This is a genomic window from Selenomonas dianae (genome assembly GCF_030644225.1).
Taxonomy (GTDB): domain Bacteria; phylum Bacillota; class Negativicutes; order Selenomonadales; family Selenomonadaceae; genus Centipeda; species Centipeda dianae.
This window is the reverse complement of the sequence record NZ_CP128650.1, coordinates 1,827,746-1,943,088: the sequence shown is the minus strand read 5'-3', so window position 1 is coordinate 1,943,088 and position 115,343 is coordinate 1,827,746. Positions and strand designations below refer to the sequence as shown.

Genomic DNA, 115,343 nt, shown 5'->3' with positions numbered 1-115,343 from the left:
AGGCTTTTGCCTCGTGCAGCAGCTCATTTTTTATTGCTGTCTTATCCTGCGGTTTCTTTTCATTGCGTGTAAAATTGTTCTTTGTTATAATGAGAACATTATGGAGAAGGAGAGGTGACGGGATGATACGGCTGATCTTTTCGGATATGGACGGAACGCTGCTCGACGAGCATGGGAATCTGCCCGCAGGGTTCGGCGCGGTCTACGCACGCCTAAAGGAGCGCGGCATCCGATTCGCGCCCGCGTCGGGGCGGCAGTATGCCTCGCTCCGTCAGACGTTTGCACCGTGGTGGGATGAGATGATCTTTCTCGCGGAGAACGGTACGCTTGTGATGGAGCACGACAGGGAGCTGTTTTCCAGTCCCGTGGACACATCGCTTGCGCTTGCTGTGATGCGGACGGGCGAAGGGCTGGCGGGCGTGCATTCCATATACTGCGGGAAAAAGTGCGGCTATCTCCACGCGGCGGACAATACGGAGTCCTTTCGCACGGAGCTCGCAAAATATGTGTCGGACTCGGCTGTGGTGGAGGATTTTGCCGCCGTGGACGATGTGCCGATCAAGATGGCGTTCTGTGACCCGTCGGGCAACGCCGCGCAGACGATCTACCCTGCCATGCAGCAGTATGCGGATCGGATGCAGGTAACCCTCTCCAGCGCCGAGTGGGTAGATGTCTACGGGCAGGGCGTGAGCAAGGGCGTCGCCGCCCGGCGGATTCAGGAGCGGCTTGGCATCGCCCCCGATGAATGCGCGGCGTTCGGCGACTATGGGAACGATCTGGAGCTCATGGATGCCGTGACACACAGCTTTGCGATGGAGAACGCCATTCCCGCCGTCAAGGAGCGTGCGCGATACCGTGCGCCGAGCAATCGGGCGCACGGGGTGCTGACGGTCTGCGAGCGCATCCTTGCAGGTGAATTTGATTGAGGTGATCCCATGCGCTTTGACTATCATATGCACCTTGAGTATGGCTCGTACGATGAGGACTACGCTGCGGGCTTCGTCCGCGCGGCGGCGGAGCGCGGCGTGCATGAGATCGGTTTTTCCGAGCATTCGCACACCTTTCCGGAGTTCGAGCAGCTCTACTATGACGATCTCATCTTGGACGATTCCTTTGTCGGCAGCTTTCAGCGCACATGGCTGAAGACGAACAAGTTCAAGTACACGCTCGACGAATACTTTGCCTTTATTGAAAAGCTGCAAAAAAAATACAAGGTTCTCGCGGGCATCGAGGTCTGCAACTTCCAAAATCAGGAGGCGGTCGCAAAAATCCTCCGTGCCTACCCCTTTGACTATGTGATCGGGTCTGTGCATTTCCTGCGCGGCTGGGCGTATGATACGGGGGCGATCGTGGCGGAATGGGAGAACCACTCTCTCACGGACATCTACGAATGGTATACCGAGGAGGTGGAAAAGCTCGCGGCAGCGGGGCTTTACGATGCGCTCGGCCATCCCTTTAACATCCGCCTGTACAAACATTTCCCCGACTTTGATGTCACGCCGTACCTCGAACGCGTGGCGCGTGCGATGAAGGCGGCGGATATGATCGTTGACCTCAACACGGGGACGTACTACCGCTACCCCGTGAAGGAGTTCTCTCCGTATCCGGACTTTATGCGTGTGGCGCGGGACTATGGATTGCCGCTCATCACCACCTCGGATGCGCACAAGCCGGAGGACTGCGCACGCTACAACGAGGAGGCGGTGCAGTACGCACACTCCTTCGGTTATCGGGAGCAGATTCGCTTCACGGGAGGGCGTACGCGTGCGTGCGTCGCTCTGGACTAGAGAAAGGAGTGCCAAAGAATGCGCTATGGTGTAAGTTTCATCACGACCCTGTTCTTTCTCCTCGTACTGTGTCCTGCAGCCCTCGCGGCAGAATACACATGGACATTTGTGAGTGCGTCGGACAAGTATTCGAAATTCTATGCGCCCGCCTCCGTGCGTGTGCTGCAGCAGATCATGCCCGCGTCCGGGGCATCCTCTGTGGCGACTGAGATCGCGGCGGAGATCAAGACGACCCTCAGCTATGCGGGCGCGGAGGAGACGATTCGCAACTATCAGATTGAACACGTCATCGAGGATCCGGGACAGCTTGCGTATACCGTTGCCGCCGTGCGGGTCGTTCCGCAGCAGCGCACCTTGCAGTACATCAGCGAGACATTCTACGATGCGGCGGGCAATGTCCTCTGGTCCAAGGCGGAGGGCAGGGAGAAGGAGATGAACTCCCAGCAGTTTGACGAGGAGTTCTATGCCGTGATCGTCGATGCCGTCTTTCATCAGGGGGAGTTCGAGCGGATGCACGCAGACGACCGCTGGATCCTCCTGTGGTCGGACGAGAGTTCCGGCGGGATGCGGACGCAGGTGACGGCGGATACCTCGACCATGCGCCGCATGGGGGACAACCTCATCTTCTGGGCGTGGACGGAGGTGCGTGATGCGGACGGCAAGGCGATTGAGATCAAATTTGACAAGCGTGCGGTGAACCTTCCGCAGGGGACGGAGCGCATGGTGACGGGGAAATACTGGACTCCCGCAGAGGGCTGGCATCCGTTGGAGGATGCCTATGAGGGTTCGTATCGGATGATCCGTTCCGAGTCCTCCGAGGGGCGCGGGCTCATCCGCCTGCGTGCCTTTGCGGACGGCTATGCGACGTGGGTCAACCGCTATCAGCTTTCGTGATGCGGCGGGGATGGCGCATCTCGTTGGGGAAGGAAAACGGACAATATGCCCATTAAAATACCGAATCATTTACCTGCGACCAACGTTCTTGAGAGGGAGAACGTCTTTGTCATGAATGCGGCGCGTGCGTACGGGCAGGACATCCGTCCGCTGCGCATCCTCATTCTGAACCTCATGCCGATCAAGGACGTGACCGAGACGCAGCTCCTGCGTCTGCTCGGCAACACACCCTTGCAGGTGGAGGCGGACTTTATCTATACGGAGTCCTACATCCCGTCGCACACCTCGCGTGCCTATCTCTCGGAGTTCTACGGCACATTTGCCGAGGTGCGCCACAAGAAATACGACGGATTCATCATCACGGGTGCGCCGATCGAACAGCTTCCGTTCGAGCGCGTCGCCTACTGGGACGAAGTCTCCGAAATCATGCAGTGGAGCAAGAAACACGCCTACTCGACCTTTCATATCTGCTGGGGCGCACAGGCAGGACTTTACTATCACTACGGCATTCCGAAGCACTGGACGCAGAAGAAGATCTTCGGCGTCTTTGAGCACCGTCTCTGCGTGCAGCACGAGCCCCTCCTGCGCGGCTTTGACGACAGCTTCTATGTACCGCACTCACGCCATACGGAAACGCTGCGCACGGACATCGAGCGCGTGCCGGAGCTGACGATTCTTGCCGAGGGGGATGCCGGGGTCTACATCATCGCGAATCTGCACCGGCGTCAGTTCTTCATCACGGGACACGCCGAGTACGATCCGATGACGCTCAAGGCGGAGTACGACCGCGACCTTGCGGCGGGGCTTGCCCCCGATATACCGTGCAACTATTACCCCGAGGATGATCCGAACCGTATGCCCGTCGTGCGGTGGCGCAGCGTCGCACATCTGCTCTTTGCCAACTGGCTGAACTACTACGTCTATCAGGGAACGCCGTACGAGCTGGACAGCCTCGACAATACAGACGACTGAGCGTACCGCTCCGGCCTCTGACATGGGAAAGCACGGATCCCATGAAGTCCGGCGGTGCTGAATTTATCCGTGCTTCCCTAATATGTTCAGCAAAAATTCAGTTTCCGATACTAGCATAGAGAGCACACAATGCATTGATGGGAGCGATGATCTTGCAAAAAAAATGGGGAGCGGCACTTGTTCTCTGCGCCGTTCTGCTGACGGGTGTCCGTTCCGCCGGTGCCGCCGAGGAGATTCCGCCGCACGTCTATGAGTGGGTGCAGTCGACGGCACGGCAGGGCTATTATTTCAACAAGGAGCAGATTCAGTATGCCGTGGACACGCACGGTCACATCGACCTCACGAAGATCGTCGTGCCGACGCTCCGCATCTATGACGAGATCCAGATCCAGGATGTTGTGTCGAAGCGCCGTTGGCGTATGCTGCCGCTGGACGGCTACAGCGATCTCTCGGGCGCTGCCGAGTATCTTCTGATCGACCTCGCGGCCGGGGTCGTCCACGTCACCGTGCACGAGGATCTGGACAGTGAGTGGGGGACGCTCACACGCGAGGAGAACGCGAAGGAGATCCCGCTCTCCACCCTCTCGGAAAAGGATGTCGAAAAGAAATTTTTCGATGCGATCATCAACTATGCAATCGGTCATCGGGAGGAGATGATCCGCCGGTCGCGCGGTATACTTAGCGATGCGGATCGCGCGGCGCTTGAGGCGAAGAAGCATCCGGAGCTTGTGCAGCCCGGCAATAGCCACGACAAGCACGCGAAGAAGGACAAGAAAGAAAAGAAGAAGAAAAAAGAATAGCAAAGGTTCTGTCGTCCGCCGTGTGCGCGACGGCAGTTCTTTTTTGTAGCTTTTTCCGCAAAAACAAGGTATAATATAGACAGGAACTACCAGCAAAGGAAGGGACACCGCATGACAGACAAGGAATGGATGCAGCTTGAACTGAACCGCATGGTACAGGCTGAAGGAGGAAAGGTCAGCGTGGAGCGCATGACCGAGATCGTTTCGGAGCTGAATCAGCGACTGCGTGAGAATCCGAATCTGCCGCGTGAGGTGAATACGCTCACTGCGGATGAACTGATCGCACGCGCGCGCAAGAAGAAGGGCGAGGAACGCTATCGCATCATCAAGCGTGTGCTGCGCATGGAGCCGGACAACATCACCGCCGCCAGTATGCAGATCGAGTACCTCGCGAAGAACGCCGACGACCGTGTACACCACTATGAGGATCTGACGCGCAAGGCGACGGCACGGCTCCAATCAGAGGGCGTGTTCTCGGAGGAGAACATCGGAAAGTTCTGGGCGCTACCCGCGACGAAGCCCTATATGTTCCTGCGGCTGTCCTATCTTGAGGCGCTTGTCGCAGCGCGCAAGCTGCGTCTGGCGGCAAAGGAGTGCGAGGAGATGCTGCGCCTCTCGGAGCATGACGCACTCGGTCGCCGCTACCAGCTCATGTTCATCTACGCGGCAATCGAGGAGGGGGATGCGGCGATCGCACTCTATCAGCGCTACGAGGAAGGTGTGGCGATGATGTACCTGCCTCTGGCGATGCTGTTCTATCGTCTGGGCAAGATGAAGATGGCGCGCAACTTCCTGCATGAGCTTGCCGCTGTCAACGTGGACACCGAGGAGTTCTTTGCACGCGGGGTGGAGGGGGATCTGCCGCAGCGTGCGCCGGGACGCCATGCCGGCTCCTTCGCCATTGGCACAATGGAGGAGTTCGGGGAGGCGGTGACGGACAACGGCTTTGCCTTCGTCGGGATGGATGCGTTCTTCGCATGGGGGCTGAGCGAGCTGCGTGCCGGCAGGGAGAGCGACTGACCTCTCCTGTGCGCTGCGATTCGGAGGAGCTGGGGGGCTTCTCTGAAGCGCAGTCGGGCGGCAGACAGCATCATGGAAAACGGGATTCAGATATGCGGCACTGCGGTGATTATATGCCCGCGCGGGCGGCTTGATCGCCTCTGTGCCATAGGAATGGGGACATATGCCCTGCGGACAGAGCAGAGCAGATATGGAGGGGACAAATGGGACTCTTTGACGGATTCAAAGGCGGTGAGGAGACCACCGCCCTGGAGATCAGAAATGCGATCAAGGAAGAACTTGACCGCAACGAATGGAACTATGAGATCAGCGATGAGAGTGAGCAGGATCATCAGGAAACGCATTTCTACATGAGGAACGAACTTGAGAACGACGAGCTGGTTACAGCGGTGGTTGTCGTGCGCGAGTACGTTCACCATGCCGATGGATTCATCAAGATCAAACTCTATGATATTGCCTATCTGGAGGAGTCCGACCGACGTGCTGCGCTCCTGGCGAAGATCAATGAATGGAACGGTGCGTTTCGCTATGTCAAATTCTGCCTCGACCGCGATCAGGATGTCGTCATCGACATCGACCTGCCGCTCGACCTGCGCAGGGGGGCGTTTCAGCCCGACAGTGTCATGGGGATGATGGGGGTCGGTATGCGCGTTGTGGAGAATGTTTACGACGACCTGATGGAACTGTGTACGCGTGGACATATGCCGCGTTCGCAGGAATAATACGCACGTTTGAATGGAGGATTCTATGGGACTTTTTGATGGCTTCAGCGGAAGCGACGAAGGACTCAAGAACAGCGCATTTGAAGCGATCAAGGCGGAACTGGACAAGCAGGACATGAAATACGGCGAGGACGCGACGGAGGATGGCGAGGAACAGATCATCCGTATGCGTCAGCAGCTTGACAACGGCAGCGTCGTGAGCATCGCGATCGTCGTCACCGAGCACGGCGATACGAACGATTTTATCAAGATCAAATACTTCGGGCTTGTGCGGCTCGACGAGAACTCGGATGAGAAGCTGTTCCATGAGAAGCTCAACGAGTGGAACAGTCAGTACCGCTATGTGAAGTTTGTCGTTGACGACGAGCGCGATGTGGTCGTAGACATCGACCTGCCGCTCGATCTGCACATCGGAGCCTTTCAGGCGGACAGCTTCATGGCGATGGTCGGCGTTGGCTTGCAGGTGCTTGAGGAGGTCTATCCGGAGCTGATGAAACTGCGCTGGGCGTGAGCTTGACACAAAGAGGGGACTGCACATCGTGCAGTCCCCTCTTTCCATATTCAGCTTCTCTTGGTATGGTCGATCTGCGGGATCTTCAGCCCCTTGCGCAGATAGCTCTGCTGGAGCTGGTAGATGCTCTGCAGCAACCGCTCCCGCTCCCTCTTTCCGAGGCTGTTCCCGAAAGAAATACCGATGTGATAGATCATACCGAGTGTCGTTTCAATCGGTGTCGCACGCCGGATCGACCCCTCCGTTTCAAGCGTTCCGATGTGCGGCAGATCGGGTACGCGCACGGCAAGCTGCGCATCAATGATCAGCGGCGCATCATGCACAAAGCAAAGCCCGCCGCCGCTGATGTCGATCAGCTCGACCTCGCGATAGTTCTTGAGGCTTCCGTGATCGCCCGGCAGTTTCACCTCGATGGACATCGGGATAGGGATACGGACATAGTCGCGCAGCTGAATGCGTTCCGCACGCGTGGGCAGATCCAGATACCAGACCGTATCCGGCAGCGGTGCGGCGGAGCGGTAGGCGACAGCGAAGTGGTAGACGCAGCCGGGACCCGTCAGATGACATTGAAAGACATGACCCGTCTCGGGGGTGTTGATGTATTTCCCAACGGGAATATCGAGACGAACGGCAAGAACATCTGCAGGTCCGGCCGCCGCCTGTTCCTCCTCGCTGTGTTCAAGCGTTCCGTAGTAGTCGATTTCAAGCGCTGCATCTACGATGTGGATGGCAGCGCCGTGGCGCAGGAGAGCGGTCAGTTTGTCCCCTTCCAGGATCATGCTGTCAAATCCTTTCTTTCTAAATGATGGATACATTCATCCGCATTCTCTTTCCGAGGAATAAGGATAACAGAGATGTACTGTAAAGTCAATTTTCACCGGAAGCGATAACTGCTTTGACTTTGGCTTTTGTTCGGGCTATAATAACAATCGGTGAATTATGTCGATTCATTAAGGAAAAGGGGCGGTGGACGCGGTGGCGATGAAGATAGACAGCAGCATAACGCGAAACACATCACTCGCGATGCCGCGTGCAGAGACGGATGCGGGTGTGCGCGGTGCGGCGACGGATTTCGGCATGGAGCTGGCGGATCAGGAGTCCGCGATGTCGCGCGAGGCGATGGATCGCCTGTTGGAGCAGATCGACAAGCAGGGCGCGCGCCTCTCAAAGTCGCCGACGTTCGACGAACTGCGCTCGTACCGCTCGCTCATTCAGAGCTTCATCGGTGAGGCGGTCGGCTCGATGTACGAGCTGCGCACACAGGCGGGGTGGGATCGCCTCGGGCGGCAGAAGGTCTACACATCGGTACGCAAGATCGACCGCAAATTGGAGGAGATGGCGGAGAAAATCCGTCTCGGGCAGTCCGACCAGCTCGACATCATCGCGAGCCACGATGCCATCCGCGGTCTGCTCGTTGATCTCTATATGTAATGGCACGGACAAAGAAAAATGTCGTTGTGTCCGCACCTGCCGGCGATGAGACCGTGCGGGAGGCGTTTCCGCGCGACTGGGCGGACATCTGCGGACATACGCAGATCATCCGCCGTCTGCGCGTACTTGCCGCCGCACAGCGTTTGCCCCATGCCCTCATCTTTTGCGGCATGGAGGGCATCGGCAAGCGGCGCACGGCACGCGTGCTCGCGCGGACACTGCTCTGCGCCGAGGCGGGAGATCACCCCTGCGGACACTGTGCATCGTGCCGCACAATGGCGGCGGGTGTGCATCCCGACTACTTCGAGACCGCGCCCGAGGCACGGGGCAAGAGTGCGGCGATGATCCGCACGGAGGCGGTGCGTGACATCCTCGTTGCCGCATCGGGGACGCCCGTTCAGAGCAACCGGCGCATCATCCTCATCGACGGTGCGGACTGCATGAACGAAACAGCGGCAAACCGGCTTCTCAAGACCATCGAGGAGCCGACGGGCGAGGTGCTCTTTCTCCTCGTGACGAGTGCCTACGATGCCGTCCTCCCCACCATCCGCTCGCGTGCCGTACGCATCGCATTCGGTGCGCTGCCCCGTGCGGAGATTGCGGCGGTACTCACGGAGCGCGGCGCAGAGAATGCGGAGGCGATCGCCGCGCTCTCCGACGGCAGCCTCGGGCGGGCATATGCGCTCGCGGAGGAGGGGCTCGCCCTGCGGGACGAGGCACTCACACTCCTCCTCCGCCTCCGCACCCTCGGCATTGAGGATATTTGGGCGTGTGCCGAGGCGCTTGGAGCACGCACACACGCGGAGCGGACGGCGTGGATCGGCTTTTTGCAGATGGCGCTGCGTGACCTGCTCCTCCTCTCCGAGGACGGCGCGAGCGATGCGCTCTGTCACATCGACCGCCGCGCAGAACTCACCGCGCTGTGCGCGAAGATGACCCATGCGGACATCTTTGCGCTCATGGAGGAGACGCGCCGGCTCGCGCAGCGTTTTGCGGCAAATGTGAACCCCGCCCTACAGATCGAGGCGTTTTTGCTGCGGGCGAGGAAGCCGTTTGTATGAGTGCTCCAAGATAAAGGAAGCACTGATAAATTCAGCACCGCCATCTTGACGCATCTTTTTTGCCCGCACTGTGCCCGCGATCCTCCACATAGCCCTTGCTATGCGTCCGGTTTGCCTCCTTGTTCGGACGAAAAATCTACGCCAATCTGACGGACTTCATTTTATCAGCGATTCCTAAACTTACGTTGTGCGGAATGGTGTCCCAAAGCGAACCATAGTGGAGCAAGTGAGTAAAGGGGGCAGAAAAGCACACGATCACTTGCGCAACGAGGCGTTTGCGCGGGACATCAAACGTGCGACGATACATATACATACCTAGGAGGAAGTTTTGCAAACGATTGTAGGTGTCCGCTTCAAACCGGCGGGCAAGATATACTCCTTCGGACAGGGGCAGCTGACCATTGTCGAGGGCGATTATGTCGTCGTCGAGACCACGCGCGGCATGGAGTGTGGCAGGGTTGTCATTCCGCCGCGTGCGGTGTCCGATGGATCCGTGCCGCCGAATCTCCGCGTCGTCCACCGCGTTGCGGATCCCTCCGACCTCGCACGCATCGAGGAGAATCATGCACGGGAGCGGGAGGCACACACCGTCTGCGAGGAGAAGATTCGAGAACTCGGACTGAAAATGAAGCTCGTCGATGTCGAGCTGACCTTTGACCTGTCGAAAATGCTCTTTTATTTTACCGCAGACGGGCGCGTGGACTTCCGCCAGCTCGTACGTGAACTCGCGGGCGTGTTCCGCACGCGCATCGAGCTGCGTCAGATCGGCGTGCGCGACGAGGCGAAGATGATGGGCGGTATGGGCTGCTGCGGGCGGCCGCTGTGCTGCGCGACCTTCCTCGGCGACTTCGTGCCCGTCTCCATTCGCATGGCAAAGGAGCAGAACCTCTCGCTCAACCCCACGAAGATCTCGGGCATCTGCGGGCGGCTCATGTGCTGCCTGAAATACGAGAGCGAGGGCTACGGCTGCGGCGGCTGTATGCGTGTGAAAAAGACCGAGTACACACCTGCGGTCAGCGACCGCGTCCTTGCCGAGGATGGGGAGGGACGCGTCGTGGCGGTCAGCGAACAGCGTCGTACGGCGACCATCCTGATGGACGACGGGAAAACCGTCGTTGCTGCATGGGAGGATGTCGCACGCGCCGAGGACGCGGAGCAGGAGGGCTGTCCGCAACGTACGCAGGAACGGACGCATACGCCGCACAGGGAGCGCAGAGAGCGTGAGCGTACGCCCCGTGACAGCCGTGCCGGACAGGAGCGGCGGGAGCGTCCCGCGCGTCGGCAGCACGAGCGTACAGAGCGTACGCCGCGCGACGGGCGCGAGAACCGTGTAGGGCAGGAACGCCCCGCAAAGAATCGCCGCCCGCACAGCAGACGGCGGCACAACCGTCCGCGTCCGCAGCGGGACGATGTACCGCATGAGTGAGCGGATCGACCTGCGCCCGAACGAGCGCATCGACGACCTCTCGTTGGGCGGACGGCGCATCATCCAGCGCACGGATGAATTCTGCTTTTCGATGGATGCCGTTCTCCTCGCACATTTCCCGACGCTCAGAGGACGCGAGCGCGTGCTCGACCTCGGCACGGGGACGGGGGTCATTCCGCTCCTCGTCGCAGATTTCGCGGCGCATATCACGGCAGTGGAGCTCAGTCCCGTGCAGGCGGAGCTTGCCGCGCGGAACGTCCGGATGAACGGACTCACAGAGAAAATAACGGTGCGGGAGGGCGACTATCGCGACCCTCCCGCTCTTTTTGCGTGCGGAGCATATGATCTCGTATTCAGCAATCCGCCGTACCGCCCCGTGACAAGCGGAGCTCTCAGCGTGGGCGCACGCGCGGCGGCACGTCACGAAATCACCGCGACCCTTGCCGACACCGTACACGCCGCATCGTACGCCCTCCGTTACGGCGGACGGCTCGTTCTGGTACACCTGCCCGAACGGCTCGGCGAGATCGTTCTCGCCCTCCACGCGGAGCACCTTGCCGTCAAGCGTCTGCGCATGGTACAGCCGCGTGCGGATCGTGCGCCGAACCTCATGCTCATCGAGGCGCTCAAGGGCGCGGCACTCACAGGGATGCGCCACGAGCCCGCACTCATCGTGCGCGACGCGGAGGGGCGGTATACCGAGGAGATTCGCAGCATTTATGGGCAGGAGATGTGAGGAACGCTCCAAACTAGTGATTGACGTTTTCAAACATCTGCCATATAATAGATAAATGAGAAATCCCCGTAGAGTAATGATTGCCTGTATGTCTGCGGGGGGGGGACATTCATATGAAAATGATGCCCCACACAGCAGGTTCGCTTTCGTGGAGGAGAGGAAAAATGCTCAAAGGAATGAAAGCAAAGCGGCAGCTCGCCGCATTTGTCGCGCTCGCCGTTGGCGGTGCGTTTGCAGGTGCGCCTGCGGCGTATGCGGCAGAGAGTGCGACCGTCAAGACTGGGGACAACATTGGCGGAAATGATGGGACAGTGGCACATCCCTACGGCGATATTGTCGGCACGAATCTGATGAACGGATCCGTAGCGGGCAACCATCTCACCATCGGAGAGTTAATCCTGCCAAGTCCTAATCTGCCGCGCGTGAACGGAACGATTACGGCGGGCGGCAAGGCGGCGACGACCGCAGACGTGTCGGGCAATACGCTCACCATTAACAACATCAACCTCGTCGGGAACGCCTATGCCGGCGAGGGTAAGGGGAGCGTATTCAACAACATCGTCGAGATGAACGGCGGCACGGTGACGGGCGAACTCCACGGCAGTCATGCAGAGAGCATGGTTCAGCAGACAGGGACGGGCAAAACAATCGAAAATACCGTTCGCATGAGCGGCGGCACGGTGACAGGGGCACTTTATGGTTCGTATTCTATCAAAGGCGGCGCGACGCACGGCAAGGTGGAACTCACGAATGCGGGCGGCACCGTGTACGGAACGGTCAAGGCGGGGGCGGACGGCATTGCCATCGCGGGCGGCAGGGGCAAGACCTCGGCGAACAACAACGATGTCGTCATCGAGCGCGGCACGGTCGAGGGCAAGGTCTACGGCGGCTATGCCGAGAATATCTCCACCAACGGAGCAACGGCTGCCAACCGCGTCACCATCGGTGATGTGAAGGGCGACTATACGCCGGATCTCACGAAGGCGGAGCTTTACGGCGGCAATGATACGGTTCACTACGGGAAAAACGAACTGACCGTACGGACAAAGAACGTTACCACGGTCTCCGCGAAGAATTTTGACAAATATACATTTGCACTGAATGCGGGCATCCGTGCGGGCAATACCATGCTCACGCTGACCGAGGACGGGAATGCGCTCGGGCGTAACGTGAGCCTCGCAGACTTCAAGGTCGATGCGACAGGTTGGAGCGGCAAGGGGGTCAATGCACAGAATCAGGATGTGACGGGCTACTATGGTGATGTCGGTACCGTTACGCTGATGAAGGACGGCAAAACGCAAAACAATCCTACACTGAGCAACCGTGCCTCAAACCTCTACATTACGAACCCTTCTGCCAAGCCGACGGGGGTCAGCGAAGACTACGAGTATCAGATGTCGGTGAACACTTATGTGACACAAGATCATCTTCTTGCTCCCCAACGCTCGACAACGTGGCGTGAGGTCAAGGCTACCTTCCATCGCTTCCAGAACGCCGATGCGACCTATAACAGTTCCGCTGCTGTAAACGGTGCTATCTACGGCGGCTATTCCATCTGGGAGAAGCGGAACGTCCGTGACAACAAGCTGAAAATTACAAACGCAGGAGGTACACTTCTGCCGGACGGAACATATCAGGGGACGCTTTCGGCATACGGCGGCAAGACAACCACAGGGGCAGATGCCATTAAAAACCAGCTCAGTATGACGGGCGGCGTGATGGCGAACCTTTACGGTGGTCATGCGGAACACGAGGGCAGTGTCAAGGAGAATGGGGTTGTCCTCACGGGTGGCACGGTAACAGGCGAGATCATCGGCGGACGCTCTGAGGGAACGGGCGTCGTTCATAAAAACACCGTCACCGTGGACAACGCAGAGGTCAAGGGCGGTGTCACGGGCGGTTCCGGCAAAACGACCGTCTCGGAGAACGAGGTCACCATTCAGGGGAACAAGATCGGCGATACCGTTTATTCGGTCATTGGCGGCGAAGTACGTGGCGCATCCATCGACGGCGACGACAGCACCGTCCGCACGGCGACAGGGAACAAGGTCACGATCACCGAGGGCGATATTCAGAAAATTGTCTATGGTGTCTACGGTGATTTCTGGGCATCGGGCAGTGCACAGGATACCTATACGCCGACTGTCGAGAAAAACATAGTCACGATCAGCGGTGGCTCTGCAAAGGACATCTGCGGCGCATATCTGAAGAAGATCGGTACGGCATTGGAGAACGAGGTCACGGTGACGGGGACGGCGAAGCTCGGCGATAAGATCTATGGTGCCTACACAGACGGTACTGCCCGTCTGGTGGGGAACAAGGTCACAATTCGTGCCGGCTCGGATGCCGTCGTCAACAACGTCTACGGCGCACTCTCCAACGGTACATGGTCCGACGGCAAAGGCACGGACGGCGAGGTGACGGAAAACAAGGTCACGATTGAAAGCGGCGACGTTCGCACCGATGTCGTCGGTGGAGAGAGTACCTCGTCGGCGTACAATGCCGCTGTCGTTACGAAGAACGAGGTCACCATCACGGGCGGCGTCGTCCATGGAAATGTGTACGGTGGCATCACACGTGCCGATCTTCCCACGGGCGGGGATAAACTGGAAAAATCGTCCGGTGGGAACATCGTCACCATCACAGACGGGCGCGTCGGAGGTTTGCGTGAGGACAACTCCGTCGTGGATACTGCCATCTACGGCGGCTATGCCCATGGGACGAACAAGACCGTTGAGACGGGGAACACGATCAACCTCGGTTCGCCGGACGGACAGTACAGCGCAGATCTCACGCATACGACCCTCTACGGCGGCGCAACGACAGCAGACGGCAACACACTGAATGTCAAGGCGAAGAACATCACCGTCAAGGCGGTTTATAACTTCCAAAACTACAGGTTCTTCCTCACCGATCAGATCCAAGCGGGCGACACCATGCTCACGCTGACGGGGCAGGATCCCTCGGGCAAACTCTTTACGGGGACGCAGAGCGTGGACTTTGCGAACTTCGGGCTGGATCTGACACGGATGTCGAACCGGCAGATTGCGGGCAGGGTCACACTTCTCGACGCCTCCAAGTCCAACGGGCTGTCGTTTACGAACTACGATCCGCAGGGCGCATCGGCGGCGACGAAGACGAACGGAGACTATGAGTATTCCCTGCGTACGGATACGGATACGGCACAGGGCAAGCAAGTCCTGCTCGACTACAACCGTTTCCGAAACGGCGATGTAAAATACGAAGCGACGGATAAAACGAAGGATCAGGCAGAGTGGTTTGCCGGCCTCTCCTACGGCGGGCAGACGACCACGCACAACCGCCTGATCATCGACGGCACGCTGACCCGCAGCATCGCGGCATACGGCGCCAAGACCCTCGGCAAGACGGGCGGCTCGGGCGGCACAACCGCCAATGACGGGAACACCCTCGAAATTCGCTCCACGGGCAAAAATCCCTTCTCTGTGACAGAGGGCTACGGCGGCTACATCGGTCGCAGCAACAATGCCGGCACAGTGCAGAACAACCGCGTCCTCATGGCGGGCGGCACGGCAGGGACGCTCTATGGAGGCTACTCGAAAGGAACGGGTGCGGTTACGGAGAATACCGTTCAGATTACGGGCGGCAAGGTGACGGGCGATGTCTATGCGGGCTATGCTGCGACCGCAGGTCAGGCGACGAAGAATACCCTCATCCTCGGTGCGGACAACGGCAGCTACGATGCGACCATCGAGGGCAAGATCTACGGTGCGAACGATACCGGTGCCGGTGCGGACAATACACTCGTCGTGCAGGCGGGCAATGTCTCCGTGCAGCAGGTGAAGAACTTCGACACCTTCAAATTTGTTCTCCACAACAACAACCTCATCGGCAAGACCATGCTCCAAATCAAGGGAGCGGGCGGTCTTGGCAACACGATTGATTTCAAGAAAATCACGGTGGATGCCAAGAAGTTCAACATTGACCCGACGTGGATGGGGTCGCACTCTCTGCGGCTCATTCAGAGTGCGGACGGGATGAACTTCTCGAACTACTCCGCGACGGATCTCACAAAGACCTACTATCCGAACGATCCCTACGAAGCCTATCTGCACATCAACGGCAACGAGAGCACGACGACAGCTGCGGGAACGGTCACGGGGCAGGATGTTCTGATGACAGTCAACCGTCTGCGTGACGGCGACCGCCGCTATGACGGCACGGATGCCAAACTCGTGAGCGATGAGGTGTTCACGGGTATCTCTGCGATGGGCTATGATGTGGAGCGGAACAAGCTCCTCATCACGGGAACGCAGGCAGGCGGCATCAAGACCTTTGCTGCGGCAGGTGTCACGACGGGTGAAAAGAAGGCGAACCTCACGGGCAACGCGCTCACCATCGACCGCGATGCGGCTCTGAGCATCCGTGACGTATACGGCGCCTATGCGAAGAACCCCGCGAGCGACGGAGAGATGAAGGAGAACAGCGTCGTCCTCCTGCACGGCAATCTCACGGGCAACATCTACGGTGCAAAGTCCGAGAGCAAGCTGAAGCTCTCCTCCAACCGCGTTCAGGTGATGAATGGCTCGGTTGTGGGCAATATCTACGGCGGATACTCGGTCAGCGGCGATGTGGAAAAGAGCATTGTCGATCTCGGGCGCGTTACCATCGGGAGCATTGCAAACAACGGCAGTCTGATCGGCGGCAATGTCTACGGCGGCTGGGGCAAGACGGCAAAGGACAACACCGTTACGCTGCGCGGTACGACCGTGAAGGGGCACGTCTACGGCGGTTGGCTTTCGACCGGTGCAGCGGCTCCCGTTACGGACGGCAATACGCTGAATATCTATGATATGGGTACGACGGTGGGCTATTTCGAGGGGTTCCAGAACCTCAATTTCTACCTCAGCCCGCAGGCGGATACGCGCCTTTCGATGCTGACGCTGACCGATCCTTCGCATAAGGATATTCGCGGGATGAAGCTGAGTATCGACATCAATGGAACCAGTGCGCCGATTCACAGCGGCGACATCATCAGCCTCATCAAGCTGCCCACGGACAAGAATCTCACGACGGACGACTTTACCGGCAAGGAGTATAAGACCACGAAGGGGGTTACGCTGAACTATACCTTTGGTCTTGAGACGCGCGGTACGCTTGCGAATCAGTCGCTCATCAAGAACGAGCTTGTCGCACGGGTGAAGAACATATCCGTAAACCCGCAGACGAAATCCCTTGTCGAGACACAGGCGGCGGCGATTGCGTTCCTCGGGAGCGGCTCCGACCTCCTCACGGATGTCGGCATCCCCGCAGCGGAGGCGGCGGCGATCCAGATCGCGGACATCGTGGACACCCCGTATGCCGGCAGTGAGAAAAACTCTGCGGCTGCCTCCGTTCCCCTCTCCACACTCGGCAGCTATCAGCTGTTTGCGGCGCAGAGCTTCGGCAATATGCGTCTCAAGTCCGGCTCCTACGTCGATACGAAGGGATGGAACCTCAACGTTGGCTATGCACGCCGCAACGACCTCATCGACCGCTCCATCACGTTCGGACCGTTCGTCGAATACGGGCGCGGCTCGTACGACTCCTATCTCGACGACGGCACGCACGGCAACGGCAAGACCGACTACCTCGGTATCGGTGTCATGGCAAAGACGGAGAGCGAGAACGGTCTGTACATTGAGGGCAGTTTGCGCACCGGCCGTGCAAAGAGCGACTACAGCGGCAGAATCGGCACGTCAAGCACCGGCTATGATCTGTCGAGCAACTACGTTGCCGGACATCTCGGCATCGGACAGAAGACGGAGCTGGACAGCGGCAACAAGGTCGAGACCTATGCGAAATACTTCTATGCGCATCAGGCGGGCACGAGTGCAAAGCTCTCGACCGGCGAGACCTACGATTTCGGCGCATCGACTTCGAGCCGCATCCGTCTCGGCACGCGCTACACCGTAAAGAACGACCTGAGCGGCGAGTTCTATGCGGGGCTTGCATGGGAATACGAGTTTGACGGCAAGGGTACGGCAGCTTTCGAGGGCTACAACCTGCCGGGGACAAGCCTCAAGGGCAGCACAACCCTCCTCGAACTCGGATACCGTTTCGCCCCCGTGGACAGCACCGTCACCTACGGTCTGAACCTCACGGCATTCAAGGGCAAGCGCAAGGGTGTCACGGGCGGATTCAACATTGCGTGGGCATTCTAAGACAGCTATATAAGGAATAAAAAAGAGCGGCGGTACGAGATGTTTCGTACCGCCGCTCTTTTTTTGTTACCGTTTTCCCTCCGCCTTTGCCATAAATTTGTCCACGGCGACGGCAAAGCGCGTGTGCGTGCCGCTGCCGATCTCCTCGCGCTCGTCGTACGCTGTCACCTTGAGTGAAATCGCGCGTCCGTCCACCGCCGTCACCGCGGCGATGGCACGTACCGTCAGCCCCGTCGGGGTCGCCGCACGGTGCGCGATGTTCAGCGATGTGCCGACCGTCGTCCAACCTGCGGGACACTCCTGCTGACAAAGCTCTGCCGCCGCTCGCTCCATCAGTGCCGCCATCGCAGGCGTTGCATACACGGCGAGCGAACCGCTGCCGACCGTCAGAGCCGTATTTGCATCCGTCACCGTGTCCACCGCCTCATGTGTCATGCCGGCGGCGATCTTGCTCGTGTAGTCCATGTGATTGCTCCTTCTATTTGTATCGTGTGCGGAATGTATCAGTGCTTCCTATTACATTATATTATAAGGACAATGTGTATGTGTGTCCAGAGGTGACTGTACAAACGATGAACGCCTGTATACAGAATTATTTTCATCGGGCGGTTGCGCGTGTGGGGGAATCGTTCTATAATAAAAACGCCCGCAAGGGCAGGATATATCGAGAGGGGTCAGCGATAAAGGAGATTTATCGTTGGCGAATATAAGAGGTGATACGAGTGAGTGATACGTACAGTGTCGCCATCAGTTATGGCGACGCGCTTGGCTGGATTGACTACGATGCGGATGCCCGGACGGCGACGGTGAATCTCGCGGATGAGAAGGGACGTGCGGCAGTGGAGGCGTTTCTCGCCGCAGATCATGAGGTCGAGGTGCCCCATAAGACGCTGATGGACTTCACGAAGGAGACCGTCACTCCGCTCGCGGATCGCGGGAGCTTTGAGCTGGCGCTCACACGCCTGTGGAACGAGACGGGTGTGCAGGTGGACTGGTCGCGTCCTGTCGACTATGTGAAGGCACACCCGCATTATTGAGGGAGCGCGAAAGCACTTTCTCCTATGTTTGACGCTGTCCTTGGGGGGATGGCGGGAGGAGTTTTTATGATTCGTATTGGTATTCTTGGCTATGGCAATCTCGGACGCGGCGTGGAGTACGCGGTCGAGGCAAATGAGGATATGGAGCTGGTCGCCATCTTTACGCGGCGTGACCCTGCGTCGGTGAAGCCGCGCACAAATGTGCCGGTCGTCCACGCGGACAAGGCGGCGGAGTGGAAGGACAAGGTGGATGTACTCATCCTCTGCGGCGGTTCGGCGACCGATCTGCCGAAGCAGACGCCCGCATTTGCAAAACTGTTCAACGTCGTGGACAGCTTCGATACGCACGCAAACATTCCCGCGCATTTCGCGGCGGTGGATGCGGCGGCAAAGGCGGCGGGGCACGTCGGTGTGATCTCGGTCGGCTGGGATCCGGGGCTGTTCTCGCTCGCACGCGTCTACGGCAATGCGGTGCTCACGAACGGCACGGACTACACGTTCTGGGGACGCGGGGTCAGTCAGGGGCACTCGGATGCGATTCGCCGCGTTCCGGGCGTGAAGGATGCCAAGCAGTATACCGTCCCCGTACCCGCCGCGCTTGAGGCGGTGCGCAGCGGGGCAAATCCGGAGCTTACGACGCGCGAGAAGCATACGCGCGAGTGCTACGTCGTGCTCGAAGAGGGCGCGGATGCGGCTGCGGTGGAAAAGGCAATCGTGACGATGCCGAACTACTTCTCGGACTATGACACGACGGTGCACTTCATCAGCGAGGAGAAGCTGCAGCGTGACCATGCGGGGCTGCCCCATGCGGGCTTTGTCGTTCGCTCGGGCGCGACGGGCAAGGATGGCGAGCATAGGCACGTCATCGAGTTCAATCTGAAGCTCGACTCGAACCCCGAGTTCACGGCGTGTGTCCTCGCGGCGTACGCGCGAGCGGCGCATCGCCTTGCGTCCGAGGGGGCGAAGGGCTGCAAGACCGTCCTCGACATCGCCCCTGCCTATCTCTCGGCACAGAGTGGTGCGGAGCTGCGTGCGGCGCTGCTCTGATTATATGGTTTTCTAAAAATGTACCTTACGCAATCGCGTAAGGTACATTTTTAGCATAATATTTTCGTTGCCTTCAGAAAGGAAAATAAAATGGGTCTGCTTCGTAAATTTTTCAGCAATATGGGAAACCCTCAAGGGAAGATGGGAAAATTTGTCATCGCCATGATGAATCGTGGTCATGCGGGCATTGCGGCGTGGGGCTTTTCGCATCTCGACCTGCAAGGAAATGAGCAGGTGCTTGACTGCGGCTGCGGCGGCGGGGCAAACGTCGCCGTGTTCCTGCGGATGGTGGACGAGGGGCATGTGACGGGGCTGGACTACTCGACCGTCTCCGTGGAAAAGGCGCGGGAGGTGAACCGCGCGGCAATCGAGGCGGGACGTTGTGCGATCGTGCAGGGGAATGTACTGGAGCTGCCGTTTGAGAATGAACAGTTTGACGTTGTGACGGCATTTGAAACGGTGTATTTCTGGCCGGAGATTGCGCGCTGCTTTACCGAAATTCATCGTGTGCTGAAAGCGGGCGGCGTGTTTATGATAACGAACGAAACAAGCGGTAAGACGGGCGCACATGAAAAGTGGCAGAAACTCGTCGATGGACTGTCTGTCTATACGGGTGAGGAACTTGAGGCACTGCTCACGGGCGCGGGCTTTGCACGCGTGGAGATTGACGAGGATTTGGCGCATGACCGTCTGAACGTTCGGGCGTATAAGGCATAGTAGTATTTTTGATATGATAAAAGCGTCCCGTAGATGGCGGGACGCTTTTGCTATTTCGCCGAACGAAATTTTCTGCTATAGTAAGGGCATAGACCGGATGAGAAAGGAGTGCTGCTATGGCGATTACGCCGCCGACACCGCCCACGCCTCCCTCGCCGCCGAAGATCACGCTCGGCGATGCGGCGCGTGATGCACAGGCGAATCAGACGAATACGACGGGCGACGCGCAGGCGGAGCAGCAAGCGCGTGACTCCGTGGCGCAGGGGGGCGGCGCACTCTCCAAGACAACGCACGAAACGCCGAAGGATAAAAATGCCACAGAGCGTCCGAACGCCCCCGCACGCACGGATGCGGCAAAGGGAGACGCCGTCAGCACGTCCGCATCAAAGGTGGATCACGCCGCAAAGGTCGAGGGGCAGACGGGCGCGGATGTGGCGAAGGGGCTTGACCTCGCGCAGGAGAATGCCGCGCTCAAGCAGCAGCTTGCGGGGACGGAGCAAAAACAGCCGCACCCCCCCGCGCCCTACACGGCGACGAGCGGACTGTACTGGGCAGGGATGATCGGTGTTGCTCTGGTACTCGGGGGGGTTCTGTTTCGCCGGTTTTTTCAAAAAAGGCAGGGGGCGGACGAAATGGAAGAGCCGTCCCTCGGAGAGCGCATCCTTGCCCATGATCGGGAGAGTGCGTCGCATCGGCGGGCAACGCACACACAGGACACACGGGAGCGCAGTACACACGGCGATCTCATTGCGGCGGCGGAGCGCACGCGCCGCGCCCGTGATACGCGCAGCGAGCTCCTGCCCGAGTTCACGGGGCTGACAGCGGGCGAGGCACTGGCGCGTCTGGCGGAGGAGGAACAGGCTGCACCGCGCACGCCGTCCGCTATGGATGCACCGCCGCGTACCGCCGCATCGAAGCCCGCTGCTGCGCCGCTGCGCACAGCAGGGACGAAAGCGCAGTCTGCCGTATCTGCACCGACAGCGTCCTCCGCGCAGAAAACACCTGTGAAATCCTCGCAAAAGCAGGACGAAACGGAGGAAAAACCGCGTTTCGAGGTGCGCGTCTGATGCGTATACACGCGCCGCGCCCCCTAAACATATTGACAAATGCTCATGCGTCGGCGATAATGAAGAAGTTTTCATGAAATCACTTGCGATGCGGCGGGGAGGTTGCTTCTATGAAACACGTGCTGTCCGTCTTTGTGGAGAACCAGACAGGGGTTCTGGTGCGCGTCGTGAGTATGTTTTCCCGGCGCGAGTTCAACATCGACAGCCTGTCTGTCGGCGTGACGGAGTCGCCGGATTTCTCGCGCATCACGGTAGTGATGCAGGGGGATGGAAATCTCGTCGAGCAGATGATCAAGCAGTTGGAAAAAATGCCCGTCGTGCGGGCGGTTCAGCGGCTGGACGAAAGACAAGCGGCGTGCCGCGGCATGACGCTCATCAAGGTGCGGGCGGACGATGCGAATCGCCTCGACGTACTCAAGATGGGCGAGTTGTTCCGTGCCCACGTCGTCGATGTGGAGTCCGCCTCGATCATCTTTGAGATCACGGGCAGCGACGACAAGGTGACGGCGTTTCTGAAGGTTATCAAACCCTACGGCATCGTCGAGGTCATTCGCACGGGGCTCATCGCGCTTGAGCGAGGGGAACACACCATTTATGAGCATTGTGAGGAGCGGGAGTACTATGGCAAAAACTTACTATGATCAGGATGTCAACTGGAGCGTGATCGAGGGAAAGACGGTCGCCATCATCGGCTACGGCAGTCAGGGACACGCACACGCTCTGAACCTCAAGGACAGCGGCGTGAATGTCGTCGTCGGCCTCTATGCGGGATCGAAGTCGGCGAAACTTGCCGAGGAAGACGGGCTGAAGGTTCTCCCCGTGGCAGAGGCGGTCAAAGCTGCGGATGTCACGATGATCCTCATTCCGGATGAAAAGCAGGCGGCGCTTTATCGGAGCGAGATCGCTCCGAACCTAAAGTCCGGCAGTGCGCTCGCGTTCGCACACGGCTTCAACATCCATTTCAATCAGATCGTTCCTGCGGACGACATCGACGTGTTCATGGTCGCGCCGAAGGGACCGGGACATCTCGTGCGCCGTACGTTCCGTGAGGGCGGCGGCGTTCCCGATGTGTTCGCGGTCGGTCAGGATGCGTCAGGCAAATGCTTTGACCTCGCGCTCGCCTATGCACGCGGCATCGGCGGTACGCGTGCGGGGGTCATTCAGACGACGTTCCAGGAGGAGACGGAAACGGATCTCTTCGGCGAGCAGGTCGTCCTCTGCGGCGGTGTGACGCACCTCATCCAGAACGGCTTTGAAACGCTGATCGAAGCGGGCTATCAGCCGGAGATCGCGTATTTCGAGTGCTTCCATGAGATGAAGCTCATCGTTGACCTCATGTACGAGGGCGGCATGGCGAAGATGCGAAAGTCCATCTCCGACACGGCGGAGTACGGCGACTACAAGATCGGTCCGCGCATCATCACCGAGGAAACGAAGGCGGAGATGAAGAAGGTGCTCGCCGAGATCCAGGACGGCACGTTTGCGCGTCAGTGGCTCACGGAGAACAATGCGGCAGGGCGTGCGAACTTCCTCGCAGAGCGCCGCATCCACGCAGAGCATCCGATCGAGGAGGTCGGTGCGGAGCTGCGCGGCATGATGTCGTGGCTCAAGGACGGCGCAGACCTGCGTAAGGACTGACAGCGCGGCTTTTTCAAAAACAATCAAAGGGGGCTGCACAGCCCCTTTTCTGTTATGTTTCTTTGTGGTGTGCGCCCCTAAGCGAACCTTAGTGAAGCGAGCGGGAAAAAGTGTGCGTTCTGCCCCCTGCGGATTTCTTTCGTTTAAGCGAAGCGCGTTTAAGAAGTCCGCAGGTATTTAGGCAGATAAGCACACGACCGCTTGCGTAACTCTGTGTTCGCGTGGGGGTACACCACAGATAAGGTGTTGGTTTATATTTTGGAGGGCATATGGGCATGAATATGAGCGAGAAGATTCTCGCACGCCATGCGGGACTGGATCACGTCGAGCCGGGGCAGCTCGTGACGTGCCGTCTTGACATGGTGCTCGCAAACGATGTGACGGGGCCGCCGTCCATCAAGGAGTTTGAAAAGACGGGTCGCCCCGTCTTTGACCGCACGAAAATCGCGCTGATCCCCGATCATTTCCAGCCGGCAAAGGACATCAAGTCCTCGGAGCTCGCGAAGATCATGCGCGACTTTGCACGCAAACATGACATCCTGCACTACTATGAGCAGGGGCGCGTCGGCATCGAGCACGTCATTCTCCCCGAAAAGGGCATCGTCGGCCCCGGTATGCTGACGATCGGCGCGGACTCACACACCTGCACCTATGGCGCGGTCAACGGCTTCTCGACGGGGGTCGGTACGACCGACCTCGCGGTTGGTATGGCGACAGGCGAAGCGTGGTTCAAAGTGCCCGAGGCGATCAACGTGCATCTGACGGGCAAAAAGCCCGCCGACATCAGCGGCAAGGATGTCATTCTGACGCTCATCGGTAGGATCGGCGTGGACGGTGCGCTCTACCAGAGCCTTGAGTTCACGGGCGAGAGTGTCGCAGAGCTGACCATGACCGACCGTTTGACGATTGCCAACATGGCGATTGAGGCGGGCGCGAAGAACGGCATTTTCCCGTACGATGATGTGTGCAAAGCATACGTCGAGGGGCGTATGGCAGGCGTGTTTGAGCCCGTGAACCCCGACCCCGACGCGCAGTACGCACGCACGGTGGAGATCAACCTCAGTGAGCTGCGTCCCGTCGTTTCGTTCCCGCATCTGCCGGAGAATACGAAGCGCGTCATGGACATTGCAGAACCCGTTGCGATTGATCAGGTTGTTATCGGTTCGTGCACGAACGGGCGGCTTGAGGACATGGCGATCGCGGCGGAGATTTTGAAGGGGCATACGGTGCATCCCCATGTCCGCTGCATCGTCATTCCCGGCTCGCCGTGGGTCTACCAGGAGGCAATGCGACGCGGCTACATCGAGATCTTTATGGATGCGGGCGCGGCGGTCTCGACACCGACCTGCGGACCGTGTCTCGGCGGCTACATGGGCATCCTCGCGGCGGGCGAGCGGTGCGTGTCGACGACGAACCGCAATTTTCGCGGGCGCATGGGACACGTTGACAGCGAGGTTTATCTCGCAGGGCCGCACGTCGCGGCGGCGAGTGCAATACTGGGGCGGATTGCTGCTCCCGAGGAGGTGGCGTGATGTTCGAGGGAAAGGTCTGGCGGTACGGCGACAACATCGACACGGACGTTATCATTCCTGCGCGCTATCTCAACACGTTCGAGCCGAAGGCACTCGCGGCACACTGCATGGAGGACATCGACACGACGTTCGCCGGAAATGTGGCGGAGGGCGACATCATGGTCGGCGGGCGCAACTTCGGCTGCGGCTCCTCGCGTGAGCACGCACCCATTGCCATTGCCGCGTCGGGTGTACCCGTCGTGATTGCGGCGAGCTTTGCACGCATCTTCTACCGCAACGGCATCAACATCGGGCTGCCGCTCCTTGAGATCGGCGACGATGTGGAGAAGATCAGCGCGGGCGACCGTCTGCGCGTGGATACGGCGACGGGGGCAATCGAGAATCTGACGACGGGCGACACGTTCCATGCGCATCCCCTGCCGGGCTTCGTGCAGGACATTGCGCGTGCGGGCGGACTTCTGAACTATATCCGTGAGAATGGAGGTTTCCGTCATGGCGTATAAGATTGCAGTCGTCCCGGGCGACGGCATCGGGCAGGAGATCACCGAGGAAGCCGTACGCGTTCTGAGTGCCGTCGATGCGAAATTCGCGCTCGGTCTGACCTACGAAACGCGCGACGCGGGCGGCACGGCGTACGATAAATATGGCACGCCGCTGCCCGAGGACACGCTCGCGGTCTGCAAGGCATCGGACGGAGTGCTCTTCGGCGCGGTCGGCGGGACGAAGTGGGACAGCGTGGAGCCTGCCCTGCGTCCCGAGCGTGCGATTTTGGGTCTCCGCAAGGGGCTCGGGCTGTATGCGAATCTGCGTCCCGTGAAGGTCGCGGACGCGCTCATTGAGCACTCGCCGCTGAAGCCGGAACTCGTGCGCGGTGTCGATCTCGTCATTGTACGCGAGCTGATCGGCGGCATCTACTTCGGCGAGAAATGCGAGTCCGAGCAGGTGGACGGAAGAGAGCGTGCGTGGGACATGGAGAACTACTCCGTGCCCGAGGTGGAGCGCATCGCACGCCTTGCGTTCGAGACGGCGCGTCTCAGACGCGGCAAGGTCACGTCCGTGGACAAGGCGAACGTGCTCGCGACCTCGCGCCTCTGGCGGCGTACGGTGACGGCACTTGCACCGGAGTACGGCGATGTCGAACTCGACCATCTCTATGTGGACAACTGTGCCATGCAGCTTGCCGTGCGTCCGACGCAGTTCGATGTGATCGTGACGGGCAACCTCTTCGGCGACATTCTCTCCGATGAGGCGGCGGTCATCGGCGGCTCGATCGGGCTGATGCCGTCCGCGTCGATCGGCACGGGGACGAGCCTCTTTGAGCCGATTCACGGCAGTGCGCCCGACATCGCAGGGCGGGGCATCGCAAACCCCCTTGGGACGATCCTCTCGGCGGCGATGCTCCTGCGCTATGCCCTCCATGAGGAGGAGGCTGCCGCTGCGGTCGAGGCGGCGGTGGACGCGGCACTCGCGGACGGCAAACGCACGGCGGACATCTACATCGCGGATACGGGCTGCACGCAGGTCGGCACGCGCGAGATGGCGGATGCGGTGCTTGCGCATCTGTAAGGAGTGGCTCTAAAGCCTTGATTGCGCCAACGAAAAATGCGGTACGAAGCTGTTTTGACTTCGTACCGCATTTTTATATTGCACTTTTTTTGTGTATATACCTCCACCACACAAACAGCGCAAGTGTGATGAGGAGCACGCCGCCCATCGGGAAGAGATCGTGCATCCCGAGATAGGTCGCGACCACGCCGCCGAGCAGCGGCCCCGTGAACCCGCCGACCTGCTGCGCGGCGAAGAGCATACCGAACACGCTGCCCTTGAGCTGCGCGGGCGTGTGCTGTGCAATGACCGCATTCAGCGAGGGCTGGATGCCCGCGAGGAAGAGCCCGACACCGAACTGCATCGCCGCGAACGGGACGAGCGTATCGGGAATCCCCTGCAACGTGAGCATCGTCCCCGCGCAGAACATTGCAAGACACATCGCGCGGAAATAGCTGTGCCGCGCTCCGAAGATACCCCAGAGCGGCGCGGCAATCGCGCCCGCAATCCCGCCGAGTGAAAAGACAATCCCTGCGACAAGTACGATGTTCTCCATGTCGCCTGCAAGATACTTGATGTAGGTTGTGAGAACGGGCATGAGGATGAACGTCGTCATCTGCGCGAGCGTGCTCACAATCATCATCGTGCGCAGGATGGGAATGCGCCAGAGATGCCACGGATTCTTTTCCTCCGCCGTGAGCGGCGCGGCATCCTGCGGCATCGGCGGCTCCTTGATGATAAAGGTGAACGCGAGGAAATTGATGAAGAGTGCCAGCCCTCCGACGTAGAAGCTCGCACGCATCCCGAACACCTCCGCGAGCACCCCGCCGAGCAGAGGTCCGACCACGCCGCCCGCCGTCAGCGTACCCTGTAGGATGCCGAGGGAGAAGCCGAGGCGCTCGCGCGGCGCATAGAGCGTCATGATCGCCAGATCCATCGGCCACAGCCCCGACGCGAATCCCTGAAAGACACGGACGAGGACAAGCTGCTCGGGCGAGGTGACAACGCCGCCGAGCAGGTAACTGATCGAGATGAGGAGGCTCGCACGCATCGCCATGAGCCGTTTCCCGCGGCGATCCGCCATGCGCCCCCAGATCGGCGCCATCACCGCAGAAACGAGGAACGTCACGGAGAACGCCAGCCCCGCCCAGAGATTGACCGAGGCATCCGACACGCCGAGCTCATGCGTCAGGTACATCGGCAGGAACGGAATAATCATCGTATAGCTTGCCGACATAAAGAGCACATTGCACGTCAGCAGCGCGAGTATCACTTTCCAGTTCATCTGCAGTCCCCCTCCGTCCATCTGTATTTTACCACGTTTTTAGGAAAAGAAAACAGGGGCATATAGGACGAAATGCCTATACATTGATTTTCTGAAAATATTGTGCTATGATAATACAAACATGAAACAGCTGATGCAGCAAACGCGCGCCGTTTGGCAGCGCCATAAAACACCGCAACACCCTCTGCCGCGCGTCATTTACGGCAGATTTTTTCGAAAGTAAGGATTGCCCATGAAACACATCGTCGTAGACCTTGAGATGAACCCTGTCGCGAAGGAGCACAGGGACATCCGCAGAAAGCTCAACGGGGAGATCATCGAGATCGGCGCTGTCCGTCTGAACGAGCACTTCGAGCAGGAGGACGAGTTCCAGTGCTATGTCTGTCCCGAGTACGGGATGGTGAAAAAGCACATCACCGAGCTCACGGGCATCACACAGGAGAAAGTCGCAGGGCGGCCTGCATTCTCCGAGAGCTTTCACAGCTTCGTCGCGTGGATTGGCGCGGCGGAGACAAAGATCTACTCGTGGAGTATGTCCGACATCAAGCAGCTGCGTAAGGAATGCCGATTGAAACTGCCCGATTTCGATGTGAGCTGGCTCGATGTGCGTTGGGTCGATCTCCAACAGGCATTTGACGATCGTCTGGGGCTGCACAACAGCCTCGCGCTGAAACACGCGCTCGGCGCGATGGGGCGCAGCTTTGAGGGCAGTCAGCACTCGGCGCTCGCCGATGCGCGCAACACGAGCGCCGTCCTCTCACTCATGCAGGACGACGCGAAATTCCGCGAGACCATGCGTCCCGTCCTTGAGATCCTCGAACCCAGTGCGGGGCTCTCAAACTCCATCGGGGATCTGTTCCCCGACCTTGAGAAACTGAAGAACAAGCTGTAAGTAAATGAAAGAACCGTCGTACGCGAAAGTGTGCGGCGGTTCTTTTTGTTGGCCGATATATAAGGATGTAAAGAATATAGTAGACGGGGGGGTGGAACGTGCTATAATTCTAATACACATAAAATTGTGGATAAGTTGTATGATGCACATAGGTGACTAAGGAAAGGTTGGTCGGGAGATGAACAAGGAAGCTCATTCCAAAAGAATTGCCGCAGCACTGTTGGCAGGCGGAATTTTTCTCTATGGCGTGGGGGCGGATGCTGCCGCACAGGAGGATCGGAGCGCACAGCGCGAAATCGAACGCTCCGAGATCGCTGTACGTCACGCCGCCGAGGGGAATGCGCCGCAGATGGAGATGCATCGTGAGCGCGTCCGTGTCAGCGAGATCGCGGTGAGCGGCACACTCGAACTGAAGCCCGAGCGGCTTCTCGTCCTTCTGCCGGAGCTGAAACAGGAGACCGTGAGCATCAAGCGTCTCTCACAGCAGATCCAGACGGTCAACGACACGGGGGCTCTCGTCTTTGTCACGGAGTTCACCCCGGACGGTACGGGCGGCTATCGTGTGCTCGTCCACGCAGACGCACAGGACAACGATCATTTCCGTCTGGGCATCAGCAACACGGGGACGAAGTACACGGGACAGGTGCGTTCCTCACTCACCTATGTGAACAACAATGTTTCGGGGGAAGCGGACACCCTCGGTGTCTCCGTCGTCACCTCACCGGGACATTTCTCCGATGTCAAGACGGGAGCCGTCGCCTATCGGAAGCTCCTGCCCGAGATGGGTAGTGAGATCTCCGTACAGGCGAGCTACGGGAACGTCCATATCGACGATATGCAGCCGTACCCCGGACTACTCGACTTGGATCTCGCGGGCAAGAGCCTTGCGCTCGATCTGCACTATCGCCAGTTCCTTACCTATACCTCGCGTACGAAGAACATCCTCGACTTTGGCATCGGGTATCGCAAGATGCGCAGCGACTATGGCTTCAGTTTCAGTGGAACACCGATCAACTACCGCAACGACTACCGCGTGATCCTTGCCTCGATGGATTTTAGTCATCGGGAGCGCAGGGAGAACTCCACGTTCGGCTACAATGTCGGACTTGCGGCGAATGTAAGCGGTGATGAAAAGGAGTACGCGAACATCACGCCGGGGAGCGATGCGCAGTTCCTCCTCCTGCGTGCAGGTGTGAATTATCAGGCACGCTCGCAGAGCGATTGGATTACAGGAGTAAGCCTCACGGGGCAGTATACGGGGCAGCACATCATCTCCGCCGAGCAGATCGGTGCGGGTGGTGCGACGAGCGTGCGCGGTTTTGATGAGCGTGCGATGAGCGCGGACAAGGGCATCGTCGGCAAGATCGAAATTTATACGCCCGAGGTGGACAAGGGGCTGCGCTTCGTCGCGTTTACGGACTATGCGTGGCTGTGGAACAACGCGAACCCGCGCAGCGTCGGCTTCGACCACGATACCATCGGCTCGATTGGTCTCGGTGTTCGCTATACCAATCCGCGCAGCGGGCTGTCCCTCGCGGTGGACTATGCGCACATCATCAAGGAGGCAAACAAGGTTGATCTTAGTACACTGCGCCAGAACCGCCGTCCGTGGAACTTCTCGGCAAGCATGAGCTTCTAAAAGCGATAGGGGAAAGGAAGGTCTCGCATGACTACGAAATGGAAGAAGAATCTCCGTAGGAGCACGCTTACGGCACTTATCACACTTGCGCTCAGTAGTTCGGTGTTTGCAATGCCCTCGGGCGGTGTCGTCGAGCAGGGGCGCGTGGACATCAGTGCGGGCAATCTTGTGCAGGTCGGCAGCGGCGCAACGATTACGGCACAGACGAACAGCATCATCAACTGGAACGATTTCAGCATCGGGAAGGGGGAACTGCTGAACTTCAACACGGCGGCGGGCGCACTGCTCAACCGTGTGACGAGTGACAAGGTGTCCGAGCTCCTCGGCACGATGACGCAGACGGGCGCACATCCCCTCTTCGTCGTCAATCCGAACGGTATCCATATCGGCGGCAATGCGTCCATTGACGCGGCGAATATTACGCTCTCGACCCTTGCGATGAGCTCGGGGGACTTTAACGCTGCGGCGAGCGGGAGCAACTATACGCTGGCACAAGGGGCGCAGGGGGTTAAGGCGGTCACGATCGACAGCGGGGCGAAGATTGGTGTTGGCAATACGCTGAATATCTACGGCGGTAAGGTTGTTGTCGCCGATGGCGTGATATTCAATCCCTCGGACAAAAGGACCGGGTACAAACACTATGCGCTGATCTTTGCGGGGGATCGCGCACATATGTGGATGGATCCCAAGGATGGGGAAACGCAGCCCGTGCGCGTCACGACGACAAAGGACAATACGGCGGAGTTCCACGGGACGATGAACGTCTACAACGATGCCGATATTCGTGTGGTCGGCTCATCGGTGAATCTGGACAGGGCTGTTGTCAGCAGCGGTGGAAAGTTCGAGGCAATGGCGGTCAAGCAGGCGGGTTACAACGGCAATGCCTATCGTGAAGATGCGGATGCAACGAATGTGCTTTCGGCGAACGGTTTTACAGGACGAAGTGGACAGTACAGTCTCTCGGGCGGCAAGGTCGATCTGAAGAACAGCACGATCATCGGCAGTAAGATCGAGATTCGCGGAGAACAGGATTATCAGCAGACTGGTGATATGGATCACGGACGTGCTGTGCAGGTGCATCGCGCTGGGCTGGACAACACCGTGACGCTGAACCATGTGACGCTGAATCAGCAGGGCGGCGGCAACTATGCGTGGTTCTATATCAATGGCGGCAAGGTGACAATGAAGGATTCTGCACTGGAATCCGATGTCACAGGAAATATCTCTGCTGCGCAGTATACGGAGCGTATTTCCAATGCGGAGAAGGAATATGAACCTAAGAGTGTTTCCGACGAGTGGCGTACAACAAAGGGCAATGCGCTCACCGTCGAGGGAGGAACACTGACGGGGAAAACCAAGTCGGATGATGATTCATTCACACTGACCGGTTCGACAGTGAATCTAAATGGAACAGAGGTGGATGCTTCCGGCAGCTTCAATGTTGTGGCTGCGCAGCGTATGTATGACGGAGTATATCGGAGAGATGTTGCGGCGGTGGCGGGGAATGCCCTACGTACGGACGGGGTGCATATCAAAGCGGATAATATGCGTATGTTTGGTGGAAACGTCCAGCTGAAGGACTCAGACATTCAAACACGGGAGGCTCTGATTCACGCTCTTCAGACGTGGATGCTGACAAAGGATAGGGAAACACAGACAGCAACTGTTGACAATGCACTCCGTATCGATCATACAAAGCTTGCCGTAGATGAAAAAAGAGGCTTCCTTTCCACCAATAGCGGTACGACCAATATTGTCAACGATTCGGCGATCACGGGGGCGAATCTTAGTTTCGGTGCACTGCATACCTACGACGATATAAACGCCGATCCTGATACAGGTGAAGGAAAACTGGTTGCTACTACAGCAGATCATAAGATTAACGTCTGGGATTCGTCCGTCAGCGGAAAACAGTATGTTAGTTTTTCTGCGGGGGCTGTTGGTGTTTGGAAGGGGAATACAAAGGGCAGTACGGTCGCCTCAGAAGGTGTGCTAATGACTGGTGGGGTATCACATCGTACGGACGGTTCAGTTGTTTCGCTTCAACGTGACGTGGATTCCCATGTCAAACTGAATAATGTCGAGATGGATCGTTTTAAGGTGGTGAGCACCGCTCCCGCCGTCCCTGCTCTGCCGAAGCTCCCCGACGTGCCCGTCTCGCCGATGCCGTCTGTTTCTCCTGCGGGCGAGGATGTCCCTGCAAGTGATGCGGAGAATATGGAGATGGGAGAGCGCAAGGCGCGTGCCGCTCTTGAGGCAAGTCACAATGCCGTCGAACGCCGCGAGAATCTCACCATCCAGATGCGTGAGCTGAGTCAGAAGAGCCCGAACGGACGCGCCTCGATTGGTGTTATTATGGGAGCAATGCAAGCGATCAACAAAGCGTCGAACATTTCGGATGCTGAGAAATATACGCTGATGCAGACGGTTATCAATGCCGACGATACGACGAACCGCATGGCGACGGCACAGGATACGACAACGGTTGTGTCAACGGAGGACGCGGTCGATGTTGCGACGTATGCAGAGGATCCGATGCAGCCGCTCACGATGAGCGAGGCAGAGGAGACCATTATCTTCGCCGACGAGCGATAAATTGATCGGGGGTGTGCACCGAAGTTTTTCGACTTCGGTGCACACCCCCTTTTTCTTTTGATACAACAAAAAACCGCCCGGATGGGCGGCTCTGCAGTCGAATTGGTGGAGATGAGGAGAATCGAACTCCTGTCCGAAGATAATACTACATGGATTTCTCCGAGCGCAGTCTGTGCTTTGGTTTAGGTGGAGTGCCGCCCGCAGACAGGCTGTCCTGCACCGATCACGATGAGGTTCCCGTGAGAGTTATCGTGCGATGGCTCTCAGGTATCCCGCGTTTGACCCCTTGCTCCATCCGTGCGGGAGGCAGACGGAAAGGGGCTGGCTTAAGCCGCCAGAGCGTAGTCTTCGTTTGCTTTTATGTTTAATAAAAGTGTTCACCTTACTAACGGGTTGATGACCCCCCGGCTCGCTGTCCACATACTACCCATCCCCGTCGAGACCATTACATCCCCGATAATGGAAGCTAATATGCTTGACATTATAATAACAGATGTCCCGATTCGTGTCAAATCGTGTTTTTTCTTGCAACTTCTATAAAATTTTAGTATCATGGTAACGAACTATAGTGAGTGTCCGAGGAGGATAACGCTTGCAAAGAGAGAGAACACTGGCGGCGCGTGTGGTCTATGACGGCATCGGACTGCACTCGGGGAAGCCGGTACATATGGAACTCGCTCCCGCCGCACCGGGGACGGGGATACAGTTCATGCGCTCCGATCTGCCTGAGGCTCTGCCTGTCGCGGCAACGGCGGCGCATGTGACGGCGACGCTTCGAGCGACGACGATCGGTGCGGGGACGCTGAAATTCTTTACGATTGAGCATCTGATGAGTGCGCTCCACGTGCATGGCATTGACAACTGTCTTGTCCTGCTCGACGCGGAGGAGCCGCCCGTGGTGGACGGCAGTGCGCGTACGTTCTTTCGCTTGATTGCGGAGGCGGGGACGGTGGAGCAGGATGCGGAGCGTCGCGTGACGGTGATCGACCGCGTCTATCGCGTGGACGACGGCAGTCATTTCATCATGGCGCTGCCCTATGAGGGGCTGCGTGTCTCGTTTACATCGCTGAACGAGCATCCGCTCATCGGTGTGCAGTACTACGATATCGAGGTGACACCCGAGGCATACGAGCGCGAGATTGCACCCGCGCGGACGATTGCCTACGAGAAGGAAGTCAAAGCACTGCAGGCAAACGGTCTCGGCCTTGGCGGCTCGCTCGAAACGGTGATTGTCTACAACGACGAGGGGTGGATGAATCCGCTGAACTTCCCGAACGAGCTCGTGCGCCACAAGATTCTCGATGTGCTCGGGGATCTGCGCCTCGCGGGGATGATTCGCGGTCATATCGTTGCCGTTGCGTCGGGGCACGCGCTGAACACGGCACTGGCAAAACAGATTGCAGAGGAGAGGAACTAGCATGACTTTGGACATCAATGAGATTCAGCAGATTCTGCCGCATCGCCCGCCGATGCTGCTCGTGGATCGGATCACGGAACTAGTGCCGTTCAAATCGGCGACGGGCATCAAGTGCGTGACGATGAACGAGCCGTTTTTCCTCGGGCATTTCCCGGGGCATCCGATCATGCCCGGCGTTCTGCTCCTTGAGGGCATGGCGCAGGTGGGCGGCGTGACGATGCTCTATCCCGAGGAGCATCGCGGCAAGATCGCGCTCTTTGGCGGGATGGAGAATGTGAAGTTCAAGCGTCCCGTCGTCCCCGGCGATGTCGTTGTGACGAAGGCGGAGCTCGTGCGCGTGCGCGGTGTGTTTGGCGTGCTGCACGCGGATGCCTATGTGAACGATGAGCTTGTCGCTTCGGCGGATTTCAAGTTTGCACTGAAAAATGGGGATGAACTCTAAAATAAAGCGATCAATGCAGGAAAACCGGACATAATCCACCGATAAACAGGATTATTCGGCGTTAACGGCTGATTTTCCCATGTGAAAAATCACCTCTCCTGCCGGATATTAACAGAGAGTGGATATGTCTGCCCCGATTTTGTTTGGGGCTGAAGGAGTTGAAATAGATGACAGGCAGCAGCAAGGTACTTGCCTACATCCACGAAACGGCGGTGGTTGCGCCGACGGCGCGCATCGCAAGGAACGTGGAGATCGGTCCCTATGCGGTCATCTCGGATCATGTCCAGATCGGCGAGGGGACGAAGATCGGTCCGCACGTCGTTATCAAGGAGTGGACGCAGATCGGCCGTGACTGCCATATTTTCCAAGGCGCGTCGATTGGCGAGATACCGCAGGATCTGAAGTTCAAGGGTGAGAAAAGCTATACGTTCATCGGCGACCGTACGACGATCCGCGAGTGTGCGACGGTGCACCGTGCCACGGGCGAGGGTGAGGAAACGCGCATCGGCGATGACTGTCTGCTGATGGCGTACACACATATCGCGCACAACTGCGTGCTCGGCAACCGCATTATCATGAGCAATGCGGCGATGCTCGCGGGGCACGCCATCGTTGAGGACGGCGTTGTGATCGGCGGTATGGCGGGCGTGCATCAGTTCGTGAAGATCGGGCGCAATGCGATGATCGGCGGCACGTCGAAGCTCGTGCAGGATGTTGTGCCGTTTACGATGGTGGACGGACACCCCGCGCGTGCCGTGGGGCTGAACAGCGTCGGCATCTCGCGCGCGGGCATTCCGATTGACGTGCGCCGCCGCATCAAGCAGGCATACAAGATTCTCTACCGTTCGGGGCTGAACCTCACACAGGCGATTGCGGTCATCGAACAGGAGGTGGACTCCTGCGAGGAGGTCGATCATCTCCTGCGTTTCCTCCGCAATGCGGAGCGTGGGATCTGCCGTGAACGTCATGAGGATGAGTGAGGGATAATGATGGAAAAACTGGGTCTGCTCGCGGGTGTCGGACATCTGCCCGCCGCGTGTGCGCGTGCGGCGCGTGCGCAGGGATTTGAGGTACACGCAATCGCGCTCCTGCCGGACTGTGATCCCGCGCTGAAGGAGGCTGCATCGGTCTATCGTGAGATCAGCATCGGCTCGATTGCCTCCATTCTGGCGTATTTGCAGCAGGAAAGCATCGGCAAGGTCACGATGATCGGCAAGGTGACAAAGGAACTGCTCTTTACGGGGCAGATTCAGCCCGATGAGATGCTGCGCGGAATGCTCATGCAGCTGCCGAACCAGAACGACGATACGATCATGATGATGTTCGTCGGCGCACTCATGAAGGTCGGTGTGACCCCGCTCGATCAGACGGCGCTCATCCGTCCGCTGATGCCGCCCGTGGGCGTGCTGACGAGCCGCGCACCGAGCGATGCCGAGCGTGCGGATATGGAGTATGGACTTATGATGGCACGCGAGATCGGGCGGCTCGATGTGGGGCAGACTGCCGTGGTGAAAGACCGCGCGGTAATGGCACTTGAGGCAATCGAGGGCACAGATGCGTGTATCCGACGCGGCGGGCAGCTTGCGGGCGGCGGCGCGGTCGTTGCGAAGGCGGCAAAGCCGCAGCAGGACAGCCGTTTCGATGTGCCGGCGGTGGGGCTTGATACGATTGAATCGATCGTCGCGGCAAAGGCATCGGCACTTGTCATTGAGGCGGACAAGACGCTCTTTATCGACAAGGAGCGTGCGGTGGCGCTCGCCGAGGCGAACGGCATTACAATTGCGGCGATGTGACTAAGAGTTGAGAGGGGCAGTGCGATGTCCCAAAGCGAACCCTAGTGGAGCAAGTGAGTAAAGTGTGCGTTTCGCCCCCTGCGGATTTCTTTCGTTCAAGCGAAGCGCGTTTAAGAAGTCCGCAGGTATTTAGGCGAATAAGCAAACGATCACTTGCGTAACGAGGTGTTCGCGTGGGATACGCACTTCTGTATGACAGCACAGCAAGGAGGTCTTGCCCACTTGAAAATCATGCTTTCGGCGGGGGAGACCTCCGGCGATCTTCACGGGGCGGTGCTTGCGCGTGAGCTGCGTGCGCTCGACCCCGCTGCTTCGCTGATCGGCTTCGGCGGTGCAGAGATGGAGGCGGCAGGTGTCGTCCTCCGTCAGAACTATGCAGACTATAACGTCATGGGCATTTCGGCGGTTCTGTTGAACCTCCGACGCATTTTTGCCCTTCTTGACGACCTCACGCGCCTCATGGAGGAGGAGCGTCCGGATGTGCTCGTTATCATTGACTATCCGGATTTTAATTGGCGGCTCGCGGCGCGGGCGAAAGAGCGGGGAATCCCCGTTTTTTCTTATATTCCGCCCTCTGCATGGGCGTGGCGCAAGGGACGCGCGAAGTCCTGTGCCGCGCTCGCCGATGAGATCGTTGCGATCTTCCCGCACGAGCTGCCGCCGTATGAGGCTGCGGGGGCGAACATCTCCTTTGTCGGCAATCCGCTGATCGACACGGTACACGCAGAGATGGGGACGGAGGAGGCACGCAACCACTTTGGCATCGGTGCGGACGACATTCCGATCCTCCTCATGCCCGGCAGCCGCCGTGAGGAGATCGAGCGGCTGCTCCCGCCCATGCTCGGCGCGGCGGAGATGCTTGCGGCACAGGATGCGGCACGACGGTTCTTCCTGCCCGTCGCGGGCGGCGTGGATGTCGCGCAGATCGAGAAACATCTTGCGAACTCCTCCGTGGAGGTCACGCTCACCCATGACGCACGCTATGCGCTTATGGGGATCGCGCGTGCGGCAATCGCAGCATCGGGGACGGTCGTCATGGAGGCGGCAATCATGGGGCTTCCTGCTGTCGTCCTCTACCGGATGTCTGCGCTCTCCTACCTCGTTGGGCGGCTGCTCGTCGACGTGCCGCGCTTCTCGCTGCCGAACATTCTCGTCGGAGAGACGTTCGAGACAGAGCTTTTACAGGATGCCGTACAGCCGGAACGCATCGCGGAGGCGATGGAGCGGATCATCATGGACGGCGCACCGCGCGACTATGTGACGGAGCGGCTTGCGCGTGCCGTCGCCCTCCTCGGAGAGCCGCACGCCGCGCGACGCGTCGCGGAGAAGATTCTCGCGCTGGGAAAGCACGCATAATACATTTTCCACTAGGAGAACTATGAAGAATTATACGAGACTGCTCGCCTATATGCGCCCGTACGTGAACAAGTTCGGGCTTGCCATCGTGTGCATCATCCTCGCCTCGGCGGCGAACCTCTACGTCCCGTGGATCATCAAGGACATGATCGACGACGTACTCGCAGACAAGAACATGGCGCTCCTCAACGCCATTTGCATCGGCATCGTCGTGATCTTTTTCCTGCGCGGGATTTTTTACTTTGGGCAGTCCTACCTCGTCTCCTACATCGGACAGAAGGTTATCATCGACGTGCGTGAGGTCATGTTCCGCAAATTTCAGCGGATGCCGCTCGCGTACTACGACCGCCACCAGACGGGCGAGATCATGAGCTTTGTCACGAACGATGTCGCGGCGATCCAGTCCGCGCTCGTGGACAACCTCATCGACCTCGTGACCGAGGGATGTATCCTCATCGGCTCGCTCGCCCTCATGTTCTACCTCGATTGGAAACTCTCGCTCCTGACCCTCGTCGTCATTCCGATGGTCGGGCAGGCGATGAAGATCTTCGGACGCAAGATCAAGAAGTCGAGCAATGTCATTCAGGTGCGCCTTGCCGAGATCACGGCGCTCCTGCAGGAGAGCTTTTCCGCGACGCGCGTCGTGAAATCGTTCGTGCGCGAGGACTACGAAATCGAGCGTTTTGTGCACAGCAATCAGCGCAATTTCGAGGCGGTGATGAAGAACGTCCAGCAGACGAGTATGCTCACACCCACGGTCGAGTTCCTTGCGGCGATTGCCGTGACGTTCATCGTCTGGTTCGGCGGCTACGAGGTCTTGAGCGGCGACATCACGGCGGGCGCATTCGTCGCGTTCCTCACGTACGCCGTCAACCTCGCGAACCCTGTCAAGCGTCTCTCGCGCATCTACGGCAACCTCCAAAAGGCAATGGCGGCGGTTGACCGCGTCTTTGCCGTGGTCGATCTTGAGGAAAGCATTACGGACAGCCCCACCGCAAAGCCGCTCCCGCCCGTGGAGGGGCGCGTGCGCTTTGAAAACGTCACCTTCTCCTACAAGGAGGGGCGGCGTGCGCTCGATGGTATTTCACTCGAAGCGGCGCCGGGCGAGATGATCGCCTTTGTCGGTCCATCGGGTGCGGGCAAATCCACGATTGCGAACCTTATCCCGCGTTTCTACGAGGTGGACAGCGGCACGATCACTGTCGACGGACACGACATCCGCGACGTGACGCTCGCCTCCCTTCGCGGACAGATCGGACTTGTGCCGCAGGAGACGATGCTGTTCTCCACCACCATCCGCGAGAACATCCGCTATGGGCGGCTCGATGCGACGGATGCGGAGATCGAGGAGGCGGCGCGTGCGGCAAACGCGCACAACTTCATCATGGAGCTGGAGCACGGTTATGATACCGAGATCGGCGAGCGCGGGGTCAGCATCTCGGGCGGACAGCGGCAGCGCATTGCGATTGCGCGTGCAATCCTCAAAGATCCGCGCATCCTCATCCTCGACGAGGCGACCTCTGCGCTCGATACAGAGAGTGAGAAGATCGTACAAGCGGCGCTCGACAACTTGATGGTCGGGCGTACGAGCTTTGTTATCGCACACCGCCTTTCGACGGTCTTTCACGCCGACCGCATCTATGTGATCGACGGCGGTCACATTGTGGAGCAGGGGACGCACGAGGAACTGCTTGCGCGGGGCGGGCTCTATCAGCATCTCTATGACATTCAGTTTCGGGGAGAGTGATTATGAGATTTCTCTACAATCTAGCGGCAATCCTCATCGTCACCATCATCATACCGATCTTCATGTTGCGTGCGACACGCGAGCGCGGCTTTGTCGAGCGCATCAAGCAGAGCTTCGGCTTCTATCCGCAGGACACCATCGACAAGGTGGCGGGGAAAAACGCGATCTGGGTACACGCGGCATCCGTGGGCGAGATTGTGGCGACGAGCCCGCTCGTCCGCGAGTTCCGAAAAAAATTCCCCAACAGCCCCATCCTCGTTTCGGTCGTTACGACGGGCGGCTATGAGATGGCGCACCGCATCATCAAGGATGCGGACGCGATCATCTACTTCCCGCTTGACCTGCCCTTCCTCGCCTCGCGCGTCGTCGGGCGCATCCGTCCGCGCGTATTCCTGCCTGTGGAAACGGAGTTGTGGCCGAACTTCCTCAAGAAGGCGAAGCAGCTTGATGTTCCCGTCATGATGGTCAACGGGCGCATCAGCGACCGCAGCGTGAAACAGTACAAGTACCTGCTCGGGATGCTGCGTGAGATGATCGGGACGGTGAAATGCTTCGCCATGCAGTCGAGCATCGACGCGGACTACATCATGCGTCTCGGAGCGCCGCGCGAGCTCGTCACGGTTACGGGCAACACGAAGTTCGATCAGGCGTATACGAGCGTCAGCATGGAAGAGCGGGCGGCACTCATCGAGGAACTGGGTCTTGCGGGCGCAAGCCACATCATGATCGCCGGTTCGACGCATCGCGGCGAGGAGGAACTGGTGCTCGCGGCGTTTGCCGCCGTACGCGAGCGCGAGCCGGGGGTGCGGCTCATCATTGCACCGCGCGAGGTGCTGCGGACGATGGAGGTCGAACACCTTTGCCGCAAGGCGGGCTTTACGGTCAACACGCGCAAGAACCTCCAAAAAGGGGTGGCGGGCGGCGAGGACATCGTCATTCTCGACACGGTCGGCGAGCTCGGGCGCGTCTACGGGCTCGGCGATGTGATCTACATCGGCGGCAGCCTCATCCCGCACGGCGGGCACAACATCCTCGAACCCGCGGCACACGGCAAGGCAATCATCGTCGGCAACCAGATGTTCAACTTCAAGGACATCCACGCGCTTTTTCGCAACCGCAACGCCGTCGTGACGGTCGCGAACGGCGCGGAGCTGACGCGCGAGACGCTGCGCCTCTTTGGGGATGCGTATGAGCGGGAACGTCTGGAGCGCGAGACGCTTGCCATCATCAACGAGAACAAGGGCGCGTCGGCAAAGTCGGCGCAGATCCTTGTGGATCTGCTTGCGGCGTACGAGGCGCGGCGTGCTCTGCGTGCGCAGGAGCGCATCAGTGCGCATCGCGTACGCGCGACGCAGAAGGTCGCGAATTTCCAGACGTTTTTCATTGATCTTGTTCATGACAAGGACGTGCGCGGCGTTTCGCGCCGTCTTATCATGGGGGTTTTCTATGCGTTTTCTCTGATCTATGAGCAGCTCGTCAATCTGAAGCTCACGATGTATCGTCTCGGTTGGGCGAAGAAGGAGCAGCTGCCCTGCTTCGTCATCAGTCTCGGCAACGTCACCGTCGGCGGGACGGGCAAGACACCGACGGCACAGCATCTCGCGCGTGCGATTCACGCGATGGGCTACCGCGTCGCGATTCTCAACCGTGGCTACCGTGCAAAGTGGCGCGGCGAGGTTGGCATTGTATCCGACGGGCACACGCTCAAGATGGATGCGGTGACAGCGGGCGATGAGGCGTTTATGCTGGCGAAGCATCTGCCGAATGTTCCCGTGCTCATCGGACCGCAGCGCGCAGTGACGGGACGCTATGCGATTGAGCATTTCGGTGCAGAGGTGGCGATTCTCGACGACGGCTATCAGCACTGGCAGCTCGCGCGGGATATGGACATTTTGCTCGTGGATGCGGTGAACGTGTTCGGCAACGGCTATCTCCTGCCGCGCGGGACGCTGCGCGAGCCGCTTTCGCATATCGACCGTGCGGATGTCTGCCTCATGACGAAGGTCGATCAGGCGGCGCCGGGCGCGATTCAGCACATCTGGGAGACGTTTCGCAGCTACAATCAGGACGGGCTCATCCTTGAGAGCATCCATCAGCCGCGCCAGTTCGTGCGCCTCTCGGACTGGTACGAGGACATCGCGGCGGGCGGCGTGCCCGTCACGGAGATGGAGGGCAAGAAGGTGCTCGCCGTCTCGGCGATCGGCAACCCCGCCTCGTTTGAGCAGACGCTTGCCGATCTCGGGGTCGAGATGGTGGAGAGTATGCGCTATCCCGATCACCATGACTACGGCGAGCGCGATATGGCGGAGGTGCTGTACCGTGCAGAGACACTCGGGGTCGAGGCAATTGTCATCACGGAGAAGGACGCGGTGAAGGTGCCGGCGGATGTCGTTCGCGCGAAGTGGCGCATCCCGATGTATGTCATCTCCGTTGAGGTGACGTTCCAGAAGGGGCAGGAGGCGTTCTTCCGCACCCTTGAGGAGCAGCTTGCGGCGAAGCTGAGACCTGCGGTTTAGTATAGTCTTGTGAAGGTGATCGTATGAAAGTTCTCTGCATTATCCCCGCGCGCTACGCATCCACGCGTCTGCCGGGAAAACCCCTGCGCGACATCGCGGGGAAGCCCATGATCGTGCGCGTCTACGAGCGTGCCGTGCGGGCAAAGCTCGTACAGGATGTCGTCGTTGCAACGGACGATGAGCGCATCTGCGCCGCTGTCGAGGAGCACGGCGGACGTGCCGTCATGACACGCGTCGACCATGCGACAGGGACGGATCGCCTCGCCGAGGTCGCGGAGAAAATGACGGACTACGATCTCATCATCAATGTGCAGGGCGACGAACCGCTCATTGATCCTGCGGTGATCGATGCACTCGTCGAGCCTTTCCTCGCAGATGAAACATTGCCGATGGCGACGGCAAAGACCCTGCTCACGGATGAGGAGGAGATGGCGAATCCGAACAATGTCAAGGTCATTACCGACTGTTCGGGCAACGCCCTCTACTTCTCCCGCGTTCGCATCCCGTACGCGCGGAATGAAGGCGCGAAGGTATACAAGCATATCGGTATCTATGCGTATCGTCGAGATTTCTTGCTCAGTTATGCACGCATGGCGCAGACCCCGCTCGAACTCTCCGAGTCCCTTGAGCAGCTGCGTGCGCTTGAGAATGGGCATACGATCCGCGTCATCGAGACGGACGCGGTCTTTATCGGTGTTGACACCGAGGAGGATCTTGCAGCCGTCAATGAGGAATACATAAGACGTGGGATTCATTGACCTTTTCGCGTGAAAATTCTATAATAATGATTGTGAATTTCGCATTTTATGGATGCGGACGATAGCATGATTGTTGAAAGGAGCCATGAAGATGAACAAAGTGAAGCTGGCGAATTTTGAGATCGGCGGCGGCGAGCCGTTGGTGCTTCTCGCGGGACCCTGTGTCCTTGAGGGGCTTGAGCGCTCCCTCCTGATCGGGCGCGGCATCAAGGAGATTGCGGATCGTCTCGGCATTCCCTACGTATTCAAGGCATCCTTTGACAAGGCGAACCGCTCCGCCTACCACAGCTTCCGCGGGCCGGGGCTTGAGGAGGGGCTGAAGATCCTGAAGGCGATCCGCGATGAACTCCATGTACCCGTCGTGACGGACATCCATGAAACCTCGCAGGCGGAGCCCGTGGCAAAGGTCGCGGACATCCTTCAGATTCCCGCATTTCTCTCGCGTCAGACCGATCTCCTGCACGCAGCGGCGCAGACGGGTGCGGTCGTCAACGTGAAGAAGGGGCAGTTCCTCTCGCCGAACGATATGCGCAACGTCGTTGACAAGATTCACGAGAGCGGCAGCGACCGCATCCTCCTCACGGAGCGCGGCGAGAGCTTCGGCTACAACAACCTCGTCGTGGATATGCGCTCCTTCCCCATCATGCGCAGCTTCGGCTATCCCGTCATTTTCGACGGCACGCACAGCGTTCAGCTGCCGGGCGGCGCGGGGACGAGTTCGGGCGGTCAGCGTGAATACGTCGAGTACCTTGTACGTGCGGCAGTCGGCGCGGGGGTCGACGGGCTCTTCCTTGAAGTGCATGACAACCCGCCCGAGGCACTGTCGGACGGGGCGAACATGGTCTATCTGGACAAGCTGGAGGAGCTCTTGCGGGATGCCCTCGCTATCTATGAAATTGTGCGGAAAAAGCTGAACTAGGAGAACTACATGGCACAGAGTATTCGGGAAAAAGCCATCGAAACACTGAAACTCGAAGCGCAGGCGGTTGCGAATCTCGCAGAGCGCATCGACGATGAATTTGAGGCGGCGGTGCACGCCATTCTGGACTGCAAGGCGCGTGTCGTCGTCACGGGGATGGGCAAGTCCGGGCACGTCGGGCGCAAGATCGCCGCGACACTTGCGAGCACGGGCACGCCCGCGTTCTTTATGCACCCGGCGGAGGCGTTTCACGGCGACCTTGGCATGGTGACGGCGGACGACATTGTCATTGCCATCTCGAACAGCGGCGAGTCCAACGAGGTCGTGAACATCCTCTCGATCATCCATCGCATCGGCGCACGGATCATCGCCATGTGCGGGCGGCGCAAATCGCAGCTTGGGCGCAGCGCGGACTTCTACATCGACATCGGTGTCGAGCGCGAGGCGTGTCCGTTGGGACTTGCGCCGACCAGTTCGACCACGGCGACGCTGGCGATGGGCGATGCCATTGCAATGGCGCTCATGGAGGCGCGTGACTTCAAGAAGGAGGACTATGCTCTCTTTCATCCGGGCGGCGCACTCGGGCGCAAGCTGCTCCTCACGGTGGCGAACGTCATGCACACGGGCGACGAGAACCCCGTCGTTTCGTACCATACGACGGCAAAGGACGCGCTCTTTGTCATGACGGACAAGGGGCTCGGTGCGGTCTCCGTTGTCAACGCAGAGGGCAAGTTTATCGGGCTTGTCACGGACGGCATCATCCGCCGTGCACTTGCAAAGGACTATACCTTTTTGGACAAGGACGTGGAGAGCATCATGTTTGCAACGCCGCTCACGATCGCACCGGACAAGATGGCGGCGGCGGCGCTCTCCGTCATGGAGAAGCACCAGCCGCGCCCCGTTACCGTTCTGCCTGTCGTTGACGCGGCGGGCGTGCCCGTCGGCATCGTGCATCTGACCGACCTCCTGCGTCAGGGGGTTGTGTGATGCCGATTCGTGCGGATGCCATGGCACGCGCAAAGAAGATCAAATGCGTGATCCTCGATGTGGACGGCGTGCTCACCGACGGGGGCATCTACGTCGCGCCCGATGGGCGCGAGCTGTATAAGCCGTTCTTTGCGCGGGACGGGCTTGCGATCACGCTTGCACACAAGGTGGGGATCGTGCCCGCTATCATCACGGGACGTGCCTCGTCCATCGTCGAGAATCGTGCACGCGAGCTGCACATTGACTTTGTCTACCAAGGGAAACTCGACAAGCGTGCCGCCTATGCGGACATCAAGGCGAAAACAGGGCTGACGGATGAGGAAATTGCCTACATCGGCGACGACATTGTCGATTTGCCGATCCTGCGCATGGTCGGGCTTCCGTGCGCTGTGGGCGATGCCGTGCCCGAGGTGAAGGAAGTCGCGCAGATCATTGCGGACGCGCATGGCGGACGTGGGGCAGTGCGCGAGATCTACGAGATCATTTTGAAAACACAGGGGCTGTGGGAGGAAGTTCTCACGGTCTTTCAGACGGACACCGAAGGTGCGGCGCAATAATACGGAAGGGAGGTGCGGCAGTGCTCTATCATACGCTCATGTTTCTTAGCCGGCTCGCGTGCCGCACGCCGCGTCCCCTCCTGCTCTTTGCGGGTTGGGTGCTCGGCAATCTCTACTATCTGCTGATTCCGAAGATGCGCCGCCGCGCGGTGGAGCATATGATGCCCGCGCTCGGCATCTCTGAAGCGGAGGCAAAAAGTCTCGTCCGTGCCTCCTTTGTCAACATGGCGCGCAACGTGCTCGACATCCTTGCGATGCCCATGCTGAACGAGAGCAATCTCAATGAGTACATCGAGATCGATCATCTTGAGCGGATGCAGGAGGCGCTTGCCGAGGGGCGCGGTGTCGTCGTGCTCACGGGGCATATCGGCTGTTGGGAATGGCTGTCGGCGGCGTTCACGCTGAACGGCATTCCCGTCAGTGCGATTGCAAAGCCGCAGCCGAACATCGAGTACACACGTGTGCTTGACGACCTGCGTGCGACCATTCACGTCGAGATCTTCTCGCGCGGGACGAGCGAACTCATCGCGGCGGCGCGTGCGCTGAAACGCGGACGGCTGCTCGGCTTTCTTGCCGATCAGGACGGCGGCCCTGGCGGTGCGTTCATCGAGTTCCTTGGGCGTACGGCATCGACTCCGCTCGGCCCTGCCGTCTTTTCGCGCAAGTTCAAATCACCCGTTGTGCCCGCATTTATCCTTCGTCAGCCGAACGGGAAACACAAAGTAGTAATTGGCGAGATTATGCGCTGCCCGGACACGGGAGACAGCGACCATGATCTCCATGAGTTCACCGTGCAGATGACGGCGATTGTCGAGCAGATCATTCGTGAACATCCGACACAGTGGATCTGGTTTCAAAAACGATGGAACACCCCGCCCGAGGCGCAGAAGACAGGAAAGCACCATATGTCTGCGGCGGCAAAGGAGGGGGCTTGATGGCACAGAGCAAGTGGATCTACGGCGGCGGTGCCGCCCTGCTCACAGGGCTCATCATCTGGTCGGTCATGACTGTACCCGAGATTCCGCCGCAGACAGATGTGCCGGCAGAACCGCGTGTGATGTCCTATGCGGACAATACCCTCAGCGAGGAGCACGACGGCCGTACGGTCTGGAAAATGACGGCGGAGCAGGTCAATATTGACATCGACACGAACGATACCGGCATGACGAAGATCGACGGGATCTTTTACAGTGAGGATGGAAAGACACTCACGCTGAAGGCGGACGAGGGGCGTATGGACAGCAGGACGCACGACATCACGCTCACGGGCACGATCGAGGCGGCGACGAGCGACGGGGCGCGTCTGCGTGCCAAGGTGATCCAATGGTCGGCGGCGGAGAAAACACTCACCGCCTCCGGGGATCCCGAGATCATCCGCGACAATGTCCGCGCAACGGGCGACCGCATCGTGAGTACGGATAACTTTCAGCGGTTCAGCGTGATTGGGAACGCGCATATAGAAAAGGGTGGGGCGACATGACGAAGAAGAAACTCTATCGGGGCATTCTCACACTCCTCGCGGCGGGTGCTGTCTGCACGGCAGCCGCCGCGCCGCAGCAGGGGAATGCGCCGACGAATCTTACGGCGGACACCCTTACCTATGACACACGCACGGGGATTATCACGGCGGAGACAAACGTCCGCATGGAGCAGGGGACGGGCTATGTCGAGGGCGCACATGCGACCTACAACACCAAGACCGAGGAGGGAACCGTCGAGGGCGGCGTGCACGCCGTGCGCGAGGATATGAATTTGTCCTGTGACCGACTTTCGGGGATCGGGCAGGAGCATTGGCAGGCGGTGGGCGACGTTCACATGGTCAAGGCAGGGCGAACCTTCACGGGTGCGCAGGTCGACTACTATCCGTCGCAGAATGAATATATTCTTGCGGAGAGCGGCGGAACGATCACGAGCGCCGACGGCACGCTCAGCGCGGATCGTCTGGAGGGATGGATGAAGGAAAGCCGCTTCATCGGTACGGGCAACGCCCACCTTATCAGCCCGCCGCGCGACCTTGAGGGCGGCGGCGACCGCATGGAGTATTTTGCTGCGGCGGAAAAGCCGTACGTTGTGCTCGATGGAAGTGCGTGGATCCTGCAAGGGAACAACATGGCGCGCAGCAATCACATGACCGTCTACCTGGCGGACGACGGCACAGCCGTGACGAAGTGAGGAGGGACAGCGTGCATCTCGAATCCCGCAGCCTCATCAAGAAATTCGGCAGCCGCACCGTCGTTGACCGCATCTCCGTGCGCATCGACAAGGGGGAGATCGTCGGGCTCTTAGGGCCGAACGGTGCGGGCAAGACGACCACGTTCTACATGATCGTCGGGCTTGAAAAGCCGACGCACGGCGATGTCTATCTCTCCGACATCTGCATCACGGACTATCCCATGTATCGGCGTGCGGAGCTCGGCATCAGCTACCTCACGCAGGAGCCGTCGATCTTCCGCAAGCTTACCGTCACGGAGAACATCGCAGCGATTCTTGAAACGACGAAACTCTCGACGGCGGAGCAGAAGCACAAACTCGAAGGACTTCTTGCGGAGTTCCACATTGAACACGTCCGCGACCGGCGCGGCACGGAACTCTCGGGCGGCGAACGCCGCCGCGTCGAGATTGCGCGCTGTCTTGCGCTCGAACCGCAGTTCATCCTGCTCGACGAGCCGTTTGCGGGCGTTGATCCGCTCGCCGTCGCGGACATCCAGGAGATCATCGAGTATCTGCGCCAGCGCGGCATGGGCATCCTCATCACGGATCACAACGTGCGCGAGACGCTTCACATCGTCGATCGTGTCTATCTGCTCAGTGAGGGCAAACTCCTCATGGAGGGCGACAGCAAAAGCATCGCCGAGAGTCCGATCGCGCGGAAATTTTATCTGGGGGAGAATTTTAGCCTTTGAACGAACAGGAGCTGTTGCACGAAGTCTTGAGCTTCGTGCAACAGCCCCTGTGTCTTTGTCCCAAGTTCTATATGGCTATGCTGTCATAGGCATAGCTGTGTTTGTATACATATTCCGGCGCAACGTCAATCTCTCCATTGTTCCACGTGATCACACCATGAAAAAGCACGGGATGGCTAAATATTTCGGCGTTGGCAAGCGGCTGAAATGCTGTGCCTTCGAGGAGCGTTGTGTCAAATAGTCGTTTTTCGCCCGTGGAGAATGTGACAAGCATCATACCGCCGCGTAGAGGCTCTGCCTTTCTCACCTTGATGTCTGACTGCAATTCGCCGGCATAGCATACATCGTCCTTGATGTACATAGGAGACACCTCATTTCATCGGGGGAATTTTGTCAAAATGTTCGCCTTGTACGGCAAGATTCCATGCTTTATAGGCTTCGTTCTCGTGAAAGGCGAGCCATCCTGTAATAATTTTAAATTGTTTTCGAGGCAGAGAACCTGCCAGCAATTCACCGTCGATTGCAATAACGGCTTCGTGTTCTCCATAGTAGACATGAACATGAGGCTTATGATGTTGTCCAATATCCTTGAAGAACATATATATAATCATCCCGCCAAAGCGGCTAAGTTCCGGCATAAGCACACCTATATTTCTGATTTGTGGAAGGATTCTTTATGCCATAAAGCGTCGATACGCATCAAAGAGAAAGAGTGCGCCTGCCATGCCGATGGTGACGAAGCTGGCGCGTGTCACGATCATCATCTGGAACTCGGAGAGGCGGTCTGCCGCCTGACGCCGCGTATAGGTGAGCAGGAGGGAGAGCGTCAGGAGGATGTACATCGTGAGGGTGAGGGCATCCAGATTCTCCCATGCCACCGCTACCACCATGAGGGTAAACACCATGAGGATGAGAAGCATATAGTCCTTCCCCGGGGGGCGCGCCGGTTTCGGTTTCTCCGGTGGTGTGATCTTTTGTTGGAGCTTTTTCAACATTTTTGCCATGACTGTCCGTCCTTTTGTTTTGTATTGGGATATTATCAGTATAGCATAGAAAAAAAATTGCCGCCATATGGTTTTTTGTATGAGAGCGTGTTATAATCGACATGCTTTAATGGGGGGGTTCACACCATGAAACAGAGGGGGCTCTTACAAGGTTTGGAGGGAATGGAGAAATGTCAGTAGCAAAGAAAATTGTGCTGAGCGTCGGATTCCTGGTCGTTATGTTTGGCGTGTACGGATTCTATGCGAATCAGTCGGGCAGTGTGCTCAACAACAACACGGTCAGCGTGTTCAGCTGGGCGCACGTCCTCAACGTGGGCGGGCAGGTACAGGCACTCTCGGCAGACGGGCGCGAGTACGAACTCATGCGTATCACGGCACCGAACGAGGAGGAGCGTATGCGGGCGGCGGAGCTGATCTCGCAGCTCACGCCGAAACTGAACAAGGCATACGAGGAGTATGAACAGGCGATTCAGGAGGCTCCGTTTCAAAATGAGGCGGACCGCACGCAGAAGCTCGCACGCCTCGACAAGCTCAAGCAGGAGCGCAAGGCATATGCGGATGTGCGTCAGCGTGCAACGGAGCTCATCAATGCGGGCGATCAGCAGGGCGCGGTGCACATGGCATTCAAAGAGCAGGCGGATGTCTATAAACGCATGACGGATATTATCGAGGAGGACAAGGCGGACAGCGTGCGCCTCGCGCGCGCGGAGATGGCGCACAGTGAGGAGATTTTCTCCGGTGTTCAGACGATCACGGTGATCTCTCTGCTTATCGTCGTCATTTTGTCGATTGTGACGCTCGTTCTGCTGCTCAAGAACATCAAGAGTTCTGTGGATACGATTCTGGACGGGGCGCGTCATATCGCGGGGGGCGATCTGCGCTCGAAGATCATGCTGGACGGGGACGACGAGTTCGCGCACATCGCCCATCAGTTCAACACGATGGTCGAAAGTATGCAGAAGATGATCCGCAAGATCAAAACGACGGCGACGGAGGTCGCGGGATCGTCCGAGGAGCTGACGGCAAATGCGAACCAGTCGGCACAGGTGACGCAGAACGTTGCGCAGTCCATCACCGAGGTCGCCGAGGCGGCGGAGAAGCAGATGACGATTGTCACAAAGAGCAGCGAGACCATCGACGACTTCCAGCATGGTCTTGAGGACGTTATTGTGAATCAGCGCCGTGCACGCGAGCAGACGCAGGCGACGGCAGAGAAGGCTGCGCAGGGCAATGCGTTCGTCCAGACGACCGTCGAGCAGATGAATTCGATTGCGCTCACCGTTCAGCAGACGGGCGAGATCGTCAGCAAGCTCGGTGAGCGTTCGAAGGAGATCGGCAACATCGTCGAGATCATTTCGAACATCTCGGGACAGACGAACCTCCTCGCACTCAACGCCGCGATTGAGGCGGCTCGTGCGGGCGAGCATGGACGCGGTTTTGCGGTTGTTGCCGAGGAGGTGCGCAAGCTCGCCGAGGAATCGCAGAACGCCTCCCAGCAGATCGCCGAGCTCATCCGCAGCATTCAGGAGGAGACGGATCGTGCCGTTTCCTCGATGGAGGAAGGCAGACGCGAGGCGGAGAAGGGCAAGGAGAACGTCACCGCGACCGGCGAGAGTTTTTCTGAAATCCTGCATATGGTGGAGGATGTCAAGACGGCGTCGCTTGCGGTCAGCAAACGCGTCCTCGAATTGCGCGACAATATGGGGGCGATCATTGAGGGCATGGGTGCGGTCGATGCCTCGGCGAAGGGCATCGGCAGCGAGTCACAGAACGTTTCTGCCGCGACGGAGGAGCAGGCGGCAGGCATGGAGGAGATCGCTTCCTCAAGCCGCAGCCTTGCGAATATGGCGACCGATCTGCAGAGTGAGACGGACAAGTTCAAGGTGTAAGAAATATGTTGGAGGGGCGCGTATTCTGACGCGTCCCTTTTTGATTGAAAAATACTCCTTGACAGAAATACATTCTCCTGCTAGAATGTTTCTTGTTGATTGACAGAGATGTCGGCGACGGATGCGGAAGTAGCTCAGTGGTAGAGCACCACCTTGCCAAGGTGGGGGTCGCGAGTTCGAGCCTCGTTTTCCGCTCCACTTACGCGGAAGTAGCTCAGTGGTAGAGCACCACCTTGCCAAGGTGGGGGTCGCGAGTTCGAGCCTCGTTTTCCGCTCCATTGCTTATCGGACCTGCGCACTGCGCAGGTTTTTTTGAAACAGGGAGTTTTTGCAGCTTCCTGCATTGGGGCCTATAGCTCAGTTGGTTAGAGCAACCGGCTCATAACCGGTCGGTCCTTGGTTCAAGTCCAAGTGGGCCCACCAACCGAAATGAGAGCATCACGCAGGGAATCGCTGAGTTGATCAGTGCTTTTCCAAGTGATGCTTTTTGTTTTTGTGGGGAGGTGAGAGAATGACGGAAACTGCTTTTGTCGCACAGATACGCAGTGCGGGGGCGCGTGTCTTTCGCGTGGGCGGCTGCGTGCGCGACCGCTTTCGCGGCGTGCCTGCAAAGGATGTTGATTATGTCTTGACGGGCATGACGGAGGAGCGGCTTTGCACACTCTTTCCCCGTGCGGAGAAGATCGGGAGATCCTTTCCCGTCTATCATGTCCGCGTGGACGGGGTGCGCCGCGAGGTCGCCCTTGCACGCAGGGAACGCAAGACGGGAACGGGCTATCGCGGGTTCGACGTTGTCTTTGATCCGTCCGTGACGATCGAGGAGGATCTTTATCGCCGTGATACCACGATGAATGCGATGGCGTTGGAACTGCCGTCGGGCGAACTGCTTGACCCCTATGGCGGGCGTGCGGATCTCGCGGCGGGTGTGATTCGCGCCGTTTCGGAGCACTTTATGGAGGATCCCGTGCGTGCGCTGCGCGTGGCACGGCAGGCGGCGGCGTTCGGTTTCGCGGTGGAGGATGGCACGCTCCGCTCCATGAATGCGTGTGCCGCAGAACTCAAAGTCGAGCCGACGGAGCGTCTGATGGGCGAGCTGCGGCGTGCGCTTGCTGCGCCGCGTCCCTCCGTATTCTTTCGTGTGCTGCGTGCGGCGGGGCTGCTCTCCGTGACGTTCCCCGAGATCGCCGCGCTTGAGGGGCAGACACAGCCGACAGAGTTTCATCCCGAGGGGGATGCTCTCGCACATACCCTTGCCATCGTCGATGTGGTCGCACGGGAAACGGAGGAGATCAAAACGCGCTTTGCCGCGCTCGTTCATGATCTCGGCAAGGGACTGACCCCGCAGGAGATGCTGCCGCATCACTACGGGCACGAGCGCATGGGACTGGATGCGCTCGCCGCGTGGAATCGGCGCATGACGCTCCCGCACGACTGGATGAAGGCGGCGCAGTTCGTCATCCGCGAGCATATGCGTGCGCCGCGTCTCACACGTCCCGGCAAGATCGCGGATCTCCTGCTCGGCATCGGTGCCTCGGGTCTTTCCATCGCAGAGTTCAACATCATCATCCGCGCCGACCACGGCTCTCTGCCGGACTATCTCACGCGCGGCGCGGCGTATCTCGCGGCGATGCGTACAGTTACGGGGCGTTCCGCACCGCCGGAGCTCTCGGGCGAGGAGATCGGCAGGTGGCTGCGTGAGCGGCGTGTGCGAATATTGAAAAACTCCTTGTTGGAGATGTAATTGACGTGGTATAATACATCTGAGTGGAAAAGAATACGAAGGAGGCTGCGTAGATGGACAAGATTATCCTGCCCTATCGGGGAAAAACGCCCACGATCCATCCAACGGCATTCATTGCTCCGACGGCTGCGGTCATCGGCGACGTGGAGATTGGAGCCGGATCGAGTGTGTGGTTCAGCGCAGTGGTGCGCGGCGATTTTCAGCCGATTACGATCGGGCAGAATACGAACATCCAAGAAAACGCGACGATTCACGTCATGCGTGACGTACCCGTGTGCATCGGGGACAATGTGCTCATCGGACACAACGCCGTCGTGCATTGCAGCCGCATCGGGGCGGGCACCCTCATCGGCATGGGCTCGATCATCATGGGCTACTCCGAGATTGGCGAGAACGTCGTCATCGGCGCGGGCACCTTCCTTCCCCAACACAAGAAGATTCCGTCGAACTCGCTTGTGTTCGGCAACCCCGCTCAGATCGTACGCGCTCTGCGCGACGATGAAATCGAGGCGCTTCGTGCGGCGGCGGAGAACTATGCCGACCTCGGAGCGGAGTACAAACAGATCATTGAGGAGATGAAGTAATGGAACAAACTCTGGTTCTCATTAAGCCGGACGCCGTCGGGGCGCACCACATCGGAGACATTACGAAGGCGTATGAGGAGGCGGGGCTTGAGATCCGCGCGATGAAGATGATGCAGATGACGGATCGCATCGCACGTATCCACTATGCGGAGCACCTTGCGAAGCCGTTCTACGGCGAGCTTGCCGCGTTTATGACCTCCGCGCCGCTCGTGGCGATGGTGCTCGCGGGGGAGAATGCGATTGCACGCGTGCGCGAACTGCACGGTGCGACGAATCCGGCGAATGCGGCAGAGGGCACGATCCGCAAGCGTTTCGCAAAGAACGGGAGCGAGAATGCCGTACACGCGTCCGACAGTCCCGAGAGTGCGGCGCGTGAGGTACACATCTTCTTCAGTGAGACGGAGATTTTCTAAAAAATTGATTTTAACGCCCGACTCTGCACCTTTGCAAAGTCGGGTGCAGTTATTAGAAACAAGGGAGGAATCTGCGATGAGTGTTACAACGAAAACAGGCGACCAGGGGCAGACGAGCCTTTATACGGGGGAGCGCATTGCAAAGGATGATCTGCGCGTTGAGGTGTACGGGATGGTGGACAGCCTCGGCTCGACGCTCGGCATGGCGCGCGCCTTTGCGACGAGCAAGCGCGTGAAGGAGGACATCCTCGCGGTACAGAAGCAGCTCGGTATGCTGATGGCGGACTTTGCGAGCCGCAACAAGCCGCCGCGCATCACGGACGAGATGGTCGACAGGATCGAGGCGGAGATTGCGGACATCGAGGAGAGCCTGCCCGCGCTCAAGGAGTTCATCATCCCCGGGGATGAGAAGGCGGGCGCGATGCTTGATCTGGCGCGAACATCGGCACGCACCGCAGAGCGTCACGCATGGACGCTCGCGCGGCGCGGCAGCGTGGCGGAGGTCGATCTGCGCTACCTGAACCGCCTGTCCGACTACCTCTTTGTCCTCATGCGCCTTGAGGATGCGGAGAAGCCCGGCCTGTGAGCAGGGGGAAATTTGCCGTTCTCGACGGGAGCAGTCTCTTTTTCCGCGCGTTCTACGCGCTGCAGCTCCCGCCGAACGCACGCGGCATTTATACAAATGCGGTGCACGGCTTTGCGATGATGCTCGTCAAGCTGCTGAAGGAACTCGAACCGACGCAGATCGTCATCGCGTTTGACAAGAGCCGCACGACGTTCCGCACGGCACTCTATCCCGCCTACAAGGGGACGCGGGACAAGACCCCCGAGGAACTGATCGCGCAGATTCCTCTTCTGAAGGAACTCGCGCAGAGCCTCGGCATCCCGTTCCTTGAGATGGACGACTACGAGGCGGACGACATCATCGGCACGCTCGCGACACAGGCGGCGGCAGAGGGGACGGAGACCGTCGTTGTGACGGGCGACCGTGACGCACTCCAACTGATCCGCGATGGGCTGACCATTGTGCTGACAAAAAAGGGCATCAGCGACACGCGTGCGTACGACACGGCGGCGTTTGAGGAGGAATACGGCTTCCTGCCGATCCGCCTCATCGACATGAAGGGGCTGATGGGCGACAGTTCGGACAACATTCCGGGCGTGCCGGGCATTGGACCCAAGACCGCGACGAAGCTGCTCCTCGCATACGGTACGATTGAGAACGTGCTCGATCATGCCGCCGAGGTCAGCGGGAAGAAACTCAGCGCATCGCTCGTGGAGTACCGCGAGCAGGCGCTCCTGTCGAAGCGGCTCGCGACGATTGAATGCAATGTACCCGAACTCCGCTATGCGGCGGAGGGCTTTCGTATGCAGCCCGACTGCGCGGCACTCGACGCGTTCTGCAGGGCGTACGAGCTGCGGACGGTGCATCGTGCGCTCATGGACTATCTGGGGACGGATGTGCCTGCGGGCGCAGCGGAGCAGTCCCTCTTTGCGGCAGAGGATACGGCAGAGAATCACGCGGAGGAGATGCGTGCGGAGGTGGCGGAGCTCACCGCTGCGGATCTCGATGTCCTGCGTGCGGCGGGGGAGATCGCCGTCGGTGCGGTATTCAGCGGAACGCCGCCCTTTGTACAGATGGATTTGCTCGCCCTCGTCTATGGGAAGGAGCAGCGCACTGTGCGTGCAGATTCCGCACTGTTTGACACGCTGCGGGAGATCCTTGCGGCGCGTCCCGTCGTGCTCTGGAACGCAAAACGCTATGCACAGGCGGGGCTTTCCATCGGTGCAAATATTTTCGACCTCGAGCTTGCGGACTACCTCCTCCATCCCGAGGAGAGCAAGCGCGACCTCGAGCGCACGGCGTTCGCCCATCTGGGACAGCTCCCCGCTGCGTCCGACGGTCTGAGCGAAGAGGTGCGCGTCGTGCGTGAGACGCAGCTTGCTGCGCGGCTCTCCGCACCTCTGCGGCTGGCACTCACAGAAGCACATTTGATGCCGCTTTATCGGGGTGTCGAACTGCCGCTTGTGCCCGTGCTGGCAGCGATGGAGCGGACGGGCATCTATGTGAACGGCGCCGCGCTTGAGCGGGAACTTGCGGCGGCAAATGCGCGCATTGATGCGCTTGTCACGGAGATTCATGCGCTCGCGGGGACGGAGTTCAACATCAGCTCGCCCAAACAGCTTGGCGAAGTCCTTTTTGAACGCCTCGATCTCGCGGCGGGAAGCAAGGTCAAAAAGACCAAGACAGGCTACTCGACGAACGCGGAGACCCTTGAGGAGCTGCGTGACCGCCATCCCATCGTGGACAAGGTACTCACCTACCGTATGTGGACGAAGCTGCGCTCCACCTATCTTGAGGGCATCGGCGCACTCATCCGCCCCGCAACAGGACGCGTCCATACGAGCTTTAACCAGACGGTGACGGCGACGGGGCGGCTCTCCAGCTCCGACCCGAACCTCCAGAACATCCCCGTACGCACCGAGGAAGGGCGTGCCGTGCGTGCGCTCTTCGAGCCGGGCGCGGGCTATGATCTGCTGCTCTCGGCGGACTACTCGCAGATCGAGCTTCGCATCCTCGCGCATATGTCGGGGGATGCGACCCTCATCGACGCGTTCCGTCACGGGCAGGACGTGCACGCCCGCACCGCATCGGAGGTGTTCGGCGTGCCGCTCGCGGAGGTTACAGCCGAGCAGCGGCGCAGGGCAAAGGCGGTCAACTTCGGTATTGTTTACGGCCTGAGCGATTTCGGTCTTGCCCGTGATCTCGGCATCGGTCGCAGGGAGGCGGCGGGCTACATCGAACGGTACTTTGAACGCTATCACGGCGTTCGTGAGTTTCTCGACAAGACGGTTGCGGACGCGCATACGAACGGCTTTGTAACGACCCTCTACGGGCGGCGGCGCGACCTGCCCGCCATCCATAGCCGGAACTTTATGCAGCGATCCTTTGCCGAGCGCATGGCGATGAACACGCCGATCCAGGGGACGGCGGCGGATCTCATCAAGATCGCCATGATTCGCGCTGATGCGGCACTGCGCTCTGCAAACGTCAAAAGTCGCATCCTCCTTCAGGTGCATGATGAACTCGTACTTGAGGTCGTGCAGGATGAGATCGAACAGGTCAGTGAACTTCTGCGCACGGCGATGAGCGGCGCGGCGGAGCTTGCCGTGCCGCTCGCTGTTGACGTGCATATGGGCAGGAACTGGGCGGAGGCGAAATAGGTGTGGATCATCGGTCTGACGGGCGGCATCGCCTGTGGAAAGTCCACCGTCAGCACGGAGCTGCGGAAACGCGGTGCGACAATTATTGATGCGGATGCGCTCGCACACGAGCTATCACAGCCGCATCAGCCGCTCTTTCACGCCTATGTGCAGCGTTTCGGCAGGGAGATCGTGACGGAGGGCGGCACGCTCGACCGCGCGGCGATTGCACGGTGCGTCTTTGCCGACCCTGCCGTACGCGCCGAGGTGGAGGCCATCGCGCATCCCATTATCCGCAGAGAGGCAGAGGAGCGGCTGCGTGCGGCAGCACAGGCACAGAAAAGAGCAGCGGTACTGGATGTGCCGCTGCTCTTTGAGGCGGGATGGGATGCACTCGCCGACGAGATATGGGTGGTTGCGCTCCCTCGGGAGGAGCAGCTTGCCCGCCTTTTGGCGCGTGACAAGGACATGACCGAGCGTGAGGCGCGGGCACGCATCGCGGCGCAGATGCCGCTCGCGGAGAAATGTGCGCGTGCGGATGTCGTCATCGACAACAGCGGAACGGTGGAAGAAATACGGGAATACATTGGGAAACTTTGGAAGGAACGGATTCTTGAACGCGCATAACATACGGCGCAGATTCTGGTGGGGCATACGCGCTCTTGTCGTCGGCATCATCGTCTTTGTGATCGTCGGTGGTTGGAACATGGTGGAGCGCAGCTGGTTTTACCCCTACGACTACCGCAGCCGGATCGAGACAAGTGCCGCGCATTATCATGTCGATCCCTATCTCGTCGCTGCCGTTATCAAACACGAGAGCAAGTTCCGACCGAACGCCAAGTCCACGGGCGGCGCACTCGGCATGATGCAGCTCATGCCGCAGACGGCGGAATGGATCGCACGGCAGATGGACGAACCGTTCACCGAGGACTACCTCTACGACCCCGCACTCAACATCCGCTATGGCGTGTGGTACCTCGCGGAGCTTGAGCGGGAGTTCGGCGGCAACGACATCCTCGCGCTCGCGGCGTACAACGCGGGGCGCGGCAACGTGCGCGAGTGGATGGAACGTTGGCACTGGACGGATCAGTTTGACGAAATCGAGGCGATTCCCTATCCCGAGACGCGGCTCTATGTGCGGCGCGTCCTTGAGGACAGGGCGCATTATCAGAGGCTCTACGACGAATGAACAAGATCTATCGCATCCTCCCGAGCGCGGAGGATATGCTCCTGCGTCTCCTGCGCGGGCTCGCCCTCTCAGATGAGGAGAGGGCTCTTTTGCGTGCGTGCGTGCTGCGCCACGTTGAGGTCGCGGCAGAGGACAATACATGGGAACTGGTCATCGGTACGCCCGTCGTCCTCGATGCGGAACTGACCGCCGCCATCACGCAGCAGATTGCGGCGAACTATCGGCTTGCGGGCGCGTACATCCAGCAGAACGTCATCGCGCTCGCACCTGCCGTCGCCCCCCTATGGGAGCGCGTCGTGCGCACGGCGGCGGGCGAGGATGCCGTTCTCTTTCACACCCTGCGCAGGGCGGAGTATACCGTGGACGGCAACATCGTCCGCCTTGCGGCTCCCGGCGCATTCGGCGCGGAGCTGTTCGCGCAGAACAACATCGCAAAACGCATCGAGCAGGCCATTCGCACGCACATCGGCTGTGCTTGCCGCGTCGTCTGCATGGAGTGCGACCTCGGCGACGAGGATCCTGCGCCCGCGTGGACACCGCCCCCCCTGCCCGCCGTCGTCAAAAAGGAAGCCCCCGCCGCCTCCGCTCCCGCACGTACGGCGAAGGACGCAAAGCCGAAGGAACTGCCCGAAAACGTCATCATGGGGCGCGGCATTGCAGGTGAGGTGCGCGAACTCGGCGTGATCGAGGACGAGGTGAAAAGCATCGTCCTCGCGGGCGAAGTCTTTGGCGCACAGGCGAACAAACTCAAGTCAGGCGCACAGATCCTCCTCCTCAAATTTGCTGACAAGACGAATGGAATCGCGTGCAAAAAATTCTTTGGCGCACGCGGCAAGACCACACAGGAGGAGGTGGACGCGGAGGTCGAGCGCATCCTCAAGGCAATCGGAAAGGGTTGCTCCGTCCGCATCCAAGGAAAGATCGAATACGACAAATTCGTCAGCGACTACGTCCTTTTCATCGACAGCATGGAAAAGAGGAACGTCCCGCAGCGCGAGGACACGGCAGAGGTGAAGCGCGTCGAGCTGCACGCCCATACGAAGATGAGCGCCCTCGATGCCGTCGTCCCGCCGAAGGTACTCGTCGAGACGGCGGCACGCTGGGGCTGGCCCGCCGTTGCCATCACCGACCACGGCGTTGTGCAGGCATTTCCCGAGGCGATGAATACGGCACGCGCCCTGAGGAAAAAGGGCAAAGACATCAAGATCATCTACGGCATGGAGGGCTATCTCCTCGACAAGCCCGAGGATCAGCGCGCCCATCACATCATCTTCCTCGCACAGAACAAGACCGGACTGTATAACCTCTACCGGCTCGTTTCCCTTTCGCACATCCGCTATTTTCGCGGCACGAAAAAGCGCGGCCGTCCGTGTATCCCGCGTGCCGTGCTGCAGCAGTACCGTGCGGGCATCATCGTCGGCTCCGCGTGCGAGGCGGGCGAACTCATCCGCGCCATCGTCGCGGGGCGGCCCGACGAGGAACTGGAGGAGATGGCACGGTTCTACGACTTCCTCGAAATCCAGCCCATCCATAACAACGACTTTTTGAAATATGACGAGCGTTTCCCCATGCAGACCGACGAGGATCTCAGGGACATCAACCGCAAGGTCGATGCGCTCGCGCGAAAACTCGGCAAAATGCTCATTGCGACCTGCGACGTGCACTTTCTGAATCCCGAGGATGCCGTCTACCGCGCCATGATCCAAAAGGCGAACGGCTACCGCGACGCAGATCGGCAGCCGCCGCTCTACCTGCGGACGACGGAGGAGATGCTCGCCGAGTTCGACTACCTCGGCGCAGAGCGTGCGTACGAGTGTGTCGTCACAAATCCGCGAAGGATCGCCGACATGGTCGAGCACTTCCTCCCCATCCCCGACGAACTCTATGCGCCGACCGTGCCGGGCGCGGATCGCGAGATCCAGGAGATGTCCTATGCACGGGCGCGGAAACTGTATGGAAAGAACCTGCCGAAGGTCGTCTCCGACCGCCTCGAACTCGAACTGAAGCCGATCCTAAAGCACGGCTTTGCCGCGCTCTACATCATCGCGCAGCGGCTCGTGAAAAAATCCAACAACGACGGCTATCTGGTCGGCTCGCGCGGCTCCGTCGGCTCGTCCTTCGTCGCCACCATGATCGGCGTCACCGAGGTCAACCCCCTGCCGCCGCACTATCGCTGCCGCCACTGTCAGTACAACAAATTCATCGAGGACGGCTCCGTCGGGAGCGGCTTTGACCTGCCGTCGATGGACTGCCCCGTCTGCGGCACGCCGCTCACGAAGGACGGGCATAACATCCCGTTTGCCGTCTTTCTTGGATTCGACGGCGACAAAGTCCCCGATATTGATCTCAACTTCTCGGGCGACTATCAGCCGATCGCGCACAAATACACCGAAGTCCTGTTCGGCAAGATGAACGTGTTCCGCGCGGGAACGATCTCGGGTCTGCAGGACAAGAACGCCTACGGCTACGCCATGCACTACTACGAGGACATGGGCGAGGCGAAGGGGCGTGCCTACATCGAGCACATGATGCGCGGCTGCATGGGGGTCAAGGCGACCACGGGGCAGCACGCGGGCGGCATCATGGTCGTACCGCGCGACATGGACGTACACTACTTTACCCCCATTCAGCGTCCTGCGAACAACATGGAGTCGGACACGCTCACCACACATTTCGACTATCACTCCATCAGCGAGCGCCTCGTCAAGCTCGACATCCTCGGACACGATGACCCGACCGTCATCAAGATGCTTGAGGAGCTGACGCATCGCGACCCCGAGACCATCCCCTTTGACGATCCCGCCACCATGTCCATCTTCACCTCGACCGAGGCACTCGGCATCACCCCCGAGGAACTGGGAGCGAATATGGGAACGTACGGGATCCCCGAGTTCCGCACCTCGTTCACGCAGAAGATGATCGACGACTCGCACCCCGACTGCTTCGCTGACCTCGTACGCATCTCGGGATTTTCCCACGGCACGAACGTCTGGCTCGGCAACGCGCAGGATCTCATCAAGGCGGGCACAAGTACGCTGAAGGACGCGATCTCTGCACGCGACGACATCATGAACTACCTCATGCAGAACGGCATCGACCCGCTCCTCTCGTTCAAGACCATGGAGAACGTGCGAAAGGGGCGGGGCATCGCCGCCGATGTCGTCGAGAAACTGCGTGCGGGCGGGATCCCTGAGTGGTACATCGACTCCTGCCAGAAGATCAAGTATCTTTTCCCGCGGGCGCACGCGACCGCCTACGTCATGATGGGCTACCGCATCGCCTTCTGCAAGGTGCATTATCCGCTCGCCTACTATGCCGCATACTTCTCCATTCGTGCGGACGAGTTCGACGCGAACATTATTTCAAAGGGCAAAACAGCGGTCAAGGCGGCCATCGACGCACTCAGCGCCGAGGCGCGTGAGCATCGCGGCAAGCTCGACAACAAGAAACAGGACATCCTTATCGTGTTACAGTTAGCGTGGGAAATGTATCTGCGCGGCTTCTCCTGCGAGCCCGTCGACCTCTATGCATCCGACGCGGAGAAATTCATCCTCCACGAGAAATCCCTCCTCCCGCCGCTGACCGCCCTCCCCGGCATGGGACAGAAGGCGGCACAGGCAATCGTCGAGGCGCGGCAGTACGGACAGTTCATCTCCATCGAGGATCTCGCCACCCGCGCCCACATCCCGACCCCCGCCGTCGAACTCCTGCGTGAACACGGTTGCTTGGACGGGATGATGGAGAGCAACCAGGTCGAGCTGTTTGCGTAGGAAACCAAAAAGGTTGTGCTCATCGAGAGATGAACGCAACCTTTTTCTTGCACTCCCCTGTAAAAATTCGTAAAATAGAGAAAAGAGGTGAGCGTATGAGTGGGTATCGGATCAAGCCATGGGAAGAGCTGACCATCAGTGACGACTATATGTTCAAGCTCATCATGAGCCGCAAGCGTATCTGCAAGCAGATGCTTGAGCGGATTCTTCACATTGAGATCGAGGACATTGACTATCTTGAGACGGAGAAAACAGTTACGGCACGTTATCACAGCAAGGGGATTCGTCTGGATGTCTATGTGAAGGACGATCAGGGCACTGTCTACAACATCGAGATGCAGGTGCGAAAGCCCGAGGGGGACGGCCTCTCGAAGCGGACGCGTTACTATCAGTCCATGATGGATGCTGATCTCCTCGCGGCAGGTGCAGACTATGATACGCTCAATCCGACGATTATCATCTTTATCTGCCCATTTGATCCGTTTGGCATGGGGCGATATTTCTACACCTTTGAGAATTGCTGTGTCGAGGATGCAGCTTTGCGGTTGAACGATGGGGCTCGAAAGATTTTTCTCAACACAAAGGGGCGACTTGGTGAGATCGACAATTCCATTCGTGCGTTTTTGCAGTACGTCGACGGCGTGATGACGGCAGATCACTTCGTGCAGGAGATCGACGAGGAGATTCAGAAGGTCAAGCGGATCGAAGGAGAGGCGGTGAGTTACATGACGTATGAGATGAAAATCAAAGAGGAACGCAAAGAGGAGCGCAAAGAAACTCGAATGGAAGATATTCGTCGACTGATTTCAAAGCTAAAAATATCAGCAGAACAGGCGATGGACTTGCTTGAGATTCCGCAGGCAGAGCGTCAGCTCTATAAGAGTGCTTTGTGAAACCAAAGAGGTGAGCGATGCCGTTTGTGCGTTTTTGCAGTACGTCGACGGCGGCGTATACAAAGAATTCATATCCCTTTAAAATATTGCTTTATATAGTTAAGTTCTATCCTCATTTCGACGATATATTTGTCAAGATGGGCTAGCTATGCTCTTTTATGCAGTTATTTCGGAATAAAACCATAGATTACAGTCAGGGAGGCAGTCTTTATGGCGATGGTGGTCAAGAATAATATGCCGGCGGTGAATACGCTCAACACGCTCAACAAGAATGAGAGCGCACTCTCGAAGAGTCTGCAGAAGGTTTCCTCGGGCATGAAGATCAACAGCGCGGGAGACGATGCCTCGGGCATGGCGATCTCGGAGCGGATGCGCGTGCAGGTGCGCTCGCTCGACCAGGACGACAACAACACGAAGAACGGTTCTGCGCTCCTCCGAACGGCAGAGGGCGCGGTGCAGTCCACCATCGAAATCCTCAAGACGCTCAAGGAAAAGGCGATCAACGCCGCGAACGATACAAACACGGACGAGGATCGCGCCGTCATCCAGAAGGAAGTCGATCACCTCATCGACCAGATCGACGAGAACGCACTCACGACGTACAACGGGAAATATCTCATTGATGGGTCGCGGAATGGGCTTGTTGTCGGTGAGGGGGACGGCGGAACGCGCTCCACCTACTCCAATATGAGCCTTGGGAAGGATACGACTGACACCACCAGATTGACGGCACTGAAACGTCGTGACGGCAATGCACTTGGGATTCATCCGACAGATACCGTAACAGCTTCGTGGGTACATAATGGTGTCAGTTATACGGGCAAGATTTCACCGATTGGAAACACGGATATAGCCGCTATGGTCGGTATTATTACAGGAGATCATGCAGGTTGGTACTCAGATACGGCAGAAATTGGCAAGGATGAATACGGGAAAACGGTGTATACGCCGGATCGTCAGCCTGCTGTGACGATTCGTGCGGATAAGGCGGGCGTTAAGCAGCAAGTGTCCGGCATTACTTTCACGATAACGGATAATCGTGGAAATTTACGCAAGGAAGTCAACGCTGTTCTTGACGACTTTCGGGAAGTTGTGCGTGCACAAAACCCGTCGGCGGATAATGCACTCGTGCTCCAGACCGGGGTCAAGGCAAATCAGAGTGTAAAGGTCGGCTTCACTGATATGCGCTCGGCGGCACTCGGACTCCAGTCCTCGGACGGAAAGGGTTGGGATCATGGGACTCTGGGTGCGGGGATTTCCGTTGTCGGCAGTGGCCCGAAGGTTCAGGTGACAACACGTGAGGCTGCGAACGCTGCGATTAACGTGTTTGAGAATGCACTCATCAAGGCAACGGATCAGATGGTTGCCATCGGTGCGGCGCAGAACCGCCTCGGCTATACGAGCAGCAACCTTGTCACAGCATCCGAGAACGTGCAGGATTCCGAGTCTGTCATCCGCGATTCGGATATGGCGAAGGAAATGACGGCATACACAAAGAACAACGTACTCACGCAGTCGGCACAGGCGATGCTCGCGCAGGCAAACCAGAACTCAAGCGCGGTACTGAGCCTGTTGCAGTAAAAAAGAATAGATAGCCGTCTCCCTTGCTTCGGCAGGGGAGACTTTTTGTTTGCCTCTGAAGTATCGCTTGCACTCATATAACGAATCGGCTACAATATAACAGAGGAGGGATTCGATGGCATTTGATACAGAGGAAGCGAGGCGTGCGCGCTATAGGGAAATCGTTCAGAGCTTTACGCTGATGGATGATGTTTTTATGACGGCTGTGTTTCAGGACAGCCTTCCCTGCGTTGATCTGGTCTTGCAGATCATCCTGAACCGTCCGAATCTCCACGCGACAAGCGTTGTGACGCAGCATACACTGAAAAATCTGCATGGGCATGACGTGCGGCTCGACATTCATGCGTTTGCCGATGGACAGGAGTTTAATATCGAAATCCAACGTGCGAAAAAGGGCGCAGTACCGCGCAGAGCACGCTATCACAGCAGCATCATGGATGCGAATGCACTGGCGGAGGGGGCGGACTACGAGAAGCTGCCCGAGACCTATGTCATCTTCATTACGGAGACGGATGTGCTCGGCAAGGGCAAACCGCTCTATGTGATCCGACGGATGATCGAGGATGATGGAGATGTCTTTGACGACGGCTCACACATCGTCTATGTGAACGCCTCGATGGTGGACGAAGAAACGCCACTTGGGAAACTGATGCACGATTTTCGATGTGTGCAGCCGGAGAAGATGTACTATGCCGTTCTTGCAGAACGAACAGGAGCGTTTAAGAACACCGAGGAAGGAGCAGTTGGTATGAACTCGATGTGGGAACAGTTCAAGCAGGAACTTATTGAAGAGGGGAGGGAGCAGGGGCGAGAGACGGAGCGTCTTTCCTCCATTCGGAGATTGATGACCGAGCTTCAGCTCACCGTGGAGAAAGCAATGGATGTCCTCGCCATTCCCCAATCGGAGTGGGCGCGGTACAAGGCGATGCTATGATTTGCTGCTTTCGTATTCCATCTGTGGCATCCTCCAATCGTCCTAGGACGATTGGAGGGTTTTATTGTTTTCACCCTATGTTTATGCTATTATCAAATGACGTGTAATATCCGATATACCATATAAGTAGTAATGGGACAACGGGAGAGCGGAAATGAAGAATACTCGAACAGAACTATCGCAGCGCGTGCAGTATGCACTGCTCGCAGGCATGGCGGGCGCTTTTTTGATTCCGCAGGTCGCGTTTGCTGCGCCGACGGGTGGAGAGGCTGTTTTTGGCGGGGCAACGGGTCTGACGACAAGCAGCGACATGAACATCACATCGTCAAACCTCAATAATGTGATTACATGGCGAGATTACTCCATCGCGCAGGGGGAACGTGTGCGCTATGACAGCGGGAATAAGACCAACAACTATCTGAACATCGTTACGGGTGCGAATACCTCGAACATCAACGGTATGATTGAGGGCGGCAAGAACGTCTACATCGTCAACCCGAACGGCGTCATCTTTGGCAAGTCTGCCGAGGTCAACGTCGGGAATCTTTATGTTTCGACGCAGGCGGTTTCCACGGTAAACAAAGATGCCGACATGGAGAACAATGTATCGCCGCTCGATACGTCTGCAGGTCTCTCCGATGTCGTCAATATGGGCGAGATCACAGCGAATACCGTCGAGGTGCACGGCAAGAATATTCGCTTCCTCAATGCGGCAAACGTGCACACGACGGCAAGTCCTGTTGTGCTTCATACGGATACAGCAAACGGCGGCTATGCCCATATCGGCTATGAAAGCGGGCACGCACCTGCAGCGGCGGATTATCAAGTCAACGGCGCAGCTGCAACGGCGGCAGATAACTACTATCAGCTTGTTGCAAACGAGTCTGACCTCAATGCGATCAACACGAACACAACGAATCTTGCGGGCAACTATATGCTCGCAAACGATATTGACTATGTGGGTGCGGCACATACGCCCATTGGAAATCATACGACACCGTTCAAGGGGAAATTCGACGGCAACTTCTTTCAGATCCGGGACATGACCGTCTCCGGTACAGATGATGCCGGTTTTTTTGGTGCGTTGGAGAATGCGCACGTTTATAATCTGGGCATTGTTGGCGGGTCGGTTGCGAGTAATACAGGATCAGGGAATAAGTATGCAGGTGGAATTGCGGGGAGCAGTACAGGCGACAAAGAAATAGACTACAGTAAGCCCTCGCATCCAGATAAACCCACGAGCGAAACAACCGTGGGGACGAAACTCTATAATGTGTATGTCAAGGGGACGAAGGTTAGCGGAAATGATTATTACAACGGCGGACTGATTGGTCAAGCCTCATATACGACGATTGACGGCGCATACAGTACGGCTAAGGTCGGTGCTCATGGCGGCGGTATTGTCGGTCGTACGCCTGCCAATATGGATATTCTAAATACCTATAACGATGCAACTGTCACGGGTTCTGACACCAAGGCACTTTTTATCCAGCGGGCAAACAAAGCCACCGTTACAAACTCCTATACGCACAGTGACAAGATTTCGTCCTATGATAATACGGTTCGTCCCCATCTGAAAAATGTATTTTACTATGATAAGGCCAAGAAAGCTTGGTATAGGTTCGGTTTGACAACGGATTCGGATGTGAAACAAGACCAACCATATGCCAAAGACACATACACCGGATGGGACATCAACAACGACGGTGCGCCCGGTGCGAAGTGGCGCATCTACGAGGGGCGAACCCTTCCTTTGCTGACCGCATTTATGAACGGGCGCGTGGATTCCGTCGGCTCGGTCGGGGTGGAGTATAAGTACCGCAAGTTTAACCAGGCGGACGGCAATGCCGTTGATGATCCTGCGAATGCTGTGAAATCGAACAATCGTGCAGACATCACGAACCTGACCTACGACAGCAAGATCATCAAAATCACGGACAGTGCGGGGAACGTCATCACAACCTCGAAGAATATCAACTATGATAAAAGCCTCACGGACGCGCAGAAGAACACCGTCAAGATGTATACGGATACGGGAACGTCGCTCAGTAAAACCGACAACATCCGTAACGCGGGGACAAAGGCGATCCTCTGGTCGGATCAGGACGGTCCGAACCTGCGTAACGTCAACGTCACCATCGGGAAGCGCAAGATTGACGTGAAGGGGGGCTCATTCTCTGTCGAGCGCGAGTACAACGGCTCGGCAGATGTAACGAACGAGTTCAAGGAAAAGTTCAAGGCGGGCGGCATCAGTGCGAACGGATTCGTCGACGGGGACAGTGTCACGTTAGCCTACACGAATTTCAAGGCGACCATGCAGGCAGAGGGAACGATCCGCGCGAAGGATGCCAACGACAATGCCGGCGATCCCCTCAAAAAAGTCAAGTTTGAGGGCGAAATTACGGTCAGCGGAGATGATGCGGACAACTACGACACGAGTGGACTGGATTTCGGCGCAGGATTTGTTGGCACTAACGGTCTGGCAAAGATCACGAAAGCCAAACTCACGCTCAATGTTGTGAAAGACAGCGCCACGAAGATCTATGACGGTACGGATACCGTCACGCAGTCCGGTATGGATGCTGCGACGAATCTCAAACTGAAAAACGAGGACATCAAGACGGATGATACAACAAACAACCCGGATGATGTTTCTCTGAATGCTGATGCGATTGCCGGTCCGACCTATATCAAGGCGAACGGTACTCCTGAGATTCATGCGGGCGAACATAAGATCCGTTACAAGAACGTCACTTTGGCAGGAGCGGACAGCAGAAACTACAAACTCGTGCCGAGCAGCACGACGGCGACCCTCACGGGCACAAATCTCGACCTCCAAGGCACGATCACGCGCCGCCGGATCACGACCAATGATTTCAAGGTCTATGAGAAGGGGAGGAATGAGGCTGTCGAGGCAACCAAGACCTATGACGGCAGCAGCGAGTACACACCGGATTCCACAAAATATTATCTCTCCTCGAATCAGGCTTCGAATACGGAGGACACGGGTGTTGTTACACGGGATAGGGGCTATATTACCTTTGCACTGACCCGCAAGGCGAATTTCAACACGAAGGATGTCCGTACAGCAGACAAGATCACCTATAACGTCAGAGCACAGGCGGATAAAACCCATACGGACGACGTATATCATGAAAAACATCTACTCTCCGACTACTGGGTATTGAACAACGCGGACAATCCGCTGACAGAAACGACCGCCTTCGACGCCTCGGGCAAGGGCAAGATCACACCGCGCGTGCTCACGGCGACTGTCGTGAATAATCGCATCGAAAAAGTCTATGACGGAACAAAGGATCATACCCAAAAGGGCAAGGACATTGTGAAGATCGAGGGCTTTGTTGGCGATGATACGCGAGAGAATACCTCGACCGTGACCTATACGAACGAAAACGTTGTATCGGATACGTTAGGCTCACAGGAAAAGGAGCAGGATGTCAACTATACGGCATCTTTTGAGCGTGCCACAGGGGATGAATCGGACAACTACACCCTCGACCCCACGGGAAAGAACGTTGTTTCGTCTGTGACCCCCACGGGAAGTTACAAAGGCATCATCAAGCGCCGCGCACTTACACTTGAGATGGACGGGGTGGTGCAGAAGGTCTATGACGGCACTGCCGCAAACAAGAAAAGCGGCATCACTGCGATTGATAATGTCGCAGAGCGTGACAAAGCGACCGTTACGGCAGACACGCTAAAAAACAAGCATCGCGATATGCTGACGGCGGGGACGGCAACGAGTTCCTATGGACGCGGTACGGACAGTTCCTTTACCAAGGATGCGAACGCGAGCAATGGCAATACGCACAATGTCCGCTATGAGAACATGGACAAGGTGTTCGGTACCGCCTTTGATGCACTGAAAAATAACTATACCATGGATTCGACCGTCTACGGTGCGGGCGAAATCACGCGCCGCCGCATCAACCCCGATGGCTTTCAGGTACTGAGAAAGCAATCCGACGGGACGTATCAGGCAGAGAGCATCAGCAAGACCTACGATGGCACGAGTACCTATACACTTCCCGATGGGGCGTATCTCAGAACCCCGACCGTCACACCTACCCCCTCTGACAAGACGGGAATCATCGAACAGGACAAAGATAAAATTCGTTTCCGCCTTGCCAGTAACACGCACGGCACGTTTCAAGACGAGCACGGCACGGAGACAACACACGTCTCCGAAGCGAAGAAGGTCGCCTATAAGGTCGTTGCATACGGCGTAGAGGGAACGGCTGAAACAGATGCTCCGCTGCGGAACTATACTTTTGGAACGGTTGCCGAGGAGACGGGGGGAACGCTGAAAAACCTCGAAAACCTCAAAGAGGGAAAAACACCTGCCGCAGTTACGGCGGACGGGTCTATTACCCCTGCAAAGATTCAGGCGACAACACACGCTGTCGAGAAGGTCTACGACGGTACAGCGGAGCATCGGGACAAAAATCGTGAAATCGTGATGGGCGATGCGGTCGTCACCTTTACGGGCTGGACTTCCGACAGTGACAAGCGCACGAACGCTTCTACGGCGACCTATGCAGACAAGAATGTCGCACGCAATGCGGGCGGCGGTGTCATCGAGAAAAATGTTACGTATAAGGCACAGCTGACGGGACAGTACGCAGATGACTATGAGATCACGGGTATCACGGCGGGTGCCGGTACGGCTCTGGCGGGTGGTACAGCTACGACGCTGACGGTCGCAAATGCAGGCAAGATCACACCGCGCCAGCTGAACATCACGATGAAAAACGTGGAGAAGACCTACAACCGCTCTGCGGACAACCCCGATGCCACGGTCACAAAGATTGAGGCGAACGAGGGGCAGTCCTTTATGTCCGCTGTTCTCAGCAACGAGGGCGTTACGGCGGACACGCTCACGACGAAGTATCAGAGCCGCTTGAATGCCGACCCGACGATGAGCACGTACGGAAAAAGAAATGGCACGAAATTTACATCGGATTTCAACGCGAGTGCTGCACCCGACGGGCACGCTGTCCGCTATACGAAGATGGACGAGGTGTTCAAGGGGGCATTCGGCGCGGCGGCGGGCAACTACACGGTCGATGCAACCGTCTACGGCACAGGGACGATCAAGCGCAAGGCGATTGACAATACGACATTCAACATCAGCGGCGCTCCTGCGACAAAGGTCTATGACGGTACGAGTAGGTATGACAACGTTTCCTCAGGACTAACGCTCACGCCGAAAACGGGTGAAATCGTGAACGGCGATGTGATACAGTTCGCCATTGACCGAACGAAGGGCGCAACGTTCATGAAGACGGACGGAACGACGCCGACGGCGAACGTCGCCGATGCGAAGCGGGTCTCCTATAACATTACCGCGACGGGCGACGCTCAGACGCTGAGGAACTACACGCTGAACGGTAAGACCCTCGACGAGGACGGGCTTACCGCCTCGGGCGAGGGCAAGATCACGCGCCGCGTGCTTTCACTGGGACTCGTGCAGGATGAGAAGATTGACAAAGTCTATGACGGCAGCTACAGGCTCGTGGACAAAGAGAAGAACTGGAACAAACTCAAGGACGAGGATGCGAAGGGGAACGTCGTCTATACGGGGACAAACAAGCTCGTCAATGACGGTACGTCGCTAACGATTACCTCTGAATACCGCAACGATGCGAACACGGAGCATGATAAGAACGTACGCGGTACGAGTGCATCTCCGCAGGTGAAGGACATTCTGTATAACATCTCCATCACGGGCGGTGACGCGAATAACTATTCCTTTGACGGCGGTACATCGAGTGCGGCGGGGGGACTGAAACTTTCGGCGAAAGGAACGATCACGCCGAAGGATATTTCGAATGCGTTCAAACCGATGACAAAGGTCTACGACGGTGGGACGACGGTGGATCGAAACAAGGTCGAGCTTGCGTCCGGCACATTCATTGGCAACGATTCCGCTCGGGTCAAGAATACCTATCAAGCGGAATTCGAGAGTCCGAATGTGAACGGCAACAGCGAGGGGAAAAACTGGGTCAACTATACCCACCTTGAGCTGGACGGTACGGATGCAAACAACTATACCATCGCATCCGCAACGACTGGAAAAGGCAACATCACCCCGTATATACTCGATAGCAACTCGGTGAAGTTTAAAACGCGTGAGGCATCGAAGGTCTACGATGGCACGACAGATGTCAAGTGGACGAACGGTTCATCAGAGCTGAATGATGTCAAGAACTACATCACAGGTGCGACGGTGGATCTCACTCCTGCGGGTGGTGGTGCGACAACAACGAAGAGCGTACTTGAGGCACTGAACCTCACGGAGAAGCCCCAGTATGACAAGAAGGATGTGGACGGCGGCAGAAAGACCGACCGCGTGACCTACACGCTGTCCTATGACCGCACGAAAAATCCCAACTTCTCCCTTAAGACGGGGGGCACCTCGTTTACGACGAAGGGCGACGGCATCATCACGAAGAAGGATGTTACGGCGACGGTCAACAGCCCTCTGACAAAGACCTATGATGCGACGCGCGATGTCCTCGCCGGTGCAGGCGACAATATCACGCTCACGGGATTGGTCGCGGGCGATGGCACGAAATACGAGACGACCGCGACGTATGCCGACAAGAATGCGGGGGATAACAAGCGGATTGATTACACGCTGAACTTTATTGCGAACGGTGGTAACTACAATCTGAAATATAACGGCGCGGACAATGCAGGGGCGTTCTCGACTAATAACAACACGATCACAAAGCGCAAAGTGGATGTGACCTTCGATCACGTATCGAAGGACTACGACAGCAAAGAAACGAACACGAAGATTGCGCCGAAGGTTTCGGCTGCGGACGCAGCTGTTCTGCAACAGGACAGCGCCGGCAATGTCAGCGGGACGAATATCACGAATCTCACAGGTGTCACGAGTGCGTACGGTACGCTCTCAGGCGGTACGTTCACCCCCGACGCGAATGCGGGCGACAAGACCGTTCGCTATCAGGGTGTCGGCACGGCGATGGGCACGGTATTCGGCACGAACAATTATGATTTCAACGTCAAGGACGGCACAGGCAGGATCAACAGAGCAAAAATCAACGCGGGCAACGTCGTTTTTGATGCGGATGATGCGCACAAGACCTACGACGGAACGACGACGGTGAAGTATGGCGGATCGAGCGCGAACAGCGAGGTGCGGAAGTACATCAACCGGATTGGCGTGACGCTGAATGGGAACTGGATCAATCTCCAAAACGATGTCACGATGGACAGCGCGGAGTACTCCGACGTGAACGCGACGAATGGAACGAAACATCGTGTGACGTACAAGTTCCATCTGAACAACAGCAACATCGACATCTCAGGAGATAATACCTTCAGCAAGGACAAGGAGGGGATCATCGACCGCCGCGTGCTGAACCTCGATCTGGCGCAGAAGTCGGGCATCGACAAGATCTATGATGCAACGTCGGATGTTCACAATACGAATACACGTCATTACAATGCTTTTGTCGAGCACGACGCACTTGGCAATGTCACCTATGCGGCGGGGACAACAGAGGACACGAAGCTCGTTCGCAAGGCGGATGGTACGCCCGATGCGACGGTCAATGTGGAAGCGGCGTATGCGGACAAGAATGTTGCGCGTGTCGGCGGCAATGTGACGGCGCAGAACATCACCTACACTGCAAGGATTGCGGGCGATGCAGGGAAGAACTACACACTACAATATGGAACGACCAAGCGCGATGCCGACGTCGGCATTGACCTCTCTGCGACGGGTACAATCACACCGCGCAAGCTGACGCTCGATTTTGCCGATGTGCAGAAGCCCTATGACACGAAAGAGGATAATGCGAATAAGACGGTCAGGGACATCGGTGGCGATGACGACGGACGCAGGGCGGCAACGCTCGCGGCGGACGGCATCACCAAGACGACGTTCAATATGACGAATGTCGGGAGTTTCTACGGTGCGGGTAATACCGACGCGACGTTCCACAAAGATCCGAACGTTGTCACGGATGCGAACGGCAATGTTGTCGAGAACGGCAAGGATGTTCAGTACAAGAACCTTGCGGGCACGCTTGCAGGACAGTCCTATGCGGGCAACTATGAGATTGTGAATACTGCCTACGGCAAGGGGACGATCCGCAAGCGCGTCGTTACGGCGAACGACTTCAAGTTCAATATCAACAACGCCACGAAGACGTATGACGGAACGAAGGATGTCTACTGGAAAGATACCGTGACGGGCAAGTCCTACAAGGACATGGATCATGTCAAGAACTATTTCAGCACGAGCAAGCTCGATCTCGGCGGGGGGAATCTCGTCGACATCAACCTCAATGACATCCAGCTGAATTCCGCACAGTACAACCACAAGAATGCTGTGCGTCCAAACGGCATTACGTACAACGTAACGATCAATACGAAGAATTTCGAGTTCTCAGGCACACGTACCCGTGACATCGACCATACGGGCGATACGATCACGAAGCGCGATCTGGCGACCATGCTCCCGAAGCATCTCATCAAGGAGTACGACGGGAAGCAGACGTTTGACGAGACGAACCGCGACTATGTCAACGCACTGGCGAATGAGAATATCACCCATATTGTCAAGGCTGATGAGGGCAAGATCCAACTCAAAGTCAAGGGTACATACAGTGATAAGAACGCCTCGGCAGAGACCAAGGCGGAGGCTGAGGCGCGTACGCCCGCGACCGCACAGCGCACGGTGGACTACAAGCTGACCCTCTCGGGCGATGCGGATACACTTGCCAACTACACGCTCGCCGGGCACGATACCACGCATACGGTGACGGGACGCGCGGCGGATATTTACAAGAAGACGCTGACGGTGACCGCGAAGAACATCGACAAGGTCTATGACGGCACGCGGACGGTTGTCCGTGATGCGGGGGGCGGTGTTTTCGCGCCGCATCCCGACAAGGACAAGATCGAGCTCAGTGGATTTGTCAGCGATGCGGAGAAGTTCTCCTTTGACCAGACGGCAGCAGACAAGATCGACGGGGCGTATTCGGATGAGAACGTACGCCGCGAGAACGGAACTGTTCTGGATAAGGATATTTCCTATAGCGGTGTCAAGGCGGCATTTAAGAACTATGCCGACAATCACGCGGGCGGAGCGGCGAAGAACTACCGCGTGGACAGCGACACGATGGCAGGGCGTGGCAAGATCATGCCACGCACGATCACAGCGGATCAGCTCACGGAGAAGCTGAAATTTGACACGGCGACCAAGACCTATGACGGCACGACGACGGTCAAGCACGGCGCAGGTGCACTCGAAAATTATATATCAAGTGCAAAGGTGGACATCGGTGGCAGGGAGATCGACATCAAGAAGGATCTAAAAATTCGCTCCGATAAGGACTGGACGCATTATGACACAGAGCATGTGGACGGCGGCAGAAAGACCAACCGTGTCACCTATACACTGGATTACACGGGCAACAATTTTGACATCACAGGCACGCTCACGAAGCAGGCGGATGGTGTCATCACGAAACGCAAAGTTACGGCATATGCGCCGGGGCGGCTGACCAAGATGTATGACGGCACCGACAAGGTGCTGGATGCCGACAAGAGCATCAAGACGTACTATCGTGGGAAGCTGGTCGAGAAACCCGACCATATCGTCCAGATGGAGAAGGCAGAGGAAAGCCTCGACGGTGATACCGGACTTCTTTCCACGGACGGCGCGAAGAACGAGTCGACCGCGAAATTTGACGATAAGAACGTCGGGACGAACAAGACCGTCACCTACGATGTCAAGATTGACGCTGCTCACAATGGCGACTATGAGATCGTCGATGTTCACGGGAATGCGGTCACGCAGCTCAAAACAAAGAACAACGAGATCACAAAACGCAAGCTGAATCTTGCGTTTGACCATGTGGATAAGTTCTACGATGCGTCGGCGGAGAATCCAGATGTGACGGCACGCGTGCTGGACAGCGATACACGCAAGACGCTGCAGAGGGATCACGCAGGATTCAATGGGACACAGCTCGTATTCGAGGATTCTGCGAGCAACCCACTGGCGACACCGAGCTACTATGGCACCGGCACAACCGACAGCTCCTTTACGCAGGATGCGAATGCGGGGGATAAGTCTGTGCAGTACGAGGTGGGCGATGCCCTGCGCAGTCTCCTCGGCGACGATGCGAAGAATTATGAGTTTACCGACAAGGGATACGGCACAGGCGAGATCAAGAAAGCAAACGTGAGTGAGGACGACTTCCGTGATCTGAAGTTCAAGAATGCCGATAAGGAGTATGATGGAAATGCCAATGTGAATCGCCCGCTCGAAAACCTGCGGGACGACAGCCGTTGGAAGTCCAACAAGATGCTCGCATCGGATATTGCCTCGATCAAGGGGACCTATCTGGGACCGGACGGCAAGCCGGATAAGAATGCGAGCGAACACAACAAGGATGTAGCGTATCAGATTCAGCTGAGTGATCGCAACTTTGACTTCGGCAACTGGAATGGTCAGGTTACGGTAAAGGGGGCCGGCAGGATCAGCCGACGCGAACTCACCGCAGATTATCTGCCGAAGCAGACGAAGGTCTACGACGGTACGAAGAACATCGCAAGTGTCGGCGACGACCTCGTGACGTTCCGCCACAAATCGGGAGCGAGCGCATTCATCGACGGGGACAAGGTTCGGAACAGATCCACCGCAACGTATGACGATGCGAATGTTGCATGGAAGAACGACGTGTGGAAGCAGGGGAGCGGGCAGGAGAGCGACAAGGATGTCAACTACGATCTGAAACTCTCCGGCGAGGATGCCGCCAACTACAAGATTGTGGACGGGAGCGGCACAGAGATACATACGCTCAAAGGCAAGAACAACGGCAAGATCATGGCGAAGGAGATTCATCTGAAAGCCGATTCGCAGACACGTTGGATCAACGAGGGACTGCCCGACAGCTACTCAGGTACGCCGATGGGCAGCAATCTCGGACGAAAGGACGTTCCGGAGCTGGTGCCGGGCGAAGTTCTCCCGGGACAGATCGAATACAGCTCGCCGAATGCGCGTCTGCGCTGGGGCGACTACGCCATCAACGGGACATATCGTGCGCCGAACGCAGGGACGCGTTACCAACTGCCCGACGGAACATGGACGACGCAGTCGTTTGCGGGCGGGGACGGCGATGCCGTTTCGCGCAACTACCGCTTTGTCCAAGACACTGCGAATGCGACCGCGTTCCATATGGGTCCCTACGTTCCGGACAATCAGTACTACAAGGCACTCACGCAGACGAGCAAGATGCTCCCCGACGAGTATGCCTATGAGCACGCCGCTCTCGACTACCGCAGCCATTTCGGCCGCGATGCCGAGACGGAGATCGCCACTGCGCCGCCCTCGATCAATGTGATCTATGACGGCACCGACGTGACCCGCGCCGGCATCCACGTCACCGACGACACGGTATATACCATCGTGAATGAAGTGTTCGGCGCATGAAGGAAAATTGAATCGCATGATGCAAATGCCCCCCATCGACGGAGAATGTCGATGGGGGGCGTTTATCTTATGCAGCGTTTTAGTTGTTCAACCATAGACGTATGCAGGCGTAATTTCTTCGCAATTTTCTCAGGCGTAAGGGTGTTTTCCAGCAGCAGAGCGACGGCATCGAGAATCTTTCCACAGGTGATTTTTTTGTTGAAAACAGGATCCTCGCGCAGGGCTGTGATTCCTTCTTTTGAGAGGCTAAAGATAGGAGGTGTCTCCGTAGGAGTAAATTCTGTCGACGGGGGGTCTTTTTCGATCCATGCCGTATGCTGTGGCATATCCGTTGTTGGCTGTGCAGACCGATTCTTATGGGGCTGATCCCTTCGGTACAGGGTTTGTCCCAAGGCTGTTCTCCACTTCGAAATTGTTTTATCTGTTGAAGTATCTTCAACGAGGATCGGCTTCATCTTTCCGATCGGGCTGCTTTGCCATTCGTCTTCTTCTTTTTCGAGTGCGATGGTTTCCGCCTTTACAAGCTCCTTCCCGTTCTCTGCCAAAAGGAGATCTGCAATATGCAGCAGACAGGTGTAGTCCTGGACTTCCAACCATTCCGGCAAAAGCCAGTCCATGCCGTTCAGCATACCCAATAAGCCGCCTGTTATGGAGGCGATGGTATCGGTGTCTGCGCCGTGGGAGAAAGCGGGGACTTTAATGCCTAAGACGGGGTTGGAGGCATACTTGGTGCTTAGATACAGAGCCGCGAGTATGGTAACGTCTCCCGCTCCGCTTGCTTTTCCAAAACAATCCAGTCGCGCAAGGATGTCACGATCGTTCAGAAATGCGCCTTTTGGCAGTTCTTTGAGAAGCATTGCAAGCTGATTCGTCATGCGTGTGCAGGTGATTTCCCATTCTGTACGAAAATCATGTTCCCCATATGGCGGTGCAGTGATGATCCAATCATCGAATATATGAAAGTTCGTAAGTTCGCCCCAATGACATTTTCCGTCCAGTACAGCCTGTATCAGTTCTCCACGTTTTAGATCGGTTTTTTTTCGTAAAAGATGGTTCAGTGCGAAGGCGTAGCACAGAGCGCCTAAAAATGCACGCGGATGACCGTGTGTGATCATGGTGTTTCGAAAGACATCAATCATCAGCGGTGCAATATTGTTGCTTGCGGCATTGGCTATGACATGAGGCAGGATACGCATGGCGGCACCGTTTCCACCCGCATTGAAATAATCCCGCTTTTTACCGGATTCCCATAATTTATAGTTGCTTTTGATTTTGTAGAAGCGCGCCGCCGTTAATACGGCTCTTCCGCCCCCGCGCTGGTAATTCAGCCAGAATGGAAGTTCCTGTTTCATAAAAAAAACTTCCCAATTTCCTGCAATGATGCTGCGGGCGACCGATAAGGTCAGTTGTGTATCATCGCTGTATTCTCCCGGTAAGATGGTTTCACTCTGATACGTGGGCGCGTTTCCTTTGCGTACCCATTCGATAAAATGTGTACTTACTGTTCCTGTCACCCCCCGTGTTTTTGACGGGCGTTCGTTCGGCCAGCCAAGTGCATCGCCGACTGCGGTGGCAAGCAGAGCGCCTTTGCATTTTTCGGCAATTGTTGGAATAGATGGCGTCATTTTAGTACCCCTCCGAAGGATTGTATATGTACTCTTTGGGAACAAGCCCTTTTTTTACCTGCGTGCTCCATGCACTGCTCATTATATCGGGGGCGATGCTGATCGGGCGCGGAGCATCGGCTGTGTTCATCTCCTGCAAAGCATCAACGCGCTTCGCAAGCGCCACATCGTTTACCGCGATTCCGATGATAAATCGACGTGGAATATTATGATGGATCAATATTTCTGCTTGTCCGTCGGTGGGGCAGGAGGGAAGCATGGTCTTTGGCCGGGGGTATTTGAAGGTGGGGACGGTATCGGCAAAGATGGCGTCGATTTCCTCCATGCGATCATGAATGTATTTCCCGTGCTCCGCACTCGCGTTGCCGGGGGAAAATTTTGCAGATTTGCAGTTTAATATCGTTGGAGAAATGTATAGGACGACCCAGTCCCGAAAGAGTCTGTCCGCATTTCTTTGTTTCGCTCCTTCCAGAAACCATGAGTTTGGATACTGTATGGAACAGCATACATATTCCGGTAAACCGTCATATCTGTTTTCGTCGATGGTATCTTTTACATCCGCTGTGATGGCGGCAGTAGCTAATATGCCTTCCTCGGAACTCAGGATGATTGGCAGTTTTTGAAATTTGGTGAAGTGACATAGACGGGTTACGTTGCGCTGTTGCAGAATATCAAAGGCATTCATCCGAGTTCATCTCCGTTGATGCGTTCATAGCTCGAAGCTGTTTGGGGAAACAAGGGGGATAAGGTGTCATGATATGTCATATACAGACCATATTTTGAGCGTGTCGCGCCAACATAGAGCAGTTTCAGTTCATCCGAAAATGCTTCTTCTTTCGATATGGCATCCTCGACAACATTGGGATCGGGCAGAACGTCATCCTCTAAGTTGGGAAGAAATACATGGTCAAACTCCAAGCCTTTTGAGGCATGAAAGGTCGTTAAGAAAATCCCGTTGTCATAGGTGACGTTCGTCAGATATTTGTCAATAATGACAAAACGTGCGTTTGTGGTTTCCAGCAGTCTCTTAAATTTGTTGCGTACGGATATTGTGCGGCAAATGACGGCGACCGAGGATAACTGTCCGAGTTCGATCGCCTGCTTTACGATCCACTGAAATTCACCGGTTCGATCTGCAAATTTGATGAGAAGCGGCTTCGGTCCCTCTGCGAGGGAGGGCAGGGGATCGATCATATCCTCGCTTTTCTGCCAATAGGCACTCTCTGTTATGTCCTTTGCGAAATCTGTGACTGCCCCGGAGTTTCGGTAGTTGGCATCAAATGACCATACCTTATTTGTTTTGATGCCGGAATCACGCCAGGAGAGACGACTTCCATAAATTTGCTGGGCGACATCTCCAAAGAATGTAAAAGATCCGTCGGGTGCAGCCAAGGCGACCAGCGAGCGGATCATTGTCGGCGACAAGTCCTGTCCCTCATCGACAATGATATGCCTGTAGAGATGCTCGGATGAATCTTCCTGTAGGTCTTTGCAGACATGAAAGGCGATATCATCCCAATCGTACCGCATTCCGGATGCGGTACGCGAAGCGATATACTTTTCATAGGCCATATACGTCCATTTCCTGTTTTTTCGCGCAAGATAAGCGCCGGAACGACCAATACGTTCGCTTCCTTCATATTCTTCAAAATCATTAAAGCCAAATTTTTCTATGAATGAAATTTCATCGACGAAGAATTGTGTGGGACGTTTGAAGGTGCTTTCTTTTGCATACTTTTTGCGCAGTTCGGTCAATACTTCCTCGACCAATGTATATGTCTCTTTGGAATCGGCGATTTTTGTACCTCTGGGCCACTTCCCGCGCGCGTGCAGGTATTGATAAGCAACTTTGTGATAGTTTTTGATGATGAGGTTTTCGGGAATGGTGTGGAGAATAGAGCGCATATACTCCATCAGTGCATTGTTGAATGCAACCAGTAATACCTTGTCGTTTTTGTGGAGTGTGCTTAAATATTTGGCACGCAGCAAGGCGATTGTGGTTTTGCCGCTTCCGGCTGTTCCTAAAACGATAATATGTCCCTTCGGTGGCAGTGCCAGGACTTCGTTTTGTTTTCCTTTGGGGTGGATTTGCATAGCGGTTCCTTTCTGCGTGTACGGTTCGCATTCCCTATGTATTTCGTCCGTGTGTTTTTATCCGTTTTTTATCAGTTCCTTTAATAGCGCATGACACCCCGCATCCACGTCACGATAGGTCACGTCGAAGTTGCCGGTGTACCACGGGTCGGCGACGTCGCGTTCCTCGCCGCTATAGGAGAGGAGGCGGCGGACTTTGCGGTCGGGGTCGCCGCCCGTGAGGCGGTCGAGGTCGTTCATGTTCTCGGTGTCCATGCCGATGATGTGATCGAATGCGCTGTAGTCGGCGGCGGTCATCAGTGTGGCGCGACGTTTCTCGAACGGGATGTTATGTGCGCGGAGAACTTCGCGTGTGCCGCGATGGGTGTCGCTGCCGATCTCGTCACGGTGGAGCGCCTTGGACTCCACAAGGATTTTATCGGCAAGCCCCGCTTCGCGCACGAGGTGTTTCATGACGAACTCCGCCATCGGGGAGCGGCAGATGTTGCCGTGGCAGACGAATAATATTTTCTTCATCATCTATGCTCCTGTCTGTATACTGTTCTTTTCCAAAGTTTACCGCAATCATATGCGGATTGCAACCGCGCCGCCCGTCCTGCCTTGTGTTTTCCCCCCGAAAATGCTAGAATGTAGTCGAATTATTGGCCGTGTTTAGGAGCTGTGATACGAACGTGCGAGATGGGATGAGCCATATGGAAAAGGGTATGATGCTGCGTGCAGGGCTTGCGGCGTGTATTTGTGCGGGACTTGCAGCGCAGGGAACTGCGGGGCTTGCTGCGCCGTCTTTGGCGCGTCCGGGGGCGGATGTCGCGAGTGAGCAGCCGCCGTCTGAGATCGGTGTGGAGGACGGTGTGCCGCGCTATCGCCAGGACGGGGACGATGCACAGTTTACGATTGAGAACTTCATTATGGAGGCACCCGATCTCGTCCTCGACAAGGATGCGCTTTCGCGTATTCTTTCCGAGGGGATGGGGGAGAAGCGTACGATGGCGCAGCTGCGGCAGACGGTGGACGAGCTGACGTCCTACTGCCGCAGTCACGGCTATCCTGCTGCTGCGGTGTATCTGCCGCCGCAGGAGAGTACGGACGGCGTGGTGGTGCTGCGCGTTCTGCCGGGGCGTTACGATGAGATTGCGATCGAGAATAAGAGCCGCCTCAGAACGCCTGTGGCGCGGCGTATTATCGCAGGGCTCAAAACGGGCGATATTATCACGACCGAACGTCTGGAGACAGCGCTTTACGGGGTGTCGGATGCGACGGGAGCGCGTGCGGTGGGGGTGCTGAGCCCCGGACGGGAGTTCGGTACGAGCAAGCTGACGGTGCGCATCGAGGACTCGAAGGAGTCGAATACGGTTTTCTATGTAGAGAACTACGGCAGCCCGTCGACGGGGCGGTATCGCTACGGTCTGCAGGAGACGCTTTACGATCCGTCGGGGACGGGCGATAAGGTAAATCTCGGTACGCTGATTTCGAACGGGAGTCTGCGCAATTTCTATGCGAACTATGAAACGGTGGTCGGGCATGGCGGTTCGACACTGGGCATTGGTGTTTCGCGTATGAATTACAAGGTGGGCAGGGAGCTCTCTCCGATCGGTGCGGAGGGCAATTCGCTGACGCTCACGCTGTTCGGACAGGCTCCGCTCTATCATCTGACGGAGCGCAGTCTCATTTTCCGTTACGGCTATAACTATCGCAATCTGAATGACGACATCACGGGGTTCGATCTGAGGGGCAAGAAGCACACCCACAGTCTTTATGCGGGGCTGGTCGGTATGCAGCGGTCGCGCGGGCTGATGCTGAACTATACGGCGAATCTGACGGTCGGGTCGCTGGGGCTGGACTCGGACTACAGCCGTGTGTTGGGGGCGCTGAACCACACGGAGGACGGAACGTATGCGAAGCTCGAAGCGGATGTGACGGCGGTGCAGCAGCTCGGGCACAGCACCGATTTTATGGTCAAGGTTTCGGGGCAGAAGGCGAGTCGCAATCTCGACAGCTCGGAGGAGTTCTACCTCGGCGGTCCGAACGGTGTGCGTGCCTACGCGCAGGGCGAGGGGACGGGCGACGAGGGTGCGCTCGGCACGGCGGAACTGCGCTGGCGCACGCCGCTACGCGGACTGACGCTGAGTACGTTCTACGATGCGGGCGCGGTGCGTGTGAGCAAGGGCATGGACGGCGCGGATCGTGTGACGCTGCGCGGTTGGGGATTCGGCGCGGCGTACAGTGAGCCGGGCGACTGGTTCGCGCGGCTGGACTATGCCAAGCGGATCGGGCTGGATTCGTCGGTGTCGGTAAAGAACAACGCGAAGAACCGCGTCTGGTTCATGGCGGGAAAGATTTGGTAATCGGTCTGTTTTCTGCGCGGCAGAACGGGGATGAGCGGGATATACTATGAGACTGAGACGAAAACCGTGGATTGATGCGGCGATTCTGGACTATGCGGACTTTGTGACGCCGCTCGGCGGCGACTGGTCGAAATGCGCGGGAGCATGGGCGGAGACGTTTGGGCGCACAGCGCCGCTTCACGTGGAGATCGGCGTGGGTAAGGGCGATTTTCTGACGGAACTGGCGGCGCGTCATCCCGAGGTGAACTATGTCGGGCTTGAGGCGCAGCAGGGGGTGCTCTACTTTGCCGCACGGAAGGCGGCGGCGCGTGCACTGTCGAATGTGCGGCTGCTCGTTTTTGATGCGGTGCATTTGACGGAGCTCTTTACACCCGGCGAAGTGGACCGCATCTATCTGAATTTCTCCGATCCGTGGCCGAAGGCACGTCATGCGAAGCGTCGGCTGACGAGCGAGCTTTTCCTTGCACGGTATGCGGCTGTTCTGCGTGAGGATGGAGAGATTCACTTTAAGACGGACAATATGGGGCTGTTCGACTACTCGCTTGAAACAATGGAGCGCGAGGGGTGGCAGCTCTCGCGCGTGACGCACGATCTCCATGCGCTCGGTGAGGCGGACAATATCATGACGGAGTATGAACGCAAATTCAGCGCACGCGGGGCGAAGATCGGGCGCGTTGTGGCGCGTCCGCCCGTGGGGCGTGCGTGATGCGTACGCGCTATACGCTCTTTAAGAGTGAGACGGAGCCGATTGTCATCATCATGGCGATTCTCCTCGTGACGGGGACGATCAATGTATTCAGTTCGAGCTATGTGCTTGCGGCGATGAATTTTGAGAATCCGTATTATTTTTTGCAGCGGCATCTGGCGTGGGTCTTTCTCGGGCTGATTGCGTGTTGGCTCTGTCGGCGCATGAACTATCAACGGATGCGCGGGTGGATGTTTCTCGGGATGGGGATCACGGTGTTTCTGCTGATCGCTGTGCTCTTTGTCGGAACGACGATCAATGGGGCGCAGCGGTGGATTGCACTCGGGCCTTTGAGCTTCCAGCCTGCGGAGTTCGCAAAGCTGATGGCGGTTCTGATGGGGGCGTTTTCGATCTCGGCGGTGCTCGGCAAGGAACGCTTTCGGCTTGATCGGGATGGAGGGCGCGTTTTTACGCCGTTTGGTGCGATTCTCGTGATGGCGTTCCTCGTCTACCGCGAGCCGGATTTTGGGACGGCGTGCATTGTGTTCGGTGTGCCTCTCTTGATGGCGCTTGTGCTGCTTGTGCCGCCGCGCCGCTGGCTGTGGATCGTGCCGCCGACGGTGCTCGCGGCGTTTGCCATCGGGACGTTGCAGCCCTACCGCATGAAGCGCCTTGAGGTCTGGTTCGATCCGTGGTCGGATGCGCGTGATGCGGGCTATCAGATGGTGCAGTCGCTCTCGACGATCGGTTCGGGCGGGATCTTCGGCATGGGCTTCGGCGACGGTGTGAGCAAGTATGAGTATCTGCCGGAGGCGCATACGGATTTTGCGTTTGCGATTTTCAGTCAGGAACACGGGTTTTTCGGGGTGCTGCTGATCTTCTTCCTGTTTGCGGTGCTGCTCATCACCTGTATGCGTGTGGCGGCGCGTGCCAAGGATACGTTCGGGCAGGTGCTCGCGCTCGGCATTATCTTCCTTGTGCTCGGGCAGGCACTGGCGAATCTCGCGATGGTGGCGGGACTGCTGCCCGTCGTGGGGGTGCCGCTGCCGTTCATCAGCTACGGCGGTTCGTCGCTGATCGTGACGATGGCGGGCATGGGAATGCTGCTCGGTATTGCCGACCGCAGCCGACCGCAGCCGTCCGTACAGTCAAAGGAGAAGGAACGGGAGAAGCGACGCGAACGCATTCATGTGGTACGATGAGAAGGGGGCGCGTATGCGCCTCTTTTTTATACAAAGCCATAATAAAGATACGCTAGGAGAGGTGTAAATAGGAAACTTTGTAAAATATGCGTTGACAAGCGTTTTTACGAATGATATTATGTGACAGTCCCCTTTTTGGAGGTGAACTATGTCTCTGGAAAAATTGCGTACAGCACGCACGGTCGCCGGTATTCATCAGGTGTGCAAGGCGGTGAGGAATGGCGCGGCGGAGATGGTGTTCATCGCGAGCGATGTGGACGGGCGCGTGCTCGGCTCTTTGCTCGCAGCGTGTGGGGACGCAGGGATTACCCCCGACCGCTCGGCGACGAAAGCGCAGCTTGGCGCTGCGGTGCGCCTCGATGTGGGCGCGGCGGCGGTCGCAGTCCTACGGTAAAAACGCAATTTTGCGTTTTCATACAAAAGATTTGAAACGACGACAAAGGAAGGAGGTGCAGTATGCCAACGATCAATCAGCTCATTCGCAAGAGCCGGAAGAGCCTTGAGGAGAAATCGAAAGCACCAGCACTGAAGAACAGCCCGCAGAAGCGCGGCGTCTGCACGCGTGTCTACACGTCCACGCCGAAGAAGCCGAACTCTGCTCTTAGAAAGGTTGCTCGTGTTCGCCTGACGAACAGCATCGAGGTGACCGCATACATTCCCGGAATCGGGCACAATCTGCAGGAGCACAGCGTCGTCCTCATTCGCGGCGGCCGTGTCAAGGATCTGCCGGGTGTCCGTTACCACATCATTCGCGGCTCGCTCGATACCGCAGGTGTGCAGAACCGCGCACAGGGGCGTTCGAAGTACGGCGCGAAGCGCGCAAAGAAGAAGTAAGGCAGTATATCGTTAGGAGGTTGGGCTATGCCACGTAAGGGCCCTGTGCCGAAGAGGGATGTTCTGCCGGATCCGGTATATCATTCCAAGACGGTGACAAAGTTTATCAACAAGGTTATGCTCTCGGGCAAGAAGAGTGTCGCACAGCGCGTCGTCTACGATGCGTTTGACACGATTCGCGAGAAGACGGGGCAGGATCCGCTTGAGGTGTTCGAGACGGCTCTGCGCAACGTCATGCCGGTGCTTGAGGTCAAGGCACGCCGCGTCGGCGGCGCCAACTATCAGGTTCCGGTCGAGGTTCGTGCGGATCGCCGCATGACGCTCGGTATCCGTTGGCTTGTCGGCTATGCGCGTCTGCGCGGCGAGAAGACGATGGATGCACGCCTCTCGGCAGAGCTGATGGACGCTGCGAACAATACGGGCGCAGCGATCAAGAAGAAGGAAGATACGCACAAGATGGCGGAGGCCAACAAGGCGTTCGCACATTATCGCTGGTAATATTTACCGGTAGTGTAAGGAGCGATAGGAAACAGTGGCAAGAGAATATTCCCTTGAAAAAACGCGGAATATCGGCATCATGGCGCACATTGATGCCGGCAAAACGACGACCACCGAGCGCATTCTCTTCTACACGGGCGTAACGCACAAGATCGGCGAGGTTCATGAGGGCGCTGCCACCATGGACTGGATGGTTCAGGAACAGGAACGCGGCATTACGATTACGTCGGCGGCGACGACCTGCCACTGGAAGGACCATCGCATCAATATCATTGATACGCCGGGTCACGTTGACTTTACGGTCGAGGTAGAGCGCTCGCTGCGCGTGTTGGACGGAACGGTGGCCGTTCTGACCGCACGCGGCGGCGTTGAGCCGCAGACAGAGACGGTCTGGCGTCAGGCGGAGCGCTACAATGTTCCGCGCATGGCGTATGTCAACAAGATGGACATTACGGGCGCAGATTTCTTCAATGTTATGAAGATGATGCGCGAGCGCCTCAATGCGAACCCGGTGGCAATTCAGCTGCCGATCGGCGCGGAGGATGAGTTCAGGGGCATCATCGACCTTGTGAAGATGGATGCCATCGTTTACGAGGATGACCTCGGGAAAGTGACGGACGAGGTCGAGATTCCCGAGGGGTACAAAGAACAGGCAGAGGAGTACCGTGAGAAGCTGATCGAGGCGTGCGCTGAGGCAGACGATGATCTCATGGAGAAGTACCTCGGCGGCGAGGAGGTCACGGAGGATGAGATCCGCCGTGCAATCCGCAAGGCGACGATTGCCTGCCAGATGACACCGGTCACCTGCGGCACATCGTACCGCAACAAGGGGGTACAGCCCCTCCTCGATGCGATTGTTGACTATATGCCGGCACCGACGGACATCCCGCCGATTGCGGGTGTGAACCCCGATACGGGCGAGGCGGACAGCCGCCCGTCCTCGGATACGGCACCGTTCTCGGCACTTGCGTTTAAGATCATGACGGATCCGTTCGTCGGCAAGCTCGCGTTCTTCCGCGTCTACTCGGGTACGCTGAACTCCGGCTCGTATGTCTACAATGCGACGAAGGACAACAAGGAACGCATCGGCCGCATCCTCCAGATGCACGCGAACAACCGCAAGGAGATCGACGTGGTCTACAGCGGCGACATTGCGGCGGCGGTCGGACTCAAGAACACGACGACGGGCGACACGCTCTGCGATGAGAACAAGCCGATTATCCTTGAGTCGATGGAGTTCCCCGATCCGGTTATCTCCGTTGCGGTGGAACCGGCGACAAAGAACGATCAGGAGAAGATGGGCATCGCCCTCCAGAAGCTCGCGGAGGAGGATCCGACGTTCCGCGTTCATACGGATGCGGAGACGGGACAGGTTATCATCTCGGGCATGGGCGAGCTGCACCTGCAGATCATCGTCGACCGTATGCTCCGCGAGTTCAAGGTCGACTGCAAGGTTGGCGAGCCGCAGGTTGCGTACCGCGAGACGATCCGCAAGTCGGTCAAGGCAGAGGGCAAGTTTGTCCGTCAGTCCGGCGGTCACGGCCAGTACGGTCACTGCTGGCTCGAACTCATTCCGCAGGAGGCGGGCGAGGGCTTCAGCTTCGAGAACAAGGTCGTCGGCGGTGTGATTCCGAAGGAATTCATCAACCCGATCGAGGCGGGTGTCAAACAGGCGATGGAGGGCGGCGTGGTCGCCGGCTATCCGATGGTCGACATCAAGGTTATCGTTTACGACGGCTCGTTCCACGAGGTCGACTCGTCCGAGGCGGCGTTCAAGGTGGCAGGTTCGATGGCGTTCAAGGCGGGTGCCGAGAAGGCAAACCCTGTGCTCCTTGAGCCGTATGTCAAGGTTGAGGTCACGGTTCCCGAGGAGTACATGGGCGACGTGATCGGCGACCTGAACTCGCGCCGCGGACGCATCGACGGTATGGAGCCGCGCAACGGCGTGCAGGTCATCAACGCATTTGTGCCGCTCTCGGAGATGTTCGGCTACTCGACGGATCTCCGTTCCAAAACTCAGGGTCGCGGGAACTACTCGATGGAGGTTTCCTTCTACGATGAAGTTCCTAAGAATATAGCTGACGCTGTAGTCGCCAAGAACAAAGGCGAATAAGGAGGAAAATTTAGAATGGCAAAGGAAAAGTTTAACCGCAGTAAGCCCCATGTCAACATCGGCACGATCGGTCACGTTGACCACGGCAAGACGACGCTGACGGCTGCGATCACGAAGGTTCTCTCCGAGAAGGGCTATGCGAAGTTCGAGGACTATGCGGACATCGACAAGGCTCCGGAGGAGCGCGAGCGCGGCATCACGATCAACACGGCGCACGTTGAGTATGAGACGGACAACCGTCACTATGCACACGTTGACTGCCCGGGTCACGCGGACTATGTCAAGAACATGATCACGGGTGCGGCGCAGATGGACGGCGCGATCCTCGTTGTCTCCGCTGCGGACGGTCCGATGCCCCAGACGCGTGAGCACATCCTGCTCGCCCGCCAGGTCGGCGTTCCGGCTCTCGTTGTGTTCCTCAACAAGGTTGACCAGGTTGACGATGACGAACTCCTTGAGCTCGTTGAGATGGAAGTCCGCGAGCTGCTCTCGCAGTATGAGTTCCCCGGCGACGACATCCCCGTTATTGCAGGCTCCGCACTCAAGGCTCTTGAGGGCGACGAGGCAATGAAGGCAAAGATCTTCGAGCTGATGGATGCGGTTGATTCCTACATTCCGACGCCGACGCGTGACACGGACAAGCCGTTCCTCATGCCGGTTGAGGACGTGTTCACAATCACGGGTCGCGGCACGGTTGCCACGGGGCGTGTGGAGCGCGGCGAGCTGAAGCTGAACGATACGGTTGAGATCGTCGGCCTCCAGGATGAGGCGCGCAGCACGGTCGTTACGGGCATCGAGATGTTCCGCAAGCTGCTCGATAGTGCGGTTGCGGGCGACAACATCGGTGCACTGCTTCGCGGCGTGGATCGTAAGGACATCGAGCGCGGTCAGGTTCTTGCAAAGCCCGGCTCCATCAAGCCGCACACGAAGTTCAAGGCACAGGTCTACGTCCTGACGAAGGAAGAGGGCGGCCGTCATACGCCGTTCTTCACGAACTATCGTCCCCAGTTCTACTTCCGTACGACGGACGTGACGGGCGTTGTCCGTCTCCCCGAGGGCACGGAGATGGTCATGCCCGGCGATAACGTCGAGATGGAAGTCGAGCTCATCACCCCGATCGCGATCGAGCAGGGCCTCCGCTTCGCTATCCGCGAGGGCGGCCACACGGTCGGTGCGGGTCGTGTTACGGCAATCGAGGGCTAATCACCCTTACTGATATTCCCTAGGGAGAGGAGCGGCGCTCGCGTCGCTCCTTTTCGGGGGATTAAGTGAAAACTTCTTTTCATCTTTTGGAATCATACGACAGACGACGTACTCCATGCGATGACATGGCAGATGGCTATGCCCCGTGGGGGCAGAGGGAACTGCCGTGGAGAAATGTTTGGGGCGCGACCCCGGACGAAGGAGGAAAACTACTTTGGCGAAACAGCAGAAAATCAGAATTCGTTTGAAGGCCTACGACCACAAGGCGCTTGACCAGAGTGCGGCGAAGATCGTCGACACGGCAAAGAAGACAGGCGCAATGGTCTCAGGGCCAATCCCACTTCCGACGGAGAAGAACGTCTACACGATTCTCCGTTCTCCGCACGTCAACAAGGACTCGCGCGAGCAGTTCGAGATGCGCACGCACAAGCGTCTCATCGACATCCTGCAGCCGACGAACAAGACGGTCGATTCGCTCATGCGTCTCGATCTGCCTGCCGGCGTTGACATCGAGATTAAGCTCTAATAGGAGGTGGAAGCCTTGGCTAAGGCTATTTTAGGAAGAAAACTGGGCATGACCCAGATCTTCACAGAGGAAGGCCGCGTCATTCCCGTGACGGTCGTTGAGTCGGGCAACAACTTCGTGCTCCGGAACAAGACCGACGAGACGGACGGCTACAACGCTGTGCAGATCGGGTTCGGCGATGTAAAGGAGAAGAACGTCACGAAGCCGCTCAAGGGTCAGTTTGAGAAGGCGGGCGTGAAGGCGGTGCGTTTCATTCGTGAGATGCGTCTCGCCGCTCCTTCCGAATACAATGTGGGCGACACGATCGGCGTTGACATCTTCGCCGCAGGCGATCTCGTCGACGTGGTCGGCACGTCCAAGGGCAAGGGCTTCGCGGGCGGCATCAAGCGTCACAACTTCGCACGCGGCCCCATGGGGCACGGCTCGAAGTCGCACCGTGAGCCGGGCTCGACGGGTGCGATGATCTCCGGTCCCGGCGGACGTGTCCTCAAGGGCAAGAAGCTCCCCGGCCGCATGGGCGGCGAGCGCGTCACGGTGCAGCGCCTGACGATTGTCCGCGTGGACAGTGACCGCAACCTCATCCTCATCAAGGGCGCGATTCCGGGCCCGAAGAAGGGATTTGTCGTAATCAAAGATACCGTTAAGCCTCTTAAGGCAGCGAAAGAATAAGGAAGGGGGAATCGCAGCATGGCGAATGTAGCAGTATATGATATGTCGCATAATCAGGTTGGCGAGATCAGCCTCAGCGACGAGTTCTTCAATGTCGAAATGAATGCCGGCCTCCTTCATCAGGCGGTTGTCCTCCAGCTCGCATCGCAGCGGCTCGGCACCCATGCCACGAAGACGCGCGGTCTCGTGCGCGGCGGCGGACGCAAGCCCTGGCGTCAGAAGGGCACGGGTCGTGCCCGCGCAGGTTCGACGCGCAGCCCGCTGTGGGTTGGCGGCGGTACGGTCTTTGGCCCGCATCCGCGCAAGTACGGCTTTACGATGCCGCGCAAGCAGCGTCGTCTTGCCCTTAAGTGTGCGCTTTCGGACAAGGTTCGTACGGGCGATTTCATCGTCCTCGACCGGCTCGACTTCGAGGCACCGAAGACGAAGGCAGCCGTGAAACTCCTGAGCGATTTCGGTGTGAATGCAAAGAGCCTCTTCATCACGGCGGACGAAGCTGTGAACGTGGAGCGCTCCACCAGCAATATTCCGGGTGTAAAAGCCATCTCGGCACGTGGAATCAATGTCTATGACATTCTCCATCACGACAAGCTCTTCATTACGAAGGATGCCATCACCCGTATCGAGGAGGTATTCGCATAATGGACGCACGTGATATTCTCGTACGCCCGCTCATCACGGAGCGGACGACGCAGCTCATGGCCGAGGGCAAATACGTCTTCGTCGTTGCAAAGGCTGCAAACAAGATCGAGATTGCAAAGGCGGTCTCGGAGATCTTCAAGGTAAAGGTCGCAAAGGTCAACACGGTCAACGTCATCGGCAAGAAGAAGCGCATGGGTCGCACGCAGGGCAAGCGCCCGGACTACAAGAAGGCCATCGTGAAACTCGCGCCGGGCGAGACCATCGAGTTCTTTGAAGGCTGAGACGAAAGGGAGGTACGAACGTGGCAGTAAAGAGTTTTAAGCCGTATTCTGCCGGCAGACGCTTCATGACGGTCTCTTCCTTCGATGAGATCACAACGGACAAGCCGGAGAAGTCCCTCACCGTCCGCCTGACGAAATCGGGTGGGCGCAACCAGCAGGGCAAACTGACCGTGCGCCATCGCGGCGGCGGTCACAAGCGGCTCTATCGCATCATCGACTTCAAGCGCACGAAGGACGGCATCCCCGCCCGCGTCGCGACGATCGAGTACGATCCGAACCGCAGCGCACGCATTGCGCTTCTGAACTACGCAGATGGCGAGAAGCGTTACATCCTCGCACCGAACGGCCTCAAGGTCGGCGATGTCGTGGAGTCGGGCGCCGAGGCTGACATCAAGCCGGGCAATGCGCTTCCGCTCAAGAATATCCCGCTCGGTACGGTGATCCATGCCGTCGAGCTCAAGATCGGCAAGGGCGCACAGCTCGTCCGCAGCGCGGGAGCGTCCGCGCAGCTCATGGCAAAGGAAGGCGACTACGCACTCCTCCGTATGCCGTCCGGCGAGATTCGCCGTGTGCATGTGAACTGCCGTGCGACGATCGGACAGGTCGGCAACCTTGAGCATGAGAACATCACCATCGGTAAGGCAGGCCGCAGCCGCTGGCTCGGACGCCGCCCGGAGACGCGCGGTATTGCGATGAACCCGAATGACCATCCGCACGGCGGCGGCGAGGGACGTTCGCCGGTCGGACGCAAGAGCCCGATGACGAAGTGGGGCAAGATTGCGATGGGCAAGAAGACGCGCCGCAAGAAGAAGGCGTCGAATCGTCTTATCGTCCACCGCCGTAAGTAATTAACGGCTCATGCGGTCAGACACCCACCTTGGGCATCTTTTCCGCCCTGTCTGCGGAGAGCAAATCCTCCACATAGGAGTATCTATGCGTCCGGTTTGCTCCCTTGACAGAACGAAAAATCTGCTCCAATCTGGGCGTCCCTCTGCATAGCTGATATAGCATCGCAACTTGCAGATAGAACCATCGCCGGGCCGCACTGTGCTCGGCGAAAGGAGGAAAAACTTTGTCAAGATCGATTAAGAAAGGGCCTTTCGTCGCAGAGAGCCTGATGAAGAAGATCGATGCGCTCAACGAAAAGAACGAGAAGAAGGTTGTGCGCACATGGTCGCGCAGCTCGACGATCTTCCCGGATTTCGTCGGCCACACGATCGCTGTCCATGACGGACGCAAGCATGTCCCCGTCTACGTCACGGAGGATATGGTCGGACATAAGCTCGGCGAGTTTGCGCCGACACGTACATTCAAGGGTCACGCGGGCGAAGAGCGCAAGACCTCGCTGCGCTGATAGAGAGGAGGACGATTCGTGGCACAGGAAGTAAAGGCTACTGCCAAATACATCCGTATCGCACCGCGCAAGGTTCGCATTGTGATGAACCTCGTACGCGGCAAGAGCGTTGCTGACGCTCTCGCGATCCTGAAGTTCACGCCGAAGGTCGGCGCGGACGCCGTGGAGAAGGTGCTCCGCTCTGCTGTTGCAAACGCGGAGAACAACTTTGACATGGATGTGGATCGACTGTTCATTTCCTCAGCTTTCGTTGACCAGGGACCGACGCTCAAGCGCATTCATCCGCGCTCACGCGGACAGGCGTTCAAGATTTTGAAGCACACGTCCCACATCACGGTTGCCGTAAACGAAAAGTAATAGGGAGGGAAACAGTTTGGGTCAGAAAGTAAATCCCCATGGCATTCGCCTTGGCATCGTCAAGGATTGGGATGCCCGCTGGTATGCAGACAAGGATTTCGCGCAGAATCTGCACGAGGACATCAAGATTCGCGATTACCTTAAGAACAGCCTCCAGACCGCAGGTGTTCCCCGCGTGGAGACGGAGCGCAGCAAGAACCGCCTGAAGCTCACGATCCACACGGCAAAGCCGGGCATGGTCATCGGACGCGGTGGCTCGGGCATCGAGCAGATCAAAGAGGGGCTCAAGAACCTCACCGAGAAGCGCGTTGACATCAATATCGCGGAGATCAAGCAGCCGGATCTCGACGCGACGCTCGTCGCTGAGAACATTGCGGCACAGCTTGAGCGCCGCATTGCCTTCCGCCGTGCGATGAAGCAGGCGGTCGGGCGCACGATGCGCCTCGGTGCGAAGGGCATCAAGATTGCCGTCAGCGGTCGTCTCGGCGGTGCAGAAATCGCACGTCGCGAGTCCTATCGTGAGGGCAGCATCCCCCTGCACACGCTGCGTGCAGACATCGACTACGGAACGGCTGAGGCACATACAACCTACGGTCGTATCGGCATCAAGGTCTGGATCTTCAAGGGCGAGGTTCTCCCCGACAAGAAGCAGACGCCGAAGAATCATAAGGAAAGGAGCGAGGCGTAATGTTACTCCCAAAGCGCGTGAAATACCGCAAGCAGTTCCGCGGGCGCATGAAGGGCAAGGCACAGCGCGGCAACACGGTCAGCCACGGCCAGTATGGTCTCGTCGCTCTGGAGCCGGCATGGATCACGAACCGCCAGATCGAGGCGGCGCGTATCGCGATGACGCGTTACATCAAGCGCGGTGGTAAGGTCTGGATCAAGATTTTCCCGGACAAGCCGGTCACGGCAAAGCCGGCGGAGACCCGCATGGGATCCGGCAAGGGCTCGCCCGAGTACTGGGTCGCCGTCGTAAAGCCGGGGCGCGTCCTCTTTGAGATGGACGGCGTGGCGCGCGAGGTCGCGGCAGAGGCAATGCGCCTTGCCGGTCACAAGCTCCCGATCAAGACGAAGTTCGTCGTACGCGAAGAAGTAGAGGGCGGTGAAGTGAATGAAGGTTGATGAGATCCGCGGCATGAGTGCCGACGAGCTCACGGAAAAACTCGCGTCGCTCAAGGAAGAGCTCTTTGGCCTCCGTTTTCAGCACGCTACCGGACAGCTCGACAACCCGATGCGTATCAAGGACGTAAAGAAGACGATTGCCCGCATCAAGACCATTCAGCGCGAGCAGGCAAACGCCTAAACGGACATTTTACCGATACGCAGGAAGGAGGCTCATACACACATGAGCGATAGAAACGTACGCAAAGTGAGAATCGGCAAGGTCGTGTCCGACAAGATGGACAAGACCGTTGTCGTTGCTGTCGAGGAGCTCGAACAGCACAAGATGTATAAGAAGCCGGTTAAGAAGACGGTGAAGTTCCACGCGCATGACGAGAAGAACGACGCGCACGTCGGCGACCGTGTTTCCATCATGGAGACGCGTCCGCTCTCCAAGACGAAGCGCTGGCGCGTGGTCGAAGTCGTCGAGCGCGCGAAGTAAGGAGGAACGAAATCAATGATACAGCAGGAAACAATCCTGAATGTCGGCGATAACACAGGAGCGAAGGAAATCCTCTGCATTCGCGTACTGGGCGGCTCGTACCGCAAGTATGCCAACATCGGCGATGTTATCGTCGCCTCCGTCAAGGCGGCAGCGCCGGGCGGCACGGTGAAGAAGGGCGACGTCGTCAAGGCGGTTGTCGTCCGCAGCGTCAAGGGGCTGCGCCGCCCGGACGGTTCCTACATCCGCTTCGATGAGAACGCGGCGGTCATCATCAAGGACGACCACACGCCGCGCGGAACGCGTATCTTTGGACCTGTCGCACGCGAGCTGCGCGAGAAGGATTTCATGAAGATCGTCTCGCTCGCGCCCGAAGTTCTTTAAGGAGGAGGTGTTATTTTGTCGCTGGCAAAACTGAACGTCAAGAAGGGCGATACGGTCGTCGTTCTTTCCGGCAAGGATAAGGGCAAAAAGGGCAAGGTCATTGAGGCTCAGCCGAAGAAGGGCAAGGTCATCGTCGAGGGCGTGAACAAGGTGAAGCGTCACACGAAGCCGAGTCAGAGTGCGCCGCAGGGCGGTATCATCACGAAGGAAGCACCGCTCTTTGCCTCGAAGGTGCAGCTGGTCTGCCCCGCGTGCGGCAAGGCGACGCGCGTCGCCCATCGCATCATCGGCGAGCGCAAGGTGCGCGCCTGCAAGAAGTGCGGCGAGCCGATCGAGCAGTAAGATTCGCGGAAAGGAGGAATACGCAAAGTGGATAGACTCAAAGAAAAGTATCAGAAGGAAGTTGCGCCGGCTCTGACGGAGAAGTTCGGCTATAAGAACGTCATGCAGCTCCCGAAGGTGGAGAAGGTCATCATCAACATGGGCGTCGGCGAGGCCGTCGGCAACCCGAAGGCACTCGATGCCGCTGTGACGGATCTCACCGCCATCGCAGGACAGAAGCCCCAGCTCACGCGTGCAAAGAAGTCGCTTGCCGCATGGAAGCTCCGCGAGGGGATGCCGATCGGCTGCAAGGTTACGCTGCGCGGCACGCGTATGTATCAGTTCCTCGACAAGTTCATGAATGTTGCGCTTCCGCGTGTCCGCGATTTTCGCGGGGTCAGCGAGAAGGCGTTCGACGGACGCGGCAACTATGCCGTCGGTCTGCGCGAGCAGCTCATTTTCCCCGAAATTGACTACGACAAGATTGACAAGATTCGCGGCATGAACATCGTCATCGTTACGAGCGCGCATACGGACGAAGAGGCAAAAGAACTCCTCCGTCTCATGGGTATGCCGTTCCGCGCGTAACGGGCAAGGAGGAACAACTGTGGCAAAGAAGGCAATGATTGAGAAGTGGAGCAAAGAGCCCAAGTTCTCGACACGCAAGTACAACCGCTGCAAGATCTGCGGACGTCCGCACGGCTACATCCGCAAGTTCGATATGTGCCGTATCTGCTTCCGTGAGCAGAGTTACAAGGGCGCCATCCCTGGTGTAACAAAGGCAAGCTGGTAACAAAAGTCAAAGGAGGATATCGATTCATGGCAATGACTGATCCTATTGCAGATATGCTGACCCGCATCCGCAACGCAAACTCGGTCTACCACGAGAGCGTCACGATCCCCGGGTCGAAGGTCAAGACGGCAATCGCCGAAGTCTTGAAAAAGGAAGGCTTCATCAAGGACTACTCCTTCCAGGAGGACGGCAAGCAGGGCGTTCTCACCGTCACGCTGAAGTATGGAGCAAAGCGTGAGCACGTTATCTCCGGCCTGAAGCGCGTTTCCAAGCCCGGACTTCGTCAGTATGCAAAGCACGATGCGCTCCCGCGTGTCTACGGCGGCCTCGGTATCTCCGTGATCTCCACATCAAAGGGGATCATGAGCGACAAGGACGCACGCAAGGCGGGGCTCGGCGGCGAAGTTCTCGCATTCGTATGGTAATGCACAGGCAGGAGGTGTAACAATGTCAAGAATTGGAAGAGCACCGATTCACATTCCGTCTGGCGTTACCGTCACGGTCGGTGCGGATAATCTCGTGAAAGTGAAGGGCCCGAAGGGCGAGCTTTCGCGCGAGATCCATCCGGATATGAAAATAACCGTCGAGGAAGGTGTCGTAACCGTCACCCGTCCTTCGGACGATAAAATGCACAGATCGCTCCATGGTCTTTCCCGCACGCTCATCAATAACATGGTGATCGGCGTGTCGGAAGGCTATACGAAGACCCTTGAGATCAGCGGCGTTGGCTATCGTGCGGCAAAGCAGGGCAAGAACTTAAGCCTCTCGCTTGGCTTCTCGCATCCCGTTGTCATTGAGCCGCCCGAGGGCATCGCGTTCGAGTGTCCCTCCGCTACGGTCATCACGATTTCCGGCATCAACAAGGAAGTCGTCGGTCAGACCGCGGCCGAGATTCGCGCACATCGTGAGCCGGAGCCGTACAAGGGCAAGGGCATCAAGTACGCCGGAGAGCATGTCCGCCGCAAGGAAGGCAAAGCCGGCGCGAAGGGCAAGAAATAAGAAGGAGAGGAGTGACACACTGTGCTTATCAAGCAGGATAAGAATAAGGCGCGCCGGAAGCGCCATCTGCGCGTGCGCAATCACATTGCGGGGACTGCGGCTCGTCCGCGCCTCAATGTATTCCGCAGCCTGAAGAACATCTACGCACAGATCATCGACGATGAAAAGGGCGTGACGCTCGTCTCTGCGAGCTCGAAGGACAAGGACTTCTCCCGGTACGGCGGCAACGTCGAGGCGGCAAAGGCAATCGGCGCTGCTGTTGCGAAGAAGGCTCTGGAGAAGGGCATCACCGAGGTCGTCTTTGACCGCGGCGGCTACATCTATCATGGCCGCGTCGCTGCTCTCGCTGAGGCGGCGCGCGAGGCCGGTCTGAAATTCTAAAGGAGGGAAAGCATGGCTAGACATAACGAAAACGAGACGCCGGAGTTTGAGGAGCGTGTCGTATTCATCAACCGCGTATCGAAGGTTGTCAAGGGCGGCCGACGCTCCTCCTTCAGTGCGCTTGTTGTTGTCGGCAACAAGAAGGGCAAGGTCGGCTTTGGCATGGGCAAGGCTGCCGAGGTGCCCGAGGCAATCCGCAAGGGTGTTGAGGATGCCAAGAAGAGCCTCGTCGAGGTTCCGCTGCGCGAGGAGCGCACGATCCCGCATGAGATCACGGGCATCTTCGGTGCCGGCCGCGTGCTCCTAAAGCCCGCCGCCAAAGGTACCGGCGTCATTGCCGGCGGTCCTGCGCGTGCGGTTCTGGAGCTTGCGGGCGTGCGTGACATCCTCACGAAGTCGCTCGGCTCGTCCAACCCGAACAACATGGTACGCGCGACGATGGAAGGCCTCATCGGCCTCAAGAATCCCGCCGATGTGGCAGCTCTGCGCGGCAAGTCTGTCCGCGAGATTTTTGGCTGATAAGGAGGAACGAACATGGCAAAAGTCAGAGTAACGCTGACACGCAGCTTGATCGGTCGTCCTGAGACGCAGCGCAAGACTGTGAAATCGCTCGGACTGCGTAAGCGCAACTCCGTTACCGAGCTTCCCGACACACCCGCCGTGCGTGGGCAGCTTCACAAGGTCTCCCACCTCATCACGGTGGAAGAGATTGCAGACTGAAGAGGGGAGGCAAACATCTATGAAACTGCATGAATTACAGCCCGCTGAAGGCTCGCGTGCCACGCGCAAGCGCGTTGGCCGCGGCATCGGCTCGGGCATGGGCAAGACTTCGACGCGCGGCATGAAGGGGCAGAAGTCCCGTGCCGGCGGCGGTGTCCGCAGCGGCTTTGAGGGCGGTCAGATGCCTCTCTATCGTCGTCTCCCGAAGCGTGGCTTCAAGAACATCTGGGCAAAGACCTTTGCCGAGGTGAACGTTGGCAGCCTGAACTGCTTCGAGGATGGCGCAACGGTTGATCGTGTTGCACTCATCGAGGCAGGCATCCTCAAGAATGTCCGTGACGGCATCCGCATCCTCGGTGACGGTGAGCTCACGGCAAAGAACCTCACGGTACGCGCACAGGGCTTTACGCAGGGCGCGGCGGAGAAAATTGCAGCGGCAGGCGGCAAAGTCGAGGTGATCTAAGGTGCTTCAAGCCCTTGGAAACATCTTTCAGATTCCGGAACTGCGGCAAAAGATCGTATTCACCCTCATCATGTTCGCCGTGTTCCGCATGGGGACGCACATCCCCGTGCCCGGCGTCGATCCGACGGCGATCGAGCAGCTCTTTGCACAGGGCACGCTGTTCGGTCTCCTCGATCTGTTCTCGGGTGGTGCGTTCAGTAAATTCTCCGTCTTTGCGATGAGCATTACGCCCTACATCAACGCTGCCATCATCATGCAGCTGCTCAACGTCGTTGTGCCGACGCTTGAGCAGTGGTCGAAGGAAGGCGCGGAGGGACACAAGAAAACGACGAAGGTCACGCGGTACTTAACGGTTGCGCTTGCATTCTTCCAGGCGATCGGTATGTCGATCGGTCTCAAGAGTGCGATCCTCAACCCGAGCCCCGTGAACATCCTCATCATTGCGATTACGCTCACAGCGGGGACGGTGTTCCTGATGTGGTTGGGCGAGCAGATCACGGCGAACGGTGTCGGCAATGGAATCTCTCTGATTATCTTTGCCGGTATCGTCGCGGCACTGCCGAAGAACATCGGCACGATCTATGCCTACGTCAAGGCGGGGACAATCAGCTACTTCAGCGTGTTTGCATTCGGTGTCATCGCACTTGCGATGATCGTCTTTGTCATCCACATCGAAACGGGGTTCCGCCGTGTTCCGATCACGTATGCAAAGCGCCTTGTGGGCGGCCGCGTGGGGAGCGGGCATTCGAGCCACATCCCGTTCAAGGTGAATCAGGCGGGCGTTATCCCGATCATCTTCGCCTCGTCGGTGCTCATGTTCCCGATTACGGTCGCACAGTTCATCGACATACCGTGGGTCAAGACCGCAGCGGCGTATCTTGAGTGGGGCAAACCTCTCCAGACCACGCTCTACGTTCTCATGATTATCTTCTTCACCTACTTCTACACGTCGGTGACGGTGAAGATCCCAGATATGGCAGACAACCTCAAGAAGTACGGCGGATTCGTGCCGGGGCTTCGTCCCGGACAGGCGACCGCCGACTATCTTGATTATGTGCTGACACGCATCACGCTCGCGGGGGCGTTCTTCCTCGCATTTATCGCGGTGCTGCCAAACATGGTGGCGGGTGCGACGAACATCCAGGGGGTGTACTTCGGCGGTACGGCTCTGCTCATCGTTGTGGGCGTTGCCCTTCAGACGATGAAGCAGATCGAATCCATGATTGTGATGCGTCATTATGAAGGCTTTATGAAATAATGCAGAAGGAGATTGCTATGCACATCATTTTGATGGGACCTCCGGGTGCCGGAAAGGGCACGCAGGCGGCAAACCTCGTAAAACGTTACGGTATCCTGCATATCTCCACGGGCGATATGTTTCGTGAAGCCGTAAAAGAAGGCACGCCGCTCGGCAAAGAGGCGAAATCCTACATGGACGCGGGCAAGCTTGTCCCCGACGAGGTGACGATCGGCATTGTGCGCGAGCGTCTCAGTAAGCCCGACTGCAAGAAGGGCTTTATCCTCGACGGTTTTCCGCGCACGGTCGAGCAGGCGGATGCACTCACGGAGATCCTAAAGGATAACGGCATCAAGCTCACGGGCGTTCTCAACATCAACGTCCCGGCTGCCGACCTCATCGAGCGTGCCGTCGGGCGCCGGATCTGCAAGAACTGCGGGCATTCCTTCCATGTGAAGTTTAACCCGACAAAGACCCCGGGTGTCTGTGACGACTGCGGCGGTGCGACCTATCAGCGTGCCGACGACAGCGAGGAGACCATGAAAAGCCGTCTTTCCGTCTATGAATCCTCCACGCGTCCCCTCATCGACTACTACACGAAGGCGGGCGTTTACAAGGAGATCGACGGCAGACAGGACATCGCAAAGGTCGAGGCGGATCTTGCCGCCGTCCTTGAGGCGTAAAAGGAGCGAAAGGGAAGTATGTCAAAACAGGATGTCATCGAGGTAGAGGGAAGGGTCGTTGAGAAACTTCCGAATGCGATGTTCCAGGTCGAACTTGAGAACGGACACGTCGTCCTTGCTCATGTTTCCGGAAAGATACGCATGAACTTCATCCGTATTCTGCCGGGCGACAAGGTCACCATTGAACTCACCCCGTACGATCTGACCCGTGGACGTATTACATATCGCTTCAAATAGTCCTGAAAAAACTGGCGGGATCAAAAGATCTGTGCTAGAATAGAAAAGATCGACTTGAACCAGAGATGTAAGGAGACGGAAGGAGGCAAGCGCAGTGAAGGTAAGACCGTCTGTCAAGAAAATCTGCGAGAAATGCAAGATCATCAAGCGCAAAGGCCGTGTCATGGTCATTTGCGAGAACCCGAAGCATAAACAAAGACAAGGATAAAAGGAGGTGCACTTATGGCACGTATTGCCGGTGTAGATTTGCCCCGTGACAAGAGAATTGAGATTTCCCTGACGTACATCTACGGGATTGGTCTCACGACTGCGAAGAAGCTGCTTGCGATCGCAGACGTGAACCCCGATACCCGTACGCGTGACCTCACGGAGGATGAAGTCGTCAGACTTCGTGATGCCATCGACAAGAACGCCGTGGTGGAGGGCGACCTTCGCCGCGAAATTCAGATGAACATCAAGCGTCTCGTTGATATCGGCTGCTACCGTGGCCGCCGCCACCGTCTCGGCCTGCCTGTTCGCGGACAGAACACGAAGAACAACGCGCGCACACGCAAGGGCCCGAAGAAGGCCGTTGCAGGCAAGAAAAAGTAAAGGAGGCTCGTAGAGGTGGCTGTTAAGAAAACAACACGTTCCAAGAAAAAAGTTCGCAAGAACATAGAGTCGGGCGTTGCACACATCAGCTCGACATTCAACAACACGATTGTCACGCTCACCGATAAGAGCGGCAATGCCCTCTCGTGGGCGAGCGCCGGCGGTCTCGGCTTCCGTGGTTCGCGCAAGAGCACGCCGTTTGCGGCACAGATGGCTGCAGAGACGGCTGCAAAGGCTGCGATGGAGCACGGTCTGAAGTCCGTCGAAGTCTATGTCAAGGGTCCGGGTGCAGGTCGTGAGGCGGCAATCCGCTCACTGCAGGCGACGGGTCTCGAAGTCAACATGATCAAAGACGTGACCCCCATCCCGCACAACGGATGCCGTCCGCCGAAGCGTCGCCGCGTCTAATAGGAGGTGCATGAAACAACATGGCAATTGATAGAGTACCAGTCTTGAAGCGCTGCCGTGCCCTCGGTCTTGAGCCGGCCACCCTTGGCCGCTCGCGCCAGTCGACGCGTCAGCTTCGCCGTACGAACCGCAAGGTGTCCGAGTACGGACTCCAGCTCAAGGAAAAGCAGAAGGCAAAGTTCATCTACGGTGTCCTTGAGCGTCAGTTCCGCGGCTACTATGACAAGGCGAAGAAGATGCCGGGCGTCACGGGTGAGAACCTGTTGAGCCTCCTTGAGCGTCGTCTTGACAACGTCGTCTTCCGTCTCGGACTTGCGAACACGCGCCGTCAGGCACGCCAGCTCGTCCGTCACGGTCATTTCACCGTGAACGGCAAGCGCGTTGACATCCCCTCCGCACTCGTCCGTGAGGGCGATGTGATCGAGGTCGCCGAGAAGAGCCGCGCGAGCGCGTTCTTCAAGGAGCTCAAGGAGAGCAGCAATGCCCTTTCCGCTCCCGCATGGCTGACCGCCGATCAGGCAAATCTGACGGGTACGGTGACGCGTTTCCCCCATCGTGAGGAAATCGACGTACCGGTCAACGAACAGGCCATCGTCGAACTCTACTCCAAATAATGAATGTGAATGTGTCTGCATTACGCGTTTATTTTGGAGGAGGCACATAGATGACAGATATCGAGAAACCGAAAATCGAGATCGCAGAGATCAGCGAGGACGGACGCTATGGGCGGTTCATCTGCGAGCCGCTCGAACCGGGCTACGGTACGACGTTCGGCAACAGTCTGCGGCGTATGCTGCTCTCGTCTCTCGACGGAGCAGCGGTCACCTCCATTCAGATCGACGGCGTGCTGCATGAGTTCTCCACGATTCCCGGCGTACGGGATGATGTGACGAGCATTGTGTTGGCACTCAAGCAGCTCTGCATTTCTATGCAGGGGTCGGAGCCGCACACCATTCGCATTGAGGCGGTTGGGGAGCGTGAGGTCACAGCAGCCGACATCGAATGCGGCAGCGACATCGAGATCCTGAATCCGGATCTTCACATCGCAACGCTGAACGCGACGGGCAAACTCAAGATCGAGATGACCGTCGAGCGCGGACGCGGCTATGTTCCGGCGGATAAGAACAAGAAGTCGGATGACTCCATCGGTGTCATCCCCATCGACTCCATCTTCTCCCCTGTGCAGCGCGTCAACTACACCGTCGAGGATACGCGTGTCGGCAACGTCACCGACTATGACCGCCTCATCCTCGACGTGTGGACGAACGGCTCCATCCGTCCGGAGGAGGCCGTGAGCAAGGCGGCGGCGATCCTCGTTATGCATCTGCGTCTGTTTCAGAACATGGACGGCAATGTGGTTGAGGAGGAGGAGGAAGTTCCCAACTTCCCGCCCGAGGAGATCGACGACAGTGCGAAGGTGCTGGAAATGACCATCGACGATCTGGATCTTTCCGTCCGTTCCTTCAACTGCCTCAAGCGTGCCGGCATCAACACCGTTGCGGATCTCGCGCAGAAGACCGAGGACGATATGATGAAGGTGCGCAATCTCGGACGCAAGTCTCTGGACGAAGTGAAGAAAAAACTTGAGGAGCTTGGACTCTCCTTGAGACAGGAAAACGAATAACGATAGGAGTGGGAAATACATGAGAAAGCTCGGACGCAATTCCGCGGCCCGCAAGGCTCTCCTCAGGAGCATCCTCACATCCTTCTTCAAGTACGGACGCATTGAGACGACCGAGGCAAAGGCAAAGGAGCTCCGCTCCCTCGCCGACGGTCTTATCACGCTCGCCAAGCGCGGCGACCTCAGTGCACGTCGTCAGGCGATTGCAGCTCTGGCGGAGGAGGATGTTGTACGCAAGCTCTTCGGCGAAATCGCAGAGAAGTACACAGACAAAAAGAGCGGCTACACCCGCATCTTGAAGCTCGGCCCCCGTCGCGGCGACGCTGCCCCGATGGCAATCATTGAGCTTGTCTGAACGTGACATCGTAAAAAACTCTCGGAACGAAAGTTTCGGGAGTTTTTTGTTATATTGAAAAATCCTCAAATAAGAGAACAAGAGTTCCTTGACGGGGGGGTAGAAGGTTATATAATTCTTAGAAAGAAAAGGAGGTCTTTCCTATGAGAAAAATTTGTATCATCGCAGTGTTGTTCATGGTCTTGGGTGTGCTTGCACTTCCTGCATCGCTGATGGGGCGGGCAGAGGCAGTGGACATGGCACAGGTGGAGGAACTCTATAATTGGCAGCAAAAAGTATATGGTTCACAGGAAGTTAAAAGTTTTCTTACGTGGGAAGAGATTGTTGAACCGGCTGGAATGGTGGACTACAGCCGTGTTCCGAAGCTTTCAGAGTTGCTTGGGCATGTGTTTCTCCTCACGGACTCTTACGGTTTCAGGTCACACGGTGATGCAAGCCATGGTGTAAACTCGATGCTTCATCAGGGATCTCAGCAATCCGCCCTCGTTTATTTTGTTACGCTCCCAGACAATTCTAGAAATAGACGAAGTATGATTGCGTTATTGGACAAGTCAGGAACATTTGTATCCGACTATAAAGTCAGACCCCTTATTGTCCGTTTCAATACGAGGTCTCAGGGGGCGAATGGTCTTATCCTTGGTTCATCCAATGTTGGCGAAGGGACTGTTCAGATAACGGATTCTCTTGTTGATCTCAGTCTTGAAAAGACAGGGCAGGCGGGTGTCTATCATCTCGTTTATTATGTGACGACCGTTGATCGAAACGGCGAGCATCTGACACGCTCAGATTGCTATGCGACACTTCAACTCATAAAATAAAAGGATTGCGAAAAATTGATTTCCCAAGAAAGTCTGATGTAAGCGTTTTACAGCTCATCCAAGAGGATGGGCTGTTTTCTTTAAGAGGTTTTTGTTGCATTCTTCATCGCTTTGTATTTATAATAATATCAGATAGATAGTGCTGTGATAGGGGGGATTTTATGCGTACGAGAGATTTTAACGCACTCAATGACCTGCTCTTCAAGTTTGTCTTTGGGCATGAGGAACGAAAGGCGGTTACGCTTTCCTTTATCAATGCGACGCTCCAACTGGAAGGGGAGAATGCGTTTGTTGATCTGCACTTTGCCGATCGTGCACTTGAGCCCGAGGAGGCAGAGGGGAAGACTTCTGTGCTTGATTTGCTCTGTGTTACAAATGATGAGACACAGGTCAACATCGAGGTTCAGGTGCAGAATCGTCAGAACATGGCACAGCGCAGTCTGTACTATTGGGCAAAGCTGTATCAATCGTCTTTGCGCAAGAGTAAGGCATACGATACACTCCGAAGAACAGTGACGATCAATTTGCTTGCGTATTCTTTTCTTCCGCAGAAGGGCTTTCACAACGTATACGGTCTCTACGATTCGGCAAAGTCGCATCGTCTGACGGATGATATTGAACTGCATTTTTTGGAGCTGCCGAAGGTGCGGAGGCAGGATTTACAAAATATGCGGTGTCTCGATAAGTGGATGGCATTTTTGAATAACAAGCTGAGTAATGAGGAAATGGAGGAACTTGCGATGAGTGAAGCAGCCATTGGGACGGCATGGGATGCAATCGACGATTACTTGCAGGATATGAGTCGTCGTCGCAGATATGAGGCACGGGAGAAATATGAGCATGATTATGTGTCAGACATGAAAGGATCGCGTGAGGAAGGGCGAAAAGAAGGACGAAAAGAAGGACGTAAGGAAGGGCTTCGTCTTGGCGCACAGCGTACTGCACTCAATCTCTTGCGCATGAATTTGCCGATGGAAACCGTTATCACAGCCTCGGAGCTTTCGGAGGAGGACGTACGGGCACTCGCACGGGAGCACGGCATAACGGTTCAGTAAGAGCGTACACGAAATAAGGCTGCCTTGGGATCAGCGGATTCCCATAGACAGCCTTTTGTTGTGCAGATTATCCAACGTTCGGATCTTGCGCAAGTATCGGCGCAAGTTCCTCCTCATCCTCGGTGACAAACAGCGTCTTTTCATTGATAAAGCGGACGAAGCCGGGGACAGCTCCCGAGGGTTTCTTGACAAAGCGGACGGCGGTGTAGTCGACGGGGACGTTCGAGGAACCGCGTGCCTTGCTGAAATGTGCGGCAATCTGAGCGGCGAGGTGGAGTGCCTGTTCCGTCGACGCATCTCCGTTTGTCCGCAGAATAACGTGCGAGCCGGGGATGTCGCGGACGTGCAGCCAGATGTCCGTCGGTGCGGCGGTCTTGAAGGTAAGCGCGTCATTCTGTGCGTTATTCTTGCCCACCAAGATCGTTGTGCCATCGGGAGCGGTAAAGGAGAACGGATGCGCACGGCGATCCTTGCTGCGCTTTGGCAGTTTTTCGTGGAGGTAGCCCGAAGTAATCAGCTCATCCTGTATCTCTGCAATCTCGGCAAGACGCGTGGAGGAGTCGAGCGATGTCTCGATGCTCTCAAGGTGGCGGATGTTCGCCATGCAGTGCTCCTGTTGGACGGCGAGCAGCTGCTGCGCACGCTTCAGCTTGTCATATTTCTTATAGTACGCCTGCATATTCGCAATGATGCCGATGCGTCGGTCGAGTGGAATCGTGATCGTTTCGCCGTTTTCGCTGTAGATGTTCGGGACGGTGATCTCATCGTCAGCATGGTCGCTGTACTGATACTGATAGGTCATCAGATTGTCGGCACAGATCTTCTGTTCCTCGGCATTCTCAGCCGCCGTGATCTCTGCGCCAAGTTTCTCGTATTTCTCACGTGCGCGCGCGAGTTCGGTACGTACGAGGCGACGAAAGCGTTCGCGGTCGGGAATGACATAGCTGCCGAGCCGTTTGTCTGCGTCGATCATCAGTGCGCTAAGCGTGGGATAGGAGATGCGTGTGGTTTTGGGAAGGTCACTGAGGGGGAATGCTGCCATCGCGGTCACCTTGCCGTTTTCGTCCAGACGCATGGAGGGAGCAGGGCGCTCCATCCATGCGCGAAGTTCCGTGAGTGCGTCGGAAACTGCCGCAAAGTCCGCCGCATCCAGTTTGGAGACGGCAATGTTCGGCGTAAGACCTGCAAGGAAACAGACCTCTTTCGCCGACACAGGCCCAAAGCCGAGGACAGCGCCAATGAGTGCCTGAAAGAGTTTTGCGTCGTTGTCCGACTGTATGCGTGTGATAATGTCTGCGATGTCTGCCGTAAAGAGATCGTGTTTGTCCTGCGCGGGCGGTAGGGTGTAGGGGATGCCCTTGAACACGGTGCGTACGCGGCTCGTGTTCTCGCCGATGCGGCGCAGTGCCTCGGTGATAATGCCGTCCTCGTGGAGGATGATGTTGCTGTATTTGCCGATGAGTTCGAGGGTGAGGGTGCGCGTTGTGATGCGCCCGCCGCCCGCGATCACGTCGATGTCGAGATGGATGATGCGGTCGCGTCCCTCCTGCCGTACGGCGGCAATGCGTCCCGTTTCGAGCTGTTTTCGGAGGAGCATGACGAAGGTCGGCGGCTCGGCGGGATTCTCGGGGGCGTTTTCGATGAGATGTGCGGATGGGTTGCTTGCGTTGGTGTTGATGTAGAGAAGGCGGTTTTGTCCCGGCTGACGCACGGAGAGAACGATGGACTGCTTATTCGGCTGGTTGATTTTATCGATGCGCCCGCCCGTGAGTGTGTCTGCGAGTTCACGCACGAGGGCGGACATGGAGAAGCCGTCAAGGCTCATAGTATTACCTCTTTATATTCTAAACGTCATACGGATGCCACGCGAACGCCTCGTTGCGCAAGTGATCGCGCTCTTGTACGCTTAAATACCGCCGGAGTTCTTAAACGCGCTTCGCTTGAACGAAAGAACTCCGACGGGGCGTACCGAGCACTTTACTCACTTGCTTCACTAGGGTTCGCTTTGGCATTCCGTATTCTTTGTATACTTCATAGAAAATTATACACGTCAATCATACAATAGGCAAGCGCTGCGCCTTGCGCATGGGGACGTTTCATAGTACAATACGTGCAGCAAGGCGGTGTAATGGATGAAGTTTACAAAGTGGCAGGGCTGCGGCAACGATTTCGTGGTAGTGGATTTCCTAGATAAAGAGCCGATGGACTTTGCGGCACTCGCGGTGAAGATGTGCGATCGGCATTTCGGCATTGGTGCGGATGGACTGATGGTGGTTTGTCCCTCGGAGATGGCGGATGTGCGGATGCGCGAGTTTAACCCCGACGGGACGGAGCCGGAGATGTGCGGGAATGGCATTCGCTGTTTCGCGCGGTATCTCTATGACTACGGGCGCATGAAAACACAGCAGTTCACGATTGAGACGCTGGCGGGGACGATGGTGCCGCGCATCATCACGCAGGACGGTGCGGTGACGGCGGTCGAGGTGGATATGGGCGTGCCTGTACTCGAAGGGGAGAAAATACCCGTAGCGGGCTTCGGCGCAGAGCGCGTGGTGGCACAGCCGCTTACGGTGGATGGTACGGAGTACCAGATGACGTGCGTCTCGATGGGCAATCCCCATTGCGTGATCTTTGTGGACGATGTAGAGGGCTTCCCTCTTTCGGAACTGGGGGCGCAGTTCGAGAACCATCCCGCATTTCCGCGTAAGATCAATACGGAGTTCGTCGAGGTGAGGAGCCGCAAACACGCGCGTATGCGCGTTTGGGAACGCGGTGCGGGGATCACGCTCGCGTGCGGCACGGGGACGTGTGCGACGCTGACGGCGGGCGTGCTGAACGATGTGCTCGACCGTGCGGCGGACATCGAAGTTGATGGCGGCGTGATTCATGTGGAGTGGCGTGCGGATGGGCATATCCTTATGACAGGTCCCGCTGAGCCGGTGTTCACGGGCGAATGGCAGGGGGCGCTATGAGTGCGCCGCGCAGGAGCATGACGGGCTATGGCGCGGGGACGGCTGAAACGGCGGACTACTGTGTCACGGTTGAGATCAAGGCGGTGAATCAGAGGTTTCTTGAGATTGCGCCGCATATGCCGCGTGCGTTCGGCGCGTGGGAGAATGATCTGCGCGACCTGATCCGCACGCGCGTTGCACGCGGCAAGCTCGATGTCTATGTGAACTTTGAGGATCGCAGCGAAAAGCAGTACGATGTCCACGTCAACGAGGGTTTGGCGCGTGCGTATTACACGGCACTCGGCAGGGTCGCGCATACGGTGGATGCGCCGCTGACGGGCGGCGTTCAGATGGCGGCGGCGTACGAGGGCGTGATCTCCGTGCGGGAGCAGACGGACATCGCGGGGGCGCGTGCGGTCTTTCTGGATGCGGCGGCGCAGGCACTCACCGCACTCGATGCGATGCGGCTTGCCGAGGGCGCACATATCGCGCGTGACTTTGAGAAGCGGCTTGCACGGCTTGAGGAGCAGCGTGCGCAGGTGAAGGCGATTGCACCGCAGATCGTGGCGGACTACCGTGCGCACCTCGCGGAGGTGCTTGCGGAGTTCAAGGAGGTCACGCCCGATGAGACGCGCCTTGTGCAGGAGGCGGCACTCTATGCCGACCGCGTGAACATCACGGAGGAACTCGTGCGGCTCGCAAGCCATTTTGCCCAGTTCCGCGCGATTCTTGCGGAGGCGGAGCCCGTCGGACGGCGGCTCGACTTCCTTTTGCAGGAAATCAACCGTGAGACGAACACCATCGGATCAAAGGCGAGCAATGCCGCCGCACAGCAGATTGTTGTCGCGATGAAGAACGAGGTTGAGAAGCTGCGCGAGCAGGTTCAGAATTTGGAGTGACGTATGGAGACGGTCAGTATCGGGTTCGGCGACATCGTTCTCGCGGGGCGCATGGTCGCCATCGTCGCACCAAGTTCCATGTCCGTCAAGCGTATGGTGCAGGATGCGCGGGATGCGGGACGGCTCATCGATGCGACGTATAAGCGGCGGACGCGTGCCGTCATCGTACTGGACAGCGGTCACATTGTACTCTCGGCACTTTTGCCGGAGACGATTGCGGGGCGCATGACGAGCGCAAAGGAGGCAGCAGAGTGAAAAAGGGGCTTCTCATTGTAATTTCGGGTGCATCGGGGACGGGAAAAGGGACGGTCTGCAAGGAACTGCTCGCACGCGAACGGGGGCTTGCCTACTCTGTTTCCGCGACCTCCCGCGCACCGCGTGCGGGGGAGCAGGACGGACGTGAATACTATTTTCGCACGCGTGCAGAGTTTGAGAAAATGATTGCGGCGGGCGAGTTCCTTGAGTATGCGGATGTGTACGGCAACTACTACGGTACGCCGCTCGCGTCGATTGAGGCGCGGCGTGCGGTGGGCGAGGACATCCTGCTCGAAATCGACACGCAGGGCGCATTGAATGTGATGGAGCGCTGCCCCGACGGGACGTTCATCTTTCTCCTGCCGCCCTCGCTTGAGGAACTGCGCCGTCGCATCACAGGGCGCGGGACGGAGTCGGAGGAGAGCCTTGCGCGTCGCCTTGCGGCGGCACGCGATGAGATTCGGCTCGGAAAGCGTTACCGCTACGCCGTGCTCAACGATACGGTGGAGGCTGCGACGGATCGGATTCAGACGATTCTCGCGGCGGAGCGTCTGCGTGCGGATATGGATCCGGCGCAGTTTGAAATTTGAAGCCTTACGATGCACGTTCCACGCGAACGCCTCGTCACGCAGGTGATTGCGTGTTTTGCCCGGAAACGCTTCGGGGTGTTGCACTGTAGAAATGGAAGATAAGAGGTACGGTATGAAAACGAATGTGGAAATCGGTATGGTCAATCCGTCGACGGATGAGCTGCTGACGAAGGTGGACAGCCGCTATGGTGTGGTGGTGCTCGCGGCGAAGCGTGCACGCCAGCTGCTGGAGGGAGATCCCGTGAAGTCCGAGCGTGCGCGTTCGACGAAGAATGTCACGAATGCGTTTGAGGAGATCGCGGAGGGCAAGATCAGCTATGACCTCTGCACAGAGAGTGTCTGACGTGGGCGCACTCGCGGGGCGGCGCATCGTCCTTGGTGTGACGGGCGGCATCGCCGCATACAAGGCGGTGGAGGTCGCAAGCCGTCTCAAAAAGGCGGGCGCAGATGTGCGCGTCGTCATGACGCGTGCAGCGACCTCCTTTGTCACGCCGCTCACGTTTCGCGAGATCACGGGACAGCCCGTCGCGGAGACAATGTGGGGGGAGCCGCAGCATCATGTCGCGCACATTGCACTCGCGGCGTTCGCGGAGCTCGTTCTGGTCGCGCCTGCAACGGCGAATTTTATTGCAAAGGCGGCGGCAGGGATGGCGGATGATATGCTGACGACGTTTGTCCTCGCGACGCGTGCGCCGCTCATCATTGCGCCCGCGATGAATACGGGCATGTGGGAGAATTCCGTCACGCAGGAAAATGTACGTCGCTTGACAGAGCGCGGCGCGACGATCATCCCGCCCGCCGTGGGACAGCTCGCGTGTGGCACAACGGGGGCGGGACGTCTGCCCGAGCCCGTGGAGGTTGTGCGTGTCGTCGAGAACCATTTCGCGCATGGGCAAAGCCTTGCAGGGCGGCGCATCCTCGTGACGGCGGCGGGGACGGAGGAGGCACTCGACCCCGTGCGCTTCCTCGGCAACCGCTCGACGGGGCGCATGGGCTTCGCCGTCGCCGCCGAGGCGGCGCGGCGCGGCGCGGAGGTGATTCTCGTCGCAGGACCGACACCGCTCGCAACACCGACGGGCGTGCGGCGTGTGGATGTGCGGAGTGCGCGTGATATGCACGCGGCGGTACGCGCGGAGTATGACGGCGTGGATGCGGTCATCAAGGCGGCGGCGGTGGCGGACTATCGTCCCGCAGAGATGGCAGAACACAAAATCAAGAAATCGGACGGCGAACTCACGCTCAAGCTCACGCGTAACCCCGACATCCTCTATGAGCTCGGACAACAAAAGAAACATCAGATCCTCGTCGGCTTTGCGGCGGAGACCCAGAACGTCGCGGAATATGCACGCGGGAAACTCGCGAAGAAGAACCTCGACTTTATTGTCGCGAATAATGTCGCGGAGCAGGATGCGGGGTTCGGCGTGCCGACGAATCATGTGCAGATTTTCTATGCGGACGGACGCGCGGAGGATCATCCGCTCATGGCAAAGGCGGCGCTTGCGGGCGTGATTCTCGACAGGTTGGAAGAGACGTTTCAGAAGCGGGGATGAATCTTCTACGTTGAGCGAAGTCCCAAAGCGAACCCTAGTGGAGTAAGTGAGTAAAGAGCGCGGTACGCCCCGTCGGATTTCTTTCGTTCAAGCGAAGCGCGTTTAAGAAGTCCGACGGTATTTAAGCGTACAAGCGCACGATCACTTGCGTAACGAGGCGTTCGCGTGGGACTTGCTCAATAATTGTGTATGCCTGTGAAAATAGTCCTTGACAACGCGGCGCGCATTCGTTACAATGCGAAACATAGAAGTGAATATACCTCATCCAGAGCAGTGGAGGGAATGGCCCGATGAAGCTGCGGCAACCATGACGTATGTGTCAACGGTGCCAATTCCTATAGGCGAGCGCCTATGAGATGAGAGTGGCAGTTCCGGCCTCCCTTGTCTTAGGGGAGGCTTTCTTAGTGAGGTTATCCTTATCCATCTATTTTTACGAACTAAGGGAGGTTCTAAATGAAGAAGATGCTCTTTACATCCGAGTCTGTCACCGAGGGTCATCCCGACAAACTCGCCGATCAGATCTCGGACAGCATTCTCGACGCCATCCTCGCGCAGGATCCGCAGGGGCGTGTTGCGTGTGAGACCCTCGTTACGACGGGACAGGCGCACGTCGTCGGTGAGATCTCGACCACCTGCTATGTCGATATTCCGAAGATCATCCGCCAGACGGTGCGTGAGGTCGGTTATACGAACGCCAGCTACGGCTTCGATGCCGACACCTGCGGCATTCTCGTCTCGCTTGACGAGCAGTCGCCTGACATCGCGCAGGGGGTCAATCAGGCGATTGAGTCGCGCGAAGGCAAGATGGACGCTGCAGAGGCGATTGGTGCGGGCGATCAGGGCATGATGTTCGGCTATGCGACGAACGAAACGCCCGAGTATATGCCGCTCACAACTGTTCTCGCGCATAAGCTCGCACGCCGTCTCACAGACGTACGCAAGAGCGGTGAGCTGAAGTATCTGCGCCCCGACGGCAAGACGCAGGTTACAGTGGCGTATGAGGACGGCAGGCCCGTCTACGTCGATACCATCGTTATTTCCACGCAGCACGACGAGGCGGTTGATCTTGAGACCATCCGCAAGGATATGATCGAAAAGATCATCAAGGAGATCGTTCCGGCGGAGCTGCTGCGTGCGGAAACAAAGTATTTCGTCAACCCGACGGGCAAGTTCGTCATTGGCGGCCCGCACGGCGACTCGGGGCTCACGGGGCGCAAGATCATTGTCGATACCTACGGCGGATGGGCGCGTCACGGCGGCGGTGCGTTCTCGGGCAAGGATCCCACGAAGGTTGACCGCAGCGCGGCGTATGCGGCGCGCTATGTCGCAAAGAACATCGTTGCGGCGGGGCTTGCGGATCGTGTGGAGATTCAGCTTGCGTATGCCATCGGTGTTGCACATCCCGTCTCCATCATGGTCGACACGTTCGGTACGGGCAAGATCGACGAGGAGAAGATCGTCGCGCTTGTTCAGAAGACGTTTGATCTGCGTCCTGCGGGCATCATCAAGATGCTGGATCTCCGCCGTCCCATCTATCGCCAGACGGCGGCGTACGGACATTTCGGCCGCACGGATGTCGATCTGCCATGGGAAAAGACGGACAAGGCGGAGCTGCTGAAGAAAGAAGCAGGGCTGTAAGTCTTAATACAAACTCTGCCATGTGTGCTCCACGCAAAGCATAAGAAAAGGCTGTCGCACGAAGAATTATCTTCGGCGGCAGCCTTTTGCACTGTCAATTTACTTTTTCGGCTTCAGTCCGATCGTCAGCTCATTTACGATTGGTACGCGCTCACCAATCCTCCGTACAACAATCGCACCTAGGAGCGTCAGCACGAGCGTCGCCGCATACATTGCGAGCGCAAGCGGCGCGGTGAGGACGTGACCGCTTCCGTGAATCGCCATGAGCAGGTAGGTGATTGCAATCGGATGTCCAAGATAGATAAAATAGGAGTGTTTTCCGAGGAGTTGAAATGTGCGCCCAAGAATGTTCTCCGTCCCCAGTCGGGTAAAGAACGCAAAGAGCGCGAGCGTGGCACCGATGGTGTAGAGGATGCCGAGCGGCGAGAGCTGATGCGCCGTGTAGATCCCTTCGAGCGGTGTGTATCCATCCACGAGCAGCAGCTTGTAGTACCACGCGAGGAGGGCGGCGAGGCTGAGGATGGCGAACGCATAGAGCCGCACCGTATTGCGTTCCATCCACGCGCGGAACGCGCCAAAATGCAGCGCGACATATCCGCCGAGCAGGAAGATAAAGACGTAGTGCATGACCCAGTAGTTCAGCCGATAGAAGAGCAGCGCACGCAGCAGCGTCCCCTCGGGCAGAGCGTAGACGTAGAGATTGAACGCCGTATCAAAGCTCGACCAGTAGTCAAATGCGACCTGCACGAGGAGAATCGCCGCGAGCAGCGGCAGGGTCATACGCGCGAGGAGAACGCGCCAGAGCGGCATCAGCAGATAGAACCAGATCAGGATCACCATGAAGTAGAGTTGATATTTTGCATTGCCGAAGAAGAGAATCCCCGGCAGTGCGGTGATCGGCGGGAAGCCCACCCCGTAGACGTATGCATCATGGAGGAGATAGAAAAGCGACCATACGAGATAGGGGATCATGACCGCGCGTCCGCGCCGCACGAGGAAATCGCGGTAGGAGAACGGCGCAGACGGCGACTGCCCGTAGAAGAGGCCGAACGCCGAGATAAAGAAAAAAATCGGCACGGCAAAGCGCGTACCGATGTCAAAAAGCGCCACAAGATGAATGTTCGGCGATGGATTCGCAAGGTACTCTGCACCGATGTGGATGCCGATCACGCCCATCATGGAGATACCGCGAATCGCCTCGACCGCAGAAACACGCGCCCGCTTACTCGATGACATAGGAGATGTTCACCGAGGCTTCATAGGACAGCTCCCCCGCCGCAATCGGCGTTGCGGCATCGTACGCCTCCTTTGCCATCATCATCGGCATATAGTTGCGCGGCGTATGGGACTGTGCATCTGCATAGACATTCAGCACGCGGACGATACGGACACCGAGCGCACGCGCCACGGCATCCGCCTTGCTGCGTGCGTCACGCGCCGCATCGGCAAGCGCGGCACTCTTTGCCGCACGCGGGTCACTCGCCGAGAATTCGAGGGAGTCCACACGGTTCGCGCCGTTTGCGAGTGCAGCATCAATCACCTTGCCTACATTGGCGAGGTTGCGCACCTTCACGACGACCGCGTTCGTTACTGTATAGCCCGTCGTCACACTGCGCCCATTGTCCTTCACATCGTAGACCGGCTCGAAATCATAGCGTGTCGTCTGAATGTCGCGCTCTGCGATGCCGAGCGCCTTTACCGCGTTCTGTACGCGTGCCGCCTGTGCCGCA

At 57.7% G+C, this 115,343-nt stretch carries 113 protein-coding genes, 3 tRNA genes, 1 other RNA gene, 1 pseudogene and 1 riboswitch (1 of these 119 cut by a window edge); of the genes and pseudogenes, 103 read left to right on the top strand and 15 right to left on the bottom strand.

The genetic code is table 11. From position 1 onward, the window contains the following. The first annotated feature begins 122 nt into the window (after positions 1 to 122). The 8 genes from QU667_RS09510 to QU667_RS09475 all read left to right on the top strand — a co-directional run bounded on the left by QU667_RS09510 (position 123) and on the right by QU667_RS09475 (position 6,706). Complete coding sequence (locus tag QU667_RS09510) at positions 123 to 926, top strand: Cof-type HAD-IIB family hydrolase (RefSeq protein ID WP_304986937.1); 804 nt, start codon at positions 123 to 125, stop codon at positions 924 to 926. A gap of 9 nt (positions 927 to 935) precedes the next feature. After that, complete coding sequence (locus QU667_RS09505; RefSeq protein WP_304986936.1) at positions 936 to 1,787, top strand: histidinol-phosphatase; 852 nt, start codon at positions 936 to 938, stop codon at positions 1,785 to 1,787. Between the two features lie 18 nt (positions 1,788 to 1,805). Beyond that, complete coding sequence (locus QU667_RS09500; protein ID WP_304986935.1) at positions 1,806 to 2,681, top strand: hypothetical protein; 876 nt, start codon at positions 1,806 to 1,808, stop codon at positions 2,679 to 2,681. Positions 2,682 to 2,726: 45 nt separating this feature from the next. Continuing rightward, complete coding sequence (gene metA / locus QU667_RS09495) at positions 2,727 to 3,653, top strand: homoserine O-acetyltransferase MetA (protein WP_304986934.1); 927 nt, start codon at positions 2,727 to 2,729, stop codon at positions 3,651 to 3,653. Positions 3,654 to 3,805: 152 nt separating this feature from the next. Then, the gene (locus tag QU667_RS09490; protein ID WP_304986933.1) at positions 3,806 to 4,453 is read left to right on the top strand and encodes a hypothetical protein; all 648 of its coding nucleotides are present in this window, start codon (positions 3,806 to 3,808) and stop codon (positions 4,451 to 4,453) included. A 111-nt stretch (positions 4,454 to 4,564) separates the two neighbouring features. Beyond that, a complete protein-coding gene (locus QU667_RS09485) occupies positions 4,565 to 5,473 on the top strand; it encodes a hypothetical protein (RefSeq protein ID WP_304986932.1) in 909 nt (302 codons plus the stop codon). A gap of 203 nt (positions 5,474 to 5,676) precedes the next feature. Then, a complete protein-coding gene (locus tag QU667_RS09480) occupies positions 5,677 to 6,195 on the top strand; it encodes a YbjN domain-containing protein (protein ID WP_304986931.1) in 519 nt (172 codons plus the stop codon). A 25-nt stretch (positions 6,196 to 6,220) separates the two neighbouring features. Further along, positions 6,221 to 6,706 (top strand): YbjN domain-containing protein, encoded by a 486-nt coding sequence (locus QU667_RS09475; RefSeq protein ID WP_304986930.1) that lies wholly within the window; start codon positions 6,221 to 6,223, stop codon positions 6,704 to 6,706. Positions 6,707 to 6,756: 50 nt separating this feature from the next. Here the strand turns inward: QU667_RS09475 and QU667_RS09470 are convergent, their stop codons facing one another. Beyond that, positions 6,757 to 7,485 carry a flagellar brake protein gene (locus tag QU667_RS09470; RefSeq protein WP_304986928.1) on the bottom strand — a complete coding sequence of 243 codons (729 nt, stop codon included), beginning with the start codon at positions 7,483 to 7,485 and terminating at the stop codon, positions 6,757 to 6,759. A gap of 196 nt (positions 7,486 to 7,681) precedes the next feature. Here QU667_RS09470 and QU667_RS09465 point away from each other — a divergent pair, with 196 nt between their 5' ends. Both QU667_RS09465 and holB read left to right on the top strand, forming a co-directional pair. Then, on the top strand, positions 7,682 to 8,137 hold the full coding sequence (locus tag QU667_RS09465; protein WP_304986927.1) for a YaaR family protein: 456 nt from the start codon (positions 7,682 to 7,684) through the stop codon (positions 8,135 to 8,137). Beyond that, a complete protein-coding gene (gene holB, locus QU667_RS09460; RefSeq protein WP_304986926.1) occupies positions 8,137 to 9,198 on the top strand; it encodes a DNA polymerase III subunit delta' in 1,062 nt (353 codons plus the stop codon). The genes QU667_RS09465 and holB overlap by 1 nt, the downstream gene beginning before the upstream one ends. Positions 9,199 to 9,212: 14 nt before the next feature. Here holB and QU667_RS09455 read toward each other — a convergent pair. Further along, positions 9,213 to 9,334: pseudogene (locus tag QU667_RS09455) on the bottom strand (secretion protein HlyD); the annotation flags it as partial. A 192-nt stretch (positions 9,335 to 9,526) separates the two neighbouring features. On the opposite strand from QU667_RS09455, the gene QU667_RS09450 reads away from it, so the two are divergent. The 3 genes from QU667_RS09450 to QU667_RS09440 all read left to right on the top strand — a co-directional run bounded on the left by QU667_RS09450 (position 9,527) and on the right by QU667_RS09440 (position 17,542). Then, entirely contained in the window at positions 9,527 to 10,624 is a 1,098-nt protein-coding gene (locus QU667_RS09450) for a regulatory iron-sulfur-containing complex subunit RicT (protein WP_304986925.1), read from the top strand. Continuing rightward, complete coding sequence (locus QU667_RS09445) at positions 10,617 to 11,360, top strand: tRNA1(Val) (adenine(37)-N6)-methyltransferase (protein WP_304986924.1); 744 nt, start codon at positions 10,617 to 10,619, stop codon at positions 11,358 to 11,360. The genes QU667_RS09450 and QU667_RS09445 overlap by 8 nt, the downstream gene beginning before the upstream one ends. A gap of 164 nt (positions 11,361 to 11,524) precedes the next feature. After that, a complete protein-coding gene (locus tag QU667_RS09440) occupies positions 11,525 to 17,542 on the top strand; it encodes an autotransporter outer membrane beta-barrel domain-containing protein (RefSeq protein ID WP_304986923.1) in 6,018 nt (2,005 codons plus the stop codon). 66 nt (positions 17,543 to 17,608) lie between these two features. On the opposite strand, the gene QU667_RS09435 is transcribed toward QU667_RS09440, so the two are convergent. Beyond that, positions 17,609 to 18,007, bottom strand: a complete 399-nt coding sequence (locus tag QU667_RS09435) for a thioesterase family protein (protein ID WP_304986922.1) — start codon at positions 18,005 to 18,007, stop codon at positions 17,609 to 17,611. A gap of 257 nt (positions 18,008 to 18,264) precedes the next feature. Here QU667_RS09435 and QU667_RS09430 point away from each other — a divergent pair, with 257 nt between their 5' ends. The 9 genes from QU667_RS09430 to leuB all read left to right on the top strand — a co-directional run bounded on the left by QU667_RS09430 (position 18,265) and on the right by leuB (position 26,146). Next, a complete protein-coding gene (locus QU667_RS09430; RefSeq protein ID WP_304986921.1) occupies positions 18,265 to 18,579 on the top strand; it encodes a hypothetical protein in 315 nt (104 codons plus the stop codon). Positions 18,580 to 18,645: 66 nt separating this feature from the next. Next, entirely contained in the window at positions 18,646 to 19,626 is a 981-nt protein-coding gene (locus QU667_RS09425) for a diaminopimelate dehydrogenase (protein WP_304986920.1), read from the top strand. 90 nt (positions 19,627 to 19,716) lie between these two features. Next, entirely contained in the window at positions 19,717 to 20,343 is a 627-nt protein-coding gene (locus QU667_RS09420) for a class I SAM-dependent methyltransferase (protein WP_304986919.1), read from the top strand. A 116-nt stretch (positions 20,344 to 20,459) separates the two neighbouring features. Next, positions 20,460 to 21,410 carry a hypothetical protein gene (locus tag QU667_RS09415; RefSeq protein ID WP_304986918.1) on the top strand — a complete coding sequence of 317 codons (951 nt, stop codon included), beginning with the start codon at positions 20,460 to 20,462 and terminating at the stop codon, positions 21,408 to 21,410. A 110-nt stretch (positions 21,411 to 21,520) separates the two neighbouring features. Continuing rightward, on the top strand, positions 21,521 to 22,051 hold the full coding sequence (ilvN, locus tag QU667_RS09410; RefSeq protein WP_304986917.1) for an acetolactate synthase small subunit: 531 nt from the start codon (positions 21,521 to 21,523) through the stop codon (positions 22,049 to 22,051). Then, positions 22,032 to 23,048 (top strand): ketol-acid reductoisomerase, encoded by a 1,017-nt coding sequence (gene ilvC / locus QU667_RS09405; protein WP_304986916.1) that lies wholly within the window; start codon positions 22,032 to 22,034, stop codon positions 23,046 to 23,048. The genes ilvN and ilvC overlap by 20 nt, the downstream gene beginning before the upstream one ends. A gap of 269 nt (positions 23,049 to 23,317) precedes the next feature. Next, positions 23,318 to 24,580, top strand: a complete 1,263-nt coding sequence (gene leuC / locus QU667_RS09400; protein ID WP_304986915.1) for a 3-isopropylmalate dehydratase large subunit — start codon at positions 23,318 to 23,320, stop codon at positions 24,578 to 24,580. Then, positions 24,580 to 25,083 (top strand): 3-isopropylmalate dehydratase small subunit, encoded by a 504-nt coding sequence (locus tag QU667_RS09395; protein ID WP_304986914.1) that lies wholly within the window; start codon positions 24,580 to 24,582, stop codon positions 25,081 to 25,083. Before leuC ends, QU667_RS09395 begins: the two co-directional genes overlap by 1 nt. Next, the gene (gene leuB, locus QU667_RS09390; protein WP_304986913.1) at positions 25,073 to 26,146 is read left to right on the top strand and encodes a 3-isopropylmalate dehydrogenase; all 1,074 of its coding nucleotides are present in this window, start codon (positions 25,073 to 25,075) and stop codon (positions 26,144 to 26,146) included. Before QU667_RS09395 ends, leuB begins: the two co-directional genes overlap by 11 nt. 73 nt (positions 26,147 to 26,219) lie before the next feature. Here the strand turns inward: leuB and QU667_RS09385 are convergent, their stop codons facing one another. After that, complete coding sequence (locus QU667_RS09385) at positions 26,220 to 27,410, bottom strand: MFS transporter (protein WP_304986912.1); 1,191 nt, start codon at positions 27,408 to 27,410, stop codon at positions 26,220 to 26,222. A 232-nt stretch (positions 27,411 to 27,642) separates the two neighbouring features. On the opposite strand from QU667_RS09385, the gene QU667_RS09380 reads away from it, so the two are divergent. From QU667_RS09380 to QU667_RS09370, 3 genes are all read left to right on the top strand, one after another. Further along, the gene (locus QU667_RS09380) at positions 27,643 to 28,302 is read left to right on the top strand and encodes a 3'-5' exonuclease (protein ID WP_304986911.1); all 660 of its coding nucleotides are present in this window, start codon (positions 27,643 to 27,645) and stop codon (positions 28,300 to 28,302) included. A gap of 220 nt (positions 28,303 to 28,522) precedes the next feature. Continuing rightward, entirely contained in the window at positions 28,523 to 29,941 is a 1,419-nt protein-coding gene (locus tag QU667_RS09375) for a ShlB/FhaC/HecB family hemolysin secretion/activation protein (RefSeq protein ID WP_304986910.1), read from the top strand. A gap of 27 nt (positions 29,942 to 29,968) precedes the next feature. Then, positions 29,969 to 32,536: a two-partner secretion domain-containing protein gene (locus QU667_RS09370; protein WP_304986909.1), complete on the top strand. Its 2,568-nt coding sequence runs from the start codon at positions 29,969 to 29,971 to the stop codon at positions 32,534 to 32,536. A gap of 103 nt (positions 32,537 to 32,639) precedes the next feature. Here the strand turns inward: QU667_RS09370 and ssrA are convergent. Beyond that, positions 32,640 to 32,991: a transfer-messenger RNA gene (gene ssrA / locus QU667_RS09365) on the bottom strand. Positions 32,992 to 33,128: 137 nt separating this feature from the next. Here ssrA and lpxC point away from each other — a divergent pair. The 15 genes from lpxC (at position 33,129) to lptB (ending at position 47,931) form a co-directional block, all read left to right on the top strand. Next, a complete protein-coding gene (gene lpxC / locus QU667_RS09360; RefSeq protein ID WP_304986908.1) occupies positions 33,129 to 33,953 on the top strand; it encodes a UDP-3-O-acyl-N-acetylglucosamine deacetylase in 825 nt (274 codons plus the stop codon). A gap of 1 nt (position 33,954) precedes the next feature. After that, on the top strand, positions 33,955 to 34,395 hold the full coding sequence (fabZ, locus tag QU667_RS09355) for a 3-hydroxyacyl-ACP dehydratase FabZ (RefSeq protein ID WP_304986907.1): 441 nt from the start codon (positions 33,955 to 33,957) through the stop codon (positions 34,393 to 34,395). A 167-nt stretch (positions 34,396 to 34,562) separates the two neighbouring features. Further along, complete coding sequence (gene lpxA, locus QU667_RS09350; protein ID WP_304986906.1) at positions 34,563 to 35,375, top strand: acyl-ACP--UDP-N-acetylglucosamine O-acyltransferase; 813 nt, start codon at positions 34,563 to 34,565, stop codon at positions 35,373 to 35,375. 9 nt (positions 35,376 to 35,384) lie between these two features. Next, positions 35,385 to 36,188 (top strand): LpxI family protein, encoded by an 804-nt coding sequence (locus QU667_RS09345; protein WP_304986905.1) that lies wholly within the window; start codon positions 35,385 to 35,387, stop codon positions 36,186 to 36,188. Between the two features lie 222 nt (positions 36,189 to 36,410). After that, positions 36,411 to 37,544 (top strand): lipid-A-disaccharide synthase, encoded by a 1,134-nt coding sequence (lpxB, locus tag QU667_RS09340; RefSeq protein WP_304986904.1) that lies wholly within the window; start codon positions 36,411 to 36,413, stop codon positions 37,542 to 37,544. Positions 37,545 to 37,566: 22 nt separating this feature from the next. Continuing rightward, positions 37,567 to 39,291: a lipid A export permease/ATP-binding protein MsbA gene (msbA, locus tag QU667_RS09335; RefSeq protein ID WP_304986903.1), complete on the top strand. Its 1,725-nt coding sequence runs from the start codon at positions 37,567 to 37,569 to the stop codon at positions 39,289 to 39,291. Positions 39,292 to 39,293: 2 nt separating this feature from the next. After that, positions 39,294 to 41,807 (top strand): tetraacyldisaccharide 4'-kinase, encoded by a 2,514-nt coding sequence (gene lpxK, locus QU667_RS09330; protein WP_304986902.1) that lies wholly within the window; start codon positions 39,294 to 39,296, stop codon positions 41,805 to 41,807. Positions 41,808 to 41,830: 23 nt separating this feature from the next. Next, on the top strand, positions 41,831 to 42,565 hold the full coding sequence (gene kdsB / locus QU667_RS09325; RefSeq protein WP_304986901.1) for a 3-deoxy-manno-octulosonate cytidylyltransferase: 735 nt from the start codon (positions 41,831 to 41,833) through the stop codon (positions 42,563 to 42,565). A gap of 91 nt (positions 42,566 to 42,656) precedes the next feature. Beyond that, a complete protein-coding gene (kdsA, locus tag QU667_RS09320) occupies positions 42,657 to 43,484 on the top strand; it encodes a 3-deoxy-8-phosphooctulonate synthase (RefSeq protein WP_304986900.1) in 828 nt (275 codons plus the stop codon). Positions 43,485 to 43,493: 9 nt separating this feature from the next. Continuing rightward, positions 43,494 to 44,471: a KpsF/GutQ family sugar-phosphate isomerase gene (locus QU667_RS09315; protein ID WP_304986899.1), complete on the top strand. Its 978-nt coding sequence runs from the start codon at positions 43,494 to 43,496 to the stop codon at positions 44,469 to 44,471. Further along, entirely contained in the window at positions 44,471 to 45,028 is a 558-nt protein-coding gene (locus QU667_RS09310) for a KdsC family phosphatase (RefSeq protein ID WP_304986898.1), read from the top strand. The genes QU667_RS09315 and QU667_RS09310 overlap by 1 nt, the downstream gene beginning before the upstream one ends. Positions 45,029 to 45,048: 20 nt before the next feature. Next, positions 45,049 to 45,963 carry a lysophospholipid acyltransferase family protein gene (locus QU667_RS09305; protein ID WP_304986897.1) on the top strand — a complete coding sequence of 305 codons (915 nt, stop codon included), beginning with the start codon at positions 45,049 to 45,051 and terminating at the stop codon, positions 45,961 to 45,963. Further along, the gene (lptC, locus tag QU667_RS09300) at positions 45,963 to 46,508 is read left to right on the top strand and encodes an LPS export ABC transporter periplasmic protein LptC (RefSeq protein WP_304986896.1); all 546 of its coding nucleotides are present in this window, start codon (positions 45,963 to 45,965) and stop codon (positions 46,506 to 46,508) included. The genes QU667_RS09305 and lptC (QU667_RS09300) overlap by 1 nt, the downstream gene beginning before the upstream one ends. Continuing rightward, positions 46,505 to 47,200 carry an LPS export ABC transporter periplasmic protein LptC gene (gene lptC / locus QU667_RS09295; RefSeq protein WP_304986895.1) on the top strand — a complete coding sequence of 232 codons (696 nt, stop codon included), beginning with the start codon at positions 46,505 to 46,507 and terminating at the stop codon, positions 47,198 to 47,200. The genes lptC (QU667_RS09300) and lptC (QU667_RS09295) overlap by 4 nt, the downstream gene beginning before the upstream one ends. An 11-nt stretch (positions 47,201 to 47,211) precedes the next feature. Further along, on the top strand, positions 47,212 to 47,931 hold the full coding sequence (gene lptB / locus QU667_RS09290; RefSeq protein ID WP_304986894.1) for an LPS export ABC transporter ATP-binding protein: 720 nt from the start codon (positions 47,212 to 47,214) through the stop codon (positions 47,929 to 47,931). 67 nt (positions 47,932 to 47,998) lie between these two features. Here lptB and QU667_RS09285 read toward each other — a convergent pair whose 3' ends face one another. Genes QU667_RS09285 through QU667_RS09275 form a run of 3 tightly spaced genes read right to left on the bottom strand, consistent with a single transcriptional unit; the run spans position 47,999 to position 48,935 of the window. Beyond that, a complete protein-coding gene (locus tag QU667_RS09285; protein ID WP_304986893.1) occupies positions 47,999 to 48,292 on the bottom strand; it encodes a DUF2442 domain-containing protein in 294 nt (97 codons plus the stop codon). Between the two features lie 10 nt (positions 48,293 to 48,302). Next, complete coding sequence (locus QU667_RS09280; protein ID WP_304986892.1) at positions 48,303 to 48,569, bottom strand: DUF4160 domain-containing protein; 267 nt, start codon at positions 48,567 to 48,569, stop codon at positions 48,303 to 48,305. Positions 48,570 to 48,605: 36 nt separating this feature from the next. Continuing rightward, complete coding sequence (locus QU667_RS09275; RefSeq protein WP_304986891.1) at positions 48,606 to 48,935, bottom strand: hypothetical protein; 330 nt, start codon at positions 48,933 to 48,935, stop codon at positions 48,606 to 48,608. 170 nt (positions 48,936 to 49,105) lie between these two features. Between QU667_RS09275 and QU667_RS09270 the strand changes: the two genes are divergently transcribed. The 16 genes from QU667_RS09270 (at position 49,106) to QU667_RS09195 (ending at position 76,630) form a co-directional block, all read left to right on the top strand. Next, positions 49,106 to 50,824, top strand: coding sequence for a methyl-accepting chemotaxis protein (locus QU667_RS09270; RefSeq protein WP_304986890.1), 1,719 nt, complete (start codon positions 49,106 to 49,108; stop codon positions 50,822 to 50,824). Between the two features lie 123 nt (positions 50,825 to 50,947). Next, positions 50,948 to 51,022, top strand: a tRNA-Gly gene (locus QU667_RS09265). A gap of 5 nt (positions 51,023 to 51,027) precedes the next feature. Beyond that, positions 51,028 to 51,102: transfer RNA gene (locus tag QU667_RS09260), tRNA-Gly, on the top strand. A gap of 68 nt (positions 51,103 to 51,170) precedes the next feature. Beyond that, positions 51,171 to 51,247, top strand: a tRNA-Ile gene (locus QU667_RS09255). An 88-nt stretch (positions 51,248 to 51,335) separates the two neighbouring features. Continuing rightward, a complete protein-coding gene (locus tag QU667_RS09250) occupies positions 51,336 to 52,565 on the top strand; it encodes a tRNA nucleotidyltransferase/poly(A) polymerase-related protein (RefSeq protein ID WP_304986889.1) in 1,230 nt (409 codons plus the stop codon). A gap of 53 nt (positions 52,566 to 52,618) precedes the next feature. Then, positions 52,619 to 53,149, top strand: coding sequence for a gamma carbonic anhydrase family protein (locus tag QU667_RS09245; protein ID WP_304986888.1), 531 nt, complete (start codon positions 52,619 to 52,621; stop codon positions 53,147 to 53,149). Continuing rightward, positions 53,149 to 53,562, top strand: coding sequence for a nucleoside-diphosphate kinase (gene ndk / locus QU667_RS09240; protein ID WP_304986887.1), 414 nt, complete (start codon positions 53,149 to 53,151; stop codon positions 53,560 to 53,562). Before QU667_RS09245 ends, ndk begins: the two co-directional genes overlap by 1 nt. 76 nt (positions 53,563 to 53,638) lie before the next feature. Further along, entirely contained in the window at positions 53,639 to 54,148 is a 510-nt protein-coding gene (locus QU667_RS09235; protein ID WP_304986886.1) for a cob(I)yrinic acid a,c-diamide adenosyltransferase, read from the top strand. After that, entirely contained in the window at positions 54,145 to 56,787 is a 2,643-nt protein-coding gene (gene polA / locus QU667_RS09230; protein ID WP_304986885.1) for a DNA polymerase I, read from the top strand. Before QU667_RS09235 ends, polA begins: the two co-directional genes overlap by 4 nt. Continuing rightward, a complete protein-coding gene (coaE, locus tag QU667_RS09225) occupies positions 56,788 to 57,393 on the top strand; it encodes a dephospho-CoA kinase (RefSeq protein WP_304986884.1) in 606 nt (201 codons plus the stop codon). Further along, positions 57,380 to 57,955 carry a lytic transglycosylase domain-containing protein gene (locus QU667_RS09220; RefSeq protein WP_304986883.1) on the top strand — a complete coding sequence of 192 codons (576 nt, stop codon included), beginning with the start codon at positions 57,380 to 57,382 and terminating at the stop codon, positions 57,953 to 57,955. The genes coaE and QU667_RS09220 overlap by 14 nt, the downstream gene beginning before the upstream one ends. Beyond that, entirely contained in the window at positions 57,952 to 61,725 is a 3,774-nt protein-coding gene (locus QU667_RS09215; RefSeq protein WP_304986882.1) for a PolC-type DNA polymerase III, read from the top strand. Before QU667_RS09220 ends, QU667_RS09215 begins: the two co-directional genes overlap by 4 nt. Before the next feature lie 95 nt (positions 61,726 to 61,820). Further along, positions 61,821 to 62,618 (top strand): Rpn family recombination-promoting nuclease/putative transposase, encoded by a 798-nt coding sequence (locus QU667_RS09210; protein WP_304986881.1) that lies wholly within the window; start codon positions 61,821 to 61,823, stop codon positions 62,616 to 62,618. A gap of 210 nt (positions 62,619 to 62,828) precedes the next feature. Next, entirely contained in the window at positions 62,829 to 64,199 is a 1,371-nt protein-coding gene (locus QU667_RS09205; protein WP_304986880.1) for a flagellin N-terminal helical domain-containing protein, read from the top strand. Between the two features lie 115 nt (positions 64,200 to 64,314). Continuing rightward, complete coding sequence (locus QU667_RS09200) at positions 64,315 to 65,133, top strand: PD-(D/E)XK nuclease family transposase (protein ID WP_304986879.1); 819 nt, start codon at positions 64,315 to 64,317, stop codon at positions 65,131 to 65,133. A gap of 154 nt (positions 65,134 to 65,287) precedes the next feature. Beyond that, positions 65,288 to 76,630 carry a YDG domain-containing protein gene (locus tag QU667_RS09195; RefSeq protein ID WP_304986878.1) on the top strand — a complete coding sequence of 3,781 codons (11,343 nt, stop codon included), beginning with the start codon at positions 65,288 to 65,290 and terminating at the stop codon, positions 76,628 to 76,630. Between the two features lie 62 nt (positions 76,631 to 76,692). On the opposite strand, the gene QU667_RS09190 is transcribed toward QU667_RS09195, so the two are convergent. Genes QU667_RS09190 through QU667_RS09175 form a run of 4 tightly spaced genes read right to left on the bottom strand, consistent with a single transcriptional unit; the run spans position 76,693 to position 80,865 of the window. Continuing rightward, the gene (locus QU667_RS09190; protein ID WP_304986877.1) at positions 76,693 to 78,255 is read right to left on the bottom strand and encodes an ADP-ribosylglycohydrolase family protein; all 1,563 of its coding nucleotides are present in this window, start codon (positions 78,253 to 78,255) and stop codon (positions 76,693 to 76,695) included. A 1-nt stretch (position 78,256) separates the two neighbouring features. Next, positions 78,257 to 78,940, bottom strand: a complete 684-nt coding sequence (locus QU667_RS09185; RefSeq protein ID WP_304986876.1) for a DarT ssDNA thymidine ADP-ribosyltransferase family protein — start codon at positions 78,938 to 78,940, stop codon at positions 78,257 to 78,259. After that, the gene (locus tag QU667_RS09180; RefSeq protein WP_304986875.1) at positions 78,937 to 80,349 is read right to left on the bottom strand and encodes a 3'-5' exonuclease; all 1,413 of its coding nucleotides are present in this window, start codon (positions 80,347 to 80,349) and stop codon (positions 78,937 to 78,939) included. Before QU667_RS09180 ends, QU667_RS09185 begins: the two co-directional genes overlap by 4 nt. A gap of 57 nt (positions 80,350 to 80,406) precedes the next feature. Further along, positions 80,407 to 80,865 carry a low molecular weight protein-tyrosine-phosphatase gene (locus QU667_RS09175; RefSeq protein ID WP_304986874.1) on the bottom strand — a complete coding sequence of 153 codons (459 nt, stop codon included), beginning with the start codon at positions 80,863 to 80,865 and terminating at the stop codon, positions 80,407 to 80,409. 176 nt (positions 80,866 to 81,041) lie between these two features. Between QU667_RS09175 and QU667_RS09170 the strand changes: the two genes are divergently transcribed. From QU667_RS09170 to QU667_RS08975, 40 genes are all read left to right on the top strand, one after another. Beyond that, a complete protein-coding gene (locus QU667_RS09170) occupies positions 81,042 to 82,694 on the top strand; it encodes a ShlB/FhaC/HecB family hemolysin secretion/activation protein (protein ID WP_304986873.1) in 1,653 nt (550 codons plus the stop codon). 46 nt (positions 82,695 to 82,740) lie between these two features. Further along, positions 82,741 to 83,400, top strand: coding sequence for a tRNA (guanosine(46)-N7)-methyltransferase TrmB (gene trmB, locus QU667_RS09165; protein WP_304986872.1), 660 nt, complete (start codon positions 82,741 to 82,743; stop codon positions 83,398 to 83,400). Beyond that, a complete protein-coding gene (locus QU667_RS09160) occupies positions 83,400 to 84,581 on the top strand; it encodes an FtsW/RodA/SpoVE family cell cycle protein (RefSeq protein ID WP_304986871.1) in 1,182 nt (393 codons plus the stop codon). The genes trmB and QU667_RS09160 overlap by 1 nt, the downstream gene beginning before the upstream one ends. Positions 84,582 to 84,729: 148 nt before the next feature. Next, positions 84,730 to 84,975, top strand: a complete 246-nt coding sequence (locus QU667_RS09155; protein WP_304986870.1) for a ribosomal L7Ae/L30e/S12e/Gadd45 family protein — start codon at positions 84,730 to 84,732, stop codon at positions 84,973 to 84,975. A gap of 62 nt (positions 84,976 to 85,037) precedes the next feature. Next, positions 85,038 to 85,415 (top strand): 30S ribosomal protein S12, encoded by a 378-nt coding sequence (rpsL, locus tag QU667_RS09150; RefSeq protein ID WP_006692922.1) that lies wholly within the window; start codon positions 85,038 to 85,040, stop codon positions 85,413 to 85,415. Between the two features lie 27 nt (positions 85,416 to 85,442). Beyond that, entirely contained in the window at positions 85,443 to 85,913 is a 471-nt protein-coding gene (rpsG, locus tag QU667_RS09145; protein WP_006692921.1) for a 30S ribosomal protein S7, read from the top strand. Between the two features lie 34 nt (positions 85,914 to 85,947). Next, positions 85,948 to 88,026 (top strand): elongation factor G, encoded by a 2,079-nt coding sequence (gene fusA / locus QU667_RS09140; protein ID WP_304986869.1) that lies wholly within the window; start codon positions 85,948 to 85,950, stop codon positions 88,024 to 88,026. A 15-nt stretch (positions 88,027 to 88,041) separates the two neighbouring features. After that, positions 88,042 to 89,229 (top strand): elongation factor Tu, encoded by a 1,188-nt coding sequence (gene tuf / locus QU667_RS09135; protein ID WP_304986868.1) that lies wholly within the window; start codon positions 88,042 to 88,044, stop codon positions 89,227 to 89,229. A gap of 214 nt (positions 89,230 to 89,443) precedes the next feature. After that, on the top strand, positions 89,444 to 89,755 hold the full coding sequence (gene rpsJ / locus QU667_RS09130; protein WP_006695835.1) for a 30S ribosomal protein S10: 312 nt from the start codon (positions 89,444 to 89,446) through the stop codon (positions 89,753 to 89,755). A 15-nt stretch (positions 89,756 to 89,770) separates the two neighbouring features. Next, the gene (gene rplC / locus QU667_RS09125; RefSeq protein ID WP_304986867.1) at positions 89,771 to 90,424 is read left to right on the top strand and encodes a 50S ribosomal protein L3; all 654 of its coding nucleotides are present in this window, start codon (positions 89,771 to 89,773) and stop codon (positions 90,422 to 90,424) included. Positions 90,425 to 90,442: 18 nt separating this feature from the next. Further along, complete coding sequence (gene rplD, locus QU667_RS09120) at positions 90,443 to 91,066, top strand: 50S ribosomal protein L4 (RefSeq protein WP_304986866.1); 624 nt, start codon at positions 90,443 to 90,445, stop codon at positions 91,064 to 91,066. Next, positions 91,066 to 91,347, top strand: a complete 282-nt coding sequence (rplW, locus tag QU667_RS09115) for a 50S ribosomal protein L23 (RefSeq protein WP_006307564.1) — start codon at positions 91,066 to 91,068, stop codon at positions 91,345 to 91,347. The genes rplD and rplW overlap by 1 nt, the downstream gene beginning before the upstream one ends. Positions 91,348 to 91,367: 20 nt before the next feature. Next, positions 91,368 to 92,195 (top strand): 50S ribosomal protein L2, encoded by an 828-nt coding sequence (gene rplB / locus QU667_RS09110; RefSeq protein ID WP_304986865.1) that lies wholly within the window; start codon positions 91,368 to 91,370, stop codon positions 92,193 to 92,195. 224 nt (positions 92,196 to 92,419) lie between these two features. Continuing rightward, positions 92,420 to 92,701, top strand: coding sequence for a 30S ribosomal protein S19 (gene rpsS / locus QU667_RS09105; protein WP_006307562.1), 282 nt, complete (start codon positions 92,420 to 92,422; stop codon positions 92,699 to 92,701). A gap of 18 nt (positions 92,702 to 92,719) precedes the next feature. Further along, complete coding sequence (gene rplV / locus QU667_RS09100; RefSeq protein WP_006307561.1) at positions 92,720 to 93,058, top strand: 50S ribosomal protein L22; 339 nt, start codon at positions 92,720 to 92,722, stop codon at positions 93,056 to 93,058. A gap of 16 nt (positions 93,059 to 93,074) precedes the next feature. Beyond that, a complete protein-coding gene (gene rpsC / locus QU667_RS09095; protein ID WP_304986864.1) occupies positions 93,075 to 93,746 on the top strand; it encodes a 30S ribosomal protein S3 in 672 nt (223 codons plus the stop codon). Further along, positions 93,746 to 94,183, top strand: a complete 438-nt coding sequence (gene rplP / locus QU667_RS09090; protein ID WP_006692913.1) for a 50S ribosomal protein L16 — start codon at positions 93,746 to 93,748, stop codon at positions 94,181 to 94,183. Before rpsC ends, rplP begins: the two co-directional genes overlap by 1 nt. Next, a complete protein-coding gene (gene rpmC, locus QU667_RS09085; RefSeq protein WP_006691171.1) occupies positions 94,173 to 94,364 on the top strand; it encodes a 50S ribosomal protein L29 in 192 nt (63 codons plus the stop codon). The genes rplP and rpmC overlap by 11 nt, the downstream gene beginning before the upstream one ends. Positions 94,365 to 94,406: 42 nt before the next feature. Continuing rightward, complete coding sequence (gene rpsQ, locus QU667_RS09080) at positions 94,407 to 94,664, top strand: 30S ribosomal protein S17 (protein WP_009441255.1); 258 nt, start codon at positions 94,407 to 94,409, stop codon at positions 94,662 to 94,664. 15 nt (positions 94,665 to 94,679) lie between these two features. After that, positions 94,680 to 95,048 carry a 50S ribosomal protein L14 gene (rplN, locus tag QU667_RS09075; RefSeq protein WP_009657080.1) on the top strand — a complete coding sequence of 123 codons (369 nt, stop codon included), beginning with the start codon at positions 94,680 to 94,682 and terminating at the stop codon, positions 95,046 to 95,048. A gap of 15 nt (positions 95,049 to 95,063) precedes the next feature. Beyond that, complete coding sequence (gene rplX, locus QU667_RS09070) at positions 95,064 to 95,390, top strand: 50S ribosomal protein L24 (RefSeq protein ID WP_304986863.1); 327 nt, start codon at positions 95,064 to 95,066, stop codon at positions 95,388 to 95,390. Positions 95,391 to 95,417: 27 nt separating this feature from the next. Then, complete coding sequence (gene rplE, locus QU667_RS09065) at positions 95,418 to 95,957, top strand: 50S ribosomal protein L5 (protein ID WP_304986862.1); 540 nt, start codon at positions 95,418 to 95,420, stop codon at positions 95,955 to 95,957. Positions 95,958 to 95,976: 19 nt separating this feature from the next. Beyond that, entirely contained in the window at positions 95,977 to 96,162 is a 186-nt protein-coding gene (locus QU667_RS09060; RefSeq protein WP_006307548.1) for a type Z 30S ribosomal protein S14, read from the top strand. A gap of 26 nt (positions 96,163 to 96,188) precedes the next feature. Continuing rightward, a complete protein-coding gene (gene rpsH, locus QU667_RS09055) occupies positions 96,189 to 96,587 on the top strand; it encodes a 30S ribosomal protein S8 (protein WP_304986861.1) in 399 nt (132 codons plus the stop codon). 22 nt (positions 96,588 to 96,609) lie between these two features. Beyond that, on the top strand, positions 96,610 to 97,161 hold the full coding sequence (gene rplF / locus QU667_RS09050; protein WP_304986860.1) for a 50S ribosomal protein L6: 552 nt from the start codon (positions 96,610 to 96,612) through the stop codon (positions 97,159 to 97,161). Positions 97,162 to 97,182: 21 nt separating this feature from the next. After that, positions 97,183 to 97,542, top strand: coding sequence for a 50S ribosomal protein L18 (gene rplR / locus QU667_RS09045; protein WP_304986859.1), 360 nt, complete (start codon positions 97,183 to 97,185; stop codon positions 97,540 to 97,542). A 12-nt stretch (positions 97,543 to 97,554) separates the two neighbouring features. Next, positions 97,555 to 98,061, top strand: coding sequence for a 30S ribosomal protein S5 (rpsE, locus tag QU667_RS09040; RefSeq protein WP_304986858.1), 507 nt, complete (start codon positions 97,555 to 97,557; stop codon positions 98,059 to 98,061). Positions 98,062 to 98,076: 15 nt separating this feature from the next. Further along, positions 98,077 to 98,262 (top strand): 50S ribosomal protein L30, encoded by a 186-nt coding sequence (rpmD, locus tag QU667_RS09035; protein WP_006692907.1) that lies wholly within the window; start codon positions 98,077 to 98,079, stop codon positions 98,260 to 98,262. Between the two features lie 19 nt (positions 98,263 to 98,281). Then, positions 98,282 to 98,725, top strand: a complete 444-nt coding sequence (rplO, locus tag QU667_RS09030) for a 50S ribosomal protein L15 (RefSeq protein ID WP_304986857.1) — start codon at positions 98,282 to 98,284, stop codon at positions 98,723 to 98,725. A gap of 1 nt (position 98,726) precedes the next feature. Continuing rightward, positions 98,727 to 99,983 (top strand): preprotein translocase subunit SecY, encoded by a 1,257-nt coding sequence (gene secY / locus QU667_RS09025; protein ID WP_304986856.1) that lies wholly within the window; start codon positions 98,727 to 98,729, stop codon positions 99,981 to 99,983. A gap of 17 nt (positions 99,984 to 100,000) precedes the next feature. Further along, entirely contained in the window at positions 100,001 to 100,645 is a 645-nt protein-coding gene (locus QU667_RS09020) for an adenylate kinase (protein WP_304986855.1), read from the top strand. Positions 100,646 to 100,663: 18 nt separating this feature from the next. Then, positions 100,664 to 100,882 (top strand): translation initiation factor IF-1, encoded by a 219-nt coding sequence (infA, locus tag QU667_RS09015; protein WP_006307539.1) that lies wholly within the window; start codon positions 100,664 to 100,666, stop codon positions 100,880 to 100,882. 94 nt (positions 100,883 to 100,976) lie between these two features. Beyond that, positions 100,977 to 101,090: a 50S ribosomal protein L36 gene (gene rpmJ / locus QU667_RS09010; RefSeq protein ID WP_006307538.1), complete on the top strand. Its 114-nt coding sequence runs from the start codon at positions 100,977 to 100,979 to the stop codon at positions 101,088 to 101,090. Between the two features lie 14 nt (positions 101,091 to 101,104). Further along, positions 101,105 to 101,473: a 30S ribosomal protein S13 gene (rpsM, locus tag QU667_RS09005; protein WP_021684861.1), complete on the top strand. Its 369-nt coding sequence runs from the start codon at positions 101,105 to 101,107 to the stop codon at positions 101,471 to 101,473. A gap of 15 nt (positions 101,474 to 101,488) precedes the next feature. Beyond that, complete coding sequence (rpsK, locus tag QU667_RS09000; protein WP_006307536.1) at positions 101,489 to 101,881, top strand: 30S ribosomal protein S11; 393 nt, start codon at positions 101,489 to 101,491, stop codon at positions 101,879 to 101,881. Positions 101,882 to 101,901: 20 nt separating this feature from the next. Then, a complete protein-coding gene (gene rpsD / locus QU667_RS08995) occupies positions 101,902 to 102,495 on the top strand; it encodes a 30S ribosomal protein S4 (protein ID WP_304986854.1) in 594 nt (197 codons plus the stop codon). 50 nt (positions 102,496 to 102,545) lie between these two features. Continuing rightward, positions 102,546 to 103,505 carry a DNA-directed RNA polymerase subunit alpha gene (locus QU667_RS08990; RefSeq protein ID WP_304986853.1) on the top strand — a complete coding sequence of 320 codons (960 nt, stop codon included), beginning with the start codon at positions 102,546 to 102,548 and terminating at the stop codon, positions 103,503 to 103,505. Positions 103,506 to 103,524: 19 nt separating this feature from the next. Continuing rightward, a complete protein-coding gene (gene rplQ, locus QU667_RS08985; protein WP_006692900.1) occupies positions 103,525 to 103,857 on the top strand; it encodes a 50S ribosomal protein L17 in 333 nt (110 codons plus the stop codon). Between the two features lie 143 nt (positions 103,858 to 104,000). Continuing rightward, positions 104,001 to 104,675: a hypothetical protein gene (locus tag QU667_RS08980; protein WP_304986852.1), complete on the top strand. Its 675-nt coding sequence runs from the start codon at positions 104,001 to 104,003 to the stop codon at positions 104,673 to 104,675. A gap of 161 nt (positions 104,676 to 104,836) precedes the next feature. After that, the gene (locus QU667_RS08975) at positions 104,837 to 105,730 is read left to right on the top strand and encodes an Rpn family recombination-promoting nuclease/putative transposase (RefSeq protein WP_304986851.1); all 894 of its coding nucleotides are present in this window, start codon (positions 104,837 to 104,839) and stop codon (positions 105,728 to 105,730) included. Positions 105,731 to 105,797: 67 nt separating this feature from the next. On the opposite strand, the gene QU667_RS08970 is transcribed toward QU667_RS08975, so the two are convergent. Then, positions 105,798 to 107,555, bottom strand: coding sequence for an Rqc2 family fibronectin-binding protein (locus QU667_RS08970; protein WP_304986850.1), 1,758 nt, complete (start codon positions 107,553 to 107,555; stop codon positions 105,798 to 105,800). 307 nt (positions 107,556 to 107,862) lie between these two features. Here QU667_RS08970 and dapF point away from each other — a divergent pair, with 307 nt between their 5' ends. The 7 genes from dapF to metK all read left to right on the top strand — a co-directional run bounded on the left by dapF (position 107,863) and on the right by metK (position 113,613). After that, positions 107,863 to 108,702, top strand: a complete 840-nt coding sequence (gene dapF / locus QU667_RS08965; RefSeq protein ID WP_304986849.1) for a diaminopimelate epimerase — start codon at positions 107,863 to 107,865, stop codon at positions 108,700 to 108,702. Further along, positions 108,699 to 109,580 (top strand): YicC/YloC family endoribonuclease, encoded by an 882-nt coding sequence (locus tag QU667_RS08960; RefSeq protein ID WP_304986848.1) that lies wholly within the window; start codon positions 108,699 to 108,701, stop codon positions 109,578 to 109,580. The genes dapF and QU667_RS08960 overlap by 4 nt, the downstream gene beginning before the upstream one ends. A 3-nt stretch (positions 109,581 to 109,583) precedes the next feature. Beyond that, positions 109,584 to 109,835 (top strand): DUF370 domain-containing protein, encoded by a 252-nt coding sequence (locus QU667_RS08955; protein ID WP_304986847.1) that lies wholly within the window; start codon positions 109,584 to 109,586, stop codon positions 109,833 to 109,835. Then, entirely contained in the window at positions 109,832 to 110,425 is a 594-nt protein-coding gene (gmk, locus tag QU667_RS08950) for a guanylate kinase (RefSeq protein ID WP_304986846.1), read from the top strand. The genes QU667_RS08955 and gmk overlap by 4 nt, the downstream gene beginning before the upstream one ends. 112 nt (positions 110,426 to 110,537) lie before the next feature. Further along, positions 110,538 to 110,768 (top strand): DNA-directed RNA polymerase subunit omega, encoded by a 231-nt coding sequence (gene rpoZ, locus QU667_RS08945; protein WP_006692894.1) that lies wholly within the window; start codon positions 110,538 to 110,540, stop codon positions 110,766 to 110,768. A gap of 1 nt (position 110,769) precedes the next feature. Further along, positions 110,770 to 111,975, top strand: a complete 1,206-nt coding sequence (gene coaBC / locus QU667_RS08940) for a bifunctional phosphopantothenoylcysteine decarboxylase/phosphopantothenate--cysteine ligase CoaBC (RefSeq protein ID WP_304988444.1) — start codon at positions 110,770 to 110,772, stop codon at positions 111,973 to 111,975. A gap of 258 nt (positions 111,976 to 112,233) precedes the next feature. Further along, a riboswitch (SAM riboswitch) is annotated at positions 112,234 to 112,338 on the top strand. 90 nt (positions 112,339 to 112,428) lie between these two features. Continuing rightward, entirely contained in the window at positions 112,429 to 113,613 is a 1,185-nt protein-coding gene (gene metK / locus QU667_RS08935) for a methionine adenosyltransferase (protein WP_304986845.1), read from the top strand. 99 nt (positions 113,614 to 113,712) lie between these two features. Here the strand turns inward: metK and QU667_RS08930 are convergent, their stop codons facing one another. After that, positions 113,713 to 114,849: an acyltransferase gene (locus QU667_RS08930; protein WP_304986844.1), complete on the bottom strand. Its 1,137-nt coding sequence runs from the start codon at positions 114,847 to 114,849 to the stop codon at positions 113,713 to 113,715. Next, positions 114,836 to 115,343 carry the 3' portion of an SIMPL domain-containing protein gene (locus QU667_RS08925; protein ID WP_304986843.1) on the bottom strand. 209 nt of this gene lie beyond the right edge of the window, so 508 of the gene's 717 nt are visible here — the last part of the coding sequence; its start codon lies beyond the right edge, outside the window; its stop codon occupies positions 114,836 to 114,838. Before QU667_RS08925 ends, QU667_RS08930 begins: the two co-directional genes overlap by 14 nt.

Coding starts and splice junctions, on each gene's coding strand:
- QU667_RS09510 (WP_304986937.1), top strand. CDS start 123: ATGATACGGCTGATCTTTTCGGATATGGACGGAACGCTGCTCGACGAG.
- QU667_RS09505 (WP_304986936.1), top strand. CDS start 936: ATGCGCTTTGACTATCATATGCACCTTGAGTATGGCTCGTACGATGAG.
- QU667_RS09500 (WP_304986935.1), top strand. CDS start 1,806: ATGCGCTATGGTGTAAGTTTCATCACGACCCTGTTCTTTCTCCTCGTA.
- metA (WP_304986934.1), top strand. CDS start 2,727: ATGCCCATTAAAATACCGAATCATTTACCTGCGACCAACGTTCTTGAG.
- QU667_RS09485 (WP_304986932.1), top strand. CDS start 4,565: ATGACAGACAAGGAATGGATGCAGCTTGAACTGAACCGCATGGTACAG.
- QU667_RS09480 (WP_304986931.1), top strand. CDS start 5,677: ATGGGACTCTTTGACGGATTCAAAGGCGGTGAGGAGACCACCGCCCTG.
- QU667_RS09475 (WP_304986930.1), top strand. CDS start 6,221: ATGGGACTTTTTGATGGCTTCAGCGGAAGCGACGAAGGACTCAAGAAC.
- QU667_RS09470 (WP_304986928.1), bottom strand. CDS start 7,485: ATGATCCTGGAAGGGGACAAACTGACCGCTCTCCTGCGCCACGGCGCT.
- holB (WP_304986926.1), top strand. CDS start 8,137: ATGGCACGGACAAAGAAAAATGTCGTTGTGTCCGCACCTGCCGGCGAT.
- QU667_RS09445 (WP_304986924.1), top strand. CDS start 10,617: ATGAGTGAGCGGATCGACCTGCGCCCGAACGAGCGCATCGACGACCTC.
- QU667_RS09440 (WP_304986923.1), top strand. CDS start 11,525: ATGCTCAAAGGAATGAAAGCAAAGCGGCAGCTCGCCGCATTTGTCGCG.
- QU667_RS09435 (WP_304986922.1), bottom strand. CDS start 18,007: ATGGACTACACGAGCAAGATCGCCGCCGGCATGACACATGAGGCGGTG.
- QU667_RS09425 (WP_304986920.1), top strand. CDS start 18,646: ATGATTCGTATTGGTATTCTTGGCTATGGCAATCTCGGACGCGGCGTG.
- QU667_RS09420 (WP_304986919.1), top strand. CDS start 19,717: ATGGGTCTGCTTCGTAAATTTTTCAGCAATATGGGAAACCCTCAAGGG.
- QU667_RS09415 (WP_304986918.1), top strand. CDS start 20,460: ATGGCGATTACGCCGCCGACACCGCCCACGCCTCCCTCGCCGCCGAAG.
- ilvN (WP_304986917.1), top strand. CDS start 21,521: ATGAAACACGTGCTGTCCGTCTTTGTGGAGAACCAGACAGGGGTTCTG.
- ilvC (WP_304986916.1), top strand. CDS start 22,032: ATGGCAAAAACTTACTATGATCAGGATGTCAACTGGAGCGTGATCGAG.
- leuC (WP_304986915.1), top strand. CDS start 23,318: ATGGGCATGAATATGAGCGAGAAGATTCTCGCACGCCATGCGGGACTG.
- QU667_RS09395 (WP_304986914.1), top strand. CDS start 24,580: ATGTTCGAGGGAAAGGTCTGGCGGTACGGCGACAACATCGACACGGAC.
- leuB (WP_304986913.1), top strand. CDS start 25,073: ATGGCGTATAAGATTGCAGTCGTCCCGGGCGACGGCATCGGGCAGGAG.
- QU667_RS09385 (WP_304986912.1), bottom strand. CDS start 27,410: ATGAACTGGAAAGTGATACTCGCGCTGCTGACGTGCAATGTGCTCTTT.
- QU667_RS09380 (WP_304986911.1), top strand. CDS start 27,643: ATGAAACACATCGTCGTAGACCTTGAGATGAACCCTGTCGCGAAGGAG.
- QU667_RS09370 (WP_304986909.1), top strand. CDS start 29,969: ATGACTACGAAATGGAAGAAGAATCTCCGTAGGAGCACGCTTACGGCA.
- fabZ (WP_304986907.1), top strand. CDS start 33,955: ATGACTTTGGACATCAATGAGATTCAGCAGATTCTGCCGCATCGCCCG.
- lpxA (WP_304986906.1), top strand. CDS start 34,563: ATGACAGGCAGCAGCAAGGTACTTGCCTACATCCACGAAACGGCGGTG.
- QU667_RS09345 (WP_304986905.1), top strand. CDS start 35,385: ATGGAAAAACTGGGTCTGCTCGCGGGTGTCGGACATCTGCCCGCCGCG.
- msbA (WP_304986903.1), top strand. CDS start 37,567: ATGAAGAATTATACGAGACTGCTCGCCTATATGCGCCCGTACGTGAAC.
- lpxK (WP_304986902.1), top strand. CDS start 39,294: ATGAGATTTCTCTACAATCTAGCGGCAATCCTCATCGTCACCATCATC.
- kdsB (WP_304986901.1), top strand. CDS start 41,831: ATGAAAGTTCTCTGCATTATCCCCGCGCGCTACGCATCCACGCGTCTG.
- kdsA (WP_304986900.1), top strand. CDS start 42,657: ATGAACAAAGTGAAGCTGGCGAATTTTGAGATCGGCGGCGGCGAGCCG.
- QU667_RS09315 (WP_304986899.1), top strand. CDS start 43,494: ATGGCACAGAGTATTCGGGAAAAAGCCATCGAAACACTGAAACTCGAA.
- QU667_RS09310 (WP_304986898.1), top strand. CDS start 44,471: ATGCCGATTCGTGCGGATGCCATGGCACGCGCAAAGAAGATCAAATGC.
- lptC (WP_304986896.1), top strand. CDS start 45,963: ATGGCACAGAGCAAGTGGATCTACGGCGGCGGTGCCGCCCTGCTCACA.
- lptC (WP_304986895.1), top strand. CDS start 46,505: ATGACGAAGAAGAAACTCTATCGGGGCATTCTCACACTCCTCGCGGCG.
- QU667_RS09285 (WP_304986893.1), bottom strand. CDS start 48,292: ATGTACATCAAGGACGATGTATGCTATGCCGGCGAATTGCAGTCAGAC.
- QU667_RS09280 (WP_304986892.1), bottom strand. CDS start 48,569: ATGCCGGAACTTAGCCGCTTTGGCGGGATGATTATATATATGTTCTTC.
- QU667_RS09275 (WP_304986891.1), bottom strand. CDS start 48,935: ATGGCAAAAATGTTGAAAAAGCTCCAACAAAAGATCACACCACCGGAG.
- QU667_RS09270 (WP_304986890.1), top strand. CDS start 49,106: ATGTCAGTAGCAAAGAAAATTGTGCTGAGCGTCGGATTCCTGGTCGTT.
- QU667_RS09250 (WP_304986889.1), top strand. CDS start 51,336: ATGACGGAAACTGCTTTTGTCGCACAGATACGCAGTGCGGGGGCGCGT.
- QU667_RS09245 (WP_304986888.1), top strand. CDS start 52,619: ATGGACAAGATTATCCTGCCCTATCGGGGAAAAACGCCCACGATCCAT.
- ndk (WP_304986887.1), top strand. CDS start 53,149: ATGGAACAAACTCTGGTTCTCATTAAGCCGGACGCCGTCGGGGCGCAC.
- QU667_RS09235 (WP_304986886.1), top strand. CDS start 53,639: ATGAGTGTTACAACGAAAACAGGCGACCAGGGGCAGACGAGCCTTTAT.
- QU667_RS09215 (WP_304986882.1), top strand. CDS start 57,952: ATGAACAAGATCTATCGCATCCTCCCGAGCGCGGAGGATATGCTCCTG.
- QU667_RS09210 (WP_304986881.1), top strand. CDS start 61,821: ATGAGTGGGTATCGGATCAAGCCATGGGAAGAGCTGACCATCAGTGAC.
- QU667_RS09205 (WP_304986880.1), top strand. CDS start 62,829: ATGGCGATGGTGGTCAAGAATAATATGCCGGCGGTGAATACGCTCAAC.
- QU667_RS09200 (WP_304986879.1), top strand. CDS start 64,315: ATGGCATTTGATACAGAGGAAGCGAGGCGTGCGCGCTATAGGGAAATC.
- QU667_RS09195 (WP_304986878.1), top strand. CDS start 65,288: ATGAAGAATACTCGAACAGAACTATCGCAGCGCGTGCAGTATGCACTG.
- QU667_RS09190 (WP_304986877.1), bottom strand. CDS start 78,255: ATGACGCCATCTATTCCAACAATTGCCGAAAAATGCAAAGGCGCTCTG.
- QU667_RS09185 (WP_304986876.1), bottom strand. CDS start 78,940: ATGAATGCCTTTGATATTCTGCAACAGCGCAACGTAACCCGTCTATGT.
- QU667_RS09180 (WP_304986875.1), bottom strand. CDS start 80,349: ATGCAAATCCACCCCAAAGGAAAACAAAACGAAGTCCTGGCACTGCCA.
- QU667_RS09175 (WP_304986874.1), bottom strand. CDS start 80,865: ATGAAGAAAATATTATTCGTCTGCCACGGCAACATCTGCCGCTCCCCG.
- QU667_RS09170 (WP_304986873.1), top strand. CDS start 81,042: ATGGAAAAGGGTATGATGCTGCGTGCAGGGCTTGCGGCGTGTATTTGT.
- trmB (WP_304986872.1), top strand. CDS start 82,741: ATGAGACTGAGACGAAAACCGTGGATTGATGCGGCGATTCTGGACTAT.
- QU667_RS09160 (WP_304986871.1), top strand. CDS start 83,400: ATGCGTACGCGCTATACGCTCTTTAAGAGTGAGACGGAGCCGATTGTC.
- QU667_RS09155 (WP_304986870.1), top strand. CDS start 84,730: ATGTCTCTGGAAAAATTGCGTACAGCACGCACGGTCGCCGGTATTCAT.
- rpsL (WP_006692922.1), top strand. CDS start 85,038: ATGCCAACGATCAATCAGCTCATTCGCAAGAGCCGGAAGAGCCTTGAG.
- rpsG (WP_006692921.1), top strand. CDS start 85,443: ATGCCACGTAAGGGCCCTGTGCCGAAGAGGGATGTTCTGCCGGATCCG.
- tuf (WP_304986868.1), top strand. CDS start 88,042: ATGGCAAAGGAAAAGTTTAACCGCAGTAAGCCCCATGTCAACATCGGC.
- rplD (WP_304986866.1), top strand. CDS start 90,443: ATGGCGAATGTAGCAGTATATGATATGTCGCATAATCAGGTTGGCGAG.
- rplW (WP_006307564.1), top strand. CDS start 91,066: ATGGACGCACGTGATATTCTCGTACGCCCGCTCATCACGGAGCGGACG.
- rplP (WP_006692913.1), top strand. CDS start 93,746: ATGTTACTCCCAAAGCGCGTGAAATACCGCAAGCAGTTCCGCGGGCGC.
- rpmC (WP_006691171.1), top strand. CDS start 94,173: ATGAAGGTTGATGAGATCCGCGGCATGAGTGCCGACGAGCTCACGGAA.
- rpsQ (WP_009441255.1), top strand. CDS start 94,407: ATGAGCGATAGAAACGTACGCAAAGTGAGAATCGGCAAGGTCGTGTCC.
- rplN (WP_009657080.1), top strand. CDS start 94,680: ATGATACAGCAGGAAACAATCCTGAATGTCGGCGATAACACAGGAGCG.
- rpsH (WP_304986861.1), top strand. CDS start 96,189: ATGGCAATGACTGATCCTATTGCAGATATGCTGACCCGCATCCGCAAC.
- rplF (WP_304986860.1), top strand. CDS start 96,610: ATGTCAAGAATTGGAAGAGCACCGATTCACATTCCGTCTGGCGTTACC.
- rpsE (WP_304986858.1), top strand. CDS start 97,555: ATGGCTAGACATAACGAAAACGAGACGCCGGAGTTTGAGGAGCGTGTC.
- rpmD (WP_006692907.1), top strand. CDS start 98,077: ATGGCAAAAGTCAGAGTAACGCTGACACGCAGCTTGATCGGTCGTCCT.
- rplO (WP_304986857.1), top strand. CDS start 98,282: ATGAAACTGCATGAATTACAGCCCGCTGAAGGCTCGCGTGCCACGCGC.
- QU667_RS09020 (WP_304986855.1), top strand. CDS start 100,001: ATGCACATCATTTTGATGGGACCTCCGGGTGCCGGAAAGGGCACGCAG.
- infA (WP_006307539.1), top strand. CDS start 100,664: ATGTCAAAACAGGATGTCATCGAGGTAGAGGGAAGGGTCGTTGAGAAA.
- rpsM (WP_021684861.1), top strand. CDS start 101,105: ATGGCACGTATTGCCGGTGTAGATTTGCCCCGTGACAAGAGAATTGAG.
- rpsD (WP_304986854.1), top strand. CDS start 101,902: ATGGCAATTGATAGAGTACCAGTCTTGAAGCGCTGCCGTGCCCTCGGT.
- QU667_RS08990 (WP_304986853.1), top strand. CDS start 102,546: ATGACAGATATCGAGAAACCGAAAATCGAGATCGCAGAGATCAGCGAG.
- rplQ (WP_006692900.1), top strand. CDS start 103,525: ATGAGAAAGCTCGGACGCAATTCCGCGGCCCGCAAGGCTCTCCTCAGG.
- QU667_RS08980 (WP_304986852.1), top strand. CDS start 104,001: ATGAGAAAAATTTGTATCATCGCAGTGTTGTTCATGGTCTTGGGTGTG.
- QU667_RS08975 (WP_304986851.1), top strand. CDS start 104,837: ATGCGTACGAGAGATTTTAACGCACTCAATGACCTGCTCTTCAAGTTT.
- QU667_RS08970 (WP_304986850.1), bottom strand. CDS start 107,555: ATGAGCCTTGACGGCTTCTCCATGTCCGCCCTCGTGCGTGAACTCGCA.
- dapF (WP_304986849.1), top strand. CDS start 107,863: ATGAAGTTTACAAAGTGGCAGGGCTGCGGCAACGATTTCGTGGTAGTG.
- QU667_RS08960 (WP_304986848.1), top strand. CDS start 108,699: ATGAGTGCGCCGCGCAGGAGCATGACGGGCTATGGCGCGGGGACGGCT.
- QU667_RS08955 (WP_304986847.1), top strand. CDS start 109,584: ATGGAGACGGTCAGTATCGGGTTCGGCGACATCGTTCTCGCGGGGCGC.
- rpoZ (WP_006692894.1), top strand. CDS start 110,538: ATGAAAACGAATGTGGAAATCGGTATGGTCAATCCGTCGACGGATGAG.
- metK (WP_304986845.1), top strand. CDS start 112,429: ATGAAGAAGATGCTCTTTACATCCGAGTCTGTCACCGAGGGTCATCCC.
- QU667_RS08930 (WP_304986844.1), bottom strand. CDS start 114,849: ATGTCATCGAGTAAGCGGGCGCGTGTTTCTGCGGTCGAGGCGATTCGC.